Raw genomic sequence first — 115,343 nt, 5'->3', positions numbered from 1 at the left:
GTCATTCTTCCGGACGATATTCAACGCCCGCGCGGCGTGCTGTGATGAGGACATTGAGCCAGGCAAGACGACAGGGTAACGCGATGAATATTAAAATCGATGCGCTGAACTACTACGGCGCGACGAAGAAATACCAGCTCCATTTTCCGGCGCTGCGGGAAGATATCGAAGCCGATGTAGTCATTATCGGCGGCGGCTTCTCCGGCATTAACACCGCGCTGGAACTGGCGGAACAGGGGATCACCAACGTGGTGGTGCTGGAAGCGCGCCATCTTGGCTATGGCGGCACCGGGCGCAACGGCGGCCAGGTGATGGCCGGGATCGGTCACGATATCGAAGCGGTGAAAAAACACGTCGGCAAAGAGGGGCTGGAAACGCTTTTTAAAATCGCCAATCTCGGCGCGGGTATCATTCGCGAACGCATCCGCAAATACAACATCGACGCCGATTTCGTCCCCGGCTACGGCTACCTGGCCTATAACCAGCGGCAGCTTAAAACGCTACGCCAGTGGGAGAAGGAGTTTAAAGCCGCCACCCCGGATGAAGAGATCGAACTGTATACCGGGAAAGAGGTACTGCAGGTGGTCGGCTCCGAGGTCTACTGCGGCGCGCTGAAACATATGGGCGGCGGGCAGATCCATTCACTCAACATGCTGCTTGGTTCGGCAAAGGCCGCCCACTCGCTGGGGGTCAAGATTTTCGAATCCTCACCGGTGGTGGAGGTGAATTACGGCAAACAGGTGCAGGTGCGCACCGCGATGGGCAGCGTTAAAGCCGCCAAACTGCTGTGGGCCTGCGACAGCTTCCTCAACAATATGGAGCCGGAGATCTACAACAAAACGCTGGTCACCTACTCTTATCAGGTATCGACCGAGCCGCTCTCCGATGAACTGATCGAGCGCATCAGCCCGCTGCGCGGCGCCTTCAGCGATATTCGCCCGGTGATTAACTATTATCGCGTCACTCGTGAAAACCGCCTGCTGTTTGGTAGCGCCACCCGCTTCCTGGAGTATACGCCGAACGATTTCGCCGCCTGGAATCGTACGCTGCTGGCGGAGGTCTTCCCGTACCTTAAAGATGTGAAGATCGATTTCGCCTGGGGCGGGCCGATGGCCTGTAGCGCCAACCTGTTCCCGCAGATTGGCACCTTACGCGACCATAACAACGTCTTTTACGTCCAGGGGTACTCCGGCTTCGGCGTCACCCCCTCGCACATCGTGTGCAAAATCCTCGCCGAAGGGATCAATGGCGGTTCCGACCGCTATCGTCTGCTAAGCAGCATTCCCCACGCGACCATCCACGGCCGTGACAGCCTGCGCTTGCTATTAGTCACCGCCGGAAAACTGATGCATCAAACCGCCGGTTTCTGGAAAGGCCGGAGTTAATCAGGAGAACGCTATGCACGCTTTTAAACTCAAACACCCGGTACCTGAACTGCAGCCGATCGGCAGCGTCAGCCTGCTCGGCGCGACGCCGACCGTCGGCGACCCGCAGGTAGCCGGCGCGATGATCTACGGCGAGCCGCAGGACGCCTTTACCTGCGGACTGTTTTCGTCCACCGAAGGGAGCTTTACCATGACCTATCCGTTTACCGAACACGCCACCGTGCTGGAGGGCGAAGTTGAACTGACCGTCGCCGGCGGCGAGCCGCAGCGCTTCGCGCCGGGGGACAGCTGGTTTGTCAAACAGGGCACCGAAGTGGAGTGGAAAATCCTCACCCCACGTTTCGTCAAACACTATCTGGCGAACGTCGAGACGCGCTAACACGCTGATAATGCCCGGCGGCGCATTACGCCTTCTCCGGGCGACCAAATCGCACAGCGCTGTAGCCCCGGTAAGCGGCAGCGCCACCGGGGATTTTGAGGCCAAATTAAAGGCAGGCCGCACGGACCGTAGGCCGTGTAAGGCGCTAGCCGCCGCCCGGCAGAAATACGCGCAACGTGGCAAGACAGATGGCCCCGCTTTCCGGGGCTATTTTATTTATCAACCGCCACATTCATGGACTACGTCACAGATTCACCCGTTGCTCTCCACCTTCCGGACGATATTCGTTGAGCAGGATGCCCGCCTAAATTATGACTATCCGGGAGTGGCGCTGGCTATTCCCTGCTCTCCCCTACATTGTGCAGAGGTTGACTATGTTTAGTAACAGACTCGCCAGCCATCTTGAACGCGGCGTCGTCGGCTTTCCGACGACCCTCGCCAGCTCGGTTGGGCTGATTATGGCAAGCCCGGTGATCCTGACGGTCACCAGCGGATTCGGCATGGGCGGCGACACCTTCGCGCTGGCGGTACTGCTGGCTTTTATTATGATGCAGGCGCAGGTCACTACCTTCGCTGAAGCCGCGACGTTAATCCCCACCACCGGTTCGGTGTACGACTATATCTCCTGCGGTATGGGCCGTTTCTTCGCCATTACCGGCGCGCTGTGCGCCTATCTTATCGTCCATATTTTCGCCGGCACCGCGGAGACCATTCTCGCCGGCATTATGGCGCTGGTGAACTTCGAATCGGTCAACACACAGATGGCCGCCCATCAAAACACCTGGATGGTCGGCGTCGGTATGGTGGTCATTTTCGGCCTGCTGAACGCCATTGGCGTGGAAATTTTCGGCAAGGTCGAAGTGGTACTTACCTTTGGCATGTGGACGACGCTGACCATTTTCGGCCTGTGCGGCATTTTTATGGCGCCGGTGACTCACCTTTCCGGCTGGTTCGGCACGCCGCTGAACGTTAGCGATATCTCCGGCCTGTTCGGCTATATCGGCATGGCGATGTTTATGTTCGTCGGCTGCGAACTGGTGACGCCGATGGCGCCGGAAATCAAAAAAGCCCACCGCACCATTCCGCGGGCGATGGCGCTGGGTCTGCTGGGCGTCGCCAGCTGTATGTTTATCTACGGCGCGGCGATTAACCGCCAGGTGGAAAACGTGGTGGTCGATGCGGCGAATAACATCCATCTGCTGGACACGCCGATGGCGATCCCGGCCTTCGCCGAGCGGGTGATGGGCCACGCCGGCCAGTACTGGCTCGGGGTCGGCCTGCTGCTGGCGGGCTGCGCGACGATTAATACTTTGATGGCCGCGGTGCCGCGTATTATTTACGGTATGGCGCTGGACGGCGCGCTGCCGCGTTTTCTTACCTGGCTGCATCCGCGCTTCAAAACACCGGTGATCGCGATTGCCATCGGCGTGGCCATCCCCTGCCTGCACGCCTGGTACCTGAACGGCGATCTGGACCGCATCGTGCCGCTGATCCTCGCCGCGGTCTGCGCCTGGGGCGTAGCCTATCTGCTGGTCACCCTGTCGGTGGTGATGCTGCGCATTCGCCGCCCGGACCTGCCGCGCGCCTACCGCTCGCCGTGGTTCCCGCTACCGCAGATTATCTCCAGCGTCGGAATTATCATCGCGATCGTGAATATTACCCCACCGGGAATGGACAGCCGCGAGGTGCTGGTGCCGTTCGGGATTATGCTCGGCCTGACCGCTGCCTATGCCCTGTTCTGGACGCTGTGCGTACAGCGCGTTAATCCGTTCAAGCCGCTGGAGGTGGAAGAGGTGGTCGAGCGCGCTATCGGCAATTACGAGAAACAGACCCGCGGGGAGATGACGCCTGATGTCCTCCGTCCCCTGGTTTGAAACGCCATTAATGAACGCGGTGCAGCGCGACTTAGCGGGCTGGCCGAGCGAAAAACTGAGCGAAAGCAGCGCGATGTTGCGGCTAAACGACGTCACCGCCGTCACCTTCAGCGTGCGCCAGAAGCGGCTATTTATGGCCAGCATTCACAGCTGCGAGTTTGTCGTCGAGGGGCCGGTTACCCGGCCCACTCGCGGCAAGATCCGCGCCCACCAATCCGGCTGGCTGAAACGTCAGCCCATCCGTTTTATCGGCAGTAAAGAGAGCGCGGAACTCGCCGGCTATCTCAACGGTTTTCCTAATCTCCAGCAGACCTTAAGCGAGCTGGACTACCGCCGCTTTTCGTTGACCTTTGACGATAGCGGCTGGCGCTGCTGCATTGAACCCTGGGCCGCCAGCGAAGTGGTCTGTAAAATGCCGCCGCTGCGCCGTTATCTGAAGCTCGAAGCGCAGCAGCGGATGCTGCTGCTCAGCGTACTGGCGATGATTAATCAGGCGATAAGTCAGTGGATGCGCGGTGAAATCGCAGAAGGGAAAGCATTGACTTCCCCGCCATCACCGCGGGGAAGCTGAGGTGGTTTATAGCAGACCAAACTGCTGCGCCAGCCGATCGATGGCCTGGCGCTGGAACTGCGCGAATGCGGCGCGCGGCTGCTGCTGCTGAATAAATTCCAGCAGCGGATCCTGAACCTCGGTGCGCACGCCGCTCAGCGTTTCCATCACCGCCAGGCCGCAAAACGGCACGTAGGACTCGGCGTAGCCGCCTTCGTGCACCATCACCAGTTTCCCGCCGCACAGGCGATCCGCCGCCTGCTGGACCTGTTCGGTCATCGCGCGGAAGCTGTCGCTATGTAGCTGCATCCGCGCTAATGGATCCATCGCGTTGGCGTCATAGCCGCAGGCGACAATGATCAACTCCGGTTCAAAACGCGCCAGCGCGGGAACGACGATAGTTTCCAGCGCATAGCGCCAGCTGTCGTCGCCCGCCCCGGCCAGCAGCGGAATATTGATGTTGTAACCTTCGCCCGCGCCAATGCCGCGATCGTCCTCGCCGGAGTAGCCCGGCGGGAAGCAGCCATCCTGATGCAATGAGATAGTCAGCACATCATCGCGCTGCAGATAGATATGCTGCGTACCGTTACCGTGGTGAACGTCCCAGTCAATAATCGCTACCTTGCCGAGCCCCAGCAACGCTTTCGCCCGTTCAACGGCAATGGGAATATTGGCGAGGAAACAAAACCCCATCGACTGGTCCGGCAGGCAGTGGTGTCCGGGCGGCCGCGACAGCGAATAGGCGTTATCCAGCTCCCCTTTCAACACCGCCTCGACGGCGGCACAGGCCAGTCCGGCGGAAAGGCAGGCGATTTCATAACTCCCCGGCCCCAGCGGCGCCTCTTTGCCGAGCATGCCGCCGCCGTTATCGCTGATTGACTTAAAACGTTCAAGATAGCTATCGGGATGGATCCGCCGTAGGTCCTCAAGGCTCGCCGCCGCCGCGCTGCGTAGTTCCAGCTGCGGCGTCAGCCCGGAGACGTCCATCAGGTTTTTCATCCGCCGTTTGGTCTCCGGCGACTCGGCATGGCCGCCGCCAGCCGGCGGCTGCACCCAACCACCGACCGGCAGCGTTACCGCGTGCAGGCCGGTACTGTGCCAGAAACAACGTTCATCAAAGAAGAAACCGGTTTTTCTTTTCACTCTATCCTCCCGTTGGCTAAACCTTTTCCGGCGGACGACGCCGCCGTAATCAAAATCAGCGACAGCAGCGCGCAGACGCCTGCCGCCGCCAGCAGCGGATTGGCGCTGGCGAAGTGTTGCAGTAAGGCCCCCGCGAGCGCCGGACCGGCGGCCATTCCGCCGCCGATCACCAGATTGATGCTGTTCATCAACCGGCCGTTATTATCGAGCGCGGCCACGCGAGCGAGGATAAAGGGCAGCACGAATGTCCAGGTGAACTTAAACAGCAGCGCCGCAATGGCGTAACGCACCAGCAGCGGATGGCCCGTCAGTAACAGCACGCTGGCGATCAGCAGCGCGTATCCCAGCCACACCGCCAGCCGGTCCGGACGTTGGTTACCGCGCAGCGCCGCGCCGCCTGCGCCGATAATGCCGAACACCGTCGCCGCCGCCAGCACCAGACCGACCTGTGTCGGACTCAACCCCGCCCCGCTGCCGATGGTGCCGATAAAGGTCCATACCGCGCTGAGGCTGATATAGAAGGTGAGAACCGCAAGCACCGCCAGCGCCTTTCGCCACGACGCCGCAGGCGGTTGGCGATGGGAAGCCGATCGCGCTTGAAAACACGACGGGAAGGCGGAAACCAGCGGCAAACAGCAGAGCATGATGGCGGCGAGAATCAGATAAACAACCTTCAGGCCAAAGGTCACGAACAGGCCGGGCAACACCAGCAGGCCAAGCATGCCTAACAGCAGTTGCCCCAGTACCCAGAATGCGTACACCCGCGATGGATTCGGCGTTCCCGCCGCGCAGCTGATGCACAAAATCATTAGCGTGCCGCCCGCCAGGGAAGCAATAAAGCGTACCGCCAGCAGCGACGCATACTGAGTTACCACCGCCGAAGCAAGGTTAGCGAGCAGAAATACCGCGCAGGCGATGAGTGCCACCCGCCGCCAGTCGAGGCGGTTCATCCACCACCACGCCGGGAGCGTCGCCAGGCTCATCGCGCCGAGCTCCGCCGAAAATAGCCAGCCGATCTGTCCTGGTTTAAGGTGCCATTCGCTGGCCAGCTGCGCCGCCACCGCCGGCGCGGTCATTAAAATCCCCGGCGCAATGGCGGCGAAAATAACAATCGCCGCCAGCAAACGCAGCGACACCACCAGCCCGTCAGGCCGGGAAAGGGTATTTTCAGAAAGAGGTGTACTCGACATCGTAGGGCGTGCTCCAGTCAAAAAAGCCTCCCCCCGGACGGTTATCCAGGGAGTGATACCCACAGGCATCAGGAAAACGCCGTGCTGCCACGGCGCGCGCGGGATGCGATAGTCAGATTACAGATGCAGCGTACGCTGAGCGGCAGGCATCCAGGTTCGGGAAACGAGTTCAGTCCGGTTGACGACTTCGGTCTTGGCGAAAATATTGCGCAGGTGGGTTTTCACCGTCGAGAGCGAGATATCCAGCTGGCGGGCAATCAGCTTATTGCTGGCGCCTTCACGCACCATGCCGACGATTTCGCGCTCTTTGGCCGTCAGGATGGCAGGGAGTTCATCCTCTTCCTGCAGGAAATCGCGAATAGCCAATTCCACCAACGGCAGTACCGCCTGGGCCCGCAACCGTTCCTCGCTGGAAAAAGGCACGTCGCGCATCAGCGAGATACCGGCAACGATCCGCCGTTCGCGGCGAATAAAGATTTCGGTCATGTCGCGTACGTTATTCGGCAACATAAATTCATGATAGTAATGGCGGTTGCGGTCGCAGAGCCGCGGCGTCATCGCCGCCATGGTCGTGCTCTGGTGGCTAAAGTGCGCCGGCAGGTGCGGATCCAACGGCTGGAAGCTCTCCAGATATTGTTGGTGTGTATTATCCGAAATATTATGCAATATATAGTTTTCAGGTTTTAAACGATTATTTACTCGATAAAAAACCGCTGAAGACAGTGGAATTAACTGTGAAATAGTCTGTAAACAACGGGCTATTATCGCATCATTACGACTGGCTTTTAATAAAGCAGACATGATATTTCCCCCCGTCAAGGTGGTGGTGCGTAACACGCGGATTACCAGAGTAAGATGAAGCATACATTTCACATTTAAGCAACACAATCATTAACATGTTAACAATGTGATATCGATTACAAACTTTTCATCAATACATTGTTATTTAAAGCATTTAAAAATCGCCCTGCTATCTGTTAACGTAGCGGCGTTAAAACATAAACAAAAGTTATTAACATTACGCGTTATTTTCCGGCAAGGATTAAAAACCCTTATATTGGCAGGTCCGATCTCATCCTTAAGAACGATAGTTTTTTGCATTTTTTCATTTATACCCTAAAAAGGATGTCGATAATTTAACGCCGCGGCTTAATCAACGGATTACGCCTGACTTGCTATTGCCCAAATATGCCGCCCAGGCCAGCAATTAATAGAGGATAAGCCGATGCTGAATATCGCCGCCTTACGCCAGCAGCAAATTCCGCTGGCCGTTGAACCGCGCTCATCGCTGCCGTTTCATATTCTGATGAAACCGATTGGTCCCGCCTGCAACCTCGCCTGCCGCTACTGCTACTACCCGCAGGATGAAACGCCGGTCAAGAAGATGGACGAGGCGCGGCTGGAGCAGTTTATCCGCCGCTATATTGCCGCCCAGCCCGCCAGCGCGCGGGAAATCAACTTTGTCTGGCAGGGCGGCGAGCCGCTACTGGCCGGGTTAAGTTTTTATAAAAAAGCGCTCGCCCTGCAGCAGCGCTACGCCCCTGATGGCGTAACCATCAGCAATAGCCTGCAGACCAACGGGACGCTGATCAACGACGCCTGGTGTCGACTGTTTCGCGAACATGGCTTTATTATCGGCGTCAGCCTCGAAGGTAGCGAAGCGCTGCAAAACCACCATCGTCCTGATAAACGCGGGCAGGCTTCCTGGCCGGCTGCTCTGCGCGGTATCGCCCTGCTCCACCAGCATCAGGTGGAGTTTAATCTGCTGGTAGTGGTGCATAACGAAATCGCCGCCCACGCGGCGGCGATTTATGACCGGGTGGTCACGCTTGGCGCGCGCTATCTGCAGTTCCAGCCGCTAATGAGCGAAGGCGCCGCGCTGCGTGAGGGTTATCAGCTCAGCGCCGATAACTGGGGGCGTTTTATGGTTGGTATCTGGCGACAGTGGCAAAAGCGCTGCGATATGGGGCGGGTATTCGTCATCAATATCGAACAGGCATGGGCGCAATACTTTACCCATACCAGCGGCAGCTGCGTGCATAGCGCCCGCTGCGGCAGCAATCTGGTGATGGAGTCGGATGGACAACTTTACGCCTGCGATCATCTGATCAATGCCGAACATCGGCTGGGTCGCCTTGACGAGCAGACGCTTGCCGCCGCAGTTGACGCTTCAGTTCAGCTCCCTTTCGGCCAGCAAAAAAGCCTGCGCCGCGAATGTCAGACTTGCTCCGTAAAAATGGTCTGCCAGGGCGGCTGCCCCGCGCATCTCAACGCCGCTGGCAACAACCGCCTCTGCGGCGGTTATTACCGTTTCTTTAGCGAAATCCTCGCGCCAGTACGCCCCTTTTCCCGCGACCTTAATGGCCTGAAAGCCTGGCGGGCCGCGTTTGTTGGGGCCGCGCATCCCGCGTAGCCCTTTGCCCTGATGGTTGTCCCACTATGAACAGGAGAGTCAGTCGTGAACAAAAAAGCCATGGCCGCGGCGGTCAGCATGATCCTCGCCGGCGGCGCGCACGGCGCGCAGAATGAGCATTCAAACGTCATCGTGATTATCGCCGATGATATGGGTTATTCCGATATCAGCCCCTTCGGCGGTGAGATCCCCACCCCTAACCTGCAGGCCATGGCGGAGCAAAGTATCCGCATGAGCCAGTATTACACCTCGCCGATGTCGGCCCCGGCGCGTTCGATGCTGTTAACCGGCAACAGTAACCAGCAGGCCGGGATGGGCGGCATGTGGTGGTACGACAGCACCATTGGCAAGGAGGGTTACGAGCTGCGGCTGACCGACCGCGTCACCACCATGGCCGAACGCTTTAAAGATGCCGGCTATAACACGCTGATGGCCGGCAAATGGCATCTCGGTTTTGTTCCCGGCGCCACGCCGAAGGACCGAGGTTTTAACCACTCCTTCGCCTTTATGGGCGGCGGCACCAGCCATTTTAACGATGCGATACCGCTCGGAACCGTCGAGGCGTTCCACACTTACTATACCCGCGATGGCGAGCGCGTCTCCCTGCCGGATGATTTTTACTCCAGCGAAGCTTACGCCCGCCAGATGAATAGCTGGATTAAAGCGACACCGAAGGAGCAGCCGGTCTTCGCCTGGCTGGCTTTCACCGCCCCTCATGACCCCCTGCAGGCGCCGGACGAGTGGATTAAGCGCTTTAAAGGCCAGTATGAGCAGGGTTACGCCGAGGTCTATCGCCAGCGCATCGCCCGCCTGAAAGCGTTGGGAATTATTCATGACGACACCCCGCTGCCGCATCTGGAGCTGGATAAAGAGTGGGAAGCGCTAACGCCAGAGCAGCAGAAATATACGGCGAAAGTGATGCAGGTATATGCGGCGATGATCGCCAATATGGACGCGCAAATCGGCACGCTGATGGAGACGCTGAAACAAACCGGGCGCGATAAAAATACCCTGCTGGTGTTTTTAACCGATAACGGCGCCAACCCGGCACAGGGTTTTTATTACGAATCTACCCCCGAATTCTGGAAGCAGTTCGATAACAGCTATGACAACGTGGGCCGCAAAGGATCCTTTGTCTCCTACGGCCCCCACTGGGCCAACGTCAGCAACGCCCCCTACGCCAATTATCACAAAACCACCAGCGCCCAGGGCGGCATCAATACCGACTTTATGATCTCCGGCCCCGGCATTACCCGGCGCGGTAAAATCGACGCCTCAACGATGGCGGTGTACGACGTGGCGCCGACGCTATATGAATTCGCCGGCATCGATCCCAACAAATCGCTGGCTAAGAAACCCGTATTGCCGATGATTGGCGTCAGCTTTAAGCGCTATCTGACCGGTGAAACGCAGACGCCACCGCGCTCGAAGTACGGGGTCGAATTGCATAATCAGGCGGCCTGGGTCGATGGCGACTGGAAGCTGCGGCGCTTAGTCAAGCTCGGCCTCAGCGCCGGCGACGCGCCGTGGCAGCTGTTTAACCTGCATGACGATCCGCTGGAAACGCACGATATCGCGGCCCAACATGCCGACAGGGTCAAAGCCATGAGCGACGCCTACGAGGCATTTGCTAAGCGCACCATGGTTACCAAAGCGCAGGGCAAGATGATCGATTATGTCGGCATCGATAGCAAAACCGGACGCTACCTGGCGGTCGATCCGGCGACCATGAAGCCGGTGCCCGCGCCGCAAGCCATTCCTGTGAGCGAGGGCAAATAAACGAACCCGGTTATCGTTCTTCCGGGCGATAGCCGGAAGTAGACTCGCTTTCTAAGGTAATCCTGAACCCCATTACAGGAGAGAGCGGATGGCGAGAGTCGTGGTGATTACCGGCGGCGGAAGCGGGATCGGCGCCGCCTGCGCTCGGTTGATGAGCGCGGCGGGAGATCGGGTGTTTATTACCGGCAGACGTGAAGCGCCGCTACACAAGATCGCCGTTGAAACCGGTGCGACGGCGCTGGTGGGCGATGCCGCCGACGGCGACGTCTGGCGGGAACGGCTGCTACCGCCGATTCTCGACCAGACTCACGGTATTGATGTACTCATCTGCAGCGCCGGCGGCATGGGCAATAGCGCCGCCACCGATACCAGCGATCGCCAATGGCGCGAGGCGCTGGACGCGAACCTGAACAGCGCTTTCGTCAGCGTGCGTGCCTGCCTGCCTTCACTGATTGCCTGCCGCGGCAATGTGCTGTTTGTCGCTTCCATCGCCTCGCTCGCTGCCGGGCCGCAGGCCTGTGGCTATGTCACCGCCAAACACGCGTTAATTGGCCTGATGCGCTCCATCGCCCGTGATTACGGCCCACAAGGCGTCCGCGCCAATGCGATTTGTCCCGGCTGGGTCACCACCCCGATGGCGGATGAAGAGATGATCCCACTGATGCAGGAACACGGGCTGTCGCTTGCCGAGGCCTATCAACGGGTGTGCCGCGACGTTCCGCTACGCCGCCCCGCCAGCCCCGAGGAGATAGCCCAGGCCTGTCAGTTTCTCTGCTCTCCGCAGGCCGCCATCATCAGCGGCGCGACGCTGGTCGCCGATGGCGGTTCCAGCATCGTCGATGTTCCAACGCTGGCGTTTACTTAACGCCCTACTCTACTCAGGAGCTCACATGACTTCAGAAGCCGTATTTATCCAGGTCGGCGCGCTGGCCGATGGTTTCGCCCCGCACGGCAACCTGCTGGCCGCCGCCAGTCTGCCCGCAGGCGAACGCTTTACCTTTTATGCCGACGGGAGCGAGCCGCAGCAGTTGGTTATCGAAAATGACCAGACACTGCTTTGGAACGGCAACCGCGCGCCCTGGCGGGCAACCGCCCTGCGCCCCGATATTCTGTTTATCGATTTTCTTGACCCGGAGCGCGATAACGCCAGTATCAGCGCGGTATGCAACCTGACGCAGCGCAACGCCACGCTGGTATACGGCCAGCTACCGGACGAAGCCGCCGCGCGGCTGGACGCCTTCAGCCGGGTAGAGCAAGGGTTGCCGCTGACCGCCGTCGAGGCGCGATTTGTCTTCGCCCGCCTGGATACCCAGCCGGGACCGCTGCCGGATTTTACCACCGCGCTGGTCGGCATGCGCAATCAGTACACCTATAGCCCGACCGAGCGTTATGAACACATCTATCTCAACGATAATTTTTACGCCTGGCAGTGTCTGGATGGCGTGGAAAAGGGGCTGGCGGATGTCGATCGCTGCCATTACGTGCAGGTGGCTGAGGATCTCTATTTGTTCGTCTGGCGGGAGAAAATCATTCCCACGTTGGGGGCTATCTTGATCGATCTTCAGCAGATGCGTACCGATGGTAAGATCATGGGTTATCAGGGCAGTGATTTTGGCGCCTTGAGTAATTTCCCGGTCGGCGCGAGCGCGAAGATCCTCAACGTCACCCGCCATCAGGAATAATATTGCGTGGCCGGGAGACGCGCCCGTTCAACCGGAAGCGCCCCATCCGGTTGAACGGGCGCTGCGGGCGCGGGTGCTTCGGCATCAGGCACTGACGGAAATGCATGTTCAGGAGCAGAAACGGCGGGTGAGCCTGATGAGTAAAGGGGGTCATGTGTCGCTACGCCGGGCAACATCCGCGGATAAGGAGCAGCTTTGCGCCGGATGGCGGCTGCGCCTTATCCGGCCTACCGTTCGTGGGGCCCGCCGTTAATTTATTCACCATGGTGGCTGAAACTGCCGAGGTTGGGGGCCGCAAAATCCCCGGTGGCGCTACCGCTTACCGGGGCTACGGCACTGTGCGATTTGGTAGCCCGGACAAGGCGCAACGCGCCGCCTCCGGGGATGAGCGACTGATTCAGGCGCTGGCGCTGTCGAGCCGCGCCAACTGCTCGCTGCTAAGGCTCAGCGCCGCCGCGCGGGCGAAGCTTTCCACCTGCGCCAGGCTGGTGGCGCTGGCAATCGGCGCGGTAACGCCTTCCCGGCTCATCAACCACGCTAACGCCACTTCTGCGGGCTTCGCCTGCTGTTCTTCCGCCACCGCGACCAGCGTGTCAATAATCCGCATTCCGCGTGGATTGAGATATTTAGCGATGCCGCTACCGCGCTGGCTTTGCGCTAAATCGGACGGCTGGCGATACTTGCCGCTCAGGAAGCCGGAAGCCAGACTGTAGTAGGTCACTACGCCTATATCGCGGCTGACGCAGAGATCGCGTAGCGCCCCTTCAAAGGCGGTGCGGTGATAGAGGTTGTATTCCGGCTGCAGCACCTGCCAGGCAGGAAGGCCGCCTTTACGCGCCACTTCCAGCGCCGATGACAGCTGTCCGGCATCAAGATTTGAAGCGCCAATCGCCCGCACCTTGCCGGCCTGCTGCAGCGCCTGGAATGCTTCTAACGTTTCATCGATTGGCGTTTCAGGATCCGGCCAGTGGGCGAAATAGAGGTCGACGTAATCCGTATTCAGGCGGCGCAACGAGTCGTCAATCGCCTGCTGGATCCAGGCTTTTTTCAATCCTTTATGGCCGGGTAGCCCCATATCAGAGCCAACTTTAGTGAAGATTTTGACTTTATCGCGTATGCCAGGGCGCGCCTGTAGCCAGCGGCCAATAATGGTTTCGGATTCGCCGCCCTGATTGCCCTCCGCCCAGCGGGAATAAACATCCGCCGTATCGATAGCATCAAAACCGTGGTCAACAAAAGCATCAAGAATGGCAAAACTGGTTTTCTCATCGATGGTCCAGCCAAAGACGTTGCCGCCAAATACTAATGGGGCGATGGAAAATCCGCTTTTGCCCAATGGACGTGTCATCATGCCGATTACTCCTTAGCTTATATTCTGTTTCCCTCAGATAACCGCAGGGGGTCTGAAGAGGATGTCGAGTGGATAATCAGAAAAGGAATCTTGCGGCGGGCAGTCCATGCCCGCAGGGTACACTCTGACATTATGTCCCGGAATAAACGTCAAAGCTAAAATATTTCCCGGCCAGTTTTTTGTAGGTGCCGTCGGCAAGCATTTTCGCAATCGCGCCATTTATCTCTTCGCGCAGCGCATCGTCGCCTTGACGCAGGCCAATCGCCGCCCCGGCGCCGAACAGTTTATTATCCTGCAGTTGTCCGCCAACAAAGGCGAAATCCTTGCCCTGCGGCTGCTGCAGGAAGCTGTAATCGGCCATCATGCCGGAGAGTACCGCGCCATCGAGACGACCTGATTCAAGGTCGCGAACGACGCTATCGGCGCCCTGATAGGCGACAATGTTAATACCCTGCGGCCGCCAGTACTGGTTCACATAAGTTTCCTGTGCCGACCCCTGCTCGACGCCGATAGTTTTCCCCTTCAACTGCTCTGGCGTATTGCCTTTGAGGGAATTTTTGCGCGCCACCAGAAACACCGGCCCGTTGTACAGCTTATCGCTAAAAGCAATCTGCTCTTTACGCTTCTCGGTCATATACATCCCTGAGAGGATCGCGTCGAATTTACGTGCCTTCAGCGCCGGAATGATGCCGTCGAAGTTGCTTTCCACCCACACGCACTTCGCCTGCAGTTGCTGACATATCGCGTTGCCCAAATCGATATCAAATCCCGCCAGCTTGCCCTGCGGATCTTTCCATTCAAACGGCGCGAAGGTCGGGTCAACGCCAAAACGGATCTCTTTCGCCCCGGCGGCCAGCGCCGACGTCGACGCCATTAATGCCAAACACAACAACAGTGATTTTTTCATTCGAAGTCTTCTCCAGGGATTAACGGCAGTGCGCTTGCACTAAACGCGCGAACAGCGTCGCGCCGGTGCTGATAATGTCATCGTTAAAGTCATAACCGGGGTTATGCACCATGCAGCCACCCTTCTCACCTTTTTCACCGTTGCCGAGCAGGAAGTAACAGCCCGGACGCTCGCGCAGCATAAAAGCGAAATCTTCGCTGGCGTTCATTGGCGATACCGACTCCAGCACCCCTTCGCGGCCAAAGACTTCCAGTGCCAGCGCCTGGGCGAAATCGGTCTCTTCACTACTGTTGGTTAATACCGGGTAAGAGTCGTAAATCTCGACTTCGCTGCTGGCGCCATAGCTTTTGGCAGTAAACTCGGTCAGCTCTTGAATACGCTTAATCAGCAGATCGCGAATTTCCGGTTTCATCGCCCGCACGCTGAGCTCCATCACCACGCTCTCAGGAATCACGTTCGAGGCGATGCCGGCCTGGAAAGTCCCCACGCTGACGACCGCCGTTTCACCCGGCGGCACGTTGCGCGCGACGATGCTCTGCAATGCCATCACCAGCGCCGCGCCGGCCACGATAGGGTCGACGGTGCGTTCCGGATGCGCGCCGTGGCCGCCGTAGCCGGTAATCGTGATTTTGACCGTGTCCGCCGAGGCCATAAAGTTGCCGGCATAGAAGCCCAGCTTGCCAACCGGTAGCCCCGGCATATTGTGCAGGCCGAAGATGCGTTCGCAGGGGAACTGCTCAAACAGGCCATCTTTAATCATCAGATCCGCGCCGCCGATGGCTTCTTCCGCGGGCTGGAAAATCAGATGCACCGTGCCGTTGAACTGGCAGACCGGCGAGGCGATATATTTCGCCGCCGCGAGCAAAATCGTGGTGTGGCCATCATGGCCGCAGGCGTGCATTTTTCCGGGTACGGTACTGGCCCAGGGTAAATCGGTGGTTTCATAAATCGGTAATGCGTCCATATCGGCGCGCAGGCCAATAGTGCGCGGCGAGTCGCCTTTGCTCAGGCTGCCGACGACGCCGGTTTTACCGAGGCCGCGGGTCACCTGATAGCCCCATTCTGTCAGCTTACCGGCAACCAGCTCGCTGGTATTAAACTCTTCCAGACTTAATTCCGGATTGGCATGTAAATAATGACGGATAGAAATCATTTCATCTTCCGTGGCTTTAATTTCTGGAATTACACAATCAGACATGCCGTTCTCCGGGAATAGATTAAGAACTTAACAAGTTATCCTGGCGCAAAGTTTATGCAAGTAGCATTTCTAATTGCTGGAACGCCATCCATCATATTTTTAATACAGACAAATAGCAGAACAATAGCCATTAAAACTGGCAAAATTTAAATATAAACGTTTATTTTATGGGTTACACACCAACACTTACTCTACTATCCCCGCTTTAATTCAGTTTTAAATAAAAATAAACAGCCATGAAATATCATTTACTTTTACTTGCCTGCGCGCTGACGCTAACTGGCTGCAGCGCTGAGGGCGACACCGCCAGCCAGCAACGCGCCAGCATCCAAAAGATGCGTACCAACACGCTCAGTAAACTCTATAGCCTGTACCCGGAAGCGCGTAGCGATATCCAGCATTCAAAGGGCTACGCGGTCTTCGCCAGTAACAGCAGCAAGATATTAGTCTTTGGATTCGGTAGCGGTTACGGCGTGGTGAAAAATAGCGCCACCGGCAAAGATACCTATATGAAAATGGCCCAGGGCGGCGCCGGTGTGGGTATGGGCGTGAAACAGTTGCGTACCGTACTGGTATTCCACGATAAAGACGCATTGAATACTTTCATTACTAAAGGCTATATGGTCGGCGCGGATGCCAACGCGGCAGCGAAATATGACGACAACGGCATCGCCCCGATAGGCGCGTCAGCCAACGGCGTGGCGAAAGATACCTCTTCGCTGCCGTCAAAAGTCAACGTTTATGAAATCACCGAGAAAGGTTTGGCGGCTCAGGCAATGGTCAACGGTTATAAATACTGGCCGGATGACGAGCTGAATAAAAGGTGATCCACTGCGGTCCGTACAAGTTAGCATCCATAAGCCGGGTCAGACGTTAGCCTGACCCGGCGCGAATGCCATGCCGCAAGTATCATTATTTAATGACCGAGGGCGCCGCTTACCAGAATTGAAGTAATAATTCCGGTCGCTGCGGCGATCAGCACGTAATTGCCATCGATATAAGACCAGTGATGACCCTCCGGCGGGCGCGGCAGGCCACGCTCGTTCCAGTTACTGACGCGATATTCATCACCGCGATAATGCTCCGGCGCCGGATGGCCTTTACGGAAATCGTTACCCCTCCAGGCGAAATGGTCCTGTTCATGGCGTTCCTGGCGACGATCGTCATGACCTCTTCGGTCCGGGCCGCGGCTATCATTGTTGCCCTGATGGTTATCTCCAGGACCGCCCGACTGGTGGTGTCCATTCTGGTCACCCTGCTTCGGGCCATTCTGCCATACCTGCTGTTGCCCCGGACGATGACCGTCATTTGGGCCATCGGCAAAAGCCTGAGCGCTCAGCACGCAAGATAAAATAACCGCCAGAGAAATAATCTTTTTCATAGTACACCTCCTGATATATCTCTTTTTTACCCTGCAAATGTGGAGAAATAGTGATTAGCAACCTATCCAGGACTATTCCTGGCTAATTCAGGAGGACAGCAAACAATAATTTCAGCGAGCGCCAGACGTAAAAAAGGCCGCTAACGCGACCTTTTTTGTTCTCAGCGAGTCAGTATTACTCAGAGACTTTATTCTTTAACTCTTCAGCGCCTTGCTTGGTTTTATCCCAGCCTTTCTCGCTGACTTCTTTGGTTTTATCCCAACCTTTGCTGGCGCCTTCTTTAGTGGCGTTCCAGCCTTTCTCAGTGCCTTCTTTGGTCTTATCCCAGCCCTTCTCGGCGCCTTCTTTGGTTTTATTCCAGGTTTTCTGCGTGCCTTCGCTTATCTGGCTGCCGACGCTATCGCTTTTCCCTTCAGCAGCATGTTTGGACTTGAGCTTCATCTCTTCGCCCTGATTCTGCGCCTGATGCAGTTTTTCTTTTGCCGTGTTGGCATTTTCGTGGGCTGCGGCCACGGTATCATCGGTTGCATGTGTAGTGGTTGCCGCGAATACCGGAGAAGCGACCAGAATAGCGGATAGTGCAATCATTGCTTTTTTCATATTTTTCCTCTCTTAACGCGTGCTTTATGTTACGAGTCACATTCAGCATGGCATAAGCTTCTGCGCTTGGCATTAGGAAAAGTTCTTAAAACTGCCTGACCGCTATTCCGTCGTTTTAGTGATCGAGATAGAGATAGCTTTCCCAGCTTTTCATACGGATGAGGATCTTTCTTATCAGCGACAGGTGCTCAAAATGTTCCGAATAGACGGCGGCTTCGACATCCGCGCCCTGCGGCAGCTGATAATTTGCCAGACGATCGTCGGTCACTTTTAATACCACCAGCGCTCGGCCGCGCGCCGCCAGATCGGTGGCCGTCAGCAACGTCCCCTGACCCTGAAACTGGCTTTCGCCAATCGCCGGCAGCACTTCCGCGACCTGCGCTTTAAATACGGTTCCCGGAATAGAGGGGAACAGTAATTCAGCCTGTTCACCTTTTTGCAAACGCTGCAGCGCGTTCTGACGGAATGCGGCGACGTATTCACGTGAATTCGCATTATCCGTTGGCACAAACGTCATTACCGGCTTCAGCCCCAACGCGGTGGACATGGTCCCAGGACGCAGGCCGACGGTACTGACATAGCCGTCAGACGGCGCGCGTACCACCGTGTTATCGAGCTTAAATTGCGCCTCGCGCAGCTGCGCCAGCAGCGAAGCGACTTTGGTGTTCTCGCCGTGCACCACCGAATTGAGATCGTTACGCGCCTGTGCGACCTTTGCCCGGGCGGCGTCAACCGCCGCCTGCGAGGCTTTCCAGTTCTGGCGACGGGTATCGACCATCTGATCGGAAAAGGCCCCTTTATCATGACCTGCCTGGAAGCGGGCGTATTCACGCTGGGCCCGGTCGCGCTCGGCGACCGCTTTGCTTAAATCAGCCTGCGCGCTGGTTAACCCCGCATCCAGCGACAACGCATCCTGGCTGGCCGCTTTCACTTGTGCGGTCAGGTCGTCCACCTTCGCCTGGAACGGGGTTGGGTCGATGGTGAACAAGATGTCGCCTTCATGCAGCATCTGATTTGGTTTCACCGGCACGCTGGTGACTCGACCGCGGGTTTGCGAAACAATGGGCACCGTGCGATAAACCTGCTTCCCGACTTCGCTATAGGGGAAGTTATAATTCATACCGAGGATTAACATGCCAATCAGTATCACGCCACCTAATACCGCAGTGGGAACCGTCCATTTATTTAATGGAATACGGAATACTTTAAATATCACGATACACAAGGCGGCATAACACAGCAGTAATAACGTTTCCATTATTTCCCCTCCTGATTGACGGCGCTATTTTTCAGACGGTTTAATTCCGCCTGCATCGCATCCAGACGCTGATGTAAATCGTGCTGGTCGGTCTTTAACTGCTGCATTCCCCAGCCGCGGTCTTCTCGCCACAGCGTGGCCCAGATCCACAGCAGCGGCCACAGCACGTGCAGGGTGAACAAGCTCACCCAGCCAGCGTAATGAATCGCATCCTGGTGCGGATGATTTCTTTTTTTGGCTATTTCATAAGGAATATCGTGGATCACGATAATTCCATAAAATAAAATCAGCACCACCGCAATCAGGATGGCTAAAGCAATATAATCCAGGGTCATAAAATAACTCCAGAATGTGTGACGTATTTCACATTCACTTTATACAGGCGTCAGCAAGCCGGGCATAATCGCCCTGACAACTGACCATATTAATCAGAATTTATCCGGTATTTTTCGGTCGATAGAAATGAGTTGACCTTTTTTCACCGTGATATAACCGCCTTCTTTTAACGCCGCTAAAACCTGATAAACATAGCTGCGCGAAAGATTGGTCCGTTTAATAATAAAAGCGGACAGGCTTTCACGTTTTCCACAATCGATCTCGTTACGGTACAGATAACGCGATAGCATCGATTTTATGGTCTGAAAACCGGACAGGTTGCCGCGCTCGTTGTGCGCATCAAGAGCAAAAATGCCCATGTAGGCCAGAATAGTCGTCAGCTCTTTCATATACTCCGGCGAAGAGTAAAAGAAGATACGCTCGAAATCCTCAATGCTGATTCTGGCAAAACGGCAGCGATCGAGACATTGATATAGTAGCTCTACCGCCGGACAGTAGTGCTCAAGCAGGCCCAGCGGCATATGCTCGATCACAATCCCCAACAGGTTATCAGGGTCGTTGACTGCGAGGGTGATTTGCCCGGACAGCAGAAAGTAAATGAACCCATCCTGCGGATGAAAACGCTCGCCGGCGGCGCACTCGACGTTTTCGCTACAGGCGATGACGTGTGGGAGATGCGCATTCAACTGCAGCTTCTGGTAGCACGCATGAATACGACCAAAACTGCTATTCAACTTCCCCGTATCCATTGCCGTACTTTCCCGTATCACCGACGTCATCAAATATATATAAGGCAAAGCGAGGGGAAAAGTCCACAGCTGGAGTTTTGGCGTAAAGATATGTGTGGCAAGACTATTTCGCTTCTCCACGATGCAATAAATCAGCATATATCGCCGTTAAAATCCCGCCGGGGCGGAATTGCTTCTTAATCCACTGCGTCACCTGGCCGGTAGCCGCGTGCTGAGTGGCCAGCAACATGCCGGAATCCTGGCGCGGGTTGTGGATCTGGCGGATCACCAACAGATTCTCCGCAATGGCTTCATGAGCCATATAGTCGGGTAAGAAGCCGATCCCTTCGCCAAGGATCTGACACTGACATTTGGTATTGAAGTCAGGAACCAGGATCGCCTCCTGGCCATGCAGCAGCCAACCGACCTTTTTGTTGATCGTACTGGCGGTGTCCTCAACCATGATATTGGGATAGAGGCGTAACTGGCTTTCTGAAATAGGTTCGGGCATAAACGCCAGCGGATGATCCGGGGCAATAGCAAACACCCAGCGGATCGCGCCGATCTCGGTATAATCGATTCCGCCGCCGTCAAGTAGCGTATCCGGCGCGCCGATAGCAATATTCGCCTGGTTATTGATGATCGAATCCCAGACGCCGTTGTATACCTCGGTGGTAACGGTTATCTGGCAGGTGGGAAACTGTTTTTTCAACACCTGCAGCAGGCGGGCGGTATGGCGCGGCGTATATAGCAGTTGATTGATGCAGATGCGCACCCTCGCTTCAATGCCCTGCGAGATAGTATCAATGCTGCGCTTTATCGCATGGAAATCATTAAGCAGATCGGTGGCCTTGCGAAACAGATAGTAACCAGATTCCGTCAGTTCAATGCTGCGGGTGTTGCGGGTAAACAGCACCACGTCCAGCCCGGCTTCCATCCGTTTGATGGTATAGCTGATGGCTGAGGTGGTTAACCCCAGCTCATCGGCCGCCTTGCTGAAGCTGCCAAAACGCGCCGCGGTGGTGAATGCCAGCAGATTTTCTTCAGTAAAAATCGAGTTCATGCGCCCTTCCCGCCTTCGCTAAACCATACATGAGCTGAATGTATTGGTTACTGTGGCGAGGGGCAATCATTTTTGAACAATGCTTAATACCCGTCGCGGCTTCAGGCTCGCTCTTTACTGGTCGCCTCGCTGAGTTTGCGCCCGCTATATTCTGAAATAAAGCCAACGCAGTTGCCCGCCAGAAATCCCAGCAATGTCACCGTCCAGTTCAAACCGGTGGCGAAAAAGAGCGTCATGCCGAGGAAGCCGCCGGGAATAAATGAGGTTAGCGTAAAGCGCCCCTGCCAGACGATGACTGCCGAAAACGGCACCGTGGTAATAACGCTTGCCCAGAACCCCGACATACCGCTGGCTGAGGCGAGAGCGCCGGCGGCCAGCGCCGCCAGCCACGCCCACACTGCCCCGGAATAGTTAACGCACAGGCTTTTGACAAAGCCGGATTGGCCACCCCCTGCCGCATAGAAACTACAGAACGCGACGAAGCCGATGGTTCCCAATAATTCCCAACCGTGCTGCAGCCCGACGTGCGAGGAAATGAGCTGCCAAACGCCTGCGCAAATACCGACGGTGATCCCCGTAGCGGTGAGTCCGTTCATCTCTTTCCCCTCTGAAAAATAGATTGATGACGTTGCTTTCTGACGGCAACTATATCGAAAGAAAACCCGATTGCGTTAAGGGATATAAGCGTAAAGAAGTAAACATTGCTCTGCCGCACAGTCTGCATCGATTATTGAAAGTTATTCAATAATCTACCGGATTATGGCGAATAAAATTTAAGCGGGTTCTTTTATCTATTTCTGGTTGCTATGCTCAAGCCATCGAGAAAGTCTCAGCCGCAACAACAGGAGCAAGATGATGGCCACGGAAAATATTATTGCTGACTATCTTTTGGCTGCAGAGCAGGGAAATATTGCGAAATTAACAGCCTGCCTGGCAAGTGGCGTCGATATTAATGCCAGTAATCGTCAGGGGCGAACCGCCATTACCCTCGCCAGCCTGAATAAACATTATGCTTGTGTCTCGGTTCTTATTGCCGCTGGCGCGGATATTAATAAGCAGGATCAAACCTGTTTTAACCCGTTTTTAATTAGCTGCCTGAATAACGACGTCGAACTACTGCGCTTAATTTTGCCGGCAAATCCCGACCTCGAACGATTAACGCGTTTTGGTGGCGTAGGCCTGACCCCGGCCTGTGAAAAAGGCCATCTTGAGATCGTCAAAATATTGCTGACGGAAACCAATATTAACGTTAACCACACCAATTTCGTTGGCTGGACACCGCTACTGGAAGCGATTGTCTTAAACGACGGCGGTGCGACGCAGCAGGAGATCGTCAAACTGCTGCTGGACCACGGCGCCAACCCTCATATGACCGATAAGTACGGTAAATCGCCGCTGGAGCTGGCATGGGATAAGGGATTCAGTGAAATCGCCCACCTGCTGGTCGCCGCCGGAGCCTGAGGAAGGAGAATCGCCATCGACACCTCCTCATGGCGGTGTGTGCAAGCGCTAACTGCGGATGAGAGCTTTCTCTCGCAGCGCGGCGGCGGACAGGTCGAGCAGGTTTTCACTCATGCGGTGAACCTGCTCATCCCCGGCAAACCAGGGCTTCTGACGCTGTTGTGTGAAACCTCTGATAATGCGCCCAATAGCTGTAGGTTAGCACTCACCCACTTTGACAACCTGCTCCGGCCAGGGGAAAGCGTCCGGTTTACCGATTCAGGGATTTACATTGGCGATAATACATGGATAGACATCCACCGTTGTGAGCGCTGGCAAACGCCGCAGGCAGTATTAAACGCGGCAACATTTAGCCAGATAGCCTGGCGACGATGGCGCAACATTATCGTTACGCAGTTACATGAGGATGACACGTTATTTCTCTATCGCGGCGACAATCCCTTTTATCACGCGATGCGTCATGAACTCCAGCAGCGACGGGAAACCTTATTTAAAGCGCTTGGCGAAAATAAAAATATCAACGCCGCCGTGGCGAACATGATCGGATTAGGCATTGGCCTGACGCCATCGGCGGATGATTATTTGCTAGGTCTAAGCGTTATTTTATTCATAAAGGGGCACCCGGCTAATCAATACCGGGAAGCATTTATAACCGCGCTGCAGAGCGCCCGACAAAATACTACGCCGCTCAGCGCGATAACGCTGGAGGCAGCGATAAACCAACGTTATCGCGAAAGTATCGCCGTGTTGATTAATCTGCTGGTTAATCAATCGACAACCTTTTCTATTGAGGCAATTGCCGATATTAAAAATATTGGCTCAAGTTCCGGCAGCGACATGCTATTGGGCATGGCGGATGCCTGCGCGCTGAGCCAAACGTATGGAGGAAATAATGTCAGTTAAAATAGTGGTGAAGAAGAATACCTATTTTGATTCCGTCTCATTAATGTCGATTTCCACCCGCGCTAATAAGCTCGATGGCGTAGAGCAGGCATTTGTGGCGATGGCGACGGAAATGAACAAAGGGGTGCTGAATAACCTTGGGCTGCTGACGCCGGAGCTGGAAGCAGCGAAAAACGGCGACCTGATGATCGTCATCAAGGGCAAAGACGGCGCCGATTGCGAACAGATACTCAGTGAAATAGAAGCGCTGTTCAGCAAAAAGGCCGAAAGCGGCCAGCACGAAACGCGCTACGCTACCCTCGCCAGCGCCAAAAAACATCTTCCGCAAAGTAACCTCGCGATTATTTCGGTCAACGGCCTGTTTGCCGCTCGCGAAGCGCGTCAGGCGCTGCAAAACGATCTTAACGTGATGTTGTTTTCCGATAACGTCTCTATTGACGACGAACTGGCGCTGAAACAGCTGGCCCACGAAAAGGGGTTGTTGATGATGGGACCAGACTGCGGCACCGCCATTATTAACGGCGCGGCGCTGTGCTTCGGTAACGCGGTTCGCCGTGGCAACATCGGTATTATCGGCGCCTCCGGCACCGGTAGCCAGGAGCTGAGCGTCCGTATCCATGATTTCGGCGGCGGCATCTCGCAGCTGATTGGTACCGGCGGTCGCGATCTGAGTGAGAAAATCGGCGGCCTGATGATGCTCGACGCCATTCAGATGCTGGAAGCCGATCCGCAAACAGAAATTATCGTCCTTGTTTCTAAACCACCGGCTCCAGCGGTGGCGAAAAAAGTGCTCGAACGCGCTCGCGCCTGCCGTAAACCGGTGGTGGCGTGCTTCCTCGGCCGCGCCGAGCCTCCCGCCGATGAGCCAGGCCTGCAGTTCGCCCGCGGCACTAAAGACGCGGCGCTGAAGGCCGTCCTGCTGAGCGGTATTAAGCAGGAAAATCTCGATGTACATCCGCTGAACCAGGCGCTGATTGCTGACGTTCGCGCGCAGCTCACGCCACAGCAAAAGTACATTCGCGGCCTGTTCTGCGGCGGTACCCTGTGCGATGAAACCATGTTCGCGGTACTGGAAAAACACGCGGATGTTTATAGCAACATTCAGCCGGATCCGGCTTATCGCCTGAGCGATATCAATCGCAGCATCAAACACACCTTCCTCGATTTCGGCGATGACGACTTCACCAACGGTAAGCCGCACCCGATGATCGACCCAACCAACCGTATCAGTCGCCTGCTGCAAGAAGCGCGCGATCCCGAAGTGGCGGTCATCGTCATGGACTTCGTGCTGGGCTTCGGAGCGCATGAAGATCCGGTGGGTTCGACGATCGCGGCGATCAAAGAGGCCAAAGCCATTGCCGCCGCCGATGGCCGCCCATTAGCGATTCTCGCTTATGTGTTAGGCACCGACATCGATACGCCGTCGCTGGAGCAACAGCGCCAGATGCTGCTTGACGCTGGCGTCATTCTGGCCAGCAGCAGTACCAATACCGGTTTGCTGGCGCGTGAATTTATCTGCAAAGGGGAGCAAGCCTGATGAGCCAGTCGCTATTTAACCAGCCGTTGAACGTGATTAACGTCGGTATCGCCATGTTCAGCGACGATTTGAAAAAGCAGCACACCGCCGTCACCCAGCTCGACTGGACGCCGCCGGGCCAGGGCAATATGCAGGTGGTCGAGGCGCTGGATCGCATCGCCGACTCGCCGCTGGCGGATAAAATCGCCGCCGCCAACCAGCAGGCGCTGGAGCGCATTATTCAGTCGCACCCGGTACTCATCGGCTTTGATCAGGCCATTAACGTCGTGCCGGGCATGACGCCAAAAACCATTCTGCATGCCGGCCCGCCGGTGGAATGGCAAAACATGTGCGGCGCCATGAAAGGCGCGGTCACCGGCGCGCTGGTCTTTGAAGGGCTGGCGAAAGATCTGGATGAAGCCGCCGAGCTTGCCGCCTCCGGTGAAATTACCTTCTCACCCTGTCACGAACACGACTGCGTGGGTTCGATGGCGGGCGTGACGTCAGCGTCGATGTTCATGCACATCGTCGAGAACAAAACCTACGGCAATATCGCTTATACCAACATGAGCGAGCAGATGGCGAAGATCCTGCGCATGGGAGCTAACGATAAGAGCGTGATCGATCGTCTGAACTGGATGCGCGACGTGCAGGGCCCCATGCTGCGCGACGCCATGAAGATCATCGGCGAAATCGATCTGCGCTTAATGCTGGCGCAGGCGCTACACATGGGCGATGAGTGCCATAACCGCAACAACGCCGGCACCACCCTGCTGATTCAGGCGCTCACGCCGGGGATTATTCAGGCCGGTTATCCGGTAGAGCAGCAGCGCGAAGTGTTCGAATTTGTCGCCAGCAGCGATTACTTCTCCGGGCCGACGTGGATGGCGATGTGCAAAGCGGCGATGGACGCGGCCCACGGTATTGAATACAGCACCGTGGTGACCACCATGGCGCGTAACGGCGTCGAGTTCGGACTGCGGGTCAGCGGCCTGCCGGGACAATGGTTTACCGGCCCGGCGCAGCAAGTGATAGGCCCGATGTTTGCCGGTTTTAAACCGGAGGACTCCGGCCTTGATATCGGCGACAGCGCGATTACCGAAACCTATGGCATCGGCGGTTTCGCCATGGCGACGGCGCCGGCTATCGTCGCGCTGGTCGGCGGAACGGTAGAAGAAGCGGTCGATTTCTCGCGCCAGATGCGTGAAATCACCCTTGGCGAAAACCCGAACGTCACCATTCCGCTGCTCGGCTTTATGGGGATCCCGACCGCGATCGACATCACCCGCGTCGGCAGCAGCGGTATTTTACCGGTGATCAACACCGCTATCGCCCACAAAGACGCCGGGATCGGCATGATCGGCGCCGGGATCGTTCATCCGCCGTTCGCCTGTTTCGAAAAAGCGATCCTCAGCTGGTGCGATCGTTACGACGTTTAGCGTTGTAGCCCGGGCGAGGCGTTTACGCCGACCCCGGGAAATCCCCGGCAGCCCTACGCCTGGCCGGGCGACTACCACGACCACACAATAACAATAACCACATCACCTTCTGTAGCGGAAGCCGGATATGAAAGAACTTATCGTCGTTGCCATTGGCGGCAACAGCATTATCAAAGATAACGCCAGCCAGTCGATCGAGCATCAGGCCGAGGCGGTCAAAGCGGTGGCCAGTACGGTGCTGGAGATGCTGGCATCGGACTATAACGTGGTGCTAACCCACGGTAACGGCCCGCAGGTTGGGCTGGATTTACGCCGCTCGGAGATAGCCCACGAACGAGAAGGTCTGCCGCTGACGCCGCTGGCTAACTGCGTCGCCGATACCCAGGGCGGCATCGGCTACCTGATCCAGCAGGCGTTGAATAACCGCCTTGCCCAGCGCGGCGAGCAAAAGGCGGTTACCGTCGTCACCCAGGTTGAAGTGGATAAAAACGATCCCGGCTTTGCCTATCCGACCAAGCCTATCGGCGCGTTCTTTAGCGAAAGCCAGCGCGATGAACTACAACAGGCGCATCCTGAGTGGCGCTTTGTGGAAGATTCGGGCCGCGGCTATCGCCGGGTGGTCGCCTCGCCGGAGCCGAAACGCATTGTCGAAGCGGAAGCTATTAAAGCGCTGACCCGGCAAGGCTTTGTGGTGATCGGCGCCGGCGGCGGCGGGATCCCGGTGGTACGCAGCCCGCAGGGCGACTACCAGAGCGTGGATGCGGTGATCGACAAAGATCTCTCAACCGCCCTGCTGGCCCGCGAAATTGATGCTGATATTCTGGTGATCACCACCGGGGTGGAGAAAGTGTGCGTGAATTTCGGCAAGCCTAATCAGCAGGCATTGGGTCGCGTCGTTATCGACGAGATGAGCCGCTATATGCAAGAAGGACATTTCCCGGCTGGCAGCATGCTGCCAAAAATCGTCGCCAGCCTCGCGTTCCTGCAACACGGCGGCAAACGGGTGATCATCACTACGCCGGAATGTCTACCAGCCGCGCTACGCGGCGAAACGGGAACTCATATTGTGCATGACTGACACAAAAGGAAAAAAGGATGAATAAAGACAACAGCCGTCGCGAATTTCTTACCCAAAGCGGAAAAATGGTCACCGCCGCCGCCCTGCTGGCGGCGGGCGCGCCGGCGGCGTATGCCGTCGGAGGCCAGCCGTCCGCAGCCACCTGCGATAATAAAGGCGCGGTCAACGTCGCCGATAAACATTACTACCTTGATAACGTCCTGCTGGAAAGCGGCTTCGAATATGAAAACGGCGTGGTGGTTCACACCCGGACCGAGCGGCAAACGCTGGAAGTAAAAGACGGCAAAATCGTCGCCCTGCGCAGCAATCTGAGCCACCCGGACGCCACGCTGCCGCGCTATGACGCGGGCGGTAAACTGATGCTGCCTGCCATGCGCGACATGCATATCCATCTGGACAAAACGTTTTACGGCGGCCCGTGGCGCTCGCTGAACCGCCCGGCGGGCACCACCATTCAGGATATGATCAAGCTTGAGCAGAAACTGCTGCCGGAACTCCAGCCTTATACGCAGGCGCACGCCGAGAAGCTTATCGACCTGATTCAATCCAAAGGCTCCACTATCGCCCGCAGCCACTGCAATATTGAGCCGGTGTCCGGGCTGAAGAACCTTGAGAATCTGCAGGAAGTACTGGCGCGGCGTAAGCCAGGCTTTGACTGCGAAATCGTCGCTTTTCCGCAGCACGGGCTGCTGCTGTCGAAATCGGAATCACTGGTTCGCGAAGCGATGCAGGCCGGCGCCCACTACGTAGGTGGCCTCGACCCGACTAACGTCGATGGCGCGATGGAGAAATCGCTCGATACCATGTTCCAGATTGCACTCGATTACGACAAAGGGGTGGATATTCACCTGCATGAAACCAGCCCGGCGGGCGTGGCGGCAGTGAACTATATGGTGGAAACCGTGGAGAAGACGCCGGCGCTGAAAGGCAAGCTGACCATCAGCCACGCTTTTGCGCTGGCGACGCTCAACGAGCAGCAGGTAGATGCCATCGCGACCCGCATGGCGGCGCAGCAGATCACCATCGCCTCCACCGTGCCGATCGGCACTCTGCACATGCCGCTCAAACAACTGCGCGAAAAAGGCGTCTTCGTGATGACCGGTACCGATAGCGTAATTGACCACTGGTCGCCTTACGGACTGGGCGACATGCTGGAGAAAGCCAATCTCTACGCCCAGCTGTATATCCGCCCCAATGAGCAGACCCTGTCGCGCGCGCTGGCCATCGCCACCGGCGACGTGCTGCCGCTGAATGACAAAGGCGAGCGCGTATGGCCAAAAGCGCAGGACGACGCCAGCTTTGTGCTGGTCGATGCCTCCTGCTCCGCCGAAGCCGTGGCGCGAATTTCGCCGCGCACCGCCACCTTCCATAAAGGTAAGATGGTCTGGGGCAGCGTCGGCGCCTGATGCCACCGTAATTTAAAAAACCCCGGCAAGCCGGGGTTTTGTCATTTACCAAACACGATTACTTCTGCGGACGCATGGCCGGGAACAGGATAACGTCGCGGATGGTGTGGCTGTTGGTGAACAGCATCACCATGCGGTCGATACCGATACCCAGACCGGCGGTCGGCGGCAGGCCGTACTCCAGCGCGGTGACGTAGTCTTCGTCATAGAACATCGCTTCGTCATCGCCCGCCGCTTTGGCATTAACCTGATCCTGGAAACGCTGCGCCTGGTCTTCGGCATCGTTCAGCTCGCTAAAGCCGTTACCAATTTCGCGGCCGCCGATGAAGAACTCGAAGCGGTCGGTGATTTCCGGGTTCACGTCGTTACGACGGGCCAGCGGGGAAACTTCCGCCGGATATTCGGTGATGAAGGTCGGCTGGATAAGATGCGCTTCCGCCACTTCATCGAAGATCTCCGTGACGATACGTCCCAGACCCCAGCTTTTCTCTACCTGAATACCGATAGATTCCGCCAGCGCTTTCGCCGCGTCGAAGTTATCCAGATCCGCCATGTTGGTTTCCGGACGGTGTTTCTTGATGGCCTCGCGCATGGTCAGTTTTTCGAACGGCTTGCCGAAGTCAAACACCTGGTCACCATACGGCACTTCGGTTTTGCCCAGCACCGTCTGCGCCAGAGTGCGGAACAGCGACTCGGTCAGTTCGATCAGATCTTTGTAATCCGCATACGCCATGTACAGTTCCATCATGGTGAATTCTGGGTTATGGCGTACGGAGATCCCTTCGTTACGGAAGTTACGGTTGATTTCGAAGACACGTTCGAAGCCGCCAACCACCAGACGTTTCAGATACAGTTCCGGCGCGATACGCAGGTACATATCCAGATCCAGCGCGTTGTGATGGGTGATGAACGGACGGGCGGAAGCGCCGCCAGGGATCACCTGCATCATCGGGGTTTCGACTTCCATAAAGCCGCGAGCAACCATGAACTGACGCATGGTGGCGAGGATCTGCGAACGGATACGGAAAGTATGACGCGACTCTTCGTTGGCGATCAGATCCAGATAACGCTGGCGATAGCGGACTTCCTGATCCTGCAGGCCGTGGAATTTATCCGGCAGCGGGCGCAGGGCTTTGGTCAGCAGACGCAGCTCGGTGCAGTGAATGGAGAGTTCGCCGGTTTGCGTTTTGAACAGCTTGCCGCGGGCGGCGATAATGTCGCCGAGATCCCATTTTTTAAACTGTTCGTTGTAGACGCCTTCCGGCAGGTCATCGCGCGCGACGTACAGCTGAATGCGGCCGCCGACGTCCTGAAGGGTGACGAAAGAGGCTTTACCCATGATGCGGCGGGTCATCATACGGCCAGCAACAGAGACTTCAACGTTCAGGGAAGCGAGTTCATCGTTATCCTTCGCATCGAATTCAGCGTGCAATTGGTCAGAGGTATGATCGCGACGGAAATCGTTCGGAAAAGCGACGCCCTGCTCACGCAGCGCAGCCAATTTTTCGCGACGAGTTTTCAGTTCATTATTAAGGTCAATTGCCTCATCGGCACCTTGTGCTTGTTGTTCAGACATGTTGGTTCCTCATAACCCTGCTTTCAAACTAGCTTCGATAAATTGAACCAGGTCACCATTCAGCGCGGCCTGTCTCTGGTAACACACCAGAGAACAATCTTAACGACTCTGGATTCACTACAAGCTGATCTCACTCAGCTATGGCTTCACTAACGGTATTTTTTATCGTTGGCTTCCGCGCCTGCCAGAATATCCACCTCCTGTTCACTTGGCTGTTGAGTTAATGTCCCCGGTCGCGCTGCGCTGGCCGGGGCTGCAAATCGCGGCAAAGGCGACAATGACAATCACCGCCACGCAGCCGAGAGTCCATTCGCCCATCTGCGAAAAGAAATGCTGATAGGCGGCAATCGCCGTGTCGCTGATTTGCGATTCGGTGGTTTGCTGCGCCACCACCCCGGCCAGCCAGTTGGCGACCGCGCCGGTGGCCAACATATAAATGCCGGTTAATACGCCGGTGACGCCGGGCATGTTCAGACGGGTTATCTGCGCCATCGCCACCGGGTCAATAAACAGTTCGGCAAAGCCCATCATTGCCAGCCCGGCGACCATCATGCCCATCGAGGCCTGACCGTCAGCCGCGCCGTGGCGGGCATTTAGCGCCAGCAGCATAAATCCGCCCCCCATCAGCAGCAGACCGAATGCGAATTTCAGCCATACTTTTAACACCGAGCGGGTACGCCCTTCCGGGCGGATAAGCCACGCCAGGATCACGCCAGCCGCCATCACCGCCACCGCGTTAACCGACTGGAACAGCGCGGTTGGTACTTCAATATTGAACAGCCGGCGATCAACAAAGTGGTCGATAAACAGACTAATCGAGCTGCCGCCCTGCTGCGCCAGTACCCAGAACAGCGTTCCGGTCAACATCAGCAGAACGATTTGCCACAGCGCGCGGCGATGCTGCGGCGATTTGATCATGATCCGCGCCACCATCTGCGCGGCGAACAGGCAGACAATCGCCAGCAGATAACCGGACCAGTTGTTTTCTAACAGCAAGGTGAAGAACACCGGCGCCAGGCACAGCATCACCACCAGCCAGCCCCAGGTCGGCAGCACGAATTTCACCGCGCGCAGCGCCTGTTTATCGACGCCGCGGGTGTCGCGGAAGTAGCGGCTGCCGCTTAAGAAAATCATCAGGCCGATGAACATGCCGATCCCCGCCAGCGCAAAGCCGATATGCCAGCCGTACCACTGCGCCGCCAGCCCGCAGGCAATGGGCGCGGCGATCGAACCGACGTTACCGGCGGCATACAGCAGCGAGAAACCGCCATCGCGACGATGGTCGTCAGCGGCGTACAGTTCGCCAAGCAGGCAGCTGATATTGGATTTGAACAGGCCATAGCCGCAGATAATGATCGCCAGCGCCAGATAGAGGCTCCAGGTGGAATCAGATTCGACGCCCAGCACCACGTGGCCGAGGGTCATCAACAACGCCCCGGCAATCACCGCCGTGCGGTTGCCGAGCAGGCGGTCGGCAAGCCAGCCGCCGAGAATGGGGGTTACGTAAACTAAAGATGCGTAGGCGCTGAACAGACTGATGGCGTGGCTATCATCAAAGCCAAGTTGGTGGGTGAGATAAAGGATGAGTAAGGCGCGCATGCCGTAAAAGCTGAAGTACTCCCAGATCTGGATCGCTACGATGTAGTAAATCGCGCGCGGCTGTGAGGGTGTTTTCATAGGTTCTCCTTGCAGCGTGAAAAAAGGGAAGTGGCAAGCCACTTCCCTTGTGTGCGTCTATTACTTGTTGTTTTCTTCTTTCAGCACTTTAACGGTGTAACGACCATCCGCCTGACGATATGCGCCGTGGATATCGGTTTCGAAGCCCGGGTAGTGAGCGCCGATTTCGCACAGCATCTGCAGGAATTCCAGTACCGGGCGGCTTTCTTCGGTGATCATCTCACCAGGCATGACCAGCGGTACTCCCGGAGGATACGGCAGGATCATGTTGGCGTTGACGCGGCCTACCATCTCTTCGAGGTACACTTCTTCAGTCTGACCGTGCAGCTCTTTCTGGAACGCGGCATACGGGGTCATCACCATGGATGGCAGCACTTCGAATGCGCGGAACATCAGGTCCGGCAGGTTGTGATGCTCAACCAGTTTATGGATGTTCTGCGCCAGGTCCTGAATACGCATGTTTTCATAGAATTCAGGATCTTCACGGTACAGAGACGGCAGCATGTTTTTCACCCGCAGGTTCAGGTCGAACGCGCGTTTGAAGTCGGTCAGCGCACGCAGCAGGCTCAGCGCTTTTGTCTTATCGATACCGATGCTGAACAGGAACAGCAGGTTGTACGGACCGGTTTTCTCAACCACGATGCCGTGTTCGTCGAGATATTTCGCCACGATGCTTGCCGGAATACCGAAATCATCCATGGTGCCGTCTTTCTTCATCCCCGGAGTCAGCAGCGTGACTTTGATCGGGTCGAGGTACATGTGCTCGTTATCGATGTTTTTGAAACCGTGCCATGCGCTATCGGAACGCAGCGGCCAGCATTCAGCGCCATCGATATGTTCCGGCTGCCATACATCGAAGAACCAGCCTTCAGACTCGCCTTTCAGACGTTTGATCTCTTTACGGAACTTGATAGAACGTTCGATAGAACCGTCGATCAGGCGTTTACCGGCGTTACCGCGCATCATCGCCGCCGCGGTTTCGGTGGAAGCTACGATACCGTAGTGCGGAGAAGTGGTGGTGTGCATCATGTAGGCTTCGTTGAAGGTTTCTTCGTTAACGTCGCCTTTCACGTGGATCATCGAAGCCTGAGAGAACGCCGCCAGCAGTTTATGCGTGGACTGGGTTTCGTAGATCACTTTCCCTTCAACGCGACCGCCGCTCATCCCGCATTTGCCTTCATAGATCGGCGAGAAGTTGGTGTAAGGAACCCATGCGGAGTCAAAGTGGATGGATTTCACATCCAGGGTTTTCTTGATGAAGTCGGTGTTATACAGCAGACCATCATAGGTTGAGTTGGTGATAACCGCGTGTACCGGCCAGGTCGCATTCGGCGTCTCTTTCACACGCTTGGCGATAGTCGCGTGCTGGAACTCGCTCTGCGGGATCCCGCCGAGGATACCGTAGGCGTTACGGGTCGGACGGAAGTAGATCGGCGTAATGTCGCTCATCATCATCAGGTGAGTCAGCGATTTATGGCAGTTACGGTCAATCAGTACGGTGCTGCCGGCAGGCGCGGAGTACATACCGACGATTTTGTTAGCGGTAGATGTACCGTTGGTCACCATGTAGCTGCGTTCAGCGTTAAACACACGAGCGATATACTCTTCCGCTTCTTTGTGCGGGCCGCTGTGGTCGAGCAGTGAACCCAGTTCAGAAACCGAAATGGAGATATCGGATTTCATGGTGTTGGAACCAAAGAAATCATAGAAGATGCTGCCTACCGGGCTTTTCTGGAACGCGGTACCGCCCATGTGGCCTGGGGTACAGAAGGTGTATTTGCCTTCACGTACATATTTGAACAGCGCTTTGGTCAGCGGCGGCAGAATGGTGTCGATGTATTCATCAGTGTTCTGTTTGATTTTGTTCGCGATATCTTCAGCGGCGCCCAGCGCATATTCGAAGAAGCGAACCTGCATGCGCAGATCGTTCAGGCTAACGTCCAGGGTGGAGTAGGTGTTAGCGAAAGCGTACAGCGGCATGTACTCGTTCATTTTGCTGATTTCTTCGCACAGTTCGAGATTGTATTTATCCCAGTCGAAGATCACGCCGCACAGACGAGAGTTGTTTTCGATAAGTTTTAATAAGTCGTCACGGTCGTTCGGGTAGACAATACGGAAGTCCAGGCGTTCGAGAGCACGATGCAGTTCACGGATGGGTTCTTCTTTGAAGTAAACACCCATGTGATTCATGATTGCAATAACGTTCATAGTCAAATCTCCAGATGTAGAAAGCCCCTCCCGTCTCGATGTGACAGGTGATGGAAGGAGCCTCAGGAAAAAGGGTTACTGATTAGTGCGCGTTAGCGGGGCTGTTATTATCCGTTGCGTTGTTCTGCTGGCGCTGGTGCATTTTGCGACCGTAGAACATCAGGATAATCAGGCTAACGATGAAGGTGCCGGCCAGTTCGAAGGAGCTTGCACCCATCAGCGCGATGAAGCAGAACACGCAACCCAGTACCGAACAAATCAGGCTAACGAAGTTACGAATGTTGATGCCTTCGAAACGAATCAGGTCAACACAGGAGTAGAAGTAAGGCAGCATGGTCAGCAGTACCGCGATACCGGTCAGTTCGCCGAACAGGTCAGAAGCTTTACCACCGGCGGAGTTCATCAGGGTAATCAGCACCATCAGCGCGGTCATTTTCACCGCCGCCAGCAGCAGGCCTTTTTTCGGGATACCGTTGCTATCGACTTCGCCATACACTTTCGGGAAGTTACCGTCGTTGGCGGCACGTACGCCGGCCTGGCCAACCAGCATCATCCACGAGCCCAGAGAAGTCAGGCAAGCAAAGGCGGTGAAAGCGGAAACCATCGGAGCAGCCCAGCCGCCGAGAATGGTAGAGGCGCTAATCGCGAACGGCGCGCCGGATGCGGCCATCTGAGAAGCAGGATACATACCGGCGATAACCTGAGTCGCGGCGATATAGACGATACCAGCCATCGCAGTACCCAGCATGGTTGCCAGCGGTACGGTACGTTTCGGGTTTTTCACCATCCCGGTACTCACTGCGGCGGATTCTACGCCAACGAAGGCCCACAGGCAGAGCAGGATACTTTTAATGACCGCGTGGCTATCAGTGGTGCTGGAGGTGTTCCAGTTCGCCTGATAAGTTGCCGCGTCAAACCAATGCCAGCCGACGACCGCTGTCATCACCACCGGAATAAGCACCAGTACCAGACCAATAGTGGTCAGACGGCTTACCCAGGTCCCGCCGAGCATATTAACGAAAGTAAAGATCCACACGATGGCAATACAGGCAATACCTGCTGGCACCGGGTTATTTAAAATTGGGAAGAACGTAGAGAGATAAGAGACGGCGGTAATACCGATTGCCAGGTTACCAATCCAGTTTGCATGATAATAAAGGACGCCGGTCTGGAAACCGAAGGCCGGAGAAATTTCCCCTGCGTACGCAATTGGGCCACCCTGCTGCGGGTTCTTGGTCGCCAGCCGGGCATAAACATAAGCCAAAGACATCGCGCCAATAATAGAAATCACCCAACCCCAAATGGCAATACCACCGATGCTGGCGAGGTTCGCAGGTAATAGTGCAATACCGCTCCCCATCATATTACCGGCGACTACGCCGGTACAGGCAAATAGCCCGATCTTTTTGGCAGAACTCATGGTTGTTTTTCTCCTAAGTTTATTTGGGAGGTACAGATCATGATAGAGAACCATTTATTGACCCGACCAACTGCCAACAAGATTACTGATTCGTACGAGATAAATCCTAAAGATAAAGTGAAATAACTACAAACATCAGACAAATGATATTTTGACCTTTTTCGATTAACATATAAACATGACATTTTGATATCAAAAAAAGATAAACATCGCCTACTTACAAAGAGTTAGAGAGACATTCCGGTGTTGAAATTGTGTTACCAGGCAGGAAAATAACGCTTATTTCAGGTAACAATCAGAGTGCTCATGAGATACATAAATTTAACCTCATCATACTCAAAACCATGAGCATGATGAGGGTTTACTTATTCTGAAGCGAGGAAATTGTCGAGATACGGTACTACGCGGGTGACGGAGGTCTGGAATACTCCGTTTTCAATCCAGTACAAGGTATTTTCGCCAGGGCGTAAATTAAACGCCGTCAGGTAGGCATCGGCAGCTTCGCGGTTCTGTCCTTTCATCTCATAGACTTTTCCGAGTAGCACGTAATTCATCCACGACATTTCTAAATCAATGCCCGTGTTGATAGCGCTGTACGCTTCATCTATTTTCCCTTTGCCTAACATATCTACCGTTTTTATCTGGTAGAAAATCGCCATATCTTTAATGCCGGGCATTTCACCTACTTTTTCAACCTCGGCATACAGCGTCGCTAATTGTTTTTCATCCAACGGCTGCTGCGAATGACGTAATACATCCACCAGCGCTTTTTCGGCGTATGCATAAATAAAGTCCGGCGATTGTTTAATGACGTCATCAAGTATATCGCTGGCTTTACCTAATGAATCAACATCACCTTTCATTAACAGCTGATGGGCCTGATAAAGACGGGTTAATGAAGGGCTTTGCGCGGGTTGATACTGTTTCAGCATCGCTTTCATGCGATCCGGCCACGGCTGCATTAGCGCGGTTGACAGACTATCCAGCAGGTCATTCTGAATGGTGAGCTGGTTATCCATGGTAATAAAGTAGCGTTTATCGAGCATCGTCGAGCCGTCGGCGTTATCGACCAGTTGCACCGACATAAAGCAATGCTGGGCGCGATAGTGGCGCTGATTAACGAATTCGATGGTCAACGTTTTACCCGAACTGCTGGGCTCGTTGATGTTGTAGTTGGTTTTATCGTGGACCATAAAGGTCGAGAAAGTGTTGAGCGAGGTGGTTACCAGGCTGCCCAACCCTACCGCATAGGCATGCTGCGATGCCCAGTTGTTGCATGAACTGCCGTTTACCAGGTGTATGTCGATATCGCGCGGGTTGAGCAGCAGGCGAGTTTTGGTTTCCGGCGGCCGCGATTCTATCGACGACAAAGCGACTAACGCGACGCAACTGCCCAACGCCAGCAGGAATAGCGTCCATACCCAAAAGGTGGTGATCCGTTTACGTTTTTCCGGCACTGCCGCCGCCGCTGGCGCAGCAGATGAAGGAGAAATAGTCGGTGGCGACGTTTCAGGAACGGTGACAGGGGCCACTGGCGGGACAACCGGCGCCAACTCTTCGCCCTCTTCCGTACACCAAATTACCGGGACCGTCAGCTTGTAGCCGCGTTTGGGCACCGTCGCAATATATTCCATGCTGCCGTCATCGCCGTCTTTCAGTGACTTACGCAACTCGGAAATACTTTGGGTGACGACATGGCTGGTCACCACGTTGCGCGTCCAGACGTGATCGATAAGCTCGTCCCGGCTAAGTACCTCGCCAGGATGTTGAGCAAAGTAGACCAGAAGATCGATTAAACGCGGTTCGAGAGTAAGCTGACGTCCGTTCCGGCTAATTTGGTTTACAGAAGGAGTAACGAGCCATTCCCCAACGCGAACAACAGGTTGTTGCATAAAAAAACCCCAGGACGAAAAGGGAAAGGCGCGATAATACCACATTTCGCCTACCTAATTATGCGGGTGGTCAATACCCCACACGTTTGGCATAAGCTACTCCCTTTATATACAAATCAGTTAACAGTCTATGAACATCGTTGTCATTTAATCCAAAATAGCCAGGGTCTATGCTGCGTCCATCAAGTCGTTAAGGAGACGCATTATGTTATTCGACCACTATTCCTTGCAGGCCCTATCGTTAAACAACCGTATCGTGATGCCGCCGATGACGCGTTCCCGCGCCGGAGCCGGTGATGTCGCTACCGATCAGATGGCGGAGTATTACGCCCAACGCGCCAGCGCCGGTTTAATTATCAGCGAAGGCACGCAGATTAGCCAACAGGGACAGGGTTATGCCTGGACGCCGGGCATCTATAATGAAGCGCAGATCGCCGGCTGGAAAAAAGTCACCTCTGCGGTACACCAGGCGGGAGGCAAAATTTTTGCCCAGCTCTGGCACGTAGGGCGTGTCTCCCATACCGTACTGCAGCCGGGCAATGCCGCGCCGGTTTCCTCGTCTGCTATTCAGGCTGAAGGGGTGAAGGTCTTTGTCGATGTCGAAGGCCGCGGCCCGGAAAACGGCGTCGGTGAAATGGTGCAGCACTCGATGCCGCGCGCTCTGACTCGCGAAGAGATCCCGACTATCATCGAACAATATGCGCAGGCCGCGCGTAACGCTATGGCCGCCGGTTTTGATGGCGTAGAACTACACGGTGCGAATGGCTATCTGATTAATCAGTTTATTGATTCACGAGAAAACCAGCGCACCGATGAGTACGGTGGTTCGTTAACCAATCGCCTGCGTTTCCTCAAAGAAGTCGCGCAGGCCGTTGCCGATGCGATTGGGAAAGAGAGACTGGGTATCCGCCTGGCGCCGCTGACCACCTTGATGGGGTCGAAAGACGATACGCCGGAAGCCACCTATCTGGCGGCGGCCTGCGTCCTCAATGATATCGGCATCGCCTATATCCATATCGCCGAAGCCGACTGGGACGACGCGCCGGTGATGCCCGCCGCCTTTAAAGAAGCGCTGCGCCAGGTGTTCCGCGGCACGATGATTTATTCAGGAAAATACACCGTAGAACGTGCCGAAGAGGCGCTGGCTAAGGGCTGGGCCGACCTGATTGGTTTTGGTCGCCCGTTTATCGCCAACCCGGATCTGCCCTATCGCCTGCAACACAACCTGCCGCTGAACCAGCCAATCAGAGAGCAGTTTTTCGGCGGTGGTAAAGAGGGCTACCTCGACTATCCTACCGTCGATGGGAAGTAAACGGAGCAAATCGCTTCATAGTCCTTAAATAAAAAACCCGGCAGCGCTGTGGCATGCCGGGTTAAAAATAAGACTTTCGACGTTTATGTATAATTAATCAATGTGATTAATTATTTATACACTTCCGCCGTTGCTTCAAAGTTCGGCCCATGTTCACGCGCCGCGGTAATAATATAATATTTACCGCCCTTCTCATCTGCCAGCTTAGAAAGCTGGTCGTGCAGGTCAGAAGGTGAAGAGAATTGCCCGCCAGACGGCCCCACAGAAATACTGCCCACGTGAGTCAGTTTGAAATGCGAAGCTTCTTCTTTAGTAATTAATTGCGCTGCCGAGGCGCCAAAGGCAACAGCAGAAAGAGCTAAAGCGACTAATACCTTTTTCATCCTACATTCTCCTTGGATTAGAGCCTAATTGAGGCTCTTTCAGTATAGACACTAGATTAATAAGCGCGCTATTTATCGGATTATTTTTCACCGTTCACCGCGCTTAGTAGCGCGACGGTACCCCTTCCGGACGGGTCTTAAAACGACGATGCAGCCACATGTACTGTTCCGGCGCCATCAGGATACATTGCTCAATAATTTTGTTCATCCAGCTGGCGGTAGTTTCCGGGGAATCCAGCGGCGGCGTCGCCTCTGGCTGCAGCGCAATCAGCTCATACCCGGCACCATTGGGCTTTCTTCGCGGAACAAAAGGAACGATGGTGGCTTTTGACATTCTCGCCAGCATCCAGGTACCGGTGGTGGTCGCAGCATTATCCACATTGAAAAAGGGAACAAATACGCTACTGGCGCGACCATAATCATGATCCGGAGCGTACCAGAGAATCTCGCCCTCTTTCAGCGACTTAACCATACCTTTCAAGTTTTTACGATCCAGCATCGTCTTGTTAGAACGCAGTCGTCCCCAGGTTTGCAGCCAGTCGATCAGCGGATTATCGTTTGGCCGGTAAACGCCAATCCCCGGCGTGAACATGCCAAACATCCGCGCGCCGAGTTCCAGGGTCAGAAAGTGAATACCAATTAGCAAAATACCCTGCTTCTGTTCCTGCAGTTCAACGACTTCATTGACGCCACTGGTCTCGGTCCAGCGCTCGACGCGATGGGTTGGCCAGAACCATGCCATGCCGGTTTCCATCAACCCCATGCCCAAAGATTCAAAATTCTTAACCAACATTTCATGACGCTGCGCCGGGCTGAGGTGAGGAAAGCAGAGCTCAAGATTGCGCTGCGCAATACGTACCCTTCCGCGCAAAAAATGCATAGATAAACGCCCCAGACCATGGCCCAGACGATAGATCAGCGGATAAGGAAGTTGTACCACCAGCCACAATAAGCCAATGCCCAGCCATGCCGGCCAGTAACGCGGGTGTAATAATGAAAGAGAGAATTTGGGTAAATGCGACATCTGACTATTGCTCTTCAGGATCCTTGATTTACATGCCAGTGGGAGGCCTCAGTCCGAATTTGCGGATAAGGTACCCGATCCACAACATTTAGTTTTTTCCTATTCGTGCGGTAATACGCATACAAGTGTAGACTATAACCTCTACACTGCCCTGGTATTAAACGAACTGTGTAACAAATTTATTATTAATTAACCTGATGGTGATATGGAGGATTATATGAGATTTTTTCTCATTTGAAAATAAACGCTTACTAACATTAGTTTGTAGACTCACGCTTCATCAAGTTCGCCACATCCAAATTTGAACCATTACAACCGTGTGTACCGGCAGTGAGAAGGTTAAGCAAGCCCACTCAATCACTCTGACTGACAATTGATATCAAAAATCACTCTCCTCATTTAACTGTTTTTTTAACTTCATGCATGAACTATCTCTCTCCGTCACAACCGAAAGAAGATTTCGATGTGGAAAACGCTATGCTAGCGAATCCTATCATTTTATATACTCTATTTAAAATTATTAAATAGGCTCACAACACCATATTTAACAACAACTTTTTAAGATATTACAAAATAACAATTGAATTTTTTATGTTGCCATAACCGAACATTACATAGTAAATATAAAGATATAGTTACTATCATAGATAGATCATTTACAAGTTGCTGTAACGAAAATTTACACCAGAAGAATGTAAATCATTGGGGAATTAATAATGGGATACCGAGCAACCGTGTGGGTCATGGCATTTTCATTATGCGGAATCATTTGGTGTGGATTAGTAATCATCATAGCTGGTCTATTTTTTTAGAACTTCCGGAGACCTCATTTTACATCGAGTGCCAGGAGAATAAGAAAAGGGAGAATACACTTCATATCTCCGGCATTTCGATTAACGCGCGCTATGATAAGGAAGGCTAGTCACGGGATAACTGACCCGCTCAATGATTTCACATCTATCAGCCGGAGGTTTTCCCCCATAGAAAAACTGATATTGTTTTTTATCCACCAGATAAACCAAATCATCACCATTGCGAAATGCAGTCACTTCAAATCTAAGTCCGCTATTGGTCCGTCCTTTGAGGCTACCTGAAGCCACTTCGAAGTTATCCCCCCATAACATAGTACTAAGATGATAACTAAAGCGTGATATTAAAACATTTTCCCTGAAATGACACGATAAGCGAACCCCGGAATTTCCCATTGCTGCTACTGAGTTAAGCATGACTAAAGAAACCATAAGATTTTTTATTATCATAAATCTCGTTTGTAATTTTAAGAATTATTGCTGTCAATGATAAAAAAAAGCCACTCATATCAAGTGGCCTAATAAGTGATGTTAGAACAGCATTAGTTTTTATTGATTTAACAATTATTGTATCTTGATAATACAAACATGCAACATAAATAATTTAAAAAGAAAATTTAAAGAACTCACATTATTAAATAACCATTTAAATGAATTAGCATTGTCTATCCGGACTGAAAATAATAATATAATTGAGTTCATAGACATTTTTATTAGATTAACTTATGCAAAACACGGCGGGCACATCAAATTCCTCCGTTGTAGTTTTCGTCGCTGATGTGTCCGCCACCTATATATGTCTTCCAATTTAATTGAATGCTTCCTGTTTAACAATCGACGCTAAACAATACATATTATTTACAATAAAAATGGAGTAAATATGCGCCTCGCTATTTTTCTTAAAAAGCTATTTGGTTATGAACAGTCTGAATCGCATCTTGAGCATGTGGCTTTATGGGTAAATAGTTTGGGTGGAATACAACATATCTTACAAAAAATGAATGAACATAACCTTACCCACGTTGTTTCTTCATGGCAAAGCAATAACAAGGCACTCAGCATTGATGCGGCTCAGGTCCTTGAGTTTATAGATTTTTCTGAGCTCCAGCCTCTTGCAGAGAAATGTGGCACCGATATTTTAGGCGCCGCAAACCTGGTAGCGCAGTTTTTACCTATGATTACGCCGAAAGCGGTGATGGATACCGCCACTTCTGGCACAGCGCCCCATAACGCTTAGCAACAATGGGGCATCACAAAAAAACGCTAACAACAATACTACTGCTTGCTATTCTGGTTATCTCACTTTATAGCGGTGGCGCTGCAGTATTGCTTTGGTGCGGACTTTCTTTTCACTATCTTCACTGGAGTACATTTATTATTGTCTGGCTTGAATTTTATGATGTTCGATACTTCAATGTGTTAATTTTTGTTTCTGGATTAGGTTTCGCACTCCCATCCCTAATCGCATGGATTATTTTCTTGATTTTTAAAGCATTCGGGGAATGGTTTTAATCAACCATTCCCCTTTTCTATTTTTCAGTGTGTGAGCGTTTTTTTCAGTACATTTTCGAGTGTGGAATTTACACCAACTCTTGTTGCTCTCGGCAGATGCCCCAGAAAAATCTCTTCTTGTCTTCGTAAAATGGTATCAGCCTTCTTTAGCAGTGCAATACCGCTCTCAGTAACATCCGCCAGAGACACCCTCTTGCCACAGCGTCGTTTATGCTCCCTATTAATAAGCAACTTGCTCTCAAGCGAATCCAGAGTTTTTCTTATCGGTTCATGAAAATGACCAACATATAAATCCAATTCCTTTTGCTTAATAAAAGCGTCATCCGCAATAAGTCGTAAAACCATAAGCTCGCGAAGGGTAACCCCATAAGTGGCCAATCTACTTTCAAGACGCTCCTCTAGTAATCTGGACACAAAAAGTAAATTCAATCCACAATAATCCCAATATCCTCTGAGAGACTCATCCATTTTATTAGCTCCTGTGTAGTTTAAAAATCATACTGTCATTTTTATAATAAGAAACCAGGCCACAAGGGCCTGGCTTTGCAACTATTTATCACTTCCCTGTTGTGTTGGCTTTTCTACTTTCTTATTCGCCACTGCATCTTTACTCTCTTCTTGCTTTATTGTTATCACAGGTAAAGAACCATAATCAACGTGAACTTTTTTAAGCTCATCAATAATATCTTTCGTGATATTACTTCTCGAATCTATTGCAATCACTTGATTCTGGCTCAGTACCACATCTATTTTATGATTGACCCGGTACGCCTCAACGGCGGCAGCGATCGTCTTCATGCTGATTTCCCTGGCGTGACGCTGTTCTGCCTGCCACTGATTATTAAGTATCGTTTGATCTGCCAGCGCACTTTTTTGTTTCTGTTCCTGCGTCATCTCCGCATAACGCGCTTCTGCATCCTTACCTGCCTGCAACAAAATATCATGCACTTTTTGCTGTCGGGCCTGTTCCTGCTTGCCAATAACCGACTCTGTTAATACCTTCCCTGGATCAAGGTAAGCAATTTTTTGCTGCATTTTATCTCCCTGGTCGCAACCTGATAATGTTGACAGTATCAGGCCAGTAATAAATATATTGCGTACAACATTAAAATACTTTAAACGCATAATAAACCTTCAACAGCCCCCCGGAGGGGGCATGATTTTAGAAATTAACTTTAAACCCGACCATCGCCTGAGTATCGCTGTAACCTTTGTCCCCAATTTGCTGGGCGATATTGCCCCACAGGTTCACGTTTTTATTCAGCTTCGCTTCAACACCGGTTTTCAGTTCACCAATATTGCGTGTTCCCGCGACTTTTACCGGCACGCCATCCAGGCCTGCGGTGAAGTCCTTGGTATTGTGGATCCAGTTCGCCTCAATAAACGGCTCAAACGTCCGGTCCTTACCATTATCCAGCTTGGCATTGTGTCCTTTGATAAAGAACCGGGCGCCCAGACGGGTCTGAACGTTATCATCGCCACCGAATTGTACGACCGTACCGTTCTGCTCTTTATGATCGTCCGCTTTGACACCCATCCAGGTCACCTGGGCCTGTGGCTGCACGTAATAACTTTCGTGGTCGTTGCGCTCACCCACTTTCCAGGTATACCCCGTCTCCACCGATGCGGTCAGACCTTTCGATTTATAGCTTTCTGAAGAAGCTCCTTTCGATGACACGCTGTTATCAAACCAGTTGTACAGCATCCAGGTATCGACATAGGCGCCGGTTTTCTCTTCATTATCCTGGAACCAGGTACCGTAAAGACCGGTGCTATAGCCGTTGACGCTGCCGTCCGCAGAGTAACCATTACGGTGGTTACGCGTGTTGCTGTGCTGATTCGCATAGCCGGCCATGACGCCAAGATGGAAACGATCGGCCCCGTCGCTGCTCCACTGGGCGATATCGCCCCCCAGTTGCGCAACATAGCGATTCGCCTGGGTTTTGTTCTGGCCGCTGCCATCATTAGAACGAGTGTGGCCGCCGACCTGGCGCAGCCACAGGCTGGTGGTCTGCTCCTGGCCCTGGGCATCGACATAGTGAGTCTCACCGAGGCGATCGTGCAGCGTCATGTTGAACAGGGTGTTCGCCGCCTGCATGTTGCTGGCATACGCCTTACCTTCCGGGCGAATATCCGGGGTATGCGGCTTATCGCCACCGCCATTGTCTGGCGTGTCTCCGCCATTATCCGGATTGACAGGATTGACCGGATCTACCGGCGTTTCCCCGTTGTTGGTCAGGTACCAGTTACCGGCATTACCACCCTGCCCACGTGCCAGGGTGTAGTCGTAGGCGCCGGCAACAATACGTCCTTTCTGAGTGAACTCACCGGCAGAGTTTCCACCGACGGAAACCACTTCAATACCATTCAGGGTTTTCGCGCCGCTGCCGCCGACATTGGTCACCGCCACCTGGGTGGTGCCGCTGGTATTGCCCTCCACCACCAGCTTGTCGGTGAGTGAGTTATCGCCGCCGAGTTGGGTGTTGAGGTTCAGCGTACCGCCGTTACCGGCATAATCCCCCATGACATGCAGCGTGTTACCTGCCGTCGTTGCGCCCGGCGCGCTGACGTTGATCACTCCGCTGTTACTCAGGTTTTGACCGATGGTAAAGGTATGGCCTGCGCTCGCGCTTGTATCAAGCGCGCCAATGGTCAGCGTACCGCGGTTGTTCACATCGCCGGCCGTACCGCCAAAGCCGCCAAACTGCGCGCCCTGCGCCACATTCACGGTGGAGGAAGCCAGGATGACATCATTGCCGTTGCTGCCCAGTTGCAGGCCGCCGGCATTGAGGTTGGTGGTACCGGTGTACTGCGCGGCGTCGGCGGTCATCGTGACCAGACCGGAACCGTTTTTGTCCACATCGCCGCTGCCGGTAAGGCTATTGCTCAGCAGGCCCTGTACGCCTTCGTTCAGCGCCAGCAGACCGTTATCCACGATTGCCGCGGAGCCCAGACCGGCAATGTCGTTCAGTTTCACCGTGGCGCCGCTGGCGATGGTCGTTGCCGCGTTCATCTGCGCATTCGCGCCATTAATCGTCAGGGTACCGCCGTTAACCGCCAGCGCCCCGTTCCCGGTCAGCCCGCCGTTCACGGTACCGCCATTGGCAGTGGTCAGACTGCCGCCATTAAAGTCGGTATTCGCCCCGGCATCGGTATTCAGCAGGCCAACGCTCTGGCTATGGCCATTCAGGTCGACGGTGGTATCCGCCGCCTGATGCAGTTCCGATGTTTGCCCCAGTACGTTGTCATTGTTCGCCAGTAGCGTACCGCTGCGAACGTCGGTTTTCCCGGTATAGTCGTTTGCCAGATTCGACAGCGAGACGGTATTGCCCGCGCCGCCATCAATCGCCAGATCGCCTGCGCCGGTGACCAGTGCGCTGAGATCTGCCGCCGCGCCGGTGGCGCCCTGCGCATTCAGCGTCAGCGCATTATCACCGCTGGTCAGCAGCTCGACTTTCGTCAGACCATAGTTGATGTACAGACCATCGCTGTTGTCGCCGGAGGTCAGACGGTAATCGTAGGTGGCGTTGGCCACCGTTTCCCCGTTCTGCATCACGGCGCTGCTCACCGCATCCGTGACCGCCTTGCCGTTGCGGTCCAGCGGGGTCAGGTTGCCACCGTATGCCGATACGCTGCCGGTGGAGCCGGCCAGCTTCAGGGAGATATCGCCGTCATCCTGCGCCAGCAAATTGACCGCGTTATCAGGCATCACCGGGCCGTTGAATACCGGGCTGTCGGTGTTCACCTGCACGTTGCCGGTACCGCTGATATCCAGGTTGCCGGTGGTGGTGATATAGGCATCCGATACCGACTTACCGACCGTGTCAGTATCAAATACCGCCGTACCGCCGTTGAACGCCAGGCCGCCAATCTGCTGGGTGCCTTTTGCTACGTCAGTGATACTGCCTTCACCCAGCTTCAGGGTGGCGTCGGACAGCGCCTGGTTGTTGGCGGTCGTTGCGCCATCCAGCACGAAGTGGCTGTTGGCCAGTTCCACCGTCCCGGCGAAACCGTCAGCCTTGTTATTATCGCTAAAGGCAAAAGTATGGTCCTGCCCCCCGAGATCGACGGTCACCAGGCCATCGCCCTGCAGGTGGCTAGCGAAATCGAGGTCCGTGCTGTCCTGCATCGCCAGCGTACTGGTGCTGTCGATATTCCAGCCCGCATCCGCAGCCGTTAAATCAAGCTGGGTATGATCGAGCGTGAAGGTGGAGTTATTCTTCAGCTCCACATCGGACATGTGCTGGATTTTATCGGCATCCTTCAGGGTATAAACCGAATTGTTGAGAGCCAGCGTGTTGTGGCCCGCGCCGCCATCCAGGGTGGTGAACAACACCGGGTTTTCCTCTGCGGTGATATTCGTCAGTTCGAACAGGTCATCGCCCGCGCCGGTGGTGAACGCGGTTTTAGCCTGGCTGCCGTGCTCCAGGGTTACCGTGTTATTGCCGCTCAGCAGATTGACGGCGCCGGTCAGGTTCCCGTTGGCCTGGTTGGTAAAGTGCACCGCCTGCTTATCCACATTCATCACCAGCGCATCAGCGGCCGTAGAGGCAATAGTGCCGCTGTTCACAAAGTCCGTGGTGTAGCCATTGTTGATATCCACTACCTGAGTGGCGGATGCCGATGCCAGCAGACCCGACTGTTCAACGCGCGCCGTTTGCCCGCCGATGACCAGCGCAGAGCCGCCGCTGGCATCATTCACATTGACGCTGACGCCGGTTTTAATATCCCCGGAGGTATTGGTGGTCATCCCGCGCCCTTCGGCGCTATTGACGTTCACAACCAGGGCCTGGGACTGAGACATATCGTAGGCGTTGTCGGTCATCGAGCCGTCGGCATTCTGGAACAACAGACCGGTACCGCTGCCGATGACGTTTATCACGCCGCTGTTGCTCTGCGCCAGCGAAGCCGAAGTACGGACACCCGCGCCGTTATGGGCGTTGATCGTCGTGTTATCCAGATGGATACCGGCAATTTCAGCCTTGTTTTCAATGCCGTTGCCGGTACTAATCGGATCCATGTTGATGGTGGCATCTTTGACCGTAAGTCCTGTAGCGCCGTCATCCAGCAGGATACCGTGCGCCGACCCGGTAGCATGGGTAACGCCGCTACCGGTCAGATTGAGCGACGCGCCATCAGACAGTCTGAATGCGGCCCGACCATCGGTTGCGGTAATCACCCCAGTGTTGTTGACCGTCGAATCCGCGCCGAGAATATCGACGGCGGTACCATTCACGCTAATAGAAGAGGTATTATTCAGCGTCCCGCCGTTGATCAGTACACCCGTGCTGTCCGCCGCCGCCAGATCGATAGTCCCGCTGTGGTTCAACGTACCGCCGGTCAGTACCTTGTAGCCCAAGGCCCCGACGGCGACGTTATCCCCGTTCAGTACCGCGGCGCTGTTCAGAACGGATGCGCCGGTAGCGCCTTCTTCGCCGGTGATCGTTGTCGAGCCGCCACGGACGATCCCTGCCGTCGCGCCGTTCTGCGCAAGGCTAATATTGGTACTGGCGTCAATTGTCGCTTCCGCGCCGCCTTCCACGCGTAGCGCCGTCGCATCCTGGCCATTCACACGCAGCGTCATACCGGCCGTATTGATGTTGCTGGCCACCGTATTCTCGTCATTGCTGCCGGTCGCCAGCAGAATGGTGCTGCCGGCGCCGGACGCCGTCAGATCGCCGCCAGCCGCGGCATAGGCGGCCCCGCCGGAAATGCGATAGAGCGTGGAGCCATCCGTGCTGACGCTCTGCACGCTGTGGCTGTTAGTAATAGACGAATCGGTGCCATGGATGACATAACCCGTCTGGTTAACCCCGCTGACGAAATTAACGTTACCGCCATCAACGGCAGCCACACCGCCCTCTTTCACATACACGCCAATCGCGCCGTCTCCGGTCAGATCAACGTTCCCGGTGAGCGTGGCTTTCGCCCCCTTCCCTTGTGACACAATACCGTAGTTGGGCGTCTTGCTCTGACCGTCGATCCCCTGCGCGACCACAATGGTGCCGGAGTTGGTCGCCTCGGCCTTCTCACGCACGTTCAGCCCCACGCCGTTAACGCCGTTCAGCGTAATGGTCCCGCTGTTTTCCGCCTGAGATAACCCCCAGACATCCATGGCAATGGACTGCGCAGGCACCTTGCCTTCAGGAGAATAAGCGCTGTTAATAGTGATCGTCCCTGCCTGGTTGACGGTGCCGCCTACGGATTTGATGGCAGTAACGCCGTGCGTCAGCGCGCCGGTGGTAATATCGCCGTTGTTAGTAAAGTTAGCGTTCGTGACCGCCACGCCCGTCACGCCGACCCAATTGACGGGCACGTCTTCACTGGCATCGGTCAGGCTGCGCTGCGCGGAACGGCCAATAGAAATAGTGCCGTTATTCACCATCGAGACGCTTCGGTCATCAGATCCCCGGCCAGCCAGGCTGGCCCCGATATTACCAACACCGGTCCCCAGCACACTGGTGGTTTGTGGATTAGCCGCTACGTTAATCGCGCCATTGTTGATGATGGTGCTGTCGCCCGTGGCGCTAATACCAGACTGAATGCTATAGCTTTGCGGTGAGGTGACGTTAATAACGCCATCGTTAATGATAGCGGTATCTTTTGCATTAATACCTGTCACCCTGCCCAATTGTATGTAATTAACCATATTATGGCCGTTATAATAGAACGCCCCAACTTCCAGGTTTGTTCCTGCATCAATGACGCCCGTTGCCGTGTTATGCACGGAACTGCTGTCTGCTGAGATCACAAACGAACCACCGGTAATGCCATTATAGAAAGACCCAATGGTGCCTGAGTTGGTAAGTTGCGCGCCGTTCTCAACCCGGATCAAACTGGCATTGGTGCGAAACAGTTGAATATTGGCACCATCAGCGACATTGACGCTGGCGCCAGGACCGGTGGCATAGATATACGCCACCCGGGCTTTATTAATGGTCTGAGTTACCGGATCGCCTGCGCTTACGCTGTCAATCGCGCTGATAGTGCCCCGCTTTAAGGCTTTATTAAATTCGGAAACATAATCGGTATATGACAGGCGGTTTTCCTGTAAGGCCTTAATAAGCGCTGTGTTATAGACCTTAATATCATCGAGATTGTTAATGGTGAATGTGCCGATTTTAGAATCAATAGTTCCTCCTACTGGCACCTGAAAGGCGGCGATTTGTCGTGGCTCGACAGAACCGATATTATCGGAGTTGCCCAGAGAAACGATGGTTTTACCACTGTAATTTAACGCCCCCCCCTCCTCGACTTTATACACCGCTGAAGTAACTTTCGATTCATCACCACTGCTCTTCATGATGATATTGACAAAATTCGCCGGGTTATTGACCCATGCCGAAGATTTGTCTCCGACATCGACATTTAGCGTGGCGGCGGGAGAAACATCATAGATAAATTTATCGACATACTGCCCTTCAGGCCCAACGTCATAATGGTTGGCGAAGGTAAATGCCGCCAGGGAGGTGGTAATCATGTCGTCATTATCAAACACGTTAATCGTTCGCGCGTTTCCCGTGACGGGATCGATAATGGTCGTCGTCCCACTTAACCCACCCTGCTGGATGTTAAATGCATTGGCATATTCAATCCCTGAGGTCAGAACGCCCTGCGCCAGCGCATCCTTAACTGAAATGGCTCGAAAACCACTATCATTCCCCAGCAGCTCAGCAAACCCTTTTCCATTTCCCTGGATCAAATTATCGTTGCCGGAAATAACAATGGTGTCAGAGGTGGGGGTAAAAGGCGTAACCTCCCTATCTGCGGCAAAGGCTGAGGAAGATATCAGCGAAGCACTACCAAGCAGGCCTGCCGCCCAGGCGCGAATCAGGCGGGACGTTTTGGTTTTCTTCTTTCCAGCGGCAAATTCTCCTGCAACGACCCAGTCCTGCAATGATTCGTTCCAAATAATTTTATACGATTTATTCATCTGTTATTTATCCTGTTTTCACGCGGTATTTATGAAATAAAGAGTTGTAGCCCTCTTCTAATAAACAGTTAAAAATAAACTAACCTTCAATGCCTTAGCGTCATAAGGATCTGTTACCATTACTTTAGTGGTGAAACTTTATTGTTCAATCCACCCCACATCCACTAAAAACACCTTTTAAAAAAGCTGAATAACTTTCAATTAGGCTGAAAAGAAATAGATTTCCAAAAAATCAGTAACCATACAAAAACAATGGGATACATGACCATTTGGCATCATTCCTATTGCCTTCAGACCACAAAACACACATGGTTTTTAATGTTCTTAAAAAGCACTTTTAATTGCTTTGTCGTTGATGTTGATTACTATTTTTCCATCCATCAGTGGGAAATAAAAAAACGATATGTTTATTAAATAATTAGACTAAAAGGAAAATATCGTGAACGAATCACTGGATTTGAAAGTATTGCGAGTTATTCATTTTCTGGTGACTAACGGGAGTGTGACCAGAACAGCTGAGTTGTTAAATGTCTCCCCTGGAGCAGTGAGCTATATGCTCAATAAAGCGCGACATTTTACCGGTTCAGCACTGTTTTCCAGATCGGGCAATGGGATGGTGCCTGACAATGTTGCCAGGGAACTTAGCCTTCGCTATCAAAACATCAAACGAGAACTCTCCGAGATCTCTGGTACGAAAAAGCTTGAAAACCGAATGGTCACCATTAGTACCTATTCGTTATTCGAATTTATGATTTCCATGAGAATCTCCGATAAGCAAAACTTCCCGGGTATGTTTCATTTCTCTCCCCCAGAAATGGATTGCGAAACACGCCTTCGCCGCTTAAGAAGTAAAGAGGTAGATATTGATATCGGCACTGGCTTACAGCAAGACCGAAGCATAGTGCAAGTTTCATTATTTAAATGTAAGTTGAACATTCTTATGAGGAGGGATAATAAAAAAGCCAATAGCAACTTCACCCTAAAAGACTGGCAGGAAAGCCATCACGTAAGATGGTCAAGGAGAATGAATTTTACCTGCAATGACTATAAACATGCTAACAGGTTCCATGAGTTGATGGAGGAGCGGAATATCTCCATGATTTCAAGCGACTCATTAAATATGGTAATGCTGTGTGCCTTTACAGATCACATTATGTTAATGCCCGAAGTGCTGTCGAGAAACCTGGAGAATTATCTACCGCTGAAGTCCATTATCCCACCTCCAGAGTTGCAAATGAATTTTGAGTGTTTTCTTCATTATCATCGCTCGTTATCAGGTGATAATGCACTTCAGATGATTTTGGATAAACTGCATCAAATTACAACGGTGGAAAACGTCACTCCATAACATTCTTATCAAACTTATTATATAGAAGGGGTATCATTATGGTAAAAAATCGTACAGCTGAAAACCTTGAGAAAAAAGGGTTATGGCGTAGAGCCGCTACTTGCTGGCTATCGATTATGGACCATTGTCACACCGCAGAAGAACAGGATTGGGTAAGAAGACGGAGAAACTACTGCCTGGCACATATTAAACGTACCAAACATTCATCCGGTCTTGACCCCGCCAAAGTACACCGTTCAGTATCAACTATGATAAACAATATCCCTTAGCAGCCAAATCCATGAACGCAACTAAATCTATATAAAACATAAAATTACAATAGAAAATTTATTTTTAGTGTAGTTAAACCACACTATTATACCAGTTTTGATAAAATGCGAGATTATTTTAAATCGATAATCTCCATGCATAATTTAGATATTAAATCATTGAGAGTGATACATACACTGGTTAATTGCGGTAGCGTCACGCGTTCTGCAGAGTTACTTAATGTCACCCCCGGTGCAATTAGCTATTACATAAACAAAGCCAGAAAATCGACCAACACTGCACTGTTCTTTAAAACAAAGAATGGGATGATGCCAGATAATATAGCCAGGGAACTTTCAAAACGATATTTAAGTATCGTTAATAATAGCTCTTTTAGCAGTAAAGCGATTAATCTCTCCAGTAGAGACATCACACTCAGCTCTTACGCAATCCTTGAATTGTTAATAGGTATCTCCTTTAATCATCGCTCTGAATCCAGAAAAATTAATTTTACCCCTTTGCCTACCGATGACTCCGAGCGCCTGCAAAGGCTGAGAAATAAAGAGGTCGACATTGATATTGGCACCCGACTTACGCCTGATAATAATATCATTCAATCAAGACTATTTTCTTGCGGGGTTAAAATAGTTGCAAACAAGCAATATCCTCTGTCAAATGACCAATTTAGTCTTAGCGATTGGGAAAAAGCAACCCATATCATATGGGGTCGAGGCATGCATCTTTTTCATGATGATTTTGAACACGTGAATCTGTTCCATAAACACATGAATTTAAGAAACATTGTCTGCAAAGCCAGTAACTCGATCAATATGATACTGATGGCAGCATATAGCCAACATGTTGTACTAATGCCTGAAGTGATCGCTAACCAACTGCTTGGCAAAATTCCAATTAAACTTTTCACCCCACCGCCGGAGTTACAAATGATTTATGAGTGTTTCATCCATTATCACAAATCATATGCGGAAGAAAAAATCATTTCAGATATGTTGCAATCACTTTGCGCTATTTTTTAAAAGAAAAAACCACCAGTAACCTGGTGGTTAAAAAGGAAAAAAGATATGGCACCATGATATCATAAGACATATCGAAACAAGGGAAGAATGCCAATCAGTTTGCTGAAAAACATATATTGGCCTACAAAGTTAATTGTACTTAAAACCGTTAAGACTGCAATAAAAAATACAAAATCAGGCTTTCAAAAAACAAACGTTATTGCAACACCATGAACGTAAAAAAGCACTACCGTCCTGGCGGTGCTTTTAACTACTTTTCTTTTAAGCAACTAAAAGATAAGCAACAACGCTTATCCTTTATAATTCTATTATATTTTAAGAATGATTCAACATTGTTTTTTTAAAGAGTACTTTTAAAGTAAAAACACATTTTCTTCATACTTTATCGTCGCCAAAAAATGTTATTGAAAACACGCTTTAGAAAAGCAATTGCCCCCTGTGAATGTTCTCAGGGGGCAAAGAGGTTATGAACGAATGAAAGCCAGCAGATCGGCGTTAATCACATCCGCATGTGACGTGTGCATACCATGCGGTAAGCCCGGATAAATTTTCAGCTCGCTATTCGCTAAGAGTTTATCCTGCAAAATGGCGGCATTCTTATAAGGAACAACCTGGTCGTCGTCGCCCTGCATCACCAGCACCGGCACCGTAATCGCTTTTAGATCGTCGGTCTGATCGGTTTCAGAGAAGGCTTTAATCCCTTCATAATGGGCTTTCGCGCTACCGGTCATCCCCTGACGCCACCAGTTTTGAATGGTACCTTGCGAAACCTCTGCGCCATCGCGGTTAAAACCGTAGAACGGGCCACTGGCAACATCGAGATAGAACTGTGAGCGATTAGCCGCAAGCGCCTTGCGGAAACCGTCAAATACTTCGATGGGCGTACCGCCGGGGTTATTGTCGGTTTTCACCATTAACGGCGGTACGGAACTAATTAATACTGCTTTGGCTACCCGACCCTGCGGTTGACCATATTTAGCCACATAGCGCGCGACCTGGCCGCCGCCGGTTGAATGACCAACATGAACAGCGTTATGTAAATCCAGACTTTCCACTACCGCGGAAGCATCGGCCGCATAGTGGTCCATATCGTGACCTTCACTTACCTGATCGGAGCGCCCATGCCCGCGGCGATCGATGGCGATGACGCGAAAACCCTGTGCGAGGAAAAACAGCATCTGGTTATCCCAGTCATCAGCACTTAACGGCCAGCCATGGTGGAACACGATTGGCTGAGCCTCTTTCGGCCCCCAGTCTTTAAAATAAATATTAACGCCATCTTTAGTTGTTACGAATGCCATATCACGAACTCCTCTATTGAAAATATGACAACTTCTCATTAACATTCAATTGGTTACATTCAGCGCTGATATGATGTTTTTCCCTTACTTGCGAAAAACCTCAATGGCAACGGCGCCACAAAGTGTAGAAGATGATGGCTCATTTAGCTCATCCCTCAGCAATTTAATATCATCGCAGAAACTAAAATACGCTTTGTACCGTTTAGCGTTAGTGCATATTACCTATTGATAAAATACAACTTTTCGATACCTTTGATTTTATAGATAAATATCAAACAGTTATGACCAGAAGGAATAATTAAAATATTTATTCCTTCTACTCAGGCTTTACTATAAATTCCTCTCAAATACATTTCTTCAGATTATTTCCTGAGAAAAAAGAATAAACCAAATGCCCCGCACGCTCATTTTTAAACCACTGCGTTTACGCCTTACTTACCTTATCCACGCAGAATGTTTGCTGTTAATTGTGAGCCAGGCAACGTCCTGAGCGATGCCCTTCCTCCAATACTGTACAAACCGCAGAAAACCGCCATACTCAGGCACAAAACCTGTGATTTTCAAGGGGTAAAATTTGCCTGTAGCAATCCCGGATAGCAAAACGAATAAGAAAGGAATGACTGCGATGCACTACAAATTGGTTAAACAACTCAAAGATGATAATACATTAAGAAAAAGCTTTATTGATTTAGCCATCAAAACGTTCGATCTATCCTTTGACGCCTGGTATCAGCAGGGATACTGGAGCGAATCCTATATCCCTTACGCTTTCGTTGATAAGAATAAAGTTATCGCCAACGCCTCTGCGAATATTATTGATCTGGTCTGGCAAGGCCAACCCCGACGCTATATTCAAATAGGTACGGTAATGACCAATATTGATTACCGTAATAAAGGGCTTGCCGGACAGTTGATACAACATATCCTTGATGACTGGCGTGACAAAGCGGATGCTTTTTTCCTGTTCGCCAACTCAACTACCGTCGACTTCTATCCCAAATTTGGCTTTACGCGAACCGACGAATATCAATATGTGGCACCCGTTTCGCCTACTCCCGGCGACTTCCGTAAACTGGATATGGATAGTGCGCAGGATATCGCCCTGCTTAAGCACTACTACCAGAAATCCAACCCCTTTTCACAGCTACGAGTGGAGAATAACTTCGGCCTGTTGATGTTTTACTGTTCGGCGTTTATGAAGCATTTTGTCTACTACTCGGAGAAAAACCAGGCCGTCGCCATTGCGATGCAAAGCGCCCATGAGCTTATCTGCTTTGATATTTTTTGCGATGCCGGACAATCCATGGCGACCATTATCAATGAACTCGCCCAGCCGCAATCGCAACAGGCGGTGCTAGGTTTTACGCCGAAGGAAGCGCGCCTGGGCGAGTACGAAAAAATAGACGGCGACGATATGTTGTTTATCTATTCGACTAAAGAGAACATCTTCCACGACAACAAATTGATGTTCCCGCTGCTGGCGCACGCCTGATGCCGGGCCGCAGGTCATCTATTTAACCTGCGGCTGGTCGGTGTTGTTTCTTCCTGGAAAACCAAATAAACAGTACAATTGATTGTTGTTTTTTTGTTAAATCCAGGAGAAGCGCCACTTGCCCCTTTTTGACCTGCAGGATCTCTACGCCTTTTTAGCCCTCAGCGAGCACGGCAGCTTTCGCTATGCCGCCGAGGCGATTTGCATTTCGCAATCGGCGTTAAGCAGGCGAATTGAAAAGCTGGAAACCGCTTTAGGGGTGAGATTGTTTGAAAGAACCACTCGCCGGGTGACCCTCACGCAAACCGGCAGAGCTTTCGCCCCAAAGGCGCAGCATCTGCTTTCCGAATTCGAAGATGCCCTGGACGGTATTAGCGACCGCGCCGCCTTCGGCAACGGGCTGGTGACGGTTGCCTGTGTCCCCTCAGCCGCCAACTATTTTATGCCGCAGGTTATCAGCCAATTCCGTCTGCGTTTTCCCAAAGCGCGGATCAAGGTCATTGATACCAGCGCCGGAAATGTTTATAGCGCCGTGCAGAATCACCAGGCGGATTTCGGCCTGAGTTTTCTCTCCGAAATCGCGTCCGAGGTGGTATTTACGCCGCTGGTCCATGAACGCTACCTGGCGGTTTGCCGACGCGACGATCCGCTGGCGCAGCGTAACAGCCTCAGCTGGCAAGAATTTTTTAACCACGATTACATCTGGCTTGATAAGATCTCCGGCAATCGCCACCTGCTGGACGGCGCCCTGAGCGACGTAGGGCCACGACGCACTGCAGTTTGTGAAACCCGCCACGTGACGACCATGCTGGGTATGGTTGATGCCGGCCTCGGTATTGCGGCCATCCCGGCGATGGCGCTGCCGGCCTATGCACACCACGCGTTAGCCAGTATTCCGCTAGTGGAACCAGAGGTGAAAAGGCAGGTGGGGCTGATAAAAAAAGCGGGTAGAGCATTACCTCCTCTGGCCGCCGAACTCGAAAAAGCCATTACCGATTTTTACCATCCCACCGCATAATTAGCCCTCTTCCGGTAATTCGCAGGCGTTGGCGGGTAAAGGATCCATGCCTGTGCGACGGATTTCCGCCTGCGCCGGGACTGAAGCCAGATAGCACAGCAACTGCTTCGCCTGCGACTGCGCGGATGAATCGGCAACTACGGCGCCCGCGAAGCGGGTAACGTATTGCACTTCATCCGGCAGACGGCCAACGAACGTCACGCCGCTGACCGGCAACAGTTCGCTAACCTGCTGAAATCCTATCGCGTAGTCCCCTTTTGCCACCAGCGAAGCAACGGGGATTTTTTCGATCATTTTTGCTTTGGGGCTCGCCTGCGCGGCAATATCCAGTTTGCTGAACAGCTCCTTTTCAACATAGCGCCCACTGGCGCTATCCGAATAGGCGATGGATTTCGCCTGCAGCAATGTTTGTTTCAACGCGGCGACGCTGCTGATATCCGGTACCGGGGCCCCTTTTGGCACGACGGCGCCAATACGTGAATCCGCCAGTTCAATACGCGACCCCGGCATCACTTTGCCCTGCTTTTGCAAATCATCCAGGGCGTATCCCACCATAATCACCACATCCGCCTTTTGCCCTGCCGCCAGGCGGTTCGGTATCGCCTCCGCGGATTTCCCCATCGAGGGACCATGAATGATATGTAAGGTATTGCCGCTTTTTTGCTGATAGTCGGGCGCCAGTTTATCCAACGCCGCGGAGAAGCCGCCGGAAATCATCACCGTAATCTCCTGCGCGACGGCAACATGCGCATAGCCGCAGGTGAATACCACTAACGAGAAAACCCATGATTTACGTTGCATATTCACCTCTTAACCTAAAGAATTTTGCGTTTTCAATGCCTGTCGGGAAACGCGTTGATAGAGATACAGCGTCGCCAGTAGCGCGCAGATTGCCGCAAAACTCATCCAGTAGCCGGGCGCCGCCTTATCCCCGGTGACTTTAATTAATGCGGTGGACATCGCCGGCGTAAAACCGCCAAACAGAGCGGTAGCCAGGCTGTAAGCCAGGGAAAAACCAGCGACCCTGACCGACCTGGGCATAATTTCCGTCAGCGCGGGGATCATCGCGCCGTTGTAGATGCCGTAAATAAAGGAGAGCCACAGCAGCACGGACAACATCATGGCGAAGTCCGGCATGCGGGCCAGCAGCGATAACGCAGGCCAACTGGTGAAAATAGCCAGCAGCGTCATGCTGACCAGCACGGGTTTACGACCAAACTTATCGGAAAGCATGCCGCCGATAGGCAGCCAGATGAAATTGGAGATAGCCACCAATAGCGTGACCAGCAGGCTATCCGAGGCGCTTAATAACAACACGTTTTTGCCAAAGGTTGGCGCGTAGACCGTGATCAAATAGAACGCGGTAGTGGTCATGGCCACCATTAGCATCCCCGCAATCACCACCCGCCAGTTTGCCAGCAGAATAGTCAGCGATTGTCCTAAGGTCGGATGTTCCTTACGCTCCGTATACTCCGCGGTTTCATTCAGGTTGCGGCGTAAAAAGAAGATAAAAGGCACGATCAGGCAGCCAATCGCGAACGGGATTCGCCATCCCCACTGATGCAGACTCGACTCACTGAGCAGCATATTGAGCAGATAGCCCAATGAAGCGGCCACCATAATCGAGACCTGCTGACTGGCAGATTGCCAACTGGTATAGAACCCTTTACGTCCAGGTGTCGCCATTTCTGCGAGGTAAACCGAGACGCCGCCCAGCTCCGCACCAGCAGAAAAGCCCTGCAGCAGTCGGCCGCACAGCACCAGCGCCGGCGCCCACAAACCGATAGTCTGATAACCTGGCACCAGCACGATCAGGATGGTCCCCATCGCCATAATCGACAACGTGCCGATTAAACCTTTACGTCTGCCGACCTTGTCAATCCAGGCGCCTAACACCACGGCGCCAACGGGCCGCATCAAGAACCCGGCGCCGAAAACGGCGAAGGTCATCATTAAGGAAGCGAATTCATTTTCGGAAGGAAAAAAAGTATGGGCAATATAGGTGGCGTAAAAACCAAATAAAAAGAAGTCAAACTGCTCAAGAAAATTCCCTGAGGTCACTTGCAGGATCACTTTGGCCCTGGCGCGAAACACTGAAGTAGCGGCAGTTGCGGACATCACACTCTCCCTGATTAACTGAATAGTTAACTCTCATTAACATTTAGGTAACCGTAAGAGTGCGGGAAGTTGTAGCCAGGAATAAGCGCATTTTGCGCATCTATTGATGCGTCTGACACATTAATAAAGCCTGCGAGTGAAGCGACGTCAACAATGACGGGGCGATGGGTTCCCCCTTCCGCCCCGCCTCTAAACACTGATAGTGTGAACTCCGCTGCATTTCCATCCCCGGCAATCCGGGCTTGAGCGGGCGTTTTAACGTATATCGCGCACGGCAACGTGATCCATGTCGTCAAAGACCTGGTTCTCGCCAACCATCCCCCAGATGAAGGTATAAGCGCGGGTACCCACCCCTGAGTGAATCGACCAGCTTGGCGAAATCACCGCCTGCTCGTTATGCATCACAATATGACGGGTCTCCTGCGGCTGCCCCATCATGTGGAACACGCAGGCATCCTCATCCATGTTGAAATAGAAATAGACCTCCATCCGCCGCTCATGGGTATGGCAAGGCATGGTGTTCCACAGGTTACCCGGCGCCAGTTCGGTCAGGCCCATGCTGAGCTGACAGGTTTCCAGTACATCCGGCACGAAATATTTATTGATGGTGCGGCGGTTGCTGGTCAGGTTGTCACCCAGCGTCACCGGCGCTACATCGGCAGGAGTGACTTTCTTCGTTGGATAAGTGGTATGCGCCGGCGCGCAGTTGTAGTAAAACTTCGCCGGTTTTGCGTGGTCGACGCTGGTAAAAACCACCTCTTTCGCCCCCTTACCGACGTACAGCGCCTCACGGTGGCCGATTTCATAACATTGGCCATCAACGGTAATACAACCCGTGCCGCCGATATTAATCACCCCTAACTCACGGCGTTCGAGGAAATAGCTTACCCCAAGCTGTTTACCGACTTCGCCACCCACCGACACCCCGCGCTGCACCGGCATAACGCCGCCAACAATAATGCGGTCAATATGGCTGTACACCATGGTGTATTCATCAGCCACAAACACTCGTTCAACTAAAAACTCATTACGCAGCCCCTGGGTATCCAGAGTTTTCGCATGCGCGCTGTGGATACTTTGTCTTACGTCCACGTTAGCCTCCAGGCAGATTCTTGAATGACAAAGCCCTCCGCAGGAGGGCGAAAATAGATTAGTGATTTGCCGATGACGCCACGCTGGCGCCAGGCGCTTTCACCACCTGCGCGTTGCCAAAACGTCTGGCGTACAGGGCGGTAATAATCGGTACTAAAATCGCGGTGACGATGACGCTTGCCGCGACCAGCGCCGTCGCCGAAGCGGCCACCGGTTCAAAGGCCGGATTAATCTGCGCGATGATCACCGGGTTCGCGACCGCCGCGCCCGCTGCGGAAGAGGCCGCGACGCCAGCTGTCCCATTACCGCCGCCGATAACCCGGTCAGCAATAATCAACGGGATGCCGGTAATGATGATGACCGCCACGCCAAGCACAATCCCCAGCAGTCCGGTATCCAGAATCACGCTCAGGTTGATGGTGTTGCCCAGCGCAAAGCCAAAGAACGGAATCAGCACCGGGGTGGCTTTGCTAAAGAAGGCGCGGAAGTCGTGGTCGAGGTTACCTAAGGCAAAGCCCACCAGGAATGGCAGCACCGCGCCGATAAAATGGTGAGGCTCGAAGGAAGCCAGACCGGCGGAGCCAAGGATAACCATCGTCATCAGCGGCCCGGACTCCAGCGACATCAATACAAACGCGCCGGACTCTTCTTTACTGCCGTACTGATTCATCAGGCTGGCGTACAGACCGCCGTTGGTCATATCCATTGCCGAGACAATAGCCAACACCGACAGTCCGGCAAAGAAACCGGTCTGGACGCCGTTTTCCGGAATGACCATCGCGGCGATAAAAGCGACGATCCAGGCGACGGCAATTTTGGTGATCACTAACGTGCCGGATTTACGTAATACGGTACCGGTGGCGCGCAAATCGATCGATGCGCCGATACAGAAAAACCACACCGCCAGGATCGGTACCGTGCCGCCAATCATACCTTTGGTGAATGAACCAAAGTAATTACCGGTATCCGGCGCCAGGGTATTAAGCACCGCGCCCAGCAGCAATGGAACCAGCATCATGCCGCCAGGGATACGTTCAATGGTTGCTTTGATCTTCATTTTTTATCCTCATCTCCACCCCACCTGAACGGCAAGGATGTGACTTATTCTTTCAATAGCGTTTGAAAAAATTCTTACTGTTCATTGCATTACGAACAGATGAGAAAAGTCAGGAGTCTCAGGGTTGTGCGCACCACACTGATACCATGCCGTTATCATTGATCATGTGAAATAATGATTCAACGAAAACAAAACAGCGTTTTAGTTACCGTCATCACATATCAAAAAGAAATCGAACGACAGATGGTTTATTGAAAACAAAAGGGAGGTGTAGCCACGATGTTGCGGCAATCAGGGGTAGGATGAAATGTTAGACAGATGTTTTAGTGGATTCGGTGACACGTGCCGGACAAAGCAAGACACGGCGGTCTTCGCTTTGCCCGGCCTGCAGATGGGCGAGGATCAACTACCGCGGTAGGTAGAGTAGCCATACTGGCTCAACAACAGCGGGATATGTAACTTTTGGTTCTGTTCCATTACGCTGAAAATAACCGGAATGACGGGAAAGAAGGTGCTCATATTATGACTTTTAAAGTAGTCACCGGTTTTGAAGGTTACTTTATACACCCCGGGCTCCATATTATCGGCCTGCGGATAAAGCGACTTGATACGGCCATCGGCATCCGTTTTACCGCTGGCGATATGCTGCCAGCCGCTGCCCTGCTGCTTATCGAGCTCAATCTGCACCCCTTGAGAAGGCAGACCGGTCTGCTGATTGAGAATATGTACGCTTAATGTCCCTTCCGGGGCCGCAAGCGCGCTGAAGCTCAACAATGAAATAACGGAAGCGATAATTAACTTCATGAGCGATGACCTTAATAAGCAAGTGAATGTGTCATCACTATAGTCAGCGCGATGGGAAATAAAATTAAACTTTTCGTTATTAATTAACGGGTAATAGCAGCGCGAATCTACGCCAAAGTCTTGTGTGGGATGGAGGAATCGAACGTAAGAGAAGCGATAATGGCACGCCCTACAGGATTCGAACCTGTGACCTACGGCTTAGAAGGCCGTTGCTCTATCCAGCTGAGCTAAGGGCGCACTGAGAAGCGGGAGCTTCGGGAGGTGCAATCGCGTGAAATTATACGGTCAACCTCCGGTGAGTCAATGCATTTTGCCGGGAAAAGACAGCAGCATAGCGAGCTTGTCGATTATTAACGCGATGTCTGGTTAAGGATTGTTCGCCCCGTCCGTTCGCGACTGGCCCCCTACGCCGCCATGGCGCGGAAAAATAGCCTGTTTCGCCCTTCTCGCGGCGGAAAACCGATAAAAACGCAAACGATAACTGACAGCGAGGCTGGCTTCTGACAAAATATCCACATCCCCCTTTCGTAAAGTGACAGATGGAATCCTCTCTCTGATGGCAGCAAAAATTATTGACGGTAAAACGATTGCGCAGCAGGTGCGCTCTGAGGTCGCGGAAAAAGTGAAGGCGCGCGTAGCGGCCGGAAAACGCGCCCCCGGGCTCGCCGTTGTGCTGGTCGGCAGCAACCCTGCGTCGCAGATTTATGTCGGCAGCAAACGCAAGGCATGTGAAGAGGTGGGTTTCGTCTCCCGCTCTTACGATCTCCCGGAAACCACCAGCGAAGCCGAGCTGCTGGAACTTATCGACACGCTGAATGCCGATAATACTATCGACGGCATCCTGGTACAGCTGCCGCTGCCTGCCGGTATCGACAACGTTAAAGTCCTCGAGCGCATTGCCCCGGACAAAGACGTCGACGGCTTCCATCCGTATAACGTTGGTCGTCTGTGTCAACGCGCGCCGCGTCTACGCCCATGTACGCCACGCGGTATCGTTACCCTGCTTGAGCGTTACAATATCGATACCTATGGCCTCAACGCGGTGGTGATTGGCGCTTCTAACATCGTCGGTCGTCCGATGAGCATGGAGCTGCTGCTGGCGGGCTGCACCACCACCGTCACCCACCGTTTCACCAAAAACCTGCGCCACCACGTTGAAAATGCCGATCTGCTGATTGTCGCAGTCGGTAAACCGGGCTTTATCCCGGGCGAGTGGATTAAAGAAGGCGCCATCGTGGTGGACGTCGGCATTAACCGTCTGGAAAGCGGCAAAGTGGTCGGCGACGTGGTGTTTGAAGACGCGGCGGAACGCGCGTCCTACATTACGCCAGTGCCTGGCGGCGTCGGCCCGATGACCGTAGCGACCCTCATTCAGAATACACTGCAGGCGTGCGAAGAGTATCACGACATTCAGGAGGCCTAAGATGGCGAATTTTTCTCTGGGCAAACACCCGCATGTTGAACTATGTGACCTGCTGAAGCTGGAAGGCTGGAGCGAGAGCGGCGCGCAGGCCAAAATCTTCATCGCCGAAGGGCTGGTGAAAGTCGACGGCGCGGTGGAAACCCGCAAACGCTGTAAAATCGTTGCCGGGCAAACGGTGACCTTTGACGGTCAAAGCATTACTGTGATCGCATAAACAAAAACGCCCGGCTAACCGGGCGTTTTTTATGGTTTACTTACGGCGCCAGGTAGTGCCCTGCGGGCCGTCTTCTAACACAATACCCATCTCGTTAAGACGATCGCGCGCCGCATCCGCCGCCGCCCAGTCTTTCGCTTTACGCGCATCCAGACGCTGTTGGATAAGCCTTTCGATTTCAGCCACTTCGCCATCATCGGCCTGCGCGCCGCTCTGCAGGAAAGCGTCCGGCTCCTGCTCAAGCAGCCCCAGCACCGAAGCGAGCTTACGCATATGGGCCGCCAGCGCGTTCGCGGCCGCCGCGTCTTCCGTTTTCAGGCGGTTCACTTCACGCGCCATATCGAACAGCACCGAGTAGGCTTCCGGGGTATTGAAGTCGTCATCCATCGCTTCAATAAAGCGCGCTTCGAAGGCTTCGCCGCCAGCAGGCTGCGCGGATTTGTCGGTCCCGCGCAGCGCGGTGTACAGACGCTCCAGCGCCGAACGCGCCTGCTTGAGGTTCTCTTCGCTGTAGTTCAGCTGGCTGCGATAGTGGCCGGACATCAGGAAGTAGCGGATGGTTTCGGCATCGTAGTACTTCAGCACGTCGCGGACGGTAAAGAAGTTACCCAGCGATTTCGACATTTTCTCGCGATCGACCATCACCATTCCGGAGTGCATCCAGTAGTTGACGTATTCGCCGTCGTGGGCGCAGGTCGATTGCGCGATTTCGTTTTCGTGATGCGGGAACATCAGATCCGAACCGCCGCCGTGAATATCAAAGTGATTACCCAGCTGTTTGCAGTTCATCGCCGAGCATTCAATGTGCCAGCCTGGACGCCCTTCACCCCACGGTGACGGCCAGCTCGGCTCGCCCTCTTTTGACATCTTCCACAGGACGAAGTCCATTGGGTTACGCTTGACGTCAACCACGTCGACACGAGCGCCCGCCTGCAGCTGGTCGAGATCCTGGCGCGATAGCAGACCGTAGTTAGGGTCGGTCGGCACGTCGAACATCACGTCGCCGTTATCCGCCACATAAGCGTGACCGCGGGCGATCAGCTGCTCGGTGATTTCGATAATTTCAGCGATATGGTGGGTGGCGCGCGGCTCGTTGTCCGGGCGCAGAATGTTCAGAGCGTCAAAATCTTTATGCATTTCGGCGATCATGCGATCGACTAGCGCGACAAAGCTTTCGCCGTTTTCATTAGCGCGCTTAATGATTTTATCGTCGATATCGGTAATGTTGCGCACGTACTTCAGCTTGTAACCAAGGAAGCGCAGATAGCGAGCGACAACGTCGAAGGAGACGAAGGTGCGGCCATGGCCGATATGACAGAGATCGTAAACGGTAATTCCACACACGTACATGCCAACTTCCCCGGCATGAATAGGTTTAAATTCTTCTTTTTGGCGCGTCAGTGTATTAAAAATTTTTAACATCGAAGATTCCGTGTAGACGTGTGTGGATATAAGTCGCTTATTCTAACCCTAATTCAAACCGGAAGCAGCACACATTGCAAGGTGCATCGACCCCCGCGGTTATGCTATAACAGCCACCTATGTCATACCCAACCTTGGGTTCAGCACTACAATCATCGGAACAGGATGCAAAAATGGTTACTTTCCACACCAATCATGGCGATATCGTAATCAAAACGTTTGACGACAAAGCGCCGGAAACAGTTAAAAACTTCCTGGACTACTGCCGCGAAGGTTTCTACGACAACACCATTTTCCACCGTGTTATCAACGGCTTCATGATTCAGGGCGGCGGCTTTGAGCCGGGCATGAATCAGAAAGCGACCAAATCTCCGATTCAGAACGAAGCTAATAACGGTCTGAAAAATACCCGTGGTACGCTGGCGATGGCCCGTACTCAGGCCCCGCACTCCGCCACCGCGCAGTTCTTCATCAACGTAGTAGACAACGACTTCCTGAACTTCTCTGGCGAAAGCCTGCAGGGTTGGGGCTACTGCGTCTTTGCCGAAGTGGTTGAAGGCATGGACGTGGTCGACAAAATCAAAGCGGTTGCCACCGGCCGCAGCGGCATGCACCAGGATGTGCCGAAAGAAGATGTTGTCATCAAAAGCGTCACCGTCAGCGAATAATTCGTGGCGACACTTTTTATTGCAGACCTGCATCTGCAAACAGAAGAACCGGCGATCACCGCCGGTTTTCTGCGTTTTTTACAGGGGGAAGCCCGTCAGGCTGACGCCCTGTATATCCTTGGCGATCTGTTCGAGGCGTGGATCGGCGATGACGATCCGAACCCGCTGCATCAGCAAATCGCTGCGGCCATCAAAGCCGTCGTCGACGCCGGCGTACCCTGCTACTTCATCCACGGCAACCGCGATTTTCTCGTCGGTCAGCGCTTCGCCCGCCAGAGCGGCATGATCCTGCTCGCTGAAGAAGAGCGGCTGGATCTCTATGGCCGTGAAGTGTTGATTATGCATGGCGACACTTTATGTACCGACGACCCCGGTTACCTGGCGTTTCGCGCTAAAGTCCATACCCCGTGGATCCAACGTCTGTTTCTCGCCCTGCCGCTGTTTATCCGCCGCCGCATCGCCGCCAAAATGCGCGCCGATAGCAAAGCCGCCAACAGCAGCAAATCGATGGAAATTATGGATGTGAATCCGCAGGCGGTCGTTGACGCGATGGAGCGGCATCAGGTGCAGTGGCTGATTCACGGACATACCCATCGCCCGGCTGTCCATGAACTGCTGGCCAACGGGCAGCCCGCGTGGCGCGTGGTCCTCGGCGCGTGGCACAGCGAAGGGTCAATGGTGAAAGTCAGCGCCGACGGCGTCGAACTCATCTATTTCCCGTTTTAATTTCGCCAACGATTTCCCTGTATTTCCGCCGACGCAACCGTTTTCCTTGCCGGGATATCGTGCTATTCTCTGTGGCCTCTAAAGCAGTGTGAAGCACACCCACAGGAGTTTTCAGACGCATGTCTTCCCGCAATAATCCGGCGCGTATCGCCATCGTGATGGGGTCCAAAAGCGACTGGGCTACCATGCAGTTCGCCGCAGAAATCCTTGATACCCTGAACGTTCCGCACCATGTTGAAGTGGTTTCCGCCCACCGTACGCCCGATAAATTGTTTAGCTTCGCCGAAAGCGCCGAAAGCAACGGTTATCAGGTGATCATCGCCGGTGCGGGCGGCGCGGCGCATTTGCCGGGCATGATTGCAGCGAAAACTCTGGTGCCGGTGCTTGGCGTGCCGGTTCAGAGCGCGGCATTAAGCGGCGTTGACAGCCTCTACTCTATCGTTCAAATGCCCCGCGGAATCCCGGTCGGCACGCTGGCCATCGGCAAAGCCGGCGCCGCTAACGCCGCCCTGCTCGCCGCGCAAATTCTCGCCCAGCATGATGCCGAACTGCACCAGCGTCTGAGCGCCTGGCGTCAGGCGCAAACCGATGAGGTGCTGGATAACCCGGACCCGCGAGGTGCGGCATGAAACAGGTTTGCGTCCTCGGTAACGGACAGTTAGGCCGCATGCTGCGTCAGGCCGGTGAACCACTGGGCATCGCCGTCTGGCCGGTCGGCCTGGAAGCCGACCCGGAAGCGGTGCCATTCCAGCAAAGCGTCATCACCGCTGAAATCGAGCGCTGGCCGGAAACCGCCCTGACCCGCGAACTGGCGCGCCATCCGGCTTTCGTCAACCGCGACGTTTTTCCGATCATCGCCGACCGCCTGACCCAGAAACAGTTGTTCGACAAACTTGGCCTCGCCACCGCGCCGTGGCAACTACTGGCGGATAAAAGCGAGTGGCCCGCCGTGTTTGCCCGTCTGGGCGAACTGGCTATCGTCAAGCGCCGCGTCGGCGGCTACGATGGCCGCGGCCAGTGGCGTCTACGCGAGAACGAAACCGCACAACTGCCGGATGATAATTACGGCGAGTGTATCGTCGAGCAGGGAATTAACTTCTCCGGCGAAGTGTCGCTGGTTGGTGCCCGCGGCCGCGACGGCAGCACGGTGTTTTATCCGCTGACCCGCAACCTGCACCAGGACGGCATTCTGCGCGCCAGCGTCGCCTTCCCGCAGGCCAATGCGCGCCAGCAGGAGCAGGCCGAAAGCATGCTGACGGCGATCATGAACGAGCTCGACTACGTGGGCGTGATGGCCATGGAGTGCTTCGTCACCGCCGAGGGACTGCTGATCAACGAACTGGCGCCGCGCGTGCACAACAGCGGCCACTGGACGCAGAACGGGGCTTCCATTAGCCAGTTTGAACTGCATCTGCGCGCCATTACCGATTTGCCGCTGCCGCCGCCGGTGGTCAACAGCCCATCGGTGATGATCAACCTGATCGGCAGCGATCTGAACTACGACTGGCTGAAACTGCCGCTGGTACATCTGCACTGGTACGACAAAGAAGTTCGTCCGGGGCGTAAAGTCGGGCACCTGAATCTGACCGACAGCGATACCGATCGCCTGAGCGCCACGCTGGAAGCGCTGAAACCGCTCCTGCCAGCCGAATACGCCAGCGGCGTTTTCTGGGCGCAGTCGCAGCTTAATTAAGCCATTCGTGCCGGGGATTTGATCTATCCCCTTCCCCGGCATGCCCTTCGGCGCGTAGAATCCCCACCTCGCAGTAAGCACATCCCGGTTTTAACTCAAAAGGACGACCCATGGAAAATGGGACACACTATCGCGCCATCCTCAGCGCGGATACGCCGCTTATCGACGTCCGCGCGCCGGTGGAATTTCAGCAAAGCGCGATGCCCGCGGCGATTAACCTGCCGCTGATGAACGACGAAGAACGCGCCGCCGTCGGCACCTGTTACAAGCGCCAGGGGCCGGAAGCGGCATTAGCCCTCGGACATAAACTGGTCGATGGCGACCTGCGCGCCAGCCGCCTCAAGGCGTGGCTGTCGGCCTGCGCCCGCTATCCACAGGGCTATCTGTGCTGCGCCCGCGGCGGCCAGCGCTCGCATATCGTGCAGCAGTGGCTGCGTGAAGCAGGCGTCGATTATCCGCTGATTGTCGGCGGCTACAAAGCGCTACGCCAGGCGGCAATACAGGCTACCGAGGAGCTGGTACAGCGCCCTATCGTGCTGATTGGCGGCTGCACCGGCAATGGCAAAACCCAGTTGGTTTGCTCGCGCCCGGACGGTATCGATCTTGAAGGTCACGCCCACCACCGCGGTTCGTCATTTGGCCGTACGTTGCAGCAGCAACACCCGCAGGCGACGTTCGAAAACCATCTGGCGGTCTCCCTGCTTAAAAAGGCTGAACAACAAACACGTTGGGTGCTGGAAGATGAAGGCCATATGATTGGCGCGAACCACCTGCCGGAGTGTCTGCGTATCCGCATGGCGCAATCGCCGCTGGCGGTGGTGGAAGATCCGTTTGACGTTCGTCTGGAGCGACTGCGCGAAGAGTACTTCGATCGTATGCACCGCGACTTTATTGCCGCCTATGGCGAAGAGAAAGGCTGGCAGGAATATAGCGAGTATCTGCATCACGGGCTGTTTGCCATCCGGCGTCGGCTGGGGCTACAGCGCTTTGCTCAGTTAACCGAACTACTCGACGCGGCATTGTTGCAGCAACAGCGTACCGCCAGTACCGAAGCTCACTTCGCCTGGCTGGTCCCGCTGTTAAATGAATACTACGACCCAATGTATCGCTATCAGTTGGGGAAAAAAGCCGGGAAAATTATTTTTCGCGGCAACTGGCAGGAGGTCGCCGCCTGGCTGGCGAAGTAGCTCTCCCAACCAGACGGCTTCCCGGGTAGCGGCTGGCGCCTTACCCGGGCTACCCATGGCACTGGGCCACCCATTGCACTGGATCTGTAGGCCCGCGCAAGCGCAGCGCCGCCGGGCAATATCCGCGGATAAGGAGCCGCTTTTGCGCCGGATGGCGGCTGCGCCTTATCCGGCCTACGGTCCGTGCGGCCTGCCTTTAATTTATTCACCACGCTGACTGAAACTGCCGGTGTTGGTGGCCTCAAAATCGCTGAGACGTTACCGGAAGGCCGGGGCAGCCCGCATGGATGCGGGCTGAGGGCCGTGATTTGCAAGGACGCTGCCTCGGCCCGACCCGAAGCCTGCCGGGATAAGTCGAGGGAACCGCGTAGCGGCGATTTTGGCGGCCAGAGCCCGGGAGTACAGAGGGCGGCGGCGACTGGCCGCCCTTTGTGCGCTCCCTGCGCCACGGAAAACATATTGCAGAAAAATTAACCGGGAGCGCAAGATACTCTGGAGCGAAACGAGATAAACGCTTTTCTCAAGCTAAAAGGTTGCAAACCGTTAACAGTATCTACTCCCGCTTAGCGCAGCGCAAGCCGGGGAAATTACCGGCTTGCGGCGACTCATCGTCAGAAGTCGTAGCGCAGACGCACCAGGTTCATATCGCCCAGATCATCGGTGCTGGAGGTAAACACGTGCTCGTAATCAACACGGAAACCGTAATCCAGCTGGAAGCTAACACCCAAACCGTTATCAATACGCTGGTAGTTGCGGCCATTCACGTACTCCAGACGGTCGCCCATAAAGTACGGCTGAATAGATTTAACAGCGTATTGATTGATCGGGAATTTATAGCCGGCAAAGTATTCAATACCCCAGGCATCGCCGGCGAAGTAATCATGCACATTGGTTTTCTTGGTAGTCAGGAAGTTCTGATACCAGCCGCCGCCGAAGGAGAAGGTCCAGTTATCCGGAGTCCAGCTCAGCGCGGTACCGACAATATTCTGGTCGTAGGTTTTGCTATCGGAGCTTGACGGGTCGCGCATTTCGGCGCGGGTGTAGTTCCACGCGGTACCCCAGGTCAGGTCCTTCATGATGTGGTAATCCACGCCGATAGACCCGCCGCCTTTACGTTTGTAGCGCAGACCATCGCCCGGCAAATACTCGCTATCTTCAAACAGATAGGATCCGTACAGATCGACATCACCGACGGTTTTCTTATATTTCAACATATTGCGTGAACGATAAGAACCATCGTAGTCGCCGTTAATACCGTTACCCGGAGCCTGACCGATCATATCGTAGTCCCAGATATCGGTTTTCACGCCGACGACATCATAGTAAATACTGTTCTGCTGACCGTAGGTTAATGTCCCCCAGGTATCGCTCTTCAGACCGGTATAAAGCATACGGCGGGTGGTATTGTTCGCCCCTTCCGCGTAGTGATTGTCCCAATCGAACAGCGCCGGAATATTCACGCCCAATTCGTAGTAGCTGATCCAGCTAATATCATCAAACAGATAGTAATCAGCCGCAAAGCGGAAACGGGTGCCGCCGTCGAAACCGTTACGCTTGTAGGAACCTTTATCGCCATCGCCGGTCATCATGTTGAACTGCGGACGAATACTACCGCCAACGGTAAAGTTAAGGCGACTTAACGGATCGCCCGCCTGCGGATCTTGTTTCAGCAGCGTAATCTCAGCCTGGGATGCAAAAGAGGTTAACGCTAATGCTGCGCCGATCGAGATCGCCAGCGCTTTTATTTTATGTGCCATGCTTTTTCCTTGAGTAATAAGCAACCTTATATTTGCCAGTTGAATATTAACTGCGAATTAGCACGACGTGTTGTTGGGTTTTTAATGTTTTGTGCGCTTAAAAATCAAGGAATTATCATTTTGTGCCGTTAAAATAAAAGCGCCGCGAAATTGCGCGGCGCTTCATAAAAATGAAATCTATTTACTGGTTAAATTGTCGGAATAACGCTTTTCCTTTTAATAAGCGTAATCCCAACCATCCGCCGCACAACGATAATAATATAGCGCCGGATAATGGCAGCATAACCCACAGCCGCCAGTCCGGCGTCCATGGAAAATCAAACACTTTGGTTTGCAGCATCGCCAGCGCCACCTCGGCGCCAATGGCCGCCACCAGCCCCGACACCACGCCAAGCAGAGCGAACTCCGCCCACAGCGTGGTACGTAGCAAGGTTTTACCGGCCCCCAGCGTCCGCCAGACGACCAGCTCCTGATGCCGCTGACGCATCCCGACCTGCACCTGGGCCAGCAGCAATAGCACGCCGCAGGCGGTGACCAGCACCACCATGACCTCCAGCGCGCGACTTACCTGCGTCAACACCTGGCCTACCTGGCGCAGGATGGCGCCGATATCCAGCAGGCTAACGGTGGGGAACTCGCGGTTAAGCTGGGTCAGCATCGCGTTGCCATTATCCCAGCGGAAGCTGGTGAGCCAGCTTTGTGGCTGCCCATCCAGCGCCCCTGGCGGGAAAATAAAGAAGAAGTTTGGCCGCAGGCTCTCCCAGTCAACTTTGCGCACGCTGGTCACCTTAGCGTTAAATTGCTGAGTGTCGCCGGTAAAGGTGACGCTATCACCGATCCTGACGCCCAACCGCTGCGCCAGCCCCTCTTCAATCGACACCTCGCCTGCCTTCGGCGGCCAACTGCCGGCCACCAGCGGATTATGATCCGGGCGCTGTGCACTCCAGGTGAGATTCAGTTCGCGATTCAGCGCTTCGTCTTTATTCCCTTCCGTCGTCTGACCGTTAATCTGCGTCAGACGCGCGCGTACGATGGGATAAAACTCCGCCGCCCGGGTCTGGTGTTCGGCAAGGAATGTCTTCACCGGCACCACCTGTTCGGGAGCAATATTAATCAGGAAGTAGTTCGGGCTTTCCGGCGGCAGCTGCTGTTGCCAACGCTCAAGCAGATCACCGCGCAGCACCAACAGCAGAGCCAGCAGCATAAACGACAGTGAAAACGCCGCCAGTTGGCTCAGCGTTGACCACGGCTGGCGCAACAGGCGATTCACCGCCAGGCGCAACGGTAACGCTTTCAGCGTTAAGCGCTTGAGCAACCACAGCAAGGCCCAGCCTACCAGCCCGCATAGCAGCGCCAGCACCAAGGCCCCGACCAGCACCGACCACAGCAGCGGGCTACCGCCCATCAGCCATGCCAGTCCGCCGACAACCACCGCGCAAACCACCGGAATATAGTGTTTTAGCGGCCAGACGTTAGCCACCACATCTTGCCGCAATACCCGCAGCGGCAGAGTCGCCAGCAGCAGCCGGTACGGCCGCCAGCCGACCAGCAGCGAAATCACCACCATCGCGCCGATTGCCCACAACCACGGCCAGCCGCTGGCGGGCGGCAGCGCGGCGGGCAGCACCGGTTTAAGCATCAGCAGCAGGGCTTTTTCCAGCAGCAGCCCCATCGCGCCCCCCGCCACCACGGCCAGCACCAGCAACATTAGCCACTGACCGACGATAAGTTTACGTAGCTGCGCCCGCCCGGCGCCCAGCGTCTTAAGGATGGCGACCAAATCGTAGCGGCTGCGGCAGTAATGCCCCATCGCGACCGCTACCGCAGCGACCGCCAGCAGCAACGTTAGTAACGCGGACAGCAGTAAAAATTGCTGCGAGCGCTCCAGCGATTTACCCAACGCGCTATCATCCTGCTCCAGGCCAATCCAGCGATGTTCCGCACCAAGCTTCGGCAGCAGCCACCGCTCGTAGGCCGCCAGCTGTTGTGCGCTACCGGCGAATTTATAGCGCCAGGAGACGCGGCTGCCGGGCTGTACCGCGCCGGTTTTCGCCACGTCGGCGATATTCATCATTAGCCGCGGCGCCATCTGGAAGGGGTTGAATCCGGCGTCCGGCTCTTGAATGACCTCGCCAGCGATGCGCAAGGTGGCGTCGCCAACGTCAATGTTATCGCCGGTTTTCAGGTTCAGTAATGCCATCAGCCTTGGCGCCAGCAGGACGCTGCCGCGCTGCGGTTTTAATCCCGCCGGTGCGGTCTCCAGCGTGCCGTACAGCGGATAAGTATCATCAACCGCCTTCACGTCCGCCAACTGCGGGGTATCTACAGCGAAAGTCATGGTGGCGAAACTCAGCTGTTCGCCGACGGTTAACCCTAGCGTACGCGCCTGGGAGAGCCACTCGGCAGGCACTTCGCGTGAACTGCGCAGGGTGCGATCCCCGGCCATGAATTCGCGGCTTTGCTGGCTAAGCCCTTTTTCCATACGGTCGCTGATTGAGCCCAGCGCCAGCACGCAGGCCACCGCCATGCTTAATGCCAGCCAGACGATGAGCAGCGAAGGCGAGCGCCATTCGCGCCAGAACCAGCGGGCTATCATGCTTCCTCCTGCAGCTTGCCATCCACCAGGCGTAAGCGACGATCGCAGCGCGCCGCCAGCAGCGGATCGTGGGTCACCAGAATCAGCGTGGTGCCGTGTTCGCGGTTAAGCGAGAACAGCAGATCGGCGATTTTATCGCCGGTGTGACGGTCGAGATTGCCGGTCGGCTCATCGGCAAACAGCAGCGCCGGACGGCCGTTAAAGGCGCGGGCCAGCGCCACTCGCTGCTGCTCGCCGCCGGAAAGCTGCGCCGGCAAATGGTGCAGCCGTTTGCCAAGCCCCAGTTGTTCAAGCAGCGCGCGCGCATCGCCACGGCTCTGGCTATCGCTGGCGCCGCGCAGCAATGCCGGCAGCTCGACGTTCTCAAGGGCGTTTAGCGTCGGAATCAACATAAACGATTGAAAGACAAAGCCTACGTGCTTTGCGCGTAGCCTCGCGCGCGCCTCTTCATCCATTTGATGCAGCGGCTGCCCCAGAAGAGACACTTCGCCGCTGCTGCCGTCGTCAAGCCCGGCGAGAATCGCCAGCAGCGTGGATTTCCCGGAACCGGACTCGCCAATCAGGGCGATGGTTTGCGCCGGTTTGACAACCAGCTCAACTCCGGTAAGGATGGACAGCTGATGCTCTCCCTGACCGACGGATTTCTTAAGATGATGAACTTCAAGTATGTTTTCCGCTGGCATTTGCCTTTCCTGTTTATGGTTCTGTTTACCTGCCGCGCGATGGCGGCGGATACGCTGTTAGTGCTTGGCGATAGCCTGAGCGCCGGCTATCGGATGGCGGCGAATACTGCCTGGCCTGCTCTGCTCAATGATAAGTGGCAGGCCAAAACGACGGTGGTCAATGCCAGTATCAGCGGCGATACATCGCAGCAGGGCCTGGCGCGCCTGCCGGCGCTACTGAAGCAGCACCAACCGCGCTGGGTGCTGGTGGAACTGGGCGGCAACGACGGGCTGCGCGGTTTCCCGCCGCAACAAACGGAGCAGACGCTACGCACCGTTATTCAGGATATCAAAGCGGCGAAGGCCCAACCGCTGCTGATGCAAATACGCCTGCCTGCCAACTATGGGCGCCGTTATAATGAAGCCTTTAGCGCGATTTATCCGCAGTTGGCCAAAGAGTTCAATATTCCTCTGCTGCCCTTTTTTATGGAGGAGGTTTATCTCAAGCCACAATGGATGCAGGACGACGGCATTCATCCTAATCGCGATGCGCAACCGTTTATTGCCGACTGGATGGCAACCCGGTTGGCTCCCTTAGTTAATCATGACTCCTGAACGCCGGGAGTCATTCACAGGTAAAGTTATGCAAAAATCGGTTTTAGTTACAGGATGTTCCAGCGGAATTGGCCTCGAAAGCGCGCTCGATTTAAAGCGTCAGGGCTTCCGGGTACTGGCAGCCTGCCGTAAGGGGGATGATGTCGCTCGTATGCAGGAGCTGGGTCTGACCGGTATTTTGCTGGATCTCGATGATCCGCAAAGCGTCGAAAATGCCGCCGCCGAGGTCATCGCGCTGACCGAGAACCGCCTGTATGGCCTGTTCAATAATGCTGGCTACGGCGTCTACGGCCCGCTCACCACCATCAGCCGTCAGCAAATGGAACAGCAGTTTTCCGCCAACTTTTTCGGCGCCCATCAGCTCACCATGCTGCTGCTGCCCGCCATGCAGCCGCACGGTGAAGGCCGCATCGTGATGACCTCTTCGGTGATGGGGCTGATTTCCAGCCCCGGCCGCGGCGCCTACGCCGCCAGTAAATACGCGCTGGAGGCGTGGTCCGATGCGCTGCGCATGGAACTCCGCCACAGTGGCATAAAAGTCAGCCTGATTGAGCCTGGGCCAATCCGCACCCGCTTTACCAACAATGTTAACCAGACCGGCGACAAGACGGTAGAAAACCCCGGTATTGCCGCGCGCTTTACTCTCGGCCCGGAGGCGGTGGTGGAAAAAGTGCGTCACGCCTTCGTCAGCGACAAGCCGAAACTGCGCTATCCGGTGACGCTGGTCACCCACGCGGTAGGCTGGTTAAAACGCCTGCTGCCGGCCCGTGCGATGGACAAAATTATCCAGGGCTGAGTTGAAGCGCTGAATGTCGCCCCCATCTAAAACAGAAATCGACCAACGAGATACGCTCATGTCCGAACAGAATATTGTCAATATTACCGAAGCTAATCTGCAGCAGACGCTGCAGCAATCCATGAACGCGCCGGTGCTGTTTTATTTCTGGTCCGCCCGTAGCCAGCACTGCGAACAACTGACGCCGGTGCTTGAGCGCCTGGCCGCCCAATACCACGGTCAGTTTACGCTGGCGAAGGTAGATTGCGACGCGGAGCAAATGCTGGCTTCGCAGTTTGGTCTGCGCGCGATCCCAACGGTGTATCTTTTCCAGAACGGCCAGCCGGTAGATGGTTTTGAAGGCCCGCAGCCGGAAGAGGCCATCCGCGCCCTGCTGGATAAAGTGCTGCCGCGCGAAGAAGAATTGAAAGCGCAGGAAGCGCTGGCGCTGATGCAGGAAGAAAAATACGCCGACGCGCTGCCGCTGCTGAAAGACGCCTGGCAGTTGTCTAACCAGGATAGCCAGATTGGCCTGCTGCTGGCGGAAACGCTAATTGCCCTGCAGCGTTCCGATGAAGCTGAAAGCGTGCTGAAAACTGTGCCGCTGCAGGATCAGGACACCCGTTATCAGGGGCTGGTGGCGCAGATTGAACTGCTTAAACAAGCGGCTGATACCCCGGAAATCCAGCAACTGCAGCAGCAGGTCGAGCAGAACCCGGACGACGCGGCGCTGGCGTCTCAGCTGGCGTTGCAGCTGCACCAGGTCGGGCGCAACGAAGAAGCGCTGGCGCTGCTGTTCACGCATCTGCAAAAAGATTTAGGCGCCGGCGATGGCCAGGTGCGCAAAATGCTGCAGGAGATCCTCGCGGCGCTCGGCACCGGCGACGCCCTGGCGGCGAAATACCGCCGCCAGCTGTATTCATTGCTGTATTAATCAGAGGCGCTGATCCGGATAGCGCTACGCTTATCCGGGCTACAGATTACGCCGTGGTAGCCCGGGTAAGGCGTAAGCCGCTACCCGGGAATACTTACGGGCGCTTTTTCAACTGCGTCACAACCAATTGATGGCGGGCATTGAAGAACTTCCGGTAGGTCAGATAGCCAGCGATAATCGTCGACAGGCTGGCGGTCGATAGCAACATAAACGTGACCATAATCTGATACTTAATCGCCTTCACCGGATCTATCCCGGCGAAAATCAACCCCGACATCATGCCCGGCAAACTCACCAGCCCGACCGTTTTCGCCGAATCTACCGTGGGAATCAACGATGCGCGTATGCTATCGCGGATCAGCCGCGCGGAGGCCATCTTCGGCGTCGCGCCAAGACTTAGCTTCTCCTGAATCTGCTGCTGCTCGCTGTTAAAACGCTGGCCCATATTGTTGTAGCACAGCCCTACCGCCACCATGGCGTTACCGGCCACCATGCCGGCAATCGGAATAACCTGCATCGGCACAAAGGCGATCGACCCCGAGAAGACCAGCACCGCCAGGGTTAGTCCGGCGCCGGTGGTAATAGCGATAAACGATGAAACAAAAGCTTTATCGATATATTTACTGCGCTTCTTCGCATTCCACGCCGCGTTAAAGCAGATAAACAGCACCATCAATAGCGTCAACACCGCATGATTGACGTTAAAGATATATTTCAGCACGTAGCCGACGATAATCAATTGCACTATCGCCCGGCAAATACTCCAGATGATATCTTTTTCCAGCGCCAATTTTTCCCGATAGCTGACGACGATTGCCACCAGCACCAGCACCATCGAGAGCGCCAGCGATTCGTTAGTAATATTATGCCCGTTCATTTTTTACCTCCTGCATTTTCCCACCGGCAGGCTGTAGCGTGATCACTTCATCAGCATGGGCAATTTCGTTCTGGTCGTGAGTGACCCACAGAATGGCCATCCCTTTTTCCGTCGCGTAGCGATGAATAATCTCGTTAACGTTGCGCTTATTACTTTCATCCAGCGCGCTGGTAATTTCATCAAGCAGCAGAACCTGCGGTAGAAACTGCAAATTACGAATGAGCGAGACCCGCTGTTTTTCACCGCCAGAAAGCTCATTAATGGATTTCTCCAGCGTATTATCCGCCAGCCCGAAGCGTTCGAGATCGGCAACCAGCGCTTTAGGATCCGGCTGTTTGTTGCGGATCTGCCATGGGAAGACCAGGTTGTCATAGACCGAATCGCCAAATAGCGCCGGGGTTTGCGCGCAATAAGAAACCTGCTGGCGATAGTTTTCCGGCGACAGCGTGGCGATATCTTTATCGTTGAAAAAAATCTCTCCGCTGGTCGGGCTCAGCAGCGAGGCGATAATTTTCAGCAGCGTACTTTTGCCGCATCCGGATGGCCCGGTAATCAACTTAAATTCCCCGGCCGCAATCCGGAGATCGATATTATTCAGGATGACCGCGTCGTCGGTTTTAAAACCGACGCCCTCGAGGCGCAAAATCGCGTTATTTTCCTTCATTATATGTCCAGTTTATTTCCTAAAACGCAGACAGTTTACTCCAGTTTTCTTTCACCGGAACAAGGAGAAAGTTATACTCTGTTTAAACATGCGCCATTTCGCTGCGGCGCCCATCAGGCAACAAGACAGGAGGTTTTTGATGCTGATTTTTATCCCCGTTCTTATTTTTGTCGCACTGGTCATTGTGGGGGCGGCAGTAAAAATCGTGCCGCAGGGATATCAATGGACCGTCGAACGCTTTGGCCGCTACACGCAGACGCTGCAGCCGGGTTTAAGTTTAGTAGTGCCGTTTATGGACCGCATCGGCCGTAAAGTGAACATGATGGAGCAGGTGCTGGATATCCCTTCGCAGGAAGTCATCTCTCGCGATAACGCCAACGTCACTATTGACGCCGTCTGCTTCATTCAGGTGATCGATGCGCCAAAAGCCGCCTATGAAGTCAGCAATCTTGAGCTGGCGATCGTCAATCTGACGATGACCAATATTCGTACCGTACTCGGCTCGATGGAGCTGGATGAAATGCTCTCCCAGCGCGATAGCATTAACACCCGCCTGCTGCATATCGTCGACGACGCCACCAATCCGTGGGGGGTGAAAATCACCCGCGTCGAAATCCGCGACGTTCGCCCGCCAGCGGAGCTTATCTCCTCAATGAACGCCCAGATGAAAGCCGAGCGAACCAAACGCGCCTATATCCTTGAGGCTGAAGGGGTGCGCCAGGCGGAAATTCTCAAAGCCGAAGGCGAAAAGCAGTCGCAGATCCTCAAAGCCGAAGGCGAACGTCAGTCTGCCTTCCTGCAAGCGGAAGCCCGCGAACGTTCCGCCGAAGCGGAAGCCCGCGCCACCCAGATGGTCTCATCGGCAATCGCTTCAGGCGATATTCAGGCGATTAACTACTTCGTGGCGCAGAAATATACCGACGCGCTGCAGCAGATTGGCGCCGCCAACAACAGCAAAGTGGTGTTGATGCCGCTGGATGCCAGCAGCCTGATGGGCTCGATAGCCGGGATCGGCGAACTGCTGAAAGAGAGTAGCGCCGAGCGGAAAAAATCATGATCGCCCTGATCCTCGCCCATCCGCATATTTTCTGGCTGACTCTCGGCGGGCTGTTGCTGGCGGCGGAGATGCTCGGCAGCAACGGCTACCTGCTGTGGAGCGGCGTAGCTGGCGTCGTCACCGGCCTGCTGACCTGGGCTATTCCACTCAGTTGGGAATGGCAAGGGACGCTGTTTGCCGTCCTTACCCTGCTGGCGGCGTGGCTGTGGTCAAAATGGCTGCGTAAACGCATGAGGCAGCAGCGCCCCGCCGACGCACAGCTTAACCAGCGCGGCCAGCAGCTGGTTGGTCGCCGTTTTACTCTCGACAGCGCGCTGGAAAACGGCCGCGGCCACGTCCGCGTCGGCGATAGCTCCTGGCCGGTGCTTGCCGATGAAGACCTCGCGGCGGGCAGCAAGGTGGAGGTGGTCGCCGTAGAAGGGATTACCTTGCGGGTAAGAGCCGCCGTCCGCTAAGCCTGCGCTTTGCGGTGACAACAGCCGGAAAGATTATCAATAATCGGGCAATCCGCGCTCTCATCGCCGGGGCAGGCGTCCGCCAGCGCCAGCAGATGCGCACGCATGTTTTGCAACTCGCGGATATGGTTCTCAATATCCGCGACTTTCTCCAGCGTTCGTTTTTTCACATCGGCGCTGTGCCGCGACGGATCGTTGAATAACGTCACCAGCTCGCGGCACTCTTCCAGGTTAAATCCCACCTGCCGCGCCTGACGCAGCAGCGTCAGTTCATCAAGGTGCTTCTGAGTGTAGGTACGGTAGCCGTTATCGCTGCGCAGCGGCGCCGTCACCAGCCCTTTCTCTTCGTAAAAACGAATCGCTTTGCTGGTTAAACCGGTTTTTTTCGCCACATCGCTAATATTCATTTTTCCCCCTTGACCTTCCCCTTGCTGGAAGGTTTAACCTTCTTAATACTCGATGAAAGAGTGTGTTCGGTCAATCATTAACCGGAAATTATTCAGGAGTTTTTTATGTCTAACACTATCGACCTGACGCTTGACGGCCTCTCCTGCGGCCACTGCGTTAAACGCGTGAAAGAGAGCCTCGAACAACGTCCCGACGTTGAACAGGCTGATGTAACCGTTACCGAAGCCCACGTCACGGGCAGCGCCAGCGCTGAAGCCCTGATTGAGACTATCAAACAAGCCGGATACGGCGCGGAGCTCAGCCACCCAAAGGCTAAACCGCTGGCAGAATCATCAATCCCGTCGGAAGCACTGACAGCGGCCACTCCTGAGCTTCCGGCAGCCCATGACGAGGATGACAGTCAACAGCTGCTGATCAACGGCATGAGCTGCGCCAGCTGCGTTTCCCGGGTACAAAACGCGCTTGCCGCGGTGCCGGGAGTCTCACAGGCGCGGGTAAACCTGGCGGAACGCACGGCGCTGGTGATGGGCAGTGCGTCCGCCGCAGAATTAGTGCAGGCGGTGGAAAAAGCCGGCTACGGCGCGGAGGCGATCGAAGACGATCTGGAACGCCGCGAACGGCAGCAGGAAACCGCCATCGCCACCATGAAACGTTTTCGCTGGCAGGCGATTGTCGCCCTGCTGGTCGGCGTACCGGTTATGGTCTGGGGCATGATCGGCGATAACATGATGGTCAGCGACGACAATCGATCGCTGTGGCTGGTCATCGGCCTTGTCACCCTCGCGGTGATGGTCTTCGCCGGCGGTCACTTCTACCGCAGCGCCTGGAAAAGCCTGAAAAACGGTACCGCCACCATGGATACGCTGGTCGCCCTGGGAACGGGCGTCGCCTGGCTATATTCAATGAGCGTCAACCTGTGGCCGCAGTGGTTTCCGATGGAAGCGCGCCACCTGTATTACGAAGCCAGCGCGATGATTATCGGTCTGATTAACCTCGGCCATATGCTGGAGGCCCGCGCGCGCCAGCGTTCCTCGAAAGCGCTGGAAAAACTGCTCGACCTGACGCCGCCTTCGGCACGCGTTGTGACGCCTGAAGGGGAAGAAGATCTGCCGCTCGCCGAAGTCCAGGCCGGCATGACCCTGCGCCTGACCACTGGCGATCGCGTTCCGGTTGACGGCGTGATAAGCCAGGGCGAAGCCTGGTTTGATGAAGCCATGCTCACCGGCGAACCGGTACCGCAGCAAAAAGGCGATGGCGACGCCATTCATGCCGGTACCGTGGTGCAGGACGGCAGCGTGCTGTTTACCGCCAGCGCCGTCGGCAGCCAGACCACGCTGGCGCGGATTATTCGTATGGTACGTCAGGCGCAAAGTAGCAAACCGGAAATTGGCCAACTGGCAGATAAAATCTCGGCGGTATTTGTTCCGGCAGTGGTAGCCATTGCGCTGATTAGCGCCGCTATCTGGTACTTCTTCGGCCCGGCGCCGCAAATCGTCTATACCCTGGTCATTGCCACCACGGTACTGATTATCGCCTGTCCATGCGCATTGGGCCTGGCGACGCCGATGTCGATTATTTCCGGCGTCGGCCGGGCGGCAGAATACGGCGTGCTGGTGCGTGACGCCGATGCTCTGCAGCGCGCCAGCGAGCTCGATACCCTGGTGTTTGATAAAACCGGTACCCTGACCGAAGGCAAGCCGCAGGTGGTGGCCGTGAAAACCTTCGCCAGCTTTGATGAATCCACTGTCGTGCGGCTTGCCGCCGCGCTCGAGCAGGGTTCAAGCCATCCGCTAGCGCGGGCGATCCTCGATAAAGCCGCTGACAGCACTTTACCGGAGGTAAGCGGCTTCCGTACCCTGCGCGGGCTCGGCGTCAGCGGTGAAGCGGAAGGCCATCAACTGCTGCTCGGCAACCAGGCGCTGCTTAACGAGCAGCATATCACTACCGCTGAACTGGAAAGCGAGATGACGGCACAGGCCTCGCGCGGCGCCACGCCGGTGCTACTGGCGATCGATGGTCAGGCCGCTGCGCTGTTCGCCATCCGCGACCCGTTACGGGAAGATAGCATCGACGCGCTGGCGCGCCTGCATCGTCAGGGCTACCGGCTGGTGATGCTGACCGGGGATAACCCTACTACCGCCAATGCCATCGCCAAAGAAGCGGGCATTGATGAAGTGATAGCCGGCGTGCTGCCGGACGGCAAAGCCGATGCCATTAAACGTCTGCAGAGCCAGGGGCACAAAGTGGCGATGGTCGGCGACGGTATTAACGACGCCCCGGCGCTGGCGCAGGCGGATGTCGGTATCGCCATGGGCGGCGGCAGTGATGTCGCTATTGAAACTGCGGCGATCACCCTGATGCGCCATAGCCTTAACGGCGTAGCCGATGCTTTAGCGATTTCGAAAGCGACGTTACGCAACATGAAACAGAACCTGCTGGGCGCGTTTGTTTATAACTCGCTGGGTATCCCGATTGCCGCCGGGATCCTCTGGCCGCTGACCGGTACCCTGCTGAACCCGGTGGTCGCCGGCGCGGCAATGGCGCTGTCGTCAATCACCGTGGTGAGTAACGCTAACCGCCTGCTGCGCTTTAAACCGAAAGATTAGCGCAATCACAGGAAAACGGGCGCTGAGGTTACTCAGCGCCCGTTTATTTCCTGGCGACAATAAAAACCCGCGGGAAAGATGACGGCCACTACCAGATGCGCTAGCATGAATGCCTCACACTTCGGAGCGCGTATGGGCCTGTTAAACCGAATAAAAATGCTGTGGCGAGCCGCCGTCGGCTCGTCTTATTCCTGGCCTGCAATGGATATCGTCCTGCCCGGCGAACGTTATTTACACCTCGTCGGCAGCATCCATATGGGCACCCGCGACATGGCGCCGCCGCCGGCTAAGCTACTGAAAAAAATACGTCAGGCCGACGCCTTAATCGTCGAAGCGGACATCACCGGTAATGAAACGCCTTTCAGTAATCTCCCCTCTTATCCCCCGCTGGCTGAACGTCTGAGCGAAACGCAATTAGCAGAATTACGCTCACGCGCCGGCGAGCTGGGTTTGTCGGTCGATCTTTTCGATAGCCAGCCGCTGTGGCAGGTGGCGATGGTGCTACAAGCCACTCAGGCGCAAAAACTGGGATTACGGCCCGATTACGGCATTGATTATCAGTTGCTGATGGCTGCCCGCGAGAGCAACATAAGGGTGATGGAGCTGGAAGGCGCCGATAGCCAAATCGCGCTCCTGCGCAATCTACCAGACGCTGGTAAGGCGCTGCTGGAAGATACGTTGACCCACTGGCGCACCAACGCCCGTTTACTGCAGGTGATGATCGGCTGGTGGCTGGAGCAACCGCCGTCGCGCGGCGCGGAAACGCTGCCAACGACCTTCAGCCAATCTTTATATGATGTACTGATGCATCAGCGCAACATAGCCTGGCGCGACACGCTGCTTGCTCTGCCGCCGGGGCGCTATGTGGTCGCTGTCGGCGCGCTGCATCTGTATGGCGAAGGGAACCTGCCGGATATGTTGACGTAAAAAAATGGCCAATATTGCTATTGGCCCGTCAAAGAGGAATTTCATCATTATTATTATCCCGGGATATACATCCCGGATCGTCTGATTGTCGCTCAAAGTGACCATCACTGCCAATACTATTGCGCAAGATGGTACTATTTTTTATACAACCCTCACGCGTATGCTGGTCATACGTTAGGTCGGTTGGTAAGAAGGATTACTATGACTCCCGCCGTTAAATTACTCGAAAAAAACAAAATTACCTTTCAGATCCACAGCTACGAACACGATCCTCAAGAGACCAATTTTGGCGATGAAGTGGTTCGCAAGCTGGGGCTCAATGCGGATCAGGTTTACAAGACGCTATTAGTTGCCGTTAACGGCGATATGAAACATCTGGCGGTCGCCGTCACCCCGGTTGCCGGACAGTTGGATTTGAAGAAAGTGGCCAAAGCGCTGGGCGCCAAGAAGGTAGATATGGCCGACCCAATGGTCGCACAGCGGATCACCGGATACCTGGTCGGCGGCATCAGCCCGCTGGGGCAGAAAAAGCGCCTGCCGACGGTGATTGATGCTCCGGCGCAGGAGTTTGCCACCATCTATATTTCCGGCGGCAAACGCGGGCTCGACATCGAACTGGCGGCAAGCGATCTGGCGAAGCTTCTGGACGCGAAGTTCGCCGATATCGCCCGCCGCGATTGAGAGACCGGAACCCGGATAGCGGCACACGCGCCTTATCCGGGCACCGTTAAGCGATAGCTTACTGCCAGCTGACCTCGCCCTTCGGCTCGTAAGCCGCCGCATCCAGCGGCGAGTTCTTCTCGATGTACTCTTTCAGCACCTCGGCATCGATAAAGCCGGTATTGACATATCCCGGTTTATTATCGATGTGCGGGTAGCCGTCGCCGCCGGTGGCGTTAAAGCTCAGCGTCGCCATACGGTAAGTTTTCGCCGGATCCACCGGTTCGCCTTTGATTTTCAGATCGTTAAGCTTGCCATCTTTGGCAACGAAACTGACGTTGGCGAACTGCGGATAAGCGCCGGAATCCGGCTTCATCTGCGCGACGGCGGTCAGATACTCAGTCACCTCTTTACCGCTCATATCGACGTAAGTCAGCACGTTGCCGAACGGCTGCACTTTCATCACGTCTTTATAGGTAATATCACCCGCTTCGATAGAGTCGCGAATACCGCCGCCGCTCATCACCGCGAAATCAGCATTGCTGCGCGCCATCTGCGCCGCCAGCAGCAGACGCCCCATATTGGTTTGTACGAAGCGAACTTTGCTGCGATCGCCTTCAAGATGGCCGTTGACGCTGCCTATTTTCACCTGTAACTGCGCCTTGCCTTTATTCTGGAACGGCGTTAACAGCGAGAGCATCTGCGGGTTTTCAGCAATTTGCGGCGTATACAATACACGCTCGCTCTGACCGTTATCCCAGGTGACTTTCTTCTTCAGGTTGACCGGGATCAGCTGATAGTGCACCAGCTTCATCTCCCCGTTGCGGAATTCAAAATCTGCGCGTCCGACATATTTACCCCACTCGTGAGCCTGCACGATCCAGATGCCATTCTGGCGATCCGGCGCGCACGGGGTGCCGGGGATATAATCGACCTGCTTTTTATTTTCCGAGGCCATGCAGACCGGATCCTGCGAATGGCCGCCGACGATCATCGCCAGCGATCCCGCAGGTAAACTCCGCGCCATTTCAACGTCGCCCGGCGCGTTAGAGCCGTGATTACCGTTGTCATAGTGGCCCATATGGGTGGTCGCCAGAATCACGTCCGGCTTTTCATTTTGCTGCAGTTCCTGAATCACCAGCTTGGCTTCTGCCGCCGGATTACGGAATTCGATATCGGTGAAATATTCCGGGTTGCCGATTTTCGCCGTATCGTCGGTCGTTAAGCCAATCACCGCAATTTTAAGCCCGCCGCGCTTAAACAGCGCCCAGGGTTTAAACAGGCGTTCGCCGGTGCTTTTCTGATAGATATTGGCCGACAGGAAAGGGAACTTCGACCACTTCTCCTGCTGGCGCAGCACGCTGAGCGGGTTATCAAACTCATGGTTGCCAACCGCCATGGCATCGTAGCCAATCAGGTTCATGCCGCGAAAATCAGGTTCTGCATCCTGTAAATCAGATTCCGGCACCCCGGTATTGATATCGCCGCCGGACAGCAGCAGGACGCTACCGCCTTCGGCCGCCACCTCTTTGCGGATACCGTCCACCAGCGTCTTCTGTGCCGCAAGGCCATATTCGCCATAGTCGTTGCGCCAGAAATGACCGTGGTGGTCGTTAGTGTGCAGGATGGTGATTTTATAGGTTTTGTCCTGCTCATAGGCCTGCGCTGACAGGCTGCCCAGCGATAAGGCGGCGAATAACGCCAGCGCTACGCCGCGTTTTAAATAATGCATGTTTCACTCCCTGACTTAATAACAAGTGCCGAAAGTATAGCGAGTCAGCCGCTTTGACAAATATGTTTTCAGAATTGCGACTTCCTTCAAACCTTGGGGACAGGTATGTTAGTCGGATAATAATTCAACCTGCATTCTCTACAACAAATAGAACTCGCTGAAGTGAACCTATGACAACCAACCAATCCGCTCAGTCCTTACCCGGTACCGGCGCGCCGCCGCAAAAAGCGCGCACCTCTTTTGGCATCCTGGGGGCAATTAGCCTTTCCCATCTGCTAAACGACATGATCCAGTCGCTCATCCTGGCGATTTATCCGCTGCTGCAGGCGGAATTCTCGTTAACTTTCGTGCAGATCGGCATGATCACCCTCACCTTCCAGCTGACGTCATCGCTTTTCCAGCCGGTGATTGGCTACATCACCGATAAACGCTCGATGCCGTGGTCATTACCGGTGGGGATGTGTTTCACCCTCTGCGGCTTAATTCTGTTAGCGCTGGCCGGCAGCTTCGGCATGGTGCTGCTGGCCGCCGCGCTGGTCGGCACCGGCTCTTCGGTCTTCCATCCGGAGTCCTCACGCGTGGCGCGGATGGCTTCCGGCGGCCGTCACGGCCTGGCGCAATCGCTGTTCCAGGTTGGCGGTAACTTCGGCAGTTCGCTAGGGCCGCTGCTGGCGGCGGTAATCATCGCCCCCTACGGCAAAGGCAACGTCGCCTGGTTCGTGCTGGCCGCGCTGCTGGCGATCGTCGTGCTGTCGCAAATCAGCCGCTGGTATGCCGCGCAACACAGAATGAATAAAGGCAAACCGAAGCCGGTTATCGTTAATCCGCTGCCGCGTAACAAGGTCATCCTGGCCGTCAGCATTCTGTTAATGCTGATTTTCTCCAAATACTTCTACATGGCGAGCATTAGCAGCTATTACACCTTTTATCTGATACACAAATTCGGATTATCGGTGCAAAACGCCCAACTTCACTTGTTCGCCTTCCTGTTTGCAGTGGCCGCAGGAACGGTGATTGGCGGGCCTGTTGGCGATAAGATTGGTCGTAAATATGTAATTTGGGGCTCTATCCTCGGCGTGGCGCCCTTTACCCTTATTTTACCGTACGCATCGCTGGAATGGACCGGGATCCTGACGGTGATAATTGGTTTTATCCTCGCATCAGCCTTTTCCGCTATCCTGGTCTATGCCCAGGAGCTGTTGCCGGGGAGAATCGGTATGGTTTCCGGCCTGTTCTTCGGCTTCGCGTTTGGCATGGGCGGCCTTGGCGCCGCGGTGTTGGGGTTGTTAGCCGACCATACCAGCATCGATCTGGTTTATAAAATCTGTGCTTTCCTGCCGCTTCTCGGCATTCTGACGATATTCCTGCCTAATAACCATCAAAAAGCCTGAGTATCTGGCGGCCAAAGTGAAAGTTTGGCCGCCACAACCCCTTATCCCATCAGCATTACGCCGCCATGACCCGTCGCCATTTTCCTGTCTGTGCTTTTTGCAGCCGTAATTCCAATTTTTCGCAAATTTCAATAATTATTCATAAACAAAACGAGCAAAAGTGTCATAAACTATTAATCGGTTTTTTGCTTTAAGTAGCGAAAATGGATCGGCTCACCACACGCAAGGAGACGGAATGCATCACGCAACACCGCTAATCACCACCATTGTCGGCGGCCTTGTGCTCGCCTTTATCCTCGGCATGATTGCCAATAAGCTACGTATTTCACCACTGGTAGGATATTTATTAGCGGGCGTGCTGGCCGGTCCATTTACTCCTGGTTTTGTTGCGGATACCAAGCTTGCGCCTGAACTGGCCGAACTTGGCGTCATCTTGCTGATGTTTGGCGTCGGGCTGCACTTTTCGCTGAAAGATCTCATGGCGGTAAAGTCGATAGCCATTCCCGGAGCCATCGCCCAGATAGCCGTGGCGACGCTGCTCGGGATGGCGCTCTCTTCCCTGCTCGGCTGGTCGCTGATGACCGGCATCGTTTTTGGCCTGTGTCTTTCCACCGCCAGTACCGTGGTGCTGCTGCGCGCGCTGGAGGAACGGCAGCTTATTGATAGCCAGCGTGGGCAAATCGCCATCGGCTGGCTGATCGTTGAAGATTTAGTGATGGTACTGACGCTGGTGCTGCTGCCCGCTATCGCCGGAATGGTCGAAAAAGGCGATGTTGGGCTGGCGTCACTGGCGCTCGATATGGGCATTACCATCGGTAAAGTCGTCGCCTTTATCGCCATTATGATGCTGGTGGGCCGCCGTCTGGTGCCGTGGATCATGTCGCGCAGCGCGGCAACAGGCTCACGCGAACTATTTACCCTGTCGGTACTGGCGCTGGCGCTCGGCATCGCCTTCGGCGCCGTTGAGCTGTTCGACGTCTCCTTCGCCCTTGGCGCATTCTTCGCCGGGATGGTGCTTAACGAATCCGAACTCAGCCACCGCGCCGCTCACGATACGCTGCCGCTGCGCGACGCCTTCGCGGTGCTGTTCTTTGTCTCCGTCGGGATGCTATTTGACCCGATGATCCTGGTCGAACAGCCGCTGGCGGTGCTGGCGACGCTGGCGATTATCATCTTTGGTAAATCCGCCGCCGCTTTCTTCCTGGTACGTATGTTCGGTCACTCGCCGCGTACCGCCCTGACCATCGCCGCCAGCCTGGCGCAAATCGGGGAATTCGCCTTTATTCTTGCCGGTCTCGGCATGGCGCTGGATCTGCTGCCGCAGGCCGGGCAGAACCTGGTGCTGGCCGGGGCGATTATTTCGATTATGCTCAACCCGGTGCTGTTTACCCTGCTGGAAAAATATCTCGATAAAACCGAAACTCTCGACGAACAAACGCTGGAAGAGGTGCTGGAAGACGAAAAACAGGTGCCGGTGGATATCTGCAACCATGCGCTGCTGGTCGGCTTTGGCCGCGTCGGCAGCCTGCTTGGCGAGAAACTGATGGCTCAGGGGATCCCGCTGGTGGTGATTGAAACCTCCCGCACCCGCGTGGATGAGCTGCGTGAGCGCGGCATCAGCGCCGTGTTGGGCAATGCCGCCAACGAAGAGATCATGAATCTGGCGCATCTCGACTGCGCCCGCTGGCTGCTGCTGACCATCCCTAACGGCTATGAAGCCGGTGAAATTGTCGCCTCAGCGCGGGAAAAATGCCCGAACATTGAGATTATCGCCCGCGCCCATTACGACGATGAGGTCGATTATATTACCGAACGCGGAGCCAATCAGGTGGTGATGGGGGAACGCGAAATCGCGCGGGCGATGTTACGTCTGCTGGAAACGCCGCCGGCTGGCGAGATTGTTACCGGTTGATCCGACGCCCCGCTCGCGGGGCGTACGCTTATCCACGGGATTAACGGTCCCAGTAGGCCTCTTCCAGACTATCTTCCCGCTCCGGCAGGCCGCGGGTTAAACGCGGCGAATGCTGATTCAGCACCTGATAGCTGACGCGGTTGGCGTATTTGCACACCTGCGCCAGCGATGAGTAGGTCAGCCATTTGCATTTATGTTTGCTGGAATTCGGCACGTTATTACGATGGTAGTTATTGGCGGTGATATCATGCAACAACGCCGCCAGCGCGCCGTCGCCTGCGCCGTTGGTGTTCATGATCTTCTCCGGGCCGCCCATATAAGGCGCGATGTGCGAATAGATACGCAGCGGATTAACACAATCCTGATGGCGCATCGCGCGGCTGAATTCATACTGGTTGAACTCGGCAATCGCCCCCGGCAGAAGCGGATGCTGCGTTTTACGCTTCGCTTCCTCTTCGGTGAAGCTCGCCATATAGAGACCCGCCGGTCCTGCGGTACATAGCACCAGGTCGACCCAGTCCAGCGCTTTATCCGCCGCGGTGAGAGGGTCGGCGATACCGGTCAGCGCTTCCGCTTCTTCTTCATTCATCGCCAGAATCGAAACGTGTTCCTTGAGGAACTGCTGCCACCATTGCGGGTTGTCAGCAATCACGTATTTCGTTCCCAGCGTCAGCACCACCGGCACATCATGCTTTTTGGCATACTCAATGGCTTTCATCGTCGCGTCCGGCATCGGCTCGCCCGGCTTACAGCGCACGAGGTAGGAGGTTAGCACCAGCGCGGAAGCGCCGGCAATCACCTCTTCCGGAATGCTTTCCGGACGCAGCTTGTTCATGTGACCAGGACTGATGGCAAAGGTACGTTCGCCGCTATCGCTAATCAGCGTAAAACAGCGGCCAATGGCGCCATCAACGCCCTGCAGGTAGTTCAGGTCAGTACGGCTGGAGGTATTGCACAAGTAGCGATAAGCGTAGCCGCCGATCTCAATGTTGCTGCACATCACGCCGAGCAGCACCGAGCGGTCGTCCGCCAGCACCGAATAATTGTGCATGGTATTGCCAATGGTGCCGCCGGCAAATTGATGTGTGATCAGGCCGTCGCGTACCAGTTCCTGATACAACGCTTCGGCGACATCATCTTCAATTACCAGCGAATGACCGGCGCTCAGGCCGTAGCGTACGATAAACGCCTCATCCACTTTCGCTTCGATATCCACCAGCGTCTGGTCGATGCCAACCACCCAGGAGACGTTGGACTCATTTTCTGGCTGAATTTGTTGCAGCAGCGGATCGCGAGCGCTAACGGGGAAATAGTGTTTAGATTTGCGTTTACCGGGAAATTTCATAGTGGCGATTTAATGACAGGGAACAAGCGGGGAATAGTAGCATATTCCCCGCCACGCGCGCGATCAGCGATACGACGCGGTCAGGTTCACCATCATCTCAATATGTGCAGGATCGGCATTAAGCGCCGGAATATACTCATATTGCTTACCGCCGGCCTCAAGGAAAATTTCCCGGTTCTGCACCGCGATTTCTTCCAGCGTTTCCAGACAGTCGGCGGAGAAGCCCGGACAGATAACCTGAACGTGCTGTGTGCCCTTCTCGCCGAGCATTTTTAGCGTTTCGTCGGTATATGGCGTCAACCAGGGTTCGCGACCAAAGCGCGACTGGAAGGTCATCATCACCCGCTCCGGCGGCAGCCCGAGCACTGAAACCAGCTCGCGAGTCGTTACCCGGCAGCGCTGCGGGTAATCATCGCCCTCATGGGCGTAGCGTTGCGGAATACCGTGATAGGAGAGCAGCAGCACATCCGGTTCGCCGTGAACGGCGAACGAAGCGCGTACGCTGGCCGCCAGCGCGTGGATATAATCAGCGTCGTCGGCATAGTCGCGGATAAACGAAACGCCCGGAATGGCGCGCTTTTTCGCGAGGATCCGCGCCAGTTCATCCCATACCGCCGCCACGGTAGAACACGAATATTGCGGATACAGCGGCAATACCACGATATGGTCAACGTCCTGGGCCAATAGCTCATCGACCGCGCTTGCCAGCGACGGCGAGCCATAGCTCATCCCCAGCGCTACTGGAACATCGGGTAGCCTGGCCGCCAGCGCCTGTTGCTGTTGCCGGCTATACACCATCAACGGCGAGCCTTCCGCCATCCACACAGACTGATAGAGCTTCGCCACGCGGGGAGCGCGAATCGGCAGTATGATGCCGCGCAGTAGCGGCCACCACAGCAGACGAGGCGTATCCACTACCCGTTTGTCGCTAAGAAATTGTCGCAGATAGCGCTTCACCGCATCGGGCGTGGGCGCATCGGGAGTGCCTAAATTGGCTAGCAAAATACCTGTTTTCGTCTGATGCATTACCGCCTCTTAACCATTTGAATCGCTGACAATTGTAGCGTAAATGGCGTTAAACGGAACCAATCATAGCAAAAGGTAGAAATGAGAGGTGTTCTCATCCTGCCGCAGCAGGATGAGAAAGGGCTTAATTAGCCGAGGATTTTTTCCAGATCGGCGCGCACGTCTGCCACCGCTTTGGTGCCGTCGACTTTCGCGTATTGGGTGTTACCCGCCTGCGCTTCTTTCTGATAGTAGCCGATCAGCGGCGCAGTCATCTGATGGTATTCCACCAGGCGCTTGCGTACGGTCTCTTCCTGATCGTCTTTACGGGTGGTCAGCTCTTCGCCGGTCACGTCGTCTTTACCTTCAACCTTAGGCGGGTTGAATTTAATGTGATAGACGCGGCCGGAAGCGGCGTGTACGCGGCGGCCCACGATACGATCGACGATCAGCTCGTCCGGTACCGCGAACTCCAGCACGTAGTCAACAGCGATGCCGGCTTCTTTCATGGCGTCAGCCTGCGGGATAGTGCGCGGGAAGCCGTCCAGCAGGAAACCGTTACGGCAATCTTCCTGGGCGATACGCTCTTTCACCAGCGCGATGACCAGCTCATCGGTAACCAGTTTGCCGGCGTCCATAATGTCTTTCGCTTGTTTACCGAGCTCGGAGCCGGATTTTACCGCGGCGCGCAGCATGTCGCCGGTGGAGATTTGCGGAATACCGTATTTCTCCATGATGAACTGAGCCTGAGTTCCTTTACCCGCGCCCGGAGCGCCAAGCAGAATAATACGCATTACGAAAATCCCCTCAAATGTCGTTTCAATTTTTCAAAAAACGCTAAACCATACCACCAGAACGGCCATGGCTCAAGGAAGGCGGTGCGGCTGAAACGGTTAATGGTCAGATATTTTATGCAATCTAATGTGAAATGCCCCGTATGAGCAAATCACTCAGACGGGGCATTTATTCCGTTCCCGGCGTCGCGTCGCTCGGCCGGGCTACTCATTCAGGTTCGCGTCAGGATGCCAGCAGCTGATTCATACGGCGGATGAACTGGTTAGGATCCTCCAGCGTACCGCGTTCCGCCAGCAGCGCCTGATCCAGCAGCAGTTCGACCCACTCGCCAAACTGCGCGTCGTCCTGGGTATCGGCAGCGCGTTTCACCAGCGGATGCGCAGGGTTCAGCTCGAAGATGTATTTCACTTCCGGCGCCGCCTGACCGGCAGCGGCGAACAGCTTCGCCATCTGGGTGCTCATTTCGTCGGCATCAGTGGTGACAATCGCCGGAGTGTCGGTCAGACGATGCGTCAGACGCACCTCTTTCACGCGCTCGCCCAGCAGGCCTTTCACACGCTCAACGAACGGCTCCAGCGCTTTTTCGGCTTCTTTGGTGGATTCGTCAACTTCGTCCGCCAGTTTCTCCAGCGACTCGTCGGCTTTGGCAACCGACTGGAACGCCTTGCCGTCGAACTCGGTCAGGTAGCTCATCATCCACTCGTCAATGCGATCGGACAGCAGCAGAACTTCGATACCTTTTTTACGCAGCAGCTCGAGGTGCGGGCTGCTCTTCGCCGCCGCATAGCTGTCGGCGGTGATGTAGTAAATCTTCTCCTGCCCTTCTTTCATGCGCGAAACGTACTCTTCCAGCGACACGATCTGCGCGGAAGAATCGGTATGAGTAGTGGCGAAGCGCAGCAGTTTAGCAATCGCTTGCTGGTTGGAGGCATCTTCCGCCGGGCCTTCTTTCAGCACCAGGCCAAACTGTTTCCAGAAGGTCTGATATTTTTCGGCGTCGTCTTTCGCCAGCTTTTCCAGCATCTGCAGCACGCGTTTGGTCAGCGCGGTACGCAGATTACGGGTGACGTTGCTATCCTGCAGGATTTCACGCGACACGTTCAGCGGCAAATCGTTGGAATCTATCAGGCCGCGCACGAAACGCAGGTAGTTCGGCATAAACTGCTCGGCGTCATCCATGATGAAGACGCGCTGCACATACAGCTTCAGGCCGTGTTTATGATCGCGGTTCCACATATCCCACGGCGCCTGTGACGGAATATACAGCAGGCTGGTGTACTCCTGCTTACCTTCGACGCGGTTGTGGCTCCAGGTCAGCGGATCGCTGAAATCATGGGCAATATGCTTATAGAACTCTTTGTATTCGTCGTCGCTGACTTCAGATTTGCTGCGGGTCCACAGCGCCTGCGCCTTGTTGATTTTTTCCCACGAAATAACGGTTTCGCCGTCCACTTCTTCGCGTTTTTCAATCTCAACCGGCAGCGCGATATGGTCAGAATATTTACTAATGATCGAACGCACGCGCCAGTCGTTGAGGAAGTCGTCTTCGCCTTCACGCAGATGCAACGTGATTTCGGTTCCGCGATCGGCCTTAGTGATATCGGCAACAGTATATTCGCCTTCGCCAGCGGACTCCCAAAACACGCCGTTTTCCGGCTTGTCGCCCGCGGCGCGGGTGCGCACGGTGACTTTGTCGGCAACGATAAAGGCTGAATAGAAGCCGACGCCGAACTGGCCGATCAGCTGGCTATCTTTCGCCTGATCGGAACCCATAGATTCGAGGAACGCTTTGGTGCCGGATTTGGCGATGGTGCCGAGATGGTCAATGACCTCGTCGCGGTTCATCCCGATGCCGTTATCAGCGATGGTCAGCGTGCGGTTGTCTTTATCAAACGATACGCGTACGCGCAGCTCGCCGTCGCCTTCATACAGATCCGGCTGGGACAGCGCGCGGAAACGCAGCTTATCCGCCGCATCCGAGGCGTTGGAGATGAGCTCGCGCAGGAAGATTTCTTTGTTGGAATAAAGAGAATGGATCATCAGGTGCAGAAGCTGTTTCACTTCTGACTGGAAACCACGGGTTTCTTGTCCTTTCATGTAAGTCGACCTCAACAATGCCATTTATTATTAATGGAAATAACGTGTTGGGGAGGAGATGGGGATAGGTGCGGGAAATTTCAAGCGGAGGCAGCGAACGCCGCCTCCATTTGTTCAGAAAATAATCTTGTGGCGCCCGGCCAGTGAGTGCGACAGCGTGGTGCCGTCGACCATTTCCAGCTCGCCGCCAACCGGTACGCCGTGGGCGATGCGGCTGGCGTCAACGCCATACTGCGCGCAGAGCTCAGCGATGTAGTTGGCCGTCGCCTCGCCTTCAACCGTTGGGTTGGTTGCGAGGATCAACTCGCTGATTGACTCGGCTTCGAGGCGCTGCTCGAGGCGGTCAAGCCCGATGTCATCCGGCCCGATACCGTCAAGCGGCGACAGGTGGCCCATCAGCACGAAGTAGCGGCCGGAATACTGCCCGGTCTGCTCAATGGCGTAGATGTCCGCTGGACTCTCCACCACGCAGATCTGACCGTTTTCCTGGCGACGCGGGTTGCTGCAAATATTGCACACCTCCTGCTCGGTGAAGGTGCGGCAATCGGCGCAGTGGCCGATTTCCGACATCGCGCGCGTTAGCGCCTGCGCCAGACGCATACCGCCGCTGCGATCGCGCTGCAGCAGCGTAAACGCCATGCGCTGCGCCGACTTCGGGCCAACGCCCGGCAGACAGCGCAGCGCTTCCATAAGCTGAGTTAACAGCGGGCTGGTTTGCATCAGAACGGCATCTTGAAGCCTGGCGGCAGCTGCATGCCGGCAGAAACGGAGGCCATTTTCTCTTTCTGGGTCTCTTCAATACGGCGCGCTGCGTCATTGAATGCGGCAGCCACCAGATCTTCCAGCATCTCTTTGTCGTCTTCCAGCAGGCTTGGGTCGATTTCCACGCGGCGGCAGTTATGCGCGCCGTTGATGGTTACCTTTACCAGACCCGCGCCGGACTCACCGGTCACTTCCAGCTGCGCGATCTCTTCCTGCATTTTCTGCATTTTGTCTTGCATCTGCTGGGCCTGTTTCATCAGGTTACCCAGGCCGCCTTTTCCACCAAACATAGGCTTCTCTCTCAGTAAGTCATCGTTAAGGTACTGAACGCCAGTCAGACTGGCGTTCAAATGGGGCGGATACTCTCTTCATCCAGATCGGCGTCGAAGAATCGTCGCAGGGTCTGGATGTTGTTATCCGCAATAATCGCGTCGCGCGCCTGCGCGAGCTTCTCTTCATAAATTGCCTGTCGCCACTCCAGCGGCGTGCGCATCGCCGAATTATCATCTTCAACGATAGTCAATTCAACCGGCGCACCGTACAACACGCCCAGCGCTTCAGCAAGTTTCTGCTGTGCGCCGGCGGAGTTGAGATGCCGCTGACTCGGGCGTAAATGCAGACATATGCGATTGCCGTCCTGCTCTTTCCACGCGTTCAGCGCCACCTGTTCAACCAGTTTCGGTACCGCCAACTGGCTCACTTCCGCCGCCCAGCTATCGCGCTCGACCGCTTCCACGGCTAGTTTCGCCGCCAGCTCCGGCGTTTTTTCATGCTCCAGCGCTTTTTTCAGCGCTTTCGGCGTGGCAACCTCGACCTGGGTTTCTTCAATCGGGGCCGTCGATTTCCAGCGATAGGCTTCTTTCTTCGCCGGGGCCTGCTCAAGCGCGGCCGCAGCCGGACGAGCCTGTACGCGCTCGGTAATCGAACTCAGTCGTTCCAGCGCAGCGTTATTCACCGGCCGCGCGCGGGATGCGGCTGCCGGTTCACTCTTTTTTGGGGTGGTTGCTCCCGGGGTTCGCTGCAGCCGACTGCGCGCCGCCAGCACCTGGCTGGTGCTTTGCGGCAGATTCTGCGGCGGCGGAGCCGATGCGACCGGCGGCGCTGTTTGCTGCTGCGGCGCAGGCGCAGCGGTCTGCATGGGCTTCGCTTCCGGCTCCGGCAGCGGCTGACGCGGATGGAAAGCCAGCGCGCGCAGCAGCGTCATTTCAACCCCCATACGCCGGTCTGGCGCATAAGGCAGCTCTTTGCGGCCAATCAGCAGCGTCTGATAGTAAAGCTGCACGTCGGCCGGCGGCACGGTGCGCGCCAGCTCGCGCATACGTTGCTCGACGGCGGCCATATCCGCCCCCAGCGCCGATGGCGAGAGCTGAACCATCGCGATACGGTGCAGCAGACTTTGCATTTCCACCAGCAGCGCTTCCCATTCAACGCCGCGCGAGGCGGCGTCGCTGACGCCCGCCATCACGCGCTCGCCGTCGGCGGCCACCAGCGCTTCTATCAAGGATAGCGCCTGATCGTCGTCGAGGGTGCCGAGCATTTCGCTGACGGACTGCGCGGTTAAGCGGCCATCGCCGCTGGCGATTGCCTGATCGGTCAGGCTTAATGCATCGCGCAGGCTGCCATCCGCGGCGCGCGACAGCAGCTGCAGCGCACGCGGCTCAAACGCGATCTGCTCTTCGCCAAGGATGTGTTCAAGCTGATGGCGGATCTGTTCGACATCCAGCGCCTTGAGGTGGAACTGCAGGCAGCGGGACAAAATCGTCACCGGCAACTTTTGCGGATCGGTGGTCGCCAGCAGGAATTTGACGTGCGCGGGCGGCTCCTCCAGCGTTTTCAATAACGCGTTGAAGCTGTGACGCGACAGCATATGCACTTCATCGATCAGGTAGACCTTGAAGCGGCCGCGGGCCGGCGCGTACTGGACGTTGTCCAGCAGATCGCGGGTATCTTCCACTTTGGTGCGCGAGGCGGCATCGATCTCAATCAGATCGACAAAGCGGCCTTGTTCTATTTCGCGACAGTTATCGCAGACGCCGCACGGCGTCGCGGTAATACCGCTTTCGCAGTTTAACCCCTTCGCCAACAGACGGGCGATGGAGGTTTTCCCTACTCCGCGGGTGCCGGAAAAGAGATATGCGTGATGGATGCGCCCTAACGATAAGCCGTTCGCCAGTGCGGTCAGCACATGTTCCTGGCCGACGACGTCAGCAAAGGTTTGTGGGCGCCATTTACGGGCTAAGACCTGATAACTCATGGGCTGGCTCTGAAACGCTGGAAGGTGAATTCACGAGGGGGTAATGCTATCACAGCCCCGCCGGATCGGCGAGGCTATGTGTCGGGATTTGCTTAGTGGCCCGGGAAAGGCACCAGGCTAAAGCAATTGATGCCCAGTTTTTCCAGGCGCTGTTCACCGCCCAGATCGAACAGATTGATAATAAAAGCGGCATCGTGAACTTCGCCGCCCAGGCGACGAATCAGCTTCACGGTGGCGTCAATGGTGCCGCCGGTCGCCAGCAGGTCATCAACGACCAGCACCTTATCGCCTTCTTTAATGGCATCAACGTGGATTTCCAGCTGATCGGTGCCATATTCAAGCTCATAGCTTTCGGCGATGGTTTCGCGCGGCAACTTGCGCGGCTTACGAACCGGAACAAAGCCAACGCCCAGCGCCAACGCAACCGGGGCGCCGAACAGAAAACCACGCGCTTCGGTCCCCACCACTTTGGTGATGCCGGCGTCTTTATAACGCCCGGTCAGCAGTTCAATGCTAAGCGCATAGGCTTTAGGGTCTTCCAGCAAGCTGGTGACATCGCGGAAAAGGATGCCCGGTTTCGGATAATCCTGGACGCTTTGGATGCTGTTCTTCAGATATTCAAGCTGCTGTGCAGTTGCGGTCATAAGTTTATGCCTGATTGAAACGGTGTTACCCACGGGCGTGCAAAATGGGCCAAAGAAACATTTGTTTAACCTTTGACCAGGCTTACCCGCGCTCGAAAACGCCAGAATTTACTGGCTGTCGCCAACAATTGCAACAGGCATTATTGCGCATCAGTGCTTTTGTTGCTTTGCGTCAACCACCGGAATGCGCCACATAAATATCAGCAGGCAGGCGAGGATCGCCAGCAGCAGGATGCGCACCCACATAAGCTTAACCAGCCACAGAGAAATGGCAAAGGTCAGTAAAATCATGATAATGGCTCGCGGCTTGGCCCCCGGCGGCATCGCCCGGTACTGCTGCCAGTGGCGAAGATAGCCGCCAAACCACGAGCGATACAGCAGCCAGTGGTGAAAGCGCGGCGACGAGCGGGCAAAACACCATGCGGCGAGCAGGATAAATGGCGTTGTCGGTAACAGCGGTAAGAAGACGCCCAGCGTCCCCAGCACTACCGCCAGCCAGCCAATGATGATTAAAATAATACGTGGCATAATGCGAATCGTTATCAAGCAGATGTCGCTACTGTAGCACAGTTGCTGAGTAGGGAATGGAGGAGTTATTTGAAAACAACCCGGCTTTTACAAACGCTGAAAAATCAGTTGGCTGAACTGGCGCTTCAGGTGGCGCCACTGTCCAGCCACGCTACGTTGAGCCCGCGTTTCGACCGCCAGCTGTTCCGTACCCGCGACACCCAGATGCAGGCGTATCTCGACGAAGCACAGCATAATCTCGCCGAGCTCCAGCATGCCGTTGAGCATCAGCATCTGCCCCAGGTCGCCTGGCTCGCCGAGCGGCTGGTGGCGCAGATTGCCGCCATTAGTCGTGAGACGGCGACCTGGTCGTTACGCCAATGGGACAGCGCCTCGCCGACGCTAAACCGCTGGCAACGCCGCCGCCTGCAGCACCAGGAGTATGAGCGCCGCCTGCTGGCAATGCGCAACGATCGCCAACGTCAGCTGGCGTCGGCAACTACCCTTGCCGAACAGCAACGGCTAACGAAAGAGGTCGAGGCCTATGCCGGGCGCCTGGCCCGCTGTCGCGATGCGCTGGAAAATATTGAAAACGTACTGGCGCGTTTAACGCGCTAACAGGAGAGGACTATGTCGCTGGAAAATGCACCGGACGAGGTCAAACTGGCCGTCGATTTAATCATGTTGTTGGAGGAAAACCGGGTCAGCGCAAAAACGGTGCTGGGAGCGTTGGATATTATTAAGCGTGACTATGAAAACAAACTGAAAAACGCCCAACCTGACGCGCCCCTGTCAGAAGAATAAAACGATTCGGGGCGGCATATGCCGCCCCGATTAGCGATTATGCGACGCCTGGCGCCGTATCATCCCCTTTATTATCGCGCTTCACTTCCGTCACTTCATCTCCCTTCTCGTTACGCAGATGAACTTCCAGCTGGTTGAAGGCAATATCGATATTGTTTTCACGGCACAGGCGATCGATAGAACGGTTAAGCTCATCCACCGCGTAGCTGCGATCGCGCAGTTCACGTACGTAGAGGCGCAGTTCATGATCCAGCGTGCTGGCGCCGAAGGTGGTAAAGAAGACCGACGGCGCTGGTTCCTGCATCACTTTCGGATGTTCATGCGCCGCCTGCAGCAGCACCTCTTTCACTTTATCGAGATCGGATCCGTAGGCTACGCCCAGGCGGATCACCACGCGGGTGATGGTATCGGAGAGCGACCAGTTGATCAGCCGTTCAGTCACGAAGGCCTTGTTTGGAATAATCACCTCTTTGCGATCGAAATCGGTAATGGTCGTCGCGCGGATACGGATCTTACTGACGGTGCCTGAGAAGGTACCGATAGTGACCGTATCGCCGATACGCACCGGGCGTTCGAAGAGAATGATCAGGCCGGAGACGAAGTTACCGAAAATCTCCTGTAAGCCGAAACCTAAACCAACCGACAGCGCCGCGGCCAGCCACTGCAGTTTATCCCACGACACGCCTAAGGAGCCGAAGACCGTCATCGCGCCGATGGCGATAATCGCGTAGTTGAGGATCGTCGTGATGGCATAGGAAGCGCCCTGGCGCATATTAAGACGCGACAGCACCAGCACTTCCAGCAGGCCCGGCAAGTTGCGGATCAGCGCCCAGGCGACCATCGAGGCGACAATCGCAAACAGCAGGCTACCCATCGTCACGCTTTTCACCACGCTGGCGCCGGCTTCGGTGCCGTTGTAGTGCCAGAGCGTAATGCTGTCGAGATAGGCGAACACGGTTATCAGATCGGACCAAATCGCCCAGAACAGCACCGCGAACAACGCCACCATCACCAGCATGGTGATGCGCAGCGTTTGTTGGTTAACCTGTTCGAGCGCGATCGTCGGCTCTTCCTGCGGTTCGGCGCCTTCCGCCCCTTCTTTCACCAGATGCTGGCGACGCGCCAGCGCCCGGCGCCAGGCAATACGTCGCGCAGCCACACTCAGGCCGCGGAGAACGGTCTGGTATAGCAGGTTCCACATCATCACCAGATAGACGGTCTCAATCCAGCGGCCAGCCAGACGCAGCGTGGTATAGAAGTAACCGGTCGCCGTGAGGACCATCAGCGCGACAGGCACAATCGACAGCACGGTCACCGTCAGCAGGCGCAGGCTGTGCGACTCTTTGTCACGCCAGCTTTCGCGGCACATCGGCCACACCAGCACCGCAATGAGCAGCAGGTTGACGAAGATAACAAACTGCCCCAGCACGTCGTCCATCAAATTAAGCGGAGAGAGCTCAGAAACAACCGACCAGAAATTCAGCGGCAGCAACGCCAGGCTGACGCGGACGATCTGCCGCCGCCAGTGGCTGGTGAGCTGCGCGGGCATATTGAAATGCTTCACCGCCACGCCGTCTTTTTCCAGCACCTTCCAGCACAGGCCGAACACCAGCCAGAACATCGCTAGTTTTTTACTGTAGGCCCATAGCAAGTTGCTGACATTCAGCTGCATCGTCAGCAGGATAAGCCCGGCGGCGAGGATGAGCAGCACCACCGGCAGCGCTCTGATTAAATCTATCAGGATCGCTTTTGGTGTGTTTAGCTGAGTATCATTGCGTAACTGGCCTACCTGGGAGGCCAGCTTAGCCTGGTAATCACGCAGCCACTGCAAGCGCCAGCGGATCAGCCCGGCAATCAATAGCAGCGGCAGCCCGGCGAGGAACGCGATAAATACCGCCGGCCAGGCTTTCTCCCAGTTGACGGTGATTTTCATCGATTTGAACTGGGCTTTCAGCGCTTCCGGGAAGGATTTGATCCACTCCCAATCCATCGGCTTATTGCTGTTCACCCAGAAAATCTGCTGGGTCAGGATCGATTTCAGATTGCTGGAGACGCTCATCAACTGCTGCTGGTTAATCTGCAGGTTGATGGCCATCATCAGCTGGTTCCCCAGCTGTTTGTTAAACTGGTCGAGCAATTCTCGGCGCATGTCCACGACTTCCAACAGGGCGTCGTGTACTTCCGGCGTGACTTCGCTGCTATGGCCCTCTTCCAGCTTTGCCACAAAGGCATCGCTCTGGAATAACGCATCGCGCTGCTGGTTAACTTCAAACTGCTCCAGGCGCAGATCGGCAATGCGGTTGGTCATATCCTGCAGCTCATCCGCTGATGGCAATGTTTGCTGCTGCTGATAGAGGATACGCGACAGCAGCAGGCTGCCTTTCAATACCGAAATCTGCTCTTTGATATCGCGTTCGGATTGCAGCGCGCGGTCGAGCCAGTTTTTCACTCTGATATTGCGCTGCACCAGTTGGTTGCCGTTTTCCGTCGCCTGAATCAGCTTTTCGCTAAGCTGATGGTTAACTTCAAGCTCCTGCTTGACCAACGGGTTATTTTGGATCCGCGAGGTCTCCTCCGGCGAGACCGCTTCCTGAGCGGTTTTCTCGGTGAGGGTCAGCCGCTTGCTGTTCACCGCTTCCTGCAACAGTTGCAGCTGATGTTCCAGCCGGTTGCTGTGGGCGGTCACGTAATCGCGCTGTTTCTGCAGCGTATCCTGCAGCACAGTATTACCTTCCAGGCTCTTACGCTGCTGTTCGATCTCCGCATTCAGCAAGGCCTGCTGCGCCAGCAGCAACCCCTGCTGCGTCGGGCGCAGCGTCTCTTCACCCGGCGCGGTGCCGTTGAGACGGTTACGAATTTGCTGTAGCTGCTGGGAGGCGGAGTACATCGCGTTCTGCACGCGCTCCGGCTGCGTCTGCAGCGAGACCAATTGGCTGTTGTAGGCCGCCAGATCGTTCTGCGCGCTTTGCAGATCGTCGAGCGCCTGAGACACCCTGGATTCAAGCTGTCGCAACGATAACGTGCTCAGGGTTTTACGGGTGACCTCATCATCAGGAACATCGCTCAGCGCATTCAGGCTGTCTACCGCCTGACGCATTTTCGCCGGCGCCTGTTCAACCTGCTGACGCAGTTGCACAGTTTCAGACTTTATACGCTCAATCTTATCGAGCGTTTCTAAAGTCTGCGTCAGGTCCTGCTGAACTAATTTTTCCTGCGGCGTGAGTTCTTTTTGCTTATTTAGCGTAGTGAGCTGGCTTTGAATGTCAGAACGGTCAGGTAAATCTGCAGCCTGAACCTGGCTGAAGCTCAGAGTGCCAACTATAAGGACCAGTGCAAAGACAATGGTGGAAATAGCATGAGGCCAACGATTTGTATGCTGCATAGTATTAACATGAATGGTTGCAAATGCCGGAGAATACCGGGGGTCGTCGCAGCGCGCAGAATAGCACTTCTCCCTGCGCGCGAATAGCGGCAGAGATAAGTAAAATTTACCTTTATTTACGCCTGCGGATTCAGGCCATGACCTCAGACGAACTTCGTAGCGACGGGCAGGTCTGATACATCTCAATGAGGGCATCGACATAAGCACGGGCTTCCGCATGAAGGTTAAAACTCTCTGGCGCAAAGAGCCAGTTTTCCATTAATCCGGAAAGATAACTGCGCATCAGAATTGCCGCACGGCGAGTGAGTAAATTCGCAGGTAATTGTTGAGCAGTGATACAATCTTTTAATGTTTGCTCAATACGATCGTAGCTTTCAAGCCATAAACTGCGCTGTGCTTGTTGGACAACGGCCATTTCTCCGACAAATTCGCATTTATGGAAGATGATTTCCATCATCAGGCGTCTACGTTCCTCTACTACCGTCGCTTCGAGGATATAGACGAGTATTTCGCGAACAACGGACAGTGGATCGTTAGGGAATTTTGCCCGATACTCAACTTCGAGATCGCTAATGCTGGCGTCAGAGAGACTCCATATTTCATTAAACAGATCGGATTTGTTTTTGAAATGCCAGTATATAGCGCCCCTGGTCACTCCAGCAGCTTTTGCAATCGCGGCCAACGAGGTAGATGATACCCCTTGCTGCGAAAACAATCGCAGGGCGACGTCAAGAATCAGTTGCCGGGTTTCAAGTGCCTGTTGTTTGGTTTTTCGTGCCATAGGTTGATGACTTTACAGAGGTTGCGTTTACATACATTTGTGAATGTATGTACCATAGCATGACCATAATAGAAAGACTGTAGTGGGTTTGTGGACGTTTGAGCCACTAAAAAATTTGAAATTGGACACTCGAGGTTTACATATGAACAAAAACAGAGGGTTAACGCCTCTGGCGGTCGTTCTGATGCTCTCAGGCAGCTTAGCGCTAACAGGATGTGACGATAAACCGGCTCAACAAGGAGCCCAGCAAATGCCGGAAGTCGGTATTGTCACGCTCAAATCCGCACCTCTACAAATCACCACTGAACTTCCTGGTCGTACCAATGCTTATCGTGTCGCAGAAGTCCGTCCTCAGGTAAGTGGCATTATTCTGAAACGTAACTTCACTGAAGGCAGCGATATTCAGGCGGGGGTGTCTCTTTATCAGATCGATCCGGCAACCTATCAGGCAAGCTATGAAAGCGCTAAAGGCGACTTAGCGAAAGCCCAGGCCGCCGCAAACATCGCTCAGTTGACGGTCAAACGTTATCAGAAACTGGTTGGCACCAAATACATCAGCCAACAAGAATATGACTCAGCCGTTGCCGACGCTCAGCAAAGTAACGCCGCCGTCGTCGCCGCCAAGGCCGCTGTTGAAACCGCGCGTATCAACCTGGCTTATACCAAAGTGACGTCGCCAATCAGTGGACGCATCGGTAAATCCGCGGTCACCGAAGGCGCGCTGGTGCAAAACGGGCAATCTACCGCGCTGGCTACCGTTCAGCAGTTGGATCCTATCTATGTTGACGTTACCCAATCGAGCAACGATTTCCTGCGTCTGAAACAGGAACTGGCGAACGGTAAACTGAAGCAAGAAAACGGTAAGGCGAAAGTCGAACTGGTCACCAATGACGGTCTGAAATATCCGCAAGAGGGTACGCTGGAATTCTCCGACGTCACCGTTGACCAGACCACCGGTTCTATCACGCTGCGCGCTATCTTCCCGAACCCGGACCACACTCTGCTGCCAGGGATGTTTGTTCGCGCACGTCTGGAAGAAGGTATTAACCCGGATGCGCTGCTGGTTCCGCAACAGGGCGTTACCCGTACCCCGCGCGGCGATGCCAGCGTGATGGTGGTCGGCGAAGGCGACAAAGTTGAAGTGCGCCAGGTCACCGCGACTCAGGCTATCGGCGACAAGTGGTTAGTGACCGAAGGTCTGAAATCAGGCGATCGCGTGATCGTCGCTGGCCTGCAAAAAGTCAAACCAGGCGTACAGGTAAAAGCGCAGGAAGTAGCTTCAGACAACCAACAGCAAACCGCCGGCAACGCGAACGCTCAGTCTGAACAAACCAAGTCTTAACTTAAACAGGAGCCGTTAAGACATGCCTAATTTCTTTATCGATCGCCCCATATTTGCATGGGTGATCGCCATAATCATCATGTTGGCAGGGGGGCTTTCGATTATGAAACTCCCCGTGGCGCAATATCCAACGATTGCGCCGCCAGCAGTGACGATCTCGGCCACCTATCCGGGGGCTGATGCGAAAACGGTGCAGGACACCGTGACACAGGTTATCGAACAGAACATGAACGGTATCGATAACCTGATGTACATGTCCTCGAACAGTGACTCCACCGGTACGGTGCAGATCACCCTGACCTTCCAGTCCGGTACCGACGCAGATATCGCCCAGGTACAGGTGCAGAATAAGCTGCAGCTGGCGATGCCGCTACTGCCGCAGGAAGTACAACAACAGGGCGTGAGCGTGGAGAAATCCTCCAGTAGCTTCCTGATGGTTGTCGGGGTTATCAACACTAACGGCACCATGACGCAGGAGGATATTTCCGACTACGTGGGCGCCAATATGAAGGATGCCATCAGCCGTACCTCCGGCGTCGGCGACGTTCAGCTGTTCGGTTCCCAGTACGCGATGCGTATCTGGATGGACCCGACGAAGCTAAACAACTTCCAGTTAACTCCGGTAGATGTCATCAACGCCATTAAAGCGCAGAACGCCCAGGTCGCGGCAGGTCAGTTAGGCGGTACGCCGCCGGTGAAAGGCCAGCAGTTGAACGCCTCGATCATCGCCCAAACGCGTCTGACTTCCGCTGATGAATTCAGCAAGATTCTGCTGAAAGTCAATCAGGATGGTTCACAGGTTCGTCTGCGCGACGTGGCGAAAGTTGAACTCGGCGGCGAAAACTACGACATCATCGCGAAGTTCAACGGCCAACCGGCTTCTGGTCTGGGGATTAAACTGGCCACCGGCGCTAACGCCCTGGATACCGCCAACGCCATCCGCGCAGAGCTGGCGAAGATGGAACCGTACTTCCCGTCAGGCCTGAAAATCGTCTACCCGTACGATACTACCCCGTTCGTGAAAATCTCTATTCATGAAGTGGTAAAAACGCTGGTGGAAGCGATCATCCTGGTGTTCCTGGTCATGTATCTGTTCCTGCAGAACTTCCGCGCCACGCTGATCCCGACCATTGCAGTACCGGTGGTATTGCTTGGGACATTCGCCATCCTGGCGGTGTTTGGCTTCTCGATAAACACCCTGACGATGTTCGGGATGGTGCTGGCCATCGGCTTGCTGGTGGATGACGCCATCGTGGTAGTAGAAAACGTCGAGCGCGTAATGGCGGAGGAAGGATTGCCGCCGAAAGAAGCGACCCGTAAGTCGATGGGTCAGATTCAGGGCGCGTTGGTCGGTATTGCGATGGTACTGTCGGCGGTATTTATCCCGATGGCCTTCTTCGGCGGTTCAACCGGCGCGATTTATCGCCAGTTCTCGATCACTATCGTTTCCGCGATGGCGCTGTCGGTACTGGTAGCGCTGATTCTGACGCCAGCGCTGTGCGCTACCATGCTGAAACCGATTCAGAAAGGCGGCCATGGCGAGCACAAAGGCTTCTTTGGCTGGTTTAACCGCATGTTCGATAAGAGCACGCACCACTACACCGACAGCGTAGGCAACATTCTGCGTAGTACCGGTCGTTACCTGGTGCTGTATCTGATTATCGTCGTCGGTATGGCTTACCTGTTCGTTCGTCTGCCAAGCTCCTTCCTGCCGGACGAAGACCAGGGCGTGTTCCTGAGTATGGCGCAGCTTCCGGCGGGCGCTAGTCAGGAACGTACGCAGAAAGTCCTCGACGAGATGACTGACTACTACCTGACCAAAGAGAAGAACAACGTTGAATCGGTGTTCGCGGTTAACGGTTTTGGTTTTGCTGGTCGCGGTCAGAACACTGGTATCGCCTTCGTGTCGTTAAAAGACTGGAGCGAACGCCCGGGTTCAGAAAACAAAGTTGAAGCGATTACCGGCCGCGCGATGGCCCGTTTCTCGCAGATTAAAGATGCGATGGTCTTCGCGTTTAACCTGCCGGCGATCGTCGAACTGGGTACCGCTACCGGCTTTGACTTCCAGCTCATCGATCAGGGTGGTTTAGGGCATGAGAAATTAACTCAGGCGCGTAACCAGCTGTTTGGTATGGTTGCTCAGCATCCCGATCTGCTGGTTGGCGTGCGTCCTAACGGCCTGGAAGATACGCCGCAGTTCAAGATCGATATCGATCAGGAAAAAGCGCAGGCGCTGGGCGTTTCAATTAGCGACATCAACACCACCCTCGGCGCGGCATGGGGCGGCAGCTACGTCAACGACTTCATCGACCGCGGTCGCGTGAAGAAAGTGTACGTCATGTCTGAAGCGAAATACCGTATGCTGCCAGAGGATATCGGCAACTGGTATGTACGCGGCAGCGATGGCCAAATGGTGCCGTTCTCCGCCTTCTCCACTTCCCATTGGGAATATGGTTCACCGCGTCTGGAACGTTACAACGGTCTGCCGTCGATGGAAATCCTCGGTCAGGCAGCGCCGGGCCGCAGTACGGGTGAAGCGATGGCGATGATGGAACAGCTGGCAAGCAAACTGCCTTCAGGCGTCGGTTACGACTGGACCGGTATGTCCTATCAGGAACGCCTGTCAGGCAACCAGGCTCCGGCGCTGTATGCTATCTCGCTTATCGTCGTCTTCCTGTGTCTGGCGGCGTTGTACGAGAGCTGGTCGATTCCGTTCTCCGTCATGCTGGTGGTACCGTTGGGTGTTGTTGGCGCGCTGTTAGCGGCAACCTTCCGCGGGCTGACTAACGACGTTTACTTCCAGGTCGGCCTGCTGACGACCATCGGCCTGTCGGCGAAGAACGCGATACTTATCGTTGAATTCGCCAAAGACCTGATGGAAAAAGAAGGCAAAGGCCTGATTGAAGCGACGCTGGAAGCAGTACGTATGCGTCTGCGCCCAATCCTGATGACCTCTCTGGCGTTTATCCTCGGGGTCATGCCGCTGGTTATCAGCTCTGGCGCAGGTTCCGGCGCACAGAACGCCGTAGGTACCGGCGTAATGGGCGGGATGGTGACCGCGACGGTTCTGGCTATCTTCTTCGTGCCGGTGTTCTTCGTGGTGGTTCGTCGCCGCTTCACTAAGAAAACTGAAGATATTGAGCATAACCATCCGGTTGAGCATCATTAATCTTGCTTAAGCTAAGGGCCGCATTTGCGGCCCTTTTTCTTTAGGGGTATTTAAACGCACACATTGTTATTGTTTATTTTACGTTCTGACATATAATATACATTGATGAACGTTGTTCTATTTTTATTAAGATTTCGATTACCGGTTTTGTCATCAGGTCTCATTCAGAATATTCTTAATTACCAACAATCTCCCGACAACCTTCTCGCTGCAGGCAGGCGTCAATCAGATAAACTTATGATATATAAGGCTGACCTTCCAGTTTCGCCAAACATAAAAGGAATCAGTATAATAGGTCCTGTTTTTTTAAGATAAATTAACCGTATTTATTGTAATTTTTCGTAATAGCACGGTGAAATGTTTTTGAGACTGGATTATAGTTAAATCACAGGATTACAATGTTTGAGCCTGGTCTTCATCCCACAACGGTGTTTGTTAGTCGTCGTTTAAACCACTTACAAGGGGATGTGTTATGGACGAGTACTCGCCAAAAAGACATGATATCGCGCAGCTAAGATTTCTCTGCGAAACGTTGTATCATGACTGCCTTGCAAACCTGGAAGAAAGCAACCGCGGCTGGGTTAACGATCCCACCTCGGCGGTGAATCTTCAATTAAATGAATTGATCGAGCACATAGCAACTTACGCGCTTAATTATAAAATTAAGTACGCTGAGGATAATAAGCTGATTTCTCAGCTTGACGAATACCTGGATGACACTTTTATGCTGTTCAGTAGCTATGGCATAAACACAAGCGATCTCCAAAAATGGCGCAAATCCGGCAATCGGTTATTCCGATGCTTTGTGAACGCCAGCCGGGAGAACCCGGCAAGTCTTTCTTGTTAGAATTATTACATTCAAAAGGTGAAATGATGTCTGGTAAACCATTAACTAAAACAGACTATTTGATGCGTTTACGCCGCTGTCAGACAATTGATACGCTGGAGCGCGTAATTGAAAAGAATAAATATGAACTTTCCGACAATGAATTGGCGGTATTTTACTCAGCAGCCGACCATCGTCTTGCTGAATTGACCATGAATAAGCTATACGACAAAATCCCAACTTCAGTATGGAAATTTATCCGCTAGTTCATTTTCTGTCATTAATACAACAGCACCTCAACAGGGATTACTCGGGATATTAAACGCCTGAGTCCCGTATTGCTGCATATGAAACCGGTTTCGCTTTATACTGTTTTTTCTTTAAACAGGAGAAGACCATGAGCGAAGAAAAAAGGAAAATGATCGCCGGCGAACCTTACCTTGCTGGAGACGCCACGCTAAAAGCAGACCGCCTGCATGCCCGGCAGGTGCTGCACCGCTACAACCACTCAGCACCGGATGAGCGCGAATCGCGCGCCGCTCTGCTGGCTGAACTATTTGGTAAGCCCACTGACGCGTATATCGAACCCACTTTCCGCTGCGATTACGGCTATAACATCAGCCTCGGCGCCAATTTTTACGCGAACTTTGACTGCGTGATGCTCGATGTTTGCCCGATCCGAATTGGCGATAACTGTATGCTGGCGCCGGGCGTTCATATCTATACCGCGACCCATCCGCTGGACCCAACGGAACGCAACAGCGGTATCGAGTATGGTAAACCGGTAACGATCGGCCACAACGTATGGATTGGCGGCCGGGCGGTCATCAACCCTGGAGTGACCATTGGCGACAATGCGGTTATTGCCTCCGGCGCAGTGGTGGTGAAAGACGTGCCGGCCAATGCGGTAGTTGGCGGTAATCCAGCCCAAATCATCAAGCTGCTATTAACCGAAAAATAGTAACTGTTATGCTTTTCTGTAACTGATCTGTTACTTTAACCCCGGTCTCCGGCAACATAAAATAACTGTCAGACTGAGCCGTAGAGCCTGAAATGCCGGGCTCTACGAAGAATTCGGGGACTAAAATGACAGAAATACAGCGCCTGCTAACCAATACCATCGAGGAACTGAACGAAAAAGAAAAGCGCGATAATCGCCCGCGTTTTAGTATCAGTTTTATTCGCAACCATCCATGGCTATTTGTCGCTATGTACGCCGCCTTTTTGGCCACTCTCATCGTCATGCTGCGCTCTGAGACGCTGGTGGATTCCGTGTGGCTGCTGATCGTTCTGTTTGTTCTGCTGAACGGCTTTTTCTTCTTTGACGTCTACCCGCGCTACCGTTATGAAGATATCGATGTGCTCGATTTTCGCGTCTGTTATAACGGTGAATGGTATAACACCCGTTTCGTCCCTGAACAGCTGATTGACGGCATTCTGCAATCGCCACAGGTCGCCCATGAGCAGAAAGCTCAACTGCAGAAAATGATCGCGACCAAAGGTGAACTCTCCTTCTACGATGTTTTCACCCTGACCCGCGTTGCTGCCTGATTAGCCTGTTCAACGTCCGCAGCGCCGGTACGAAATGCGCCGCGGACGTATTGCCATACCCCAGAACCAGACCGCTACGCGCCTTATGCGGGTTAAGATAAAAGCGGCTAAGCGCCGCTGGCGCCATTTGATACTGACGCGCCTGCTCGACAATTTGCACATCGTCAATGTCATCGACGGCAACCGTTAAATGCAAGCCGCCCTCCCCCCCCCAAATCTCATTCGCCAGCGTGAATTCGCTTGCCACAGCCTCGCGTAACTGCTGCTGACGCCGACGATATAATCGGCGCATTGAGGCCAGATGGCGAGCATAATGGCCCTCTTCGATGAACAGCGCCAGCGCACGCTGTTCCAGACGATGGCCGCCGCGCAACAGCGCGCCGATCGCGCCCTGAGCCGCCTCGGCCAGCGCCGACGGCATCACCGCGAAGCCTATTCTTAATGAAGGAAATAGCGTTTTGCTGAAGGTACCAAGGTAAACCACCGGTGCCTGCGCCACCATGCCGAGCATCGCCTGAATCGGCTCGCCGCTGTAGCGAAACTCGCTATCATAGTCATCTTCCACAATCCACGCGTCATGCTGGCGGGCATATTCCAGCAATGCCAGACGACGTCCGGCGCTCATCACCGCCCCGCTCGGATATTGGTGCGAAGGCGAGGTAAAGATAAGCCGCGGCGCTACCTCGTTAACGCTATCAGGACACATGCCATCACCGTCAACAGGTATCCCCTTCAGCTGTAACCCGGCTTTAATAAACACGCTTTTCGCGCCGAAATAACCGGGCTCTTCAACCCAGGCAGTATCCCCCGCGACGCTCAGCAGATGCGTGCAAAGGTTAACGCCCTCCAGCGCGCCTTCAGTGATCACAATTTGCCGCGCCGTGCAGCGTATGCCCCGGGATAAAGTCAGATGACGGGCTATCGCCTCGCGCAGCGCCGGTTCACCGGCCGCCTCCCCGTATCCAAGGATCGTGCTGCCATCCTCGCGCAGTACCCGATCGAGCAAACGACGCCAGATAGCCAGCGGGAAGTAGTTCACCGCGGGCATTCCGGTAGTCAACAACAGCGCCGGGGAGTCCCGTCGACCCGGCAGCGGTAGCGTGCGCAAGCGCTCAGGCAAAACAAACGTTGGTGGCGCCGGCTCGCTTTCCGCCAGCGTATTGAGCGCTGCCACATACGTCCCCTGACGACTGCGGATCAGATATCCCTCTATCGCCAGCTGTTCCAGCGCGTTGTTTACGGTATTGCGCGATACGCCAGCACGCTGCGCAATAACGCGCGCGCCCGGCAACCGGCTATGGCTGAGTAACTCGCCCTGTAAAATGGCCTCGCGCAGCGCCTGATAGAGCGCGCGCTGTAGCGTCGCGTCTCCCCGTTGCTGTATCCCGCGCGTCAGTAGGGCAAAAAAAGCATCGTCCGGAATATTCATCATGGCTCCTAGTGGCACCCTAAAAATATACCTTTATGGCCCTTTTTATGGAACCAGCAGACGTTTAATCTCAGGACTCTTCCCGCAAACAGGACTTGACCGATGACGCAATACAACCAATTCAACCAACTCGTTGGCGACGCTCTACCTGACTGGCAGCCACGCCCCTGGCCGCAGCGCCAGACCTTGCAAGGACAGTTATGCCGCCTGGAACCGCTTGACGTCAAACACGCGCAAGCGCTGTTCAACGCCTATCGACAGGCGCCTGATACCCGCGCCTGGACCTGGCTTTTGCGTGAACCGGAAAACAGCGTTACCGAATTCAGCGCCTGGATTGCCAGCATCAGCGAGCTGAACGATCCGCTTCACTTCGCGGTAATTGATGAATGCAGTGGGCAGCCGGTCGGCTCGTTAGCGCTGATGCGTATTGACGGCAAAAACGGCGTCGTTGAAGTCGGCCATGTTCACTTTTCGCCGCTACTAAGCCGCAAAGCGATGGCCACCGAGGCACAGTGGCTGCTGATGCGTTATGTCTTTGAGTCGCTCGGCTACCGCCGCTATGAATGGAAATGCAATAGCCTGAATGAACCGTCGCGGCGCGCGGCGCTGCGCTTAGGTTTTCAGTTCGAAGGGCGCTTTCGACAAGCGCTGGTGATAAAAGGCCACAATCGCGATACCGACTGGTTTTCCATTATCGATAGCGAGTGGCCACAGATAGATAGCGCAATGCGCCAGTGGCTGGCCGCCGGTAATTTCGATGCCAACGGCCAGCAATACCGCACGCTGGAAAGCTTTCGCAAACCAACGAATTAACGCCGTTTTTTACGTCCCTGCACCGCCTTAAAGCGCGGGTTACTTTTGCAGATAACATACAGCCGCCCTTTGCGTTTCACTATCTGGCAATCCGGGTGGCGCTGTTTAGCGCTACGCAATGAGTTCAGTACCTGCATGTTTAGCTCCTTTTCGCATCAATAAAACCACCGAAGCGCTGGCGGAAACGAGCGGCGCTGCCTTCGGTAGCATGTGTTTTCTGCTTACCGGTGTAATACGGATGGGATTTAGACGAAACATCTAAGGTGACATACGGATAGGTTACGCCATCCAGTTCAATCTCACGCTCGGTTTTAATAGTGGATCCCACTTTGAAGTACTCGTTCACGCTCGTATCGTGAAAAACGACGGTACGGTAGTGCGGATGAATATTAGCTTTCATGGCAAACCTCAATTTGTACGTTATAACATAACAATTAAAGTACACCGTTGACCGCCAAAGATCAACCACAGGAAATTCACGGTTTCAGCGGGAACCACGCGGTGGCTCAGAGGGCGATCATTTGCCCCCTTCTCCCGAATCGCAATATTCGCGACCCGGGTCTTTTCTTCGCTTTCGCGTATACTCAGAGCAATTCCCCGTAAAATAAGGACATACCCATGACGACTCGCCATTTAATGAGTCTGGTTACAGGGGTGCTTATTCTCGCCATCGTGCTACCCATCGCCTTAAGTATCTGGCTGGCAATGCGCCAGGCGCAGGCGCAGTTTTATAGCGAGCTCGACCACTACTCAAAACGCATTGTCATGCGCGTAGAACAAGTCGCCGCTCAGGCCAAAGAAGCATTACAAGAAGCCGATGCGCACAGCGCCAGTGCCTGTTCACCAGAACATTTGCTGAATATGCGCCGTATTGCCTACACCCATCGCTATGTGCAGGAAGTACTCTGGTTGCGTAATTCGGTGCCGATGTGCTCATCGCTTGAGGATCACCAGGTCTCGGTGACGTTTCCGCAGCCCGACCACGTCACCGCCGACGGTTACAGCACCTGGCTTACCTCAATCAACGACCTCGGCCTGCAACATCGCATGACCGCCTTTGGCAACAAAAATCATATTGTGATGATCGACCCGGTGTCGTTTATTGATGTCATCGCCACCGGTCAGGAAAAGATCCACACGATATTATTCGGCACCGAGCACGATCAGGTGGTGATCAGTAGCCAGCCGATCGATCCCGCAGTTTGGACGCGAATTAAAAACCTCCATAGCGAGACGCTAACGCTGAATGACACCGTCTATCGCGTGCATATCATCCCTGAACTGGGTCTTGGCGTCGCCAGTTGGTCGTCCACGCAGCCACTGGATGCGCGCCTTCGCCAGCAGCTGCTGCTATGGCTGCCGATAGGGCTCTTTACCAGCCTGTTGACCTCTTTTTTACTTCTACGCCTGCTGCGCAGATTACGCTCGCCGCGTTATGGCATGCTGGATGCGCTACAGTCAGATGCCATTCAGGTTTACTATCAGCCGATCGTCTCGCTGGAGGATGGCAAAATCGCCGGCGCCGAAGCGCTGGCCCGCTGGCAGCAGCCGGATGGCACTTTTTTATCGCCGGATATTTTTATCCCGCTGGCCGAGCAAACCGGGCTGATCACCCGGTTGACCGAGGATATCGTGCGTAAAATCTTTGCCGACCTCGGCCCCTGGCTGCGCCATCATCCGCAGATGCACATCTCTATTAATCTGTCGGTGGATGACCTGCGCTCGCCTACGTTGCCAACACAACTCAAGGAACAACTGGCTCGCTGGGGAATCAATGCGGAACAGATCTCCCTTGAGCTTACCGAACGCGGCTTTGTTGATCCACAAACCACTCTGCCGGTGATTATTGGCTATCGCCAGGCGGGACACCGGATCTCGATCGATGATTTCGGCACCGGCTATTCCAGCCTCAGTTACCTGCAAACGCTGGATGTCGATACGCTGAAGATCGATAAGTCTTTTGTCGATACCCTGGAATATAAGCCGCTGACGCCGCATATCATTGAGATGGCGAAGTCGCTGAATCTGGCGATTGTCGCCGAAGGGGTGGAAACGCCCGCTCAGCGCGACTGGCTGCGCGCGCATGGCGTCAATTACGCGCAAGGCTGGCTGTACTGTAAGGCGCTACCGAAAGAGGAATTTATTCAGTGGGCGGAACATAATATTAAAACGCATTAATACCATGTGCGGCGC

101 protein-coding genes, 1 tRNA gene and 1 other annotated feature are annotated in these 115,343 nt (G+C 54.6%); of the genes, 48 read left to right on the top strand and 54 right to left on the bottom strand.

Annotated features, from left to right (window positions below):
- Positions 1-83: 83 nt before the first annotated feature.
- From ABLU86_RS01650 to ABLU86_RS01635, 4 genes are all read left to right on the top strand, one after another.
- Positions 84-1,385 carry an FAD-binding oxidoreductase gene (locus ABLU86_RS01650; protein ID WP_046883720.1) on the top strand — a complete coding sequence of 434 codons (1,302 nt, stop codon included), beginning with the start codon at positions 84-86 and terminating at the stop codon, positions 1,383-1,385.
- A gap of 13 nt (positions 1,386-1,398) precedes the next feature.
- A complete protein-coding gene (locus ABLU86_RS01645; protein WP_015704675.1) occupies positions 1,399-1,764 on the top strand; it encodes a cupin domain-containing protein in 366 nt (121 codons plus the stop codon).
- Between the two features lie 374 nt (positions 1,765-2,138).
- Positions 2,139-3,638: an APC family permease gene (locus tag ABLU86_RS01640; RefSeq protein WP_045366512.1), complete on the top strand. Its 1,500-nt coding sequence runs from the start codon at positions 2,139-2,141 to the stop codon at positions 3,636-3,638.
- Positions 3,616-4,209, top strand: a complete 594-nt coding sequence (locus tag ABLU86_RS01635) for a DUF3156 family protein (protein WP_046883718.1) — start codon at positions 3,616-3,618, stop codon at positions 4,207-4,209. The genes ABLU86_RS01640 and ABLU86_RS01635 overlap by 23 nt, the downstream gene beginning before the upstream one ends.
- Before the next feature lie 6 nt (positions 4,210-4,215).
- Here the strand turns inward: ABLU86_RS01635 and ABLU86_RS01630 are convergent, their stop codons facing one another.
- The 3 genes from ABLU86_RS01630 to ABLU86_RS01620 form a co-directional block, all read right to left on the bottom strand.
- Complete coding sequence (locus ABLU86_RS01630) at positions 4,216-5,331, bottom strand: class II histone deacetylase (protein WP_149270629.1); 1,116 nt, start codon at positions 5,329-5,331, stop codon at positions 4,216-4,218.
- Positions 5,328-6,521, bottom strand: a complete 1,194-nt coding sequence (locus tag ABLU86_RS01625) for an MFS transporter (RefSeq protein WP_149270631.1) — start codon at positions 6,519-6,521, stop codon at positions 5,328-5,330. The genes ABLU86_RS01630 and ABLU86_RS01625 overlap by 4 nt, the downstream gene beginning before the upstream one ends.
- Positions 6,522-6,638: 117 nt before the next feature.
- The gene (locus ABLU86_RS01620; protein WP_015367829.1) at positions 6,639-7,322 is read right to left on the bottom strand and encodes a LuxR family transcriptional regulator; all 684 of its coding nucleotides are present in this window, start codon (positions 7,320-7,322) and stop codon (positions 6,639-6,641) included.
- 424 nt (positions 7,323-7,746) lie between these two features.
- Between ABLU86_RS01620 and ABLU86_RS01615 the strand changes: the two genes are divergently transcribed.
- The 4 genes from ABLU86_RS01615 to ABLU86_RS01600 all read left to right on the top strand — a co-directional run bounded on the left by ABLU86_RS01615 (position 7,747) and on the right by ABLU86_RS01600 (position 12,395).
- Positions 7,747-8,934, top strand: a complete 1,188-nt coding sequence (locus ABLU86_RS01615; protein ID WP_047038940.1) for an anaerobic sulfatase maturase — start codon at positions 7,747-7,749, stop codon at positions 8,932-8,934.
- Positions 8,935-8,979: 45 nt separating this feature from the next.
- The gene (locus ABLU86_RS01610) at positions 8,980-10,713 is read left to right on the top strand and encodes an arylsulfatase (RefSeq protein WP_348796365.1); all 1,734 of its coding nucleotides are present in this window, start codon (positions 8,980-8,982) and stop codon (positions 10,711-10,713) included.
- 88 nt (positions 10,714-10,801) lie between these two features.
- Positions 10,802-11,578, top strand: coding sequence for an SDR family oxidoreductase (locus ABLU86_RS01605; protein WP_032714024.1), 777 nt, complete (start codon positions 10,802-10,804; stop codon positions 11,576-11,578).
- Between the two features lie 25 nt (positions 11,579-11,603).
- Complete coding sequence (locus ABLU86_RS01600; protein ID WP_058674292.1) at positions 11,604-12,395, top strand: MoaF C-terminal domain-containing protein; 792 nt, start codon at positions 11,604-11,606, stop codon at positions 12,393-12,395.
- Here ABLU86_RS01600 and ABLU86_RS01595 read toward each other — a convergent pair.
- The 4 genes from ABLU86_RS01595 to ABLU86_RS01580 form a co-directional block, all read right to left on the bottom strand.
- Positions 12,376-12,549 carry a hypothetical protein gene (locus ABLU86_RS01595; RefSeq protein WP_348796364.1) on the bottom strand — a complete coding sequence of 58 codons (174 nt, stop codon included), beginning with the start codon at positions 12,547-12,549 and terminating at the stop codon, positions 12,376-12,378. The two genes, ABLU86_RS01600 and ABLU86_RS01595, sit on opposite strands and share 20 nt — an antisense overlap.
- Before the next feature lie 243 nt (positions 12,550-12,792).
- Positions 12,793-13,746 (bottom strand): aldo/keto reductase, encoded by a 954-nt coding sequence (locus ABLU86_RS01590; RefSeq protein WP_048230683.1) that lies wholly within the window; start codon positions 13,744-13,746, stop codon positions 12,793-12,795.
- A 130-nt stretch (positions 13,747-13,876) separates the two neighbouring features.
- Entirely contained in the window at positions 13,877-14,653 is a 777-nt protein-coding gene (locus tag ABLU86_RS01585) for an ABC transporter substrate-binding protein (RefSeq protein ID WP_108684431.1), read from the bottom strand.
- Between the two features lie 19 nt (positions 14,654-14,672).
- Positions 14,673-15,851 carry a M20 aminoacylase family protein gene (locus tag ABLU86_RS01580; RefSeq protein WP_108684432.1) on the bottom strand — a complete coding sequence of 393 codons (1,179 nt, stop codon included), beginning with the start codon at positions 15,849-15,851 and terminating at the stop codon, positions 14,673-14,675.
- Between the two features lie 236 nt (positions 15,852-16,087).
- On the opposite strand from ABLU86_RS01580, the gene ABLU86_RS01575 reads away from it, so the two are divergent.
- Positions 16,088-16,678, top strand: a complete 591-nt coding sequence (locus tag ABLU86_RS01575) for a YSC84-related protein (RefSeq protein WP_015704661.1) — start codon at positions 16,088-16,090, stop codon at positions 16,676-16,678.
- Positions 16,679-16,767: 89 nt separating this feature from the next.
- Here ABLU86_RS01575 and ABLU86_RS01570 read toward each other — a convergent pair whose 3' ends face one another.
- The 7 genes from ABLU86_RS01570 to ABLU86_RS01540 all read right to left on the bottom strand — a co-directional run bounded on the left by ABLU86_RS01570 (position 16,768) and on the right by ABLU86_RS01540 (position 21,814).
- Entirely contained in the window at positions 16,768-17,232 is a 465-nt protein-coding gene (locus ABLU86_RS01570; RefSeq protein ID WP_015367841.1) for an RcnB family protein, read from the bottom strand.
- A 175-nt stretch (positions 17,233-17,407) separates the two neighbouring features.
- On the bottom strand, positions 17,408-17,833 hold the full coding sequence (locus ABLU86_RS01565; protein WP_015367842.1) for a hypothetical protein: 426 nt from the start codon (positions 17,831-17,833) through the stop codon (positions 17,408-17,410).
- A gap of 115 nt (positions 17,834-17,948) precedes the next feature.
- Positions 17,949-19,091 (bottom strand): HlyD family secretion protein, encoded by a 1,143-nt coding sequence (locus ABLU86_RS01560; protein WP_047076214.1) that lies wholly within the window; start codon positions 19,089-19,091, stop codon positions 17,949-17,951.
- The gene (locus tag ABLU86_RS01555; protein ID WP_020079414.1) at positions 19,091-19,426 is read right to left on the bottom strand and encodes a DUF3302 domain-containing protein; all 336 of its coding nucleotides are present in this window, start codon (positions 19,424-19,426) and stop codon (positions 19,091-19,093) included. Before ABLU86_RS01555 ends, ABLU86_RS01560 begins: the two co-directional genes overlap by 1 nt.
- 93 nt (positions 19,427-19,519) lie before the next feature.
- Positions 19,520-20,176 carry a helix-turn-helix domain-containing protein gene (locus tag ABLU86_RS01550; protein WP_020079415.1) on the bottom strand — a complete coding sequence of 219 codons (657 nt, stop codon included), beginning with the start codon at positions 20,174-20,176 and terminating at the stop codon, positions 19,520-19,522.
- A 103-nt stretch (positions 20,177-20,279) separates the two neighbouring features.
- Positions 20,280-21,218 carry a LysR substrate-binding domain-containing protein gene (locus tag ABLU86_RS01545; RefSeq protein ID WP_020079416.1) on the bottom strand — a complete coding sequence of 313 codons (939 nt, stop codon included), beginning with the start codon at positions 21,216-21,218 and terminating at the stop codon, positions 20,280-20,282.
- Positions 21,219-21,319: 101 nt separating this feature from the next.
- The gene (locus ABLU86_RS01540; protein ID WP_015367847.1) at positions 21,320-21,814 is read right to left on the bottom strand and encodes a DUF1097 domain-containing protein; all 495 of its coding nucleotides are present in this window, start codon (positions 21,812-21,814) and stop codon (positions 21,320-21,322) included.
- A gap of 259 nt (positions 21,815-22,073) precedes the next feature.
- On the opposite strand from ABLU86_RS01540, the gene ABLU86_RS01535 reads away from it, so the two are divergent.
- The 6 genes from ABLU86_RS01535 (at position 22,074) to ABLU86_RS01510 (ending at position 29,021) form a co-directional block, all read left to right on the top strand.
- The gene (locus ABLU86_RS01535; protein ID WP_020079417.1) at positions 22,074-22,679 is read left to right on the top strand and encodes an ankyrin repeat domain-containing protein; all 606 of its coding nucleotides are present in this window, start codon (positions 22,074-22,076) and stop codon (positions 22,677-22,679) included.
- 39 nt (positions 22,680-22,718) lie between these two features.
- A complete protein-coding gene (locus ABLU86_RS01530; RefSeq protein ID WP_032712788.1) occupies positions 22,719-23,582 on the top strand; it encodes a DUF2877 domain-containing protein in 864 nt (287 codons plus the stop codon).
- Positions 23,572-25,119, top strand: coding sequence for an acyl-CoA synthetase FdrA (fdrA, locus tag ABLU86_RS01525; RefSeq protein ID WP_348796363.1), 1,548 nt, complete (start codon positions 23,572-23,574; stop codon positions 25,117-25,119). Before ABLU86_RS01530 ends, fdrA begins: the two co-directional genes overlap by 11 nt.
- On the top strand, positions 25,119-26,537 hold the full coding sequence (locus ABLU86_RS01520; RefSeq protein WP_015367853.1) for a DUF1116 domain-containing protein: 1,419 nt from the start codon (positions 25,119-25,121) through the stop codon (positions 26,535-26,537). The genes fdrA and ABLU86_RS01520 overlap by 1 nt, the downstream gene beginning before the upstream one ends.
- Before the next feature lie 127 nt (positions 26,538-26,664).
- Positions 26,665-27,615 (top strand): carbamate kinase family protein, encoded by a 951-nt coding sequence (locus ABLU86_RS01515; RefSeq protein WP_047038935.1) that lies wholly within the window; start codon positions 26,665-26,667, stop codon positions 27,613-27,615.
- A gap of 17 nt (positions 27,616-27,632) precedes the next feature.
- Positions 27,633-29,021, top strand: coding sequence for an amidohydrolase family protein (locus ABLU86_RS01510; RefSeq protein ID WP_047038933.1), 1,389 nt, complete (start codon positions 27,633-27,635; stop codon positions 29,019-29,021).
- Positions 29,022-29,079: 58 nt separating this feature from the next.
- Here the strand turns inward: ABLU86_RS01510 and lysS are convergent, their stop codons facing one another.
- The 5 genes from lysS to cadC form a co-directional block, all read right to left on the bottom strand.
- Positions 29,080-30,597 (bottom strand): lysine--tRNA ligase, encoded by a 1,518-nt coding sequence (gene lysS / locus ABLU86_RS01505; RefSeq protein WP_015704650.1) that lies wholly within the window; start codon positions 30,595-30,597, stop codon positions 29,080-29,082.
- Positions 30,598-30,801: 204 nt separating this feature from the next.
- The gene (gene dtpD / locus ABLU86_RS01500; RefSeq protein ID WP_042893727.1) at positions 30,802-32,274 is read right to left on the bottom strand and encodes a dipeptide permease DtpD; all 1,473 of its coding nucleotides are present in this window, start codon (positions 32,272-32,274) and stop codon (positions 30,802-30,804) included.
- Between the two features lie 60 nt (positions 32,275-32,334).
- Positions 32,335-34,482, bottom strand: a complete 2,148-nt coding sequence (gene cadA / locus ABLU86_RS01495) for a lysine decarboxylase CadA (protein WP_015367858.1) — start codon at positions 34,480-34,482, stop codon at positions 32,335-32,337.
- Positions 34,483-34,564: 82 nt separating this feature from the next.
- Entirely contained in the window at positions 34,565-35,902 is a 1,338-nt protein-coding gene (gene cadB, locus ABLU86_RS01490; RefSeq protein WP_015367859.1) for a cadaverine/lysine antiporter, read from the bottom strand.
- A gap of 365 nt (positions 35,903-36,267) precedes the next feature.
- On the bottom strand, positions 36,268-37,794 hold the full coding sequence (gene cadC / locus ABLU86_RS01485; protein WP_348816867.1) for a lysine decarboxylation/transport transcriptional activator CadC: 1,527 nt from the start codon (positions 37,792-37,794) through the stop codon (positions 36,268-36,270).
- A gap of 205 nt (positions 37,795-37,999) precedes the next feature.
- Between cadC and ABLU86_RS01480 the strand changes: the two genes are divergently transcribed.
- The gene (locus ABLU86_RS01480) at positions 38,000-39,106 is read left to right on the top strand and encodes an alkene reductase (RefSeq protein ID WP_072382655.1); all 1,107 of its coding nucleotides are present in this window, start codon (positions 38,000-38,002) and stop codon (positions 39,104-39,106) included.
- Between the two features lie 110 nt (positions 39,107-39,216).
- Here the strand turns inward: ABLU86_RS01480 and ABLU86_RS01475 are convergent, their stop codons facing one another.
- From ABLU86_RS01475 to ABLU86_RS01465, 3 genes are all read right to left on the bottom strand, one after another.
- Positions 39,217-39,489, bottom strand: coding sequence for a DUF1471 domain-containing protein (locus tag ABLU86_RS01475; protein WP_015367862.1), 273 nt, complete (start codon positions 39,487-39,489; stop codon positions 39,217-39,219).
- A 103-nt stretch (positions 39,490-39,592) separates the two neighbouring features.
- On the bottom strand, positions 39,593-40,513 hold the full coding sequence (locus ABLU86_RS01470; protein ID WP_015704646.1) for a Kdo(2)-lipid IV(A) acyltransferase: 921 nt from the start codon (positions 40,511-40,513) through the stop codon (positions 39,593-39,595).
- An 893-nt stretch (positions 40,514-41,406) separates the two neighbouring features.
- The gene (locus ABLU86_RS01465; protein WP_075208683.1) at positions 41,407-41,772 is read right to left on the bottom strand and encodes a hypothetical protein; all 366 of its coding nucleotides are present in this window, start codon (positions 41,770-41,772) and stop codon (positions 41,407-41,409) included.
- Between the two features lie 430 nt (positions 41,773-42,202).
- Between ABLU86_RS01465 and ABLU86_RS01460 the strand changes: the two genes are divergently transcribed.
- The gene (locus ABLU86_RS01460; RefSeq protein ID WP_020079424.1) at positions 42,203-42,559 is read left to right on the top strand and encodes a YidB family protein; all 357 of its coding nucleotides are present in this window, start codon (positions 42,203-42,205) and stop codon (positions 42,557-42,559) included.
- Between the two features lie 299 nt (positions 42,560-42,858).
- On the opposite strand, the gene ABLU86_RS01455 is transcribed toward ABLU86_RS01460, so the two are convergent.
- The 3 genes from ABLU86_RS01455 to ABLU86_RS01445 all read right to left on the bottom strand — a co-directional run bounded on the left by ABLU86_RS01455 (position 42,859) and on the right by ABLU86_RS01445 (position 50,767).
- Positions 42,859-43,302 (bottom strand): hypothetical protein, encoded by a 444-nt coding sequence (locus tag ABLU86_RS01455; protein ID WP_032707571.1) that lies wholly within the window; start codon positions 43,300-43,302, stop codon positions 42,859-42,861.
- Between the two features lie 81 nt (positions 43,303-43,383).
- The gene (locus ABLU86_RS01450; protein ID WP_348796362.1) at positions 43,384-43,869 is read right to left on the bottom strand and encodes a hypothetical protein; all 486 of its coding nucleotides are present in this window, start codon (positions 43,867-43,869) and stop codon (positions 43,384-43,386) included.
- A 127-nt stretch (positions 43,870-43,996) separates the two neighbouring features.
- A complete protein-coding gene (locus ABLU86_RS01445; RefSeq protein WP_348796361.1) occupies positions 43,997-50,767 on the bottom strand; it encodes an autotransporter outer membrane beta-barrel domain-containing protein in 6,771 nt (2,256 codons plus the stop codon).
- Between the two features lie 439 nt (positions 50,768-51,206).
- On the opposite strand from ABLU86_RS01445, the gene ABLU86_RS01440 reads away from it, so the two are divergent.
- Positions 51,207-52,115, top strand: coding sequence for a LysR family transcriptional regulator (locus ABLU86_RS01440; protein ID WP_015704641.1), 909 nt, complete (start codon positions 51,207-51,209; stop codon positions 52,113-52,115).
- Between the two features lie 404 nt (positions 52,116-52,519).
- Positions 52,520-53,401, top strand: a complete 882-nt coding sequence (locus ABLU86_RS01435) for a LysR family transcriptional regulator (RefSeq protein WP_071609868.1) — start codon at positions 52,520-52,522, stop codon at positions 53,399-53,401.
- A gap of 464 nt (positions 53,402-53,865) precedes the next feature.
- Here ABLU86_RS01435 and ABLU86_RS01430 read toward each other — a convergent pair whose 3' ends face one another.
- A complete protein-coding gene (locus tag ABLU86_RS01430) occupies positions 53,866-54,702 on the bottom strand; it encodes an alpha/beta hydrolase (protein ID WP_015367864.1) in 837 nt (278 codons plus the stop codon).
- A gap of 625 nt (positions 54,703-55,327) precedes the next feature.
- On the opposite strand from ABLU86_RS01430, the gene ABLU86_RS01425 reads away from it, so the two are divergent.
- Both ABLU86_RS01425 and ABLU86_RS01420 read left to right on the top strand, forming a co-directional pair.
- On the top strand, positions 55,328-56,194 hold the full coding sequence (locus ABLU86_RS01425) for a GNAT family N-acetyltransferase (RefSeq protein WP_020079430.1): 867 nt from the start codon (positions 55,328-55,330) through the stop codon (positions 56,192-56,194).
- 118 nt (positions 56,195-56,312) lie between these two features.
- On the top strand, positions 56,313-57,212 hold the full coding sequence (locus ABLU86_RS01420; RefSeq protein ID WP_015704636.1) for a LysR family transcriptional regulator: 900 nt from the start codon (positions 56,313-56,315) through the stop codon (positions 57,210-57,212).
- On the opposite strand, the gene ABLU86_RS01415 is transcribed toward ABLU86_RS01420, so the two are convergent.
- From ABLU86_RS01415 to ABLU86_RS01390, 6 genes are all read right to left on the bottom strand, one after another.
- Positions 57,213-58,013, bottom strand: a complete 801-nt coding sequence (locus ABLU86_RS01415; protein ID WP_047053335.1) for a substrate-binding domain-containing protein — start codon at positions 58,011-58,013, stop codon at positions 57,213-57,215.
- Positions 58,014-58,022: 9 nt separating this feature from the next.
- A complete protein-coding gene (locus tag ABLU86_RS01410) occupies positions 58,023-59,330 on the bottom strand; it encodes an MFS transporter (RefSeq protein WP_032714006.1) in 1,308 nt (435 codons plus the stop codon).
- A 255-nt stretch (positions 59,331-59,585) separates the two neighbouring features.
- A complete protein-coding gene (gene kduI, locus ABLU86_RS01405) occupies positions 59,586-60,422 on the bottom strand; it encodes a 5-dehydro-4-deoxy-D-glucuronate isomerase (protein ID WP_047056045.1) in 837 nt (278 codons plus the stop codon).
- A 58-nt stretch (positions 60,423-60,480) separates the two neighbouring features.
- A complete protein-coding gene (gene kdgT / locus ABLU86_RS01400; protein ID WP_046883706.1) occupies positions 60,481-61,479 on the bottom strand; it encodes a 2-keto-3-deoxygluconate transporter in 999 nt (332 codons plus the stop codon).
- Between the two features lie 402 nt (positions 61,480-61,881).
- Entirely contained in the window at positions 61,882-62,283 is a 402-nt protein-coding gene (uraH, locus tag ABLU86_RS01395; RefSeq protein WP_020079433.1) for a hydroxyisourate hydrolase, read from the bottom strand.
- 160 nt (positions 62,284-62,443) lie between these two features.
- Positions 62,444-62,520: transfer RNA gene (locus ABLU86_RS01390), tRNA-Arg, on the bottom strand.
- Positions 62,521-62,839: 319 nt separating this feature from the next.
- On the opposite strand from ABLU86_RS01390, the gene folD reads away from it, so the two are divergent.
- Together folD and ybcJ are read left to right on the top strand one after the other, a co-directional pair.
- On the top strand, positions 62,840-63,706 hold the full coding sequence (folD, locus tag ABLU86_RS01385) for a bifunctional methylenetetrahydrofolate dehydrogenase/methenyltetrahydrofolate cyclohydrolase FolD (protein WP_015367875.1): 867 nt from the start codon (positions 62,840-62,842) through the stop codon (positions 63,704-63,706).
- A 1-nt stretch (position 63,707) separates the two neighbouring features.
- Positions 63,708-63,920: a ribosome-associated protein YbcJ gene (gene ybcJ, locus ABLU86_RS01380; RefSeq protein WP_015367876.1), complete on the top strand. Its 213-nt coding sequence runs from the start codon at positions 63,708-63,710 to the stop codon at positions 63,918-63,920.
- 36 nt (positions 63,921-63,956) lie between these two features.
- Here ybcJ and cysS read toward each other — a convergent pair whose 3' ends face one another.
- Entirely contained in the window at positions 63,957-65,342 is a 1,386-nt protein-coding gene (gene cysS, locus ABLU86_RS01375; protein ID WP_015367877.1) for a cysteine--tRNA ligase, read from the bottom strand.
- Between the two features lie 173 nt (positions 65,343-65,515).
- On the opposite strand from cysS, the gene ppiB reads away from it, so the two are divergent.
- The 5 genes from ppiB to mnmH all read left to right on the top strand — a co-directional run bounded on the left by ppiB (position 65,516) and on the right by mnmH (position 69,616).
- Entirely contained in the window at positions 65,516-66,010 is a 495-nt protein-coding gene (ppiB, locus tag ABLU86_RS01370; RefSeq protein ID WP_015367878.1) for a peptidylprolyl isomerase B, read from the top strand.
- A gap of 3 nt (positions 66,011-66,013) precedes the next feature.
- On the top strand, positions 66,014-66,736 hold the full coding sequence (gene lpxH, locus ABLU86_RS01365; RefSeq protein ID WP_348796360.1) for a UDP-2,3-diacylglucosamine diphosphatase: 723 nt from the start codon (positions 66,014-66,016) through the stop codon (positions 66,734-66,736).
- A gap of 119 nt (positions 66,737-66,855) precedes the next feature.
- Positions 66,856-67,365, top strand: coding sequence for a 5-(carboxyamino)imidazole ribonucleotide mutase (purE, locus tag ABLU86_RS01360; protein WP_015367880.1), 510 nt, complete (start codon positions 66,856-66,858; stop codon positions 67,363-67,365).
- Positions 67,362-68,429, top strand: a complete 1,068-nt coding sequence (purK, locus tag ABLU86_RS01355) for a 5-(carboxyamino)imidazole ribonucleotide synthase (protein ID WP_045361872.1) — start codon at positions 67,362-67,364, stop codon at positions 68,427-68,429. The genes purE and purK overlap by 4 nt, the downstream gene beginning before the upstream one ends.
- Before the next feature lie 110 nt (positions 68,430-68,539).
- Positions 68,540-69,616 carry a tRNA 2-selenouridine(34) synthase MnmH gene (gene mnmH / locus ABLU86_RS01350; RefSeq protein WP_047076204.1) on the top strand — a complete coding sequence of 359 codons (1,077 nt, stop codon included), beginning with the start codon at positions 68,540-68,542 and terminating at the stop codon, positions 69,614-69,616.
- A 611-nt stretch (positions 69,617-70,227) separates the two neighbouring features.
- Here mnmH and ABLU86_RS01345 read toward each other — a convergent pair.
- From ABLU86_RS01345 to ybbA, 3 genes are all read right to left on the bottom strand, one after another.
- Positions 70,228-71,373: a porin gene (locus ABLU86_RS01345; protein WP_015367884.1), complete on the bottom strand. Its 1,146-nt coding sequence runs from the start codon at positions 71,371-71,373 to the stop codon at positions 70,228-70,230.
- Between the two features lie 181 nt (positions 71,374-71,554).
- On the bottom strand, positions 71,555-73,969 hold the full coding sequence (gene ybbP, locus ABLU86_RS01340) for a putative ABC transporter permease subunit YbbP (protein WP_047464922.1): 2,415 nt from the start codon (positions 73,967-73,969) through the stop codon (positions 71,555-71,557).
- Entirely contained in the window at positions 73,966-74,652 is a 687-nt protein-coding gene (gene ybbA / locus ABLU86_RS01335) for a putative ABC transporter ATP-binding protein YbbA (RefSeq protein WP_015367886.1), read from the bottom strand. Before ybbA ends, ybbP begins: the two co-directional genes overlap by 4 nt.
- On the opposite strand from ybbA, the gene tesA reads away from it, so the two are divergent.
- Genes tesA through ABLU86_RS01320 form a run of 3 tightly spaced genes read left to right on the top strand, consistent with a single transcriptional unit; the run spans position 74,623 to position 76,955 of the window.
- The gene (gene tesA, locus ABLU86_RS01330) at positions 74,623-75,246 is read left to right on the top strand and encodes a multifunctional acyl-CoA thioesterase I/protease I/lysophospholipase L1 (RefSeq protein WP_048228463.1); all 624 of its coding nucleotides are present in this window, start codon (positions 74,623-74,625) and stop codon (positions 75,244-75,246) included. The two genes, ybbA and tesA, sit on opposite strands and share 30 nt — an antisense overlap.
- Entirely contained in the window at positions 75,236-76,042 is an 807-nt protein-coding gene (locus ABLU86_RS01325; protein ID WP_162182302.1) for an SDR family oxidoreductase, read from the top strand. Before tesA ends, ABLU86_RS01325 begins: the two co-directional genes overlap by 11 nt.
- A 58-nt stretch (positions 76,043-76,100) precedes the next feature.
- The gene (locus ABLU86_RS01320; RefSeq protein WP_015367889.1) at positions 76,101-76,955 is read left to right on the top strand and encodes a co-chaperone YbbN; all 855 of its coding nucleotides are present in this window, start codon (positions 76,101-76,103) and stop codon (positions 76,953-76,955) included.
- A gap of 94 nt (positions 76,956-77,049) precedes the next feature.
- On the opposite strand, the gene fetB is transcribed toward ABLU86_RS01320, so the two are convergent.
- The gene (gene fetB, locus ABLU86_RS01315) at positions 77,050-77,832 is read right to left on the bottom strand and encodes an iron export ABC transporter permease subunit FetB (protein WP_015367890.1); all 783 of its coding nucleotides are present in this window, start codon (positions 77,830-77,832) and stop codon (positions 77,050-77,052) included.
- Complete coding sequence (gene fetA, locus ABLU86_RS01310) at positions 77,819-78,496, bottom strand: iron ABC transporter ATP-binding protein FetA (RefSeq protein ID WP_032707561.1); 678 nt, start codon at positions 78,494-78,496, stop codon at positions 77,819-77,821. The genes fetB and fetA overlap by 14 nt, the downstream gene beginning before the upstream one ends.
- Positions 78,497-78,635: 139 nt before the next feature.
- Here fetA and ABLU86_RS01305 point away from each other — a divergent pair, with 139 nt between their 5' ends.
- A complete protein-coding gene (locus tag ABLU86_RS01305; protein WP_020079443.1) occupies positions 78,636-79,553 on the top strand; it encodes an SPFH domain-containing protein in 918 nt (305 codons plus the stop codon).
- Positions 79,550-80,008 carry an NfeD family protein gene (locus ABLU86_RS01300; RefSeq protein WP_015367893.1) on the top strand — a complete coding sequence of 153 codons (459 nt, stop codon included), beginning with the start codon at positions 79,550-79,552 and terminating at the stop codon, positions 80,006-80,008. The genes ABLU86_RS01305 and ABLU86_RS01300 overlap by 4 nt, the downstream gene beginning before the upstream one ends.
- Here ABLU86_RS01300 and cueR read toward each other — a convergent pair.
- On the bottom strand, positions 80,005-80,415 hold the full coding sequence (cueR, locus tag ABLU86_RS01295) for a Cu(I)-responsive transcriptional regulator (RefSeq protein WP_015367894.1): 411 nt from the start codon (positions 80,413-80,415) through the stop codon (positions 80,005-80,007). The genes ABLU86_RS01300 and cueR overlap by 4 nt on opposite strands.
- A 105-nt stretch (positions 80,416-80,520) precedes the next feature.
- Between cueR and copA the strand changes: the two genes are divergently transcribed.
- The 3 genes from copA to ybaK all read left to right on the top strand — a co-directional run bounded on the left by copA (position 80,521) and on the right by ybaK (position 84,630).
- On the top strand, positions 80,521-83,022 hold the full coding sequence (gene copA, locus ABLU86_RS01290) for a copper-exporting P-type ATPase CopA (protein ID WP_048228458.1): 2,502 nt from the start codon (positions 80,521-80,523) through the stop codon (positions 83,020-83,022).
- A gap of 132 nt (positions 83,023-83,154) precedes the next feature.
- Positions 83,155-83,949, top strand: a complete 795-nt coding sequence (locus ABLU86_RS01285; protein WP_015367896.1) for a TraB/GumN family protein — start codon at positions 83,155-83,157, stop codon at positions 83,947-83,949.
- Between the two features lie 201 nt (positions 83,950-84,150).
- On the top strand, positions 84,151-84,630 hold the full coding sequence (gene ybaK, locus ABLU86_RS01280; protein ID WP_015367897.1) for a Cys-tRNA(Pro)/Cys-tRNA(Cys) deacylase YbaK: 480 nt from the start codon (positions 84,151-84,153) through the stop codon (positions 84,628-84,630).
- Between the two features lie 58 nt (positions 84,631-84,688).
- Here the strand turns inward: ybaK and ushA are convergent, their stop codons facing one another.
- The gene (gene ushA / locus ABLU86_RS01275) at positions 84,689-86,341 is read right to left on the bottom strand and encodes a bifunctional UDP-sugar hydrolase/5'-nucleotidase UshA (RefSeq protein ID WP_020079445.1); all 1,653 of its coding nucleotides are present in this window, start codon (positions 86,339-86,341) and stop codon (positions 84,689-84,691) included.
- 170 nt (positions 86,342-86,511) lie between these two features.
- On the opposite strand from ushA, the gene ABLU86_RS01270 reads away from it, so the two are divergent.
- The gene (locus ABLU86_RS01270; protein ID WP_015367899.1) at positions 86,512-87,732 is read left to right on the top strand and encodes an MFS transporter; all 1,221 of its coding nucleotides are present in this window, start codon (positions 86,512-86,514) and stop codon (positions 87,730-87,732) included.
- Positions 87,733-87,967: 235 nt separating this feature from the next.
- Entirely contained in the window at positions 87,968-89,644 is a 1,677-nt protein-coding gene (gene ybaL / locus ABLU86_RS01265; RefSeq protein ID WP_015367901.1) for a YbaL family putative K(+) efflux transporter, read from the top strand.
- A gap of 40 nt (positions 89,645-89,684) precedes the next feature.
- Here the strand turns inward: ybaL and ABLU86_RS01260 are convergent, their stop codons facing one another.
- The 9 genes from ABLU86_RS01260 to ABLU86_RS01220 all read right to left on the bottom strand — a co-directional run bounded on the left by ABLU86_RS01260 (position 89,685) and on the right by ABLU86_RS01220 (position 99,074).
- A complete protein-coding gene (locus ABLU86_RS01260) occupies positions 89,685-90,989 on the bottom strand; it encodes an inosine/guanosine kinase (RefSeq protein ID WP_015367902.1) in 1,305 nt (434 codons plus the stop codon).
- Between the two features lie 63 nt (positions 90,990-91,052).
- Positions 91,053-92,015 carry a ferrochelatase gene (hemH, locus tag ABLU86_RS01255; RefSeq protein WP_015367903.1) on the bottom strand — a complete coding sequence of 321 codons (963 nt, stop codon included), beginning with the start codon at positions 92,013-92,015 and terminating at the stop codon, positions 91,053-91,055.
- A 128-nt stretch (positions 92,016-92,143) separates the two neighbouring features.
- Positions 92,144-92,788: an adenylate kinase gene (adk, locus tag ABLU86_RS01250; protein ID WP_015367904.1), complete on the bottom strand. Its 645-nt coding sequence runs from the start codon at positions 92,786-92,788 to the stop codon at positions 92,144-92,146.
- 223 nt (positions 92,789-93,011) lie between these two features.
- Positions 93,012-94,886, bottom strand: a complete 1,875-nt coding sequence (htpG, locus tag ABLU86_RS01245; RefSeq protein WP_348796040.1) for a molecular chaperone HtpG — start codon at positions 94,884-94,886, stop codon at positions 93,012-93,014.
- 114 nt (positions 94,887-95,000) lie between these two features.
- Positions 95,001-95,606: a recombination mediator RecR gene (gene recR / locus ABLU86_RS01240; RefSeq protein WP_015367906.1), complete on the bottom strand. Its 606-nt coding sequence runs from the start codon at positions 95,604-95,606 to the stop codon at positions 95,001-95,003.
- On the bottom strand, positions 95,606-95,938 hold the full coding sequence (locus tag ABLU86_RS01235; protein WP_008805448.1) for a YbaB/EbfC family nucleoid-associated protein: 333 nt from the start codon (positions 95,936-95,938) through the stop codon (positions 95,606-95,608). Before ABLU86_RS01235 ends, recR begins: the two co-directional genes overlap by 1 nt.
- 56 nt (positions 95,939-95,994) lie before the next feature.
- Positions 95,995-97,902, bottom strand: coding sequence for a DNA polymerase III subunit gamma/tau (dnaX, locus tag ABLU86_RS01230; RefSeq protein WP_348796041.1), 1,908 nt, complete (start codon positions 97,900-97,902; stop codon positions 95,995-95,997).
- Positions 96,598-96,662 (bottom strand) — a sequence feature (DnaX frameshifting element). (Overlaps the previous gene by 65 nt.)
- 92 nt (positions 97,903-97,994) lie before the next feature.
- The gene (gene apt / locus ABLU86_RS01225; RefSeq protein WP_117025507.1) at positions 97,995-98,546 is read right to left on the bottom strand and encodes an adenine phosphoribosyltransferase; all 552 of its coding nucleotides are present in this window, start codon (positions 98,544-98,546) and stop codon (positions 97,995-97,997) included.
- 150 nt (positions 98,547-98,696) lie between these two features.
- The gene (locus ABLU86_RS01220; RefSeq protein ID WP_015704615.1) at positions 98,697-99,074 is read right to left on the bottom strand and encodes a DUF454 family protein; all 378 of its coding nucleotides are present in this window, start codon (positions 99,072-99,074) and stop codon (positions 98,697-98,699) included.
- A 69-nt stretch (positions 99,075-99,143) separates the two neighbouring features.
- On the opposite strand from ABLU86_RS01220, the gene priC reads away from it, so the two are divergent.
- Both priC and rsmS read left to right on the top strand, forming a co-directional pair.
- On the top strand, positions 99,144-99,671 hold the full coding sequence (gene priC, locus ABLU86_RS01215; RefSeq protein WP_015367910.1) for a primosomal replication protein N'': 528 nt from the start codon (positions 99,144-99,146) through the stop codon (positions 99,669-99,671).
- 12 nt (positions 99,672-99,683) lie between these two features.
- A complete protein-coding gene (gene rsmS / locus ABLU86_RS01210; RefSeq protein ID WP_015704613.1) occupies positions 99,684-99,857 on the top strand; it encodes a pleiotropic regulatory protein RsmS in 174 nt (57 codons plus the stop codon).
- 37 nt (positions 99,858-99,894) lie between these two features.
- On the opposite strand, the gene mscK is transcribed toward rsmS, so the two are convergent.
- A complete protein-coding gene (gene mscK, locus ABLU86_RS01205) occupies positions 99,895-103,239 on the bottom strand; it encodes a mechanosensitive channel MscK (protein WP_032714000.1) in 3,345 nt (1,114 codons plus the stop codon).
- 130 nt (positions 103,240-103,369) lie between these two features.
- A complete protein-coding gene (acrR, locus tag ABLU86_RS01200) occupies positions 103,370-104,020 on the bottom strand; it encodes a multidrug efflux transporter transcriptional repressor AcrR (protein WP_015704611.1) in 651 nt (216 codons plus the stop codon).
- A 142-nt stretch (positions 104,021-104,162) separates the two neighbouring features.
- On the opposite strand from acrR, the gene acrA reads away from it, so the two are divergent.
- The 6 genes from acrA to ABLU86_RS01170 all read left to right on the top strand — a co-directional run bounded on the left by acrA (position 104,163) and on the right by ABLU86_RS01170 (position 110,908).
- Complete coding sequence (gene acrA, locus ABLU86_RS01195; protein ID WP_020079451.1) at positions 104,163-105,362, top strand: multidrug efflux RND transporter periplasmic adaptor subunit AcrA; 1,200 nt, start codon at positions 104,163-104,165, stop codon at positions 105,360-105,362.
- Positions 105,363-105,384: 22 nt separating this feature from the next.
- Positions 105,385-108,531: a multidrug efflux RND transporter permease subunit AcrB gene (gene acrB / locus ABLU86_RS01190; protein ID WP_015367916.1), complete on the top strand. Its 3,147-nt coding sequence runs from the start codon at positions 105,385-105,387 to the stop codon at positions 108,529-108,531.
- 472 nt (positions 108,532-109,003) lie between these two features.
- On the top strand, positions 109,004-109,378 hold the full coding sequence (tomB, locus tag ABLU86_RS01185) for an Hha toxicity modulator TomB (protein WP_015367917.1): 375 nt from the start codon (positions 109,004-109,006) through the stop codon (positions 109,376-109,378).
- 26 nt (positions 109,379-109,404) lie between these two features.
- A complete protein-coding gene (locus ABLU86_RS01180; RefSeq protein WP_015367918.1) occupies positions 109,405-109,623 on the top strand; it encodes an HHA domain-containing protein in 219 nt (72 codons plus the stop codon).
- A 131-nt stretch (positions 109,624-109,754) separates the two neighbouring features.
- Positions 109,755-110,318 (top strand): maltose O-acetyltransferase, encoded by a 564-nt coding sequence (gene maa, locus ABLU86_RS01175; protein ID WP_015704609.1) that lies wholly within the window; start codon positions 109,755-109,757, stop codon positions 110,316-110,318.
- Positions 110,319-110,443: 125 nt separating this feature from the next.
- Complete coding sequence (locus ABLU86_RS01170) at positions 110,444-110,908, top strand: YlaC family protein (RefSeq protein ID WP_015367920.1); 465 nt, start codon at positions 110,444-110,446, stop codon at positions 110,906-110,908.
- Here ABLU86_RS01170 and ABLU86_RS01165 read toward each other — a convergent pair.
- Positions 110,883-112,337: a PLP-dependent aminotransferase family protein gene (locus tag ABLU86_RS01165; RefSeq protein ID WP_047739993.1), complete on the bottom strand. Its 1,455-nt coding sequence runs from the start codon at positions 112,335-112,337 to the stop codon at positions 110,883-110,885. The two genes, ABLU86_RS01170 and ABLU86_RS01165, sit on opposite strands and share 26 nt — an antisense overlap.
- Before the next feature lie 102 nt (positions 112,338-112,439).
- On the opposite strand from ABLU86_RS01165, the gene ABLU86_RS01160 reads away from it, so the two are divergent.
- The gene (locus tag ABLU86_RS01160) at positions 112,440-113,150 is read left to right on the top strand and encodes a GNAT family protein (RefSeq protein ID WP_045361849.1); all 711 of its coding nucleotides are present in this window, start codon (positions 112,440-112,442) and stop codon (positions 113,148-113,150) included.
- Here the strand turns inward: ABLU86_RS01160 and ykgO are convergent.
- Together ykgO and ABLU86_RS01150 are read right to left on the bottom strand one after the other, a co-directional pair.
- Positions 113,147-113,287 (bottom strand): type B 50S ribosomal protein L36, encoded by a 141-nt coding sequence (gene ykgO, locus ABLU86_RS01155; protein ID WP_003859006.1) that lies wholly within the window; start codon positions 113,285-113,287, stop codon positions 113,147-113,149. The genes ABLU86_RS01160 and ykgO overlap by 4 nt on opposite strands.
- A 2-nt stretch (positions 113,288-113,289) precedes the next feature.
- Positions 113,290-113,550: a type B 50S ribosomal protein L31 gene (locus tag ABLU86_RS01150; RefSeq protein ID WP_015367923.1), complete on the bottom strand. Its 261-nt coding sequence runs from the start codon at positions 113,548-113,550 to the stop codon at positions 113,290-113,292.
- A 218-nt stretch (positions 113,551-113,768) separates the two neighbouring features.
- Between ABLU86_RS01150 and ABLU86_RS01145 the strand changes: the two genes are divergently transcribed.
- Positions 113,769-115,328: an EAL domain-containing protein gene (locus ABLU86_RS01145; protein ID WP_047042378.1), complete on the top strand. Its 1,560-nt coding sequence runs from the start codon at positions 113,769-113,771 to the stop codon at positions 115,326-115,328.
- Positions 115,329-115,343 lie beyond the last annotated feature (15 nt).

Source organism: Klebsiella sp. JN_Kp121 (assembly GCF_040062145.1).
Taxonomy (GTDB): Bacteria; Pseudomonadota; Gammaproteobacteria; order Enterobacterales; family Enterobacteriaceae; genus Klebsiella; species Klebsiella aerogenes.
The sequence above is the reverse complement of the archived record's forward strand: the minus strand, read 5'-3'. Positions and strand labels throughout refer to the sequence as shown.

What these genes read in the sequence shown, in the direction of transcription:
- ABLU86_RS01650 (WP_046883720.1), top strand. Translation starts at nt 84, where the DNA reads ATGAATATTAAAATCGATGCGCTGAACTACTACGGCGCGACGAAGAAA.
- ABLU86_RS01645 (WP_015704675.1), top strand. Translation starts at nt 1,399, where the DNA reads ATGCACGCTTTTAAACTCAAACACCCGGTACCTGAACTGCAGCCGATC.
- ABLU86_RS01640 (WP_045366512.1), top strand. Translation starts at nt 2,139, where the DNA reads ATGTTTAGTAACAGACTCGCCAGCCATCTTGAACGCGGCGTCGTCGGC.
- ABLU86_RS01635 (WP_046883718.1), top strand. Translation starts at nt 3,616, where the DNA reads ATGTCCTCCGTCCCCTGGTTTGAAACGCCATTAATGAACGCGGTGCAG.
- ABLU86_RS01625 (WP_149270631.1), bottom strand. Translation starts at nt 6,521, where the DNA reads ATGTCGAGTACACCTCTTTCTGAAAATACCCTTTCCCGGCCTGACGGG.
- ABLU86_RS01620 (WP_015367829.1), bottom strand. Translation starts at nt 7,322, where the DNA reads ATGTCTGCTTTATTAAAAGCCAGTCGTAATGATGCGATAATAGCCCGT.
- ABLU86_RS01615 (WP_047038940.1), top strand. Translation starts at nt 7,747, where the DNA reads ATGCTGAATATCGCCGCCTTACGCCAGCAGCAAATTCCGCTGGCCGTT.
- ABLU86_RS01605 (WP_032714024.1), top strand. Translation starts at nt 10,802, where the DNA reads ATGGCGAGAGTCGTGGTGATTACCGGCGGCGGAAGCGGGATCGGCGCC.
- ABLU86_RS01600 (WP_058674292.1), top strand. Translation starts at nt 11,604, where the DNA reads ATGACTTCAGAAGCCGTATTTATCCAGGTCGGCGCGCTGGCCGATGGT.
- ABLU86_RS01595 (WP_348796364.1), bottom strand. Translation starts at nt 12,549, where the DNA reads ATGACCCCCTTTACTCATCAGGCTCACCCGCCGTTTCTGCTCCTGAAC.
- ABLU86_RS01590 (WP_048230683.1), bottom strand. Translation starts at nt 13,746, where the DNA reads ATGATGACACGTCCATTGGGCAAAAGCGGATTTTCCATCGCCCCATTA.
- ABLU86_RS01585 (WP_108684431.1), bottom strand. Translation starts at nt 14,653, where the DNA reads ATGAAAAAATCACTGTTGTTGTGTTTGGCATTAATGGCGTCGACGTCG.
- ABLU86_RS01580 (WP_108684432.1), bottom strand. Translation starts at nt 15,851, where the DNA reads ATGTCTGATTGTGTAATTCCAGAAATTAAAGCCACGGAAGATGAAATG.
- ABLU86_RS01575 (WP_015704661.1), top strand. Translation starts at nt 16,088, where the DNA reads ATGAAATATCATTTACTTTTACTTGCCTGCGCGCTGACGCTAACTGGC.
- ABLU86_RS01570 (WP_015367841.1), bottom strand. Translation starts at nt 17,232, where the DNA reads ATGAAAAAGATTATTTCTCTGGCGGTTATTTTATCTTGCGTGCTGAGC.
- ABLU86_RS01565 (WP_015367842.1), bottom strand. Translation starts at nt 17,833, where the DNA reads ATGAAAAAAGCAATGATTGCACTATCCGCTATTCTGGTCGCTTCTCCG.
- ABLU86_RS01560 (WP_047076214.1), bottom strand. Translation starts at nt 19,091, where the DNA reads ATGGAAACGTTATTACTGCTGTGTTATGCCGCCTTGTGTATCGTGATA.
- ABLU86_RS01555 (WP_020079414.1), bottom strand. Translation starts at nt 19,426, where the DNA reads ATGACCCTGGATTATATTGCTTTAGCCATCCTGATTGCGGTGGTGCTG.
- ABLU86_RS01550 (WP_020079415.1), bottom strand. Translation starts at nt 20,176, where the DNA reads ATGGATACGGGGAAGTTGAATAGCAGTTTTGGTCGTATTCATGCGTGC.
- ABLU86_RS01545 (WP_020079416.1), bottom strand. Translation starts at nt 21,218, where the DNA reads ATGAACTCGATTTTTACTGAAGAAAATCTGCTGGCATTCACCACCGCG.
- ABLU86_RS01540 (WP_015367847.1), bottom strand. Translation starts at nt 21,814, where the DNA reads ATGAACGGACTCACCGCTACGGGGATCACCGTCGGTATTTGCGCAGGC.
- ABLU86_RS01535 (WP_020079417.1), top strand. Translation starts at nt 22,074, where the DNA reads ATGGCCACGGAAAATATTATTGCTGACTATCTTTTGGCTGCAGAGCAG.
- fdrA (WP_348796363.1), top strand. Translation starts at nt 23,572, where the DNA reads ATGTCAGTTAAAATAGTGGTGAAGAAGAATACCTATTTTGATTCCGTC.
- ABLU86_RS01520 (WP_015367853.1), top strand. Translation starts at nt 25,119, where the DNA reads ATGAGCCAGTCGCTATTTAACCAGCCGTTGAACGTGATTAACGTCGGT.
- ABLU86_RS01515 (WP_047038935.1), top strand. Translation starts at nt 26,665, where the DNA reads ATGAAAGAACTTATCGTCGTTGCCATTGGCGGCAACAGCATTATCAAA.
- ABLU86_RS01510 (WP_047038933.1), top strand. Translation starts at nt 27,633, where the DNA reads ATGAATAAAGACAACAGCCGTCGCGAATTTCTTACCCAAAGCGGAAAA.
- lysS (WP_015704650.1), bottom strand. Translation starts at nt 30,597, where the DNA reads ATGTCTGAACAACAAGCACAAGGTGCCGATGAGGCAATTGACCTTAAT.
- dtpD (WP_042893727.1), bottom strand. Translation starts at nt 32,274, where the DNA reads ATGAAAACACCCTCACAGCCGCGCGCGATTTACTACATCGTAGCGATC.
- cadA (WP_015367858.1), bottom strand. Translation starts at nt 34,482, where the DNA reads ATGAACGTTATTGCAATCATGAATCACATGGGTGTTTACTTCAAAGAA.
- cadB (WP_015367859.1), bottom strand. Translation starts at nt 35,902, where the DNA reads ATGAGTTCTGCCAAAAAGATCGGGCTATTTGCCTGTACCGGCGTAGTC.
- cadC (WP_348816867.1), bottom strand. Translation starts at nt 37,794, where the DNA reads ATGCAACAACCTGTTGTTCGCGTTGGGGAATGGCTCGTTACTCCTTCT.
- ABLU86_RS01480 (WP_072382655.1), top strand. Translation starts at nt 38,000, where the DNA reads ATGTTATTCGACCACTATTCCTTGCAGGCCCTATCGTTAAACAACCGT.
- ABLU86_RS01475 (WP_015367862.1), bottom strand. Translation starts at nt 39,489, where the DNA reads ATGAAAAAGGTATTAGTCGCTTTAGCTCTTTCTGCTGTTGCCTTTGGC.
- ABLU86_RS01470 (WP_015704646.1), bottom strand. Translation starts at nt 40,513, where the DNA reads ATGTCGCATTTACCCAAATTCTCTCTTTCATTATTACACCCGCGTTAC.
- ABLU86_RS01465 (WP_075208683.1), bottom strand. Translation starts at nt 41,772, where the DNA reads ATGATAATAAAAAATCTTATGGTTTCTTTAGTCATGCTTAACTCAGTA.
- ABLU86_RS01460 (WP_020079424.1), top strand. Translation starts at nt 42,203, where the DNA reads ATGCGCCTCGCTATTTTTCTTAAAAAGCTATTTGGTTATGAACAGTCT.
- ABLU86_RS01455 (WP_032707571.1), bottom strand. Translation starts at nt 43,302, where the DNA reads ATGGATGAGTCTCTCAGAGGATATTGGGATTATTGTGGATTGAATTTA.
- ABLU86_RS01450 (WP_348796362.1), bottom strand. Translation starts at nt 43,869, where the DNA reads ATGCAGCAAAAAATTGCTTACCTTGATCCAGGGAAGGTATTAACAGAG.
- ABLU86_RS01445 (WP_348796361.1), bottom strand. Translation starts at nt 50,767, where the DNA reads ATGAATAAATCGTATAAAATTATTTGGAACGAATCATTGCAGGACTGG.
- ABLU86_RS01435 (WP_071609868.1), top strand. Translation starts at nt 52,520, where the DNA reads ATGCATAATTTAGATATTAAATCATTGAGAGTGATACATACACTGGTT.
- ABLU86_RS01430 (WP_015367864.1), bottom strand. Translation starts at nt 54,702, where the DNA reads ATGGCATTCGTAACAACTAAAGATGGCGTTAATATTTATTTTAAAGAC.
- ABLU86_RS01425 (WP_020079430.1), top strand. Translation starts at nt 55,328, where the DNA reads ATGCACTACAAATTGGTTAAACAACTCAAAGATGATAATACATTAAGA.
- ABLU86_RS01415 (WP_047053335.1), bottom strand. Translation starts at nt 58,013, where the DNA reads ATGCAACGTAAATCATGGGTTTTCTCGTTAGTGGTATTCACCTGCGGC.
- ABLU86_RS01410 (WP_032714006.1), bottom strand. Translation starts at nt 59,330, where the DNA reads ATGTCCGCAACTGCCGCTACTTCAGTGTTTCGCGCCAGGGCCAAAGTG.
- kdgT (WP_046883706.1), bottom strand. Translation starts at nt 61,479, where the DNA reads ATGAAGATCAAAGCAACCATTGAACGTATCCCTGGCGGCATGATGCTG.
- uraH (WP_020079433.1), bottom strand. Translation starts at nt 62,283, where the DNA reads ATGAAGTTAATTATCGCTTCCGTTATTTCATTGTTGAGCTTCAGCGCG.
- folD (WP_015367875.1), top strand. Translation starts at nt 62,840, where the DNA reads ATGGCAGCAAAAATTATTGACGGTAAAACGATTGCGCAGCAGGTGCGC.
- ybcJ (WP_015367876.1), top strand. Translation starts at nt 63,708, where the DNA reads ATGGCGAATTTTTCTCTGGGCAAACACCCGCATGTTGAACTATGTGAC.
- cysS (WP_015367877.1), bottom strand. Translation starts at nt 65,342, where the DNA reads ATGTTAAAAATTTTTAATACACTGACGCGCCAAAAAGAAGAATTTAAA.
- ppiB (WP_015367878.1), top strand. Translation starts at nt 65,516, where the DNA reads ATGGTTACTTTCCACACCAATCATGGCGATATCGTAATCAAAACGTTT.
- purE (WP_015367880.1), top strand. Translation starts at nt 66,856, where the DNA reads ATGTCTTCCCGCAATAATCCGGCGCGTATCGCCATCGTGATGGGGTCC.
- purK (WP_045361872.1), top strand. Translation starts at nt 67,362, where the DNA reads ATGAAACAGGTTTGCGTCCTCGGTAACGGACAGTTAGGCCGCATGCTG.
- mnmH (WP_047076204.1), top strand. Translation starts at nt 68,540, where the DNA reads ATGGAAAATGGGACACACTATCGCGCCATCCTCAGCGCGGATACGCCG.
- ABLU86_RS01345 (WP_015367884.1), bottom strand. Translation starts at nt 71,373, where the DNA reads ATGGCACATAAAATAAAAGCGCTGGCGATCTCGATCGGCGCAGCATTA.
- ybbP (WP_047464922.1), bottom strand. Translation starts at nt 73,969, where the DNA reads ATGATAGCCCGCTGGTTCTGGCGCGAATGGCGCTCGCCTTCGCTGCTC.
- tesA (WP_048228463.1), top strand. Translation starts at nt 74,623, where the DNA reads ATGAACTTCAAGTATGTTTTCCGCTGGCATTTGCCTTTCCTGTTTATG.
- ybbA (WP_015367886.1), bottom strand. Translation starts at nt 74,652, where the DNA reads ATGCCAGCGGAAAACATACTTGAAGTTCATCATCTTAAGAAATCCGTC.
- ABLU86_RS01325 (WP_162182302.1), top strand. Translation starts at nt 75,236, where the DNA reads ATGACTCCTGAACGCCGGGAGTCATTCACAGGTAAAGTTATGCAAAAA.
- ABLU86_RS01320 (WP_015367889.1), top strand. Translation starts at nt 76,101, where the DNA reads ATGTCCGAACAGAATATTGTCAATATTACCGAAGCTAATCTGCAGCAG.
- fetB (WP_015367890.1), bottom strand. Translation starts at nt 77,832, where the DNA reads ATGAACGGGCATAATATTACTAACGAATCGCTGGCGCTCTCGATGGTG.
- fetA (WP_032707561.1), bottom strand. Translation starts at nt 78,496, where the DNA reads ATGAAGGAAAATAACGCGATTTTGCGCCTCGAGGGCGTCGGTTTTAAA.
- ABLU86_RS01305 (WP_020079443.1), top strand. Translation starts at nt 78,636, where the DNA reads ATGCTGATTTTTATCCCCGTTCTTATTTTTGTCGCACTGGTCATTGTG.
- ABLU86_RS01300 (WP_015367893.1), top strand. Translation starts at nt 79,550, where the DNA reads ATGATCGCCCTGATCCTCGCCCATCCGCATATTTTCTGGCTGACTCTC.
- cueR (WP_015367894.1), bottom strand. Translation starts at nt 80,415, where the DNA reads ATGAATATTAGCGATGTGGCGAAAAAAACCGGTTTAACCAGCAAAGCG.
- copA (WP_048228458.1), top strand. Translation starts at nt 80,521, where the DNA reads ATGTCTAACACTATCGACCTGACGCTTGACGGCCTCTCCTGCGGCCAC.
- ABLU86_RS01285 (WP_015367896.1), top strand. Translation starts at nt 83,155, where the DNA reads ATGGGCCTGTTAAACCGAATAAAAATGCTGTGGCGAGCCGCCGTCGGC.
- ybaK (WP_015367897.1), top strand. Translation starts at nt 84,151, where the DNA reads ATGACTCCCGCCGTTAAATTACTCGAAAAAAACAAAATTACCTTTCAG.
- ushA (WP_020079445.1), bottom strand. Translation starts at nt 86,341, where the DNA reads ATGCATTATTTAAAACGCGGCGTAGCGCTGGCGTTATTCGCCGCCTTA.
- ABLU86_RS01270 (WP_015367899.1), top strand. Translation starts at nt 86,512, where the DNA reads ATGACAACCAACCAATCCGCTCAGTCCTTACCCGGTACCGGCGCGCCG.
- ybaL (WP_015367901.1), top strand. Translation starts at nt 87,968, where the DNA reads ATGCATCACGCAACACCGCTAATCACCACCATTGTCGGCGGCCTTGTG.
- ABLU86_RS01260 (WP_015367902.1), bottom strand. Translation starts at nt 90,989, where the DNA reads ATGAAATTTCCCGGTAAACGCAAATCTAAACACTATTTCCCCGTTAGC.
- hemH (WP_015367903.1), bottom strand. Translation starts at nt 92,015, where the DNA reads ATGCATCAGACGAAAACAGGTATTTTGCTAGCCAATTTAGGCACTCCC.
- adk (WP_015367904.1), bottom strand. Translation starts at nt 92,788, where the DNA reads ATGCGTATTATTCTGCTTGGCGCTCCGGGCGCGGGTAAAGGAACTCAG.
- htpG (WP_348796040.1), bottom strand. Translation starts at nt 94,886, where the DNA reads ATGAAAGGACAAGAAACCCGTGGTTTCCAGTCAGAAGTGAAACAGCTT.
- recR (WP_015367906.1), bottom strand. Translation starts at nt 95,606, where the DNA reads ATGCAAACCAGCCCGCTGTTAACTCAGCTTATGGAAGCGCTGCGCTGT.
- ABLU86_RS01235 (WP_008805448.1), bottom strand. Translation starts at nt 95,938, where the DNA reads ATGTTTGGTGGAAAAGGCGGCCTGGGTAACCTGATGAAACAGGCCCAG.
- dnaX (WP_348796041.1), bottom strand. Translation starts at nt 97,902, where the DNA reads ATGAGTTATCAGGTCTTAGCCCGTAAATGGCGCCCACAAACCTTTGCT.
- apt (WP_117025507.1), bottom strand. Translation starts at nt 98,546, where the DNA reads ATGACCGCAACTGCACAGCAGCTTGAATATCTGAAGAACAGCATCCAA.
- ABLU86_RS01220 (WP_015704615.1), bottom strand. Translation starts at nt 99,074, where the DNA reads ATGCCACGTATTATTTTAATCATCATTGGCTGGCTGGCGGTAGTGCTG.
- rsmS (WP_015704613.1), top strand. Translation starts at nt 99,684, where the DNA reads ATGTCGCTGGAAAATGCACCGGACGAGGTCAAACTGGCCGTCGATTTA.
- mscK (WP_032714000.1), bottom strand. Translation starts at nt 103,239, where the DNA reads ATGCAGCATACAAATCGTTGGCCTCATGCTATTTCCACCATTGTCTTT.
- acrR (WP_015704611.1), bottom strand. Translation starts at nt 104,020, where the DNA reads ATGGCACGAAAAACCAAACAACAGGCACTTGAAACCCGGCAACTGATT.
- acrA (WP_020079451.1), top strand. Translation starts at nt 104,163, where the DNA reads ATGAACAAAAACAGAGGGTTAACGCCTCTGGCGGTCGTTCTGATGCTC.
- acrB (WP_015367916.1), top strand. Translation starts at nt 105,385, where the DNA reads ATGCCTAATTTCTTTATCGATCGCCCCATATTTGCATGGGTGATCGCC.
- tomB (WP_015367917.1), top strand. Translation starts at nt 109,004, where the DNA reads ATGGACGAGTACTCGCCAAAAAGACATGATATCGCGCAGCTAAGATTT.
- ABLU86_RS01180 (WP_015367918.1), top strand. Translation starts at nt 109,405, where the DNA reads ATGTCTGGTAAACCATTAACTAAAACAGACTATTTGATGCGTTTACGC.
- maa (WP_015704609.1), top strand. Translation starts at nt 109,755, where the DNA reads ATGAGCGAAGAAAAAAGGAAAATGATCGCCGGCGAACCTTACCTTGCT.
- ABLU86_RS01170 (WP_015367920.1), top strand. Translation starts at nt 110,444, where the DNA reads ATGACAGAAATACAGCGCCTGCTAACCAATACCATCGAGGAACTGAAC.
- ABLU86_RS01165 (WP_047739993.1), bottom strand. Translation starts at nt 112,337, where the DNA reads ATGAATATTCCGGACGATGCTTTTTTTGCCCTACTGACGCGCGGGATA.
- ABLU86_RS01160 (WP_045361849.1), top strand. Translation starts at nt 112,440, where the DNA reads ATGACGCAATACAACCAATTCAACCAACTCGTTGGCGACGCTCTACCT.
- ykgO (WP_003859006.1), bottom strand. Translation starts at nt 113,287, where the DNA reads ATGCAGGTACTGAACTCATTGCGTAGCGCTAAACAGCGCCACCCGGAT.
- ABLU86_RS01150 (WP_015367923.1), bottom strand. Translation starts at nt 113,550, where the DNA reads ATGAAAGCTAATATTCATCCGCACTACCGTACCGTCGTTTTTCACGAT.
- ABLU86_RS01145 (WP_047042378.1), top strand. Translation starts at nt 113,769, where the DNA reads ATGACGACTCGCCATTTAATGAGTCTGGTTACAGGGGTGCTTATTCTC.